General features: G+C 37.1%; 95 protein-coding genes, 22 tRNA genes, 3 rRNA genes, 1 riboswitch and 1 other annotated feature (1 of these 122 running past the window's edge). Of the genes, 95 read left to right on the top strand and 25 right to left on the bottom strand.

All coding sequences use genetic code 11. The annotated features are described in order from the left end of the window. Positions 1 to 46 precede the first annotated feature (46 nt). The 3 genes from CYJ72_RS04485 (at position 47) to CYJ72_RS04475 (ending at position 4079) form a co-directional block, all read left to right on the top strand. Entirely contained in the window at positions 47 to 673 is a 627-nt protein-coding gene (locus tag CYJ72_RS04485) for a DivIVA domain-containing protein (RefSeq protein ID WP_284630881.1), read from the top strand. 228 nt (positions 674 to 901) lie between these two features. Beyond that, complete coding sequence (locus CYJ72_RS04480; RefSeq protein ID WP_284630720.1) at positions 902 to 2485, top strand: peptide chain release factor 3; 1584 nt, start codon at positions 902 to 904, stop codon at positions 2483 to 2485. A 235-nt stretch (positions 2486 to 2720) separates the two neighbouring features. Further along, positions 2721 to 4079 (top strand): ISL3 family transposase, encoded by a 1359-nt coding sequence (locus CYJ72_RS04475; RefSeq protein WP_284629587.1) that lies wholly within the window; start codon positions 2721 to 2723, stop codon positions 4077 to 4079. An 85-nt stretch (positions 4080 to 4164) separates the two neighbouring features. Here the strand turns inward: CYJ72_RS04475 and CYJ72_RS04470 are convergent, their stop codons facing one another. Then, positions 4165 to 4443: a DUF1827 family protein gene (locus CYJ72_RS04470; protein WP_284630718.1), complete on the bottom strand. Its 279-nt coding sequence runs from the start codon at positions 4441 to 4443 to the stop codon at positions 4165 to 4167. 349 nt (positions 4444 to 4792) lie between these two features. On the opposite strand from CYJ72_RS04470, the gene CYJ72_RS04465 reads away from it, so the two are divergent. From CYJ72_RS04465 to ltrA, 15 genes are all read left to right on the top strand, one after another. Then, entirely contained in the window at positions 4793 to 5059 is a 267-nt protein-coding gene (locus CYJ72_RS04465) for a phosphocarrier protein HPr (protein WP_066126871.1), read from the top strand. A 1-nt stretch (position 5060) separates the two neighbouring features. Further along, positions 5061 to 6800: a phosphoenolpyruvate--protein phosphotransferase gene (gene ptsP, locus CYJ72_RS04460; protein ID WP_101813337.1), complete on the top strand. Its 1740-nt coding sequence runs from the start codon at positions 5061 to 5063 to the stop codon at positions 6798 to 6800. 1024 nt (positions 6801 to 7824) lie between these two features. After that, complete coding sequence (locus CYJ72_RS04455; protein WP_284630715.1) at positions 7825 to 9069, top strand: glycosyltransferase family 4 protein; 1245 nt, start codon at positions 7825 to 7827, stop codon at positions 9067 to 9069. A gap of 140 nt (positions 9070 to 9209) precedes the next feature. Then, entirely contained in the window at positions 9210 to 9437 is a 228-nt protein-coding gene (locus CYJ72_RS04450; RefSeq protein ID WP_066125153.1) for a YkuJ family protein, read from the top strand. A 135-nt stretch (positions 9438 to 9572) separates the two neighbouring features. Then, positions 9573 to 10685 carry a ribosome biogenesis GTPase YqeH gene (gene yqeH / locus CYJ72_RS04445; protein WP_284630712.1) on the top strand — a complete coding sequence of 371 codons (1113 nt, stop codon included), beginning with the start codon at positions 9573 to 9575 and terminating at the stop codon, positions 10683 to 10685. 12 nt (positions 10686 to 10697) lie between these two features. After that, on the top strand, positions 10698 to 11012 hold the full coding sequence (yhbY, locus tag CYJ72_RS04440; protein ID WP_078754947.1) for a ribosome assembly RNA-binding protein YhbY: 315 nt from the start codon (positions 10698 to 10700) through the stop codon (positions 11010 to 11012). A gap of 20 nt (positions 11013 to 11032) precedes the next feature. Further along, positions 11033 to 11713 carry a nicotinate-nucleotide adenylyltransferase gene (locus CYJ72_RS04435; RefSeq protein ID WP_284630709.1) on the top strand — a complete coding sequence of 227 codons (681 nt, stop codon included), beginning with the start codon at positions 11033 to 11035 and terminating at the stop codon, positions 11711 to 11713. Positions 11714 to 11723: 10 nt separating this feature from the next. Beyond that, entirely contained in the window at positions 11724 to 12317 is a 594-nt protein-coding gene (gene yqeK, locus CYJ72_RS04430) for a bis(5'-nucleosyl)-tetraphosphatase (symmetrical) YqeK (protein WP_284630707.1), read from the top strand. After that, positions 12314 to 12688, top strand: coding sequence for a ribosome silencing factor (gene rsfS, locus CYJ72_RS04425; RefSeq protein ID WP_284630705.1), 375 nt, complete (start codon positions 12314 to 12316; stop codon positions 12686 to 12688). Before yqeK ends, rsfS begins: the two co-directional genes overlap by 4 nt. After that, entirely contained in the window at positions 12678 to 13424 is a 747-nt protein-coding gene (locus CYJ72_RS04420; RefSeq protein ID WP_284630703.1) for a class I SAM-dependent methyltransferase, read from the top strand. Before rsfS ends, CYJ72_RS04420 begins: the two co-directional genes overlap by 11 nt. Next, positions 13421 to 14572 carry a tRNA(Met) cytidine acetate ligase gene (locus tag CYJ72_RS04415; RefSeq protein WP_284630702.1) on the top strand — a complete coding sequence of 384 codons (1152 nt, stop codon included), beginning with the start codon at positions 13421 to 13423 and terminating at the stop codon, positions 14570 to 14572. Before CYJ72_RS04420 ends, CYJ72_RS04415 begins: the two co-directional genes overlap by 4 nt. Positions 14573 to 14650: 78 nt before the next feature. Next, the gene (locus CYJ72_RS04410) at positions 14651 to 15199 is read left to right on the top strand and encodes a YceD family protein (protein ID WP_078754941.1); all 549 of its coding nucleotides are present in this window, start codon (positions 14651 to 14653) and stop codon (positions 15197 to 15199) included. Between the two features lie 28 nt (positions 15200 to 15227). Next, positions 15228 to 15407 carry a 50S ribosomal protein L32 gene (gene rpmF, locus CYJ72_RS04405; RefSeq protein ID WP_066125169.1) on the top strand — a complete coding sequence of 60 codons (180 nt, stop codon included), beginning with the start codon at positions 15228 to 15230 and terminating at the stop codon, positions 15405 to 15407. 193 nt (positions 15408 to 15600) lie between these two features. Further along, the gene (locus CYJ72_RS04400) at positions 15601 to 16497 is read left to right on the top strand and encodes a DMT family transporter (protein WP_284630700.1); all 897 of its coding nucleotides are present in this window, start codon (positions 15601 to 15603) and stop codon (positions 16495 to 16497) included. A 612-nt stretch (positions 16498 to 17109) separates the two neighbouring features. Beyond that, the gene (gene ltrA / locus CYJ72_RS04395; RefSeq protein WP_284630698.1) at positions 17110 to 18624 is read left to right on the top strand and encodes a group II intron reverse transcriptase/maturase; all 1515 of its coding nucleotides are present in this window, start codon (positions 17110 to 17112) and stop codon (positions 18622 to 18624) included. Between the two features lie 274 nt (positions 18625 to 18898). Here the strand turns inward: ltrA and CYJ72_RS04390 are convergent, their stop codons facing one another. The 5 genes from CYJ72_RS04390 to CYJ72_RS04370 all read right to left on the bottom strand — a co-directional run bounded on the left by CYJ72_RS04390 (position 18899) and on the right by CYJ72_RS04370 (position 21937). Then, positions 18899 to 19030, bottom strand: a complete 132-nt coding sequence (locus tag CYJ72_RS04390) for a hypothetical protein (RefSeq protein ID WP_284630696.1) — start codon at positions 19028 to 19030, stop codon at positions 18899 to 18901. Between the two features lie 142 nt (positions 19031 to 19172). Beyond that, positions 19173 to 19850: a DsbA family protein gene (locus CYJ72_RS04385; RefSeq protein ID WP_180764845.1), complete on the bottom strand. Its 678-nt coding sequence runs from the start codon at positions 19848 to 19850 to the stop codon at positions 19173 to 19175. A gap of 73 nt (positions 19851 to 19923) precedes the next feature. Further along, a complete protein-coding gene (locus CYJ72_RS04380) occupies positions 19924 to 20166 on the bottom strand; it encodes a CYTH domain-containing protein (protein ID WP_284630694.1) in 243 nt (80 codons plus the stop codon). Between the two features lie 346 nt (positions 20167 to 20512). After that, on the bottom strand, positions 20513 to 21475 hold the full coding sequence (locus tag CYJ72_RS04375; RefSeq protein ID WP_101975427.1) for an IS30 family transposase: 963 nt from the start codon (positions 21473 to 21475) through the stop codon (positions 20513 to 20515). Positions 21476 to 21544: 69 nt separating this feature from the next. Continuing rightward, positions 21545 to 21937 (bottom strand): CYTH domain-containing protein, encoded by a 393-nt coding sequence (locus CYJ72_RS04370; protein WP_284630692.1) that lies wholly within the window; start codon positions 21935 to 21937, stop codon positions 21545 to 21547. A 127-nt stretch (positions 21938 to 22064) separates the two neighbouring features. On the opposite strand from CYJ72_RS04370, the gene CYJ72_RS04365 reads away from it, so the two are divergent. The 8 genes from CYJ72_RS04365 to CYJ72_RS04330 all read left to right on the top strand — a co-directional run bounded on the left by CYJ72_RS04365 (position 22065) and on the right by CYJ72_RS04330 (position 30739). After that, positions 22065 to 22697, top strand: a complete 633-nt coding sequence (locus tag CYJ72_RS04365; protein WP_066125177.1) for a GTP pyrophosphokinase — start codon at positions 22065 to 22067, stop codon at positions 22695 to 22697. Between the two features lie 12 nt (positions 22698 to 22709). Continuing rightward, complete coding sequence (locus CYJ72_RS04360) at positions 22710 to 23570, top strand: NAD kinase (protein WP_348651913.1); 861 nt, start codon at positions 22710 to 22712, stop codon at positions 23568 to 23570. Between the two features lie 13 nt (positions 23571 to 23583). Continuing rightward, complete coding sequence (locus tag CYJ72_RS04355; protein ID WP_284630689.1) at positions 23584 to 24339, top strand: thioredoxin family protein; 756 nt, start codon at positions 23584 to 23586, stop codon at positions 24337 to 24339. Position 24340: 1 nt separating this feature from the next. Further along, positions 24341 to 25252, top strand: a complete 912-nt coding sequence (locus tag CYJ72_RS04350; protein ID WP_101813881.1) for an RluA family pseudouridine synthase — start codon at positions 24341 to 24343, stop codon at positions 25250 to 25252. 21 nt (positions 25253 to 25273) lie between these two features. Next, complete coding sequence (mgtE, locus tag CYJ72_RS04345; RefSeq protein ID WP_101813882.1) at positions 25274 to 26635, top strand: magnesium transporter; 1362 nt, start codon at positions 25274 to 25276, stop codon at positions 26633 to 26635. Positions 26636 to 26758: 123 nt separating this feature from the next. Next, the gene (locus CYJ72_RS04340; RefSeq protein WP_101813883.1) at positions 26759 to 27769 is read left to right on the top strand and encodes an alpha/beta fold hydrolase; all 1011 of its coding nucleotides are present in this window, start codon (positions 26759 to 26761) and stop codon (positions 27767 to 27769) included. A gap of 24 nt (positions 27770 to 27793) precedes the next feature. Next, on the top strand, positions 27794 to 28831 hold the full coding sequence (locus CYJ72_RS04335) for a M42 family metallopeptidase (protein WP_101813884.1): 1038 nt from the start codon (positions 27794 to 27796) through the stop codon (positions 28829 to 28831). A gap of 549 nt (positions 28832 to 29380) precedes the next feature. Then, positions 29381 to 30739, top strand: coding sequence for an FAD-dependent oxidoreductase (locus tag CYJ72_RS04330; protein WP_071408026.1), 1359 nt, complete (start codon positions 29381 to 29383; stop codon positions 30737 to 30739). 751 nt (positions 30740 to 31490) lie between these two features. Here CYJ72_RS04330 and CYJ72_RS04325 read toward each other — a convergent pair. Then, positions 31491 to 32285, bottom strand: a complete 795-nt coding sequence (locus CYJ72_RS04325) for a hypothetical protein (protein WP_066126881.1) — start codon at positions 32283 to 32285, stop codon at positions 31491 to 31493. 77 nt (positions 32286 to 32362) lie between these two features. Then, a riboswitch (SMK box riboswitch) is annotated at positions 32363 to 32455 on the top strand. On the opposite strand from CYJ72_RS04325, the gene metK reads away from it, so the two are divergent. Beyond that, the gene (gene metK / locus CYJ72_RS04320; protein WP_066126879.1) at positions 32453 to 33637 is read left to right on the top strand and encodes a methionine adenosyltransferase; all 1185 of its coding nucleotides are present in this window, start codon (positions 32453 to 32455) and stop codon (positions 33635 to 33637) included. (Overlaps the previous riboswitch by 3 nt.) A gap of 56 nt (positions 33638 to 33693) precedes the next feature. On the opposite strand, the gene mnmM is transcribed toward metK, so the two are convergent. Then, complete coding sequence (gene mnmM, locus CYJ72_RS04315) at positions 33694 to 34260, bottom strand: tRNA 5-(aminomethyl)-2-thiouridylate-methyltransferase MnmM (RefSeq protein ID WP_284630680.1); 567 nt, start codon at positions 34258 to 34260, stop codon at positions 33694 to 33696. A gap of 128 nt (positions 34261 to 34388) precedes the next feature. Between mnmM and CYJ72_RS04310 the strand changes: the two genes are divergently transcribed. Then, positions 34389 to 36374, top strand: coding sequence for a LysM peptidoglycan-binding domain-containing protein (locus CYJ72_RS04310; RefSeq protein ID WP_284630678.1), 1986 nt, complete (start codon positions 34389 to 34391; stop codon positions 36372 to 36374). Positions 36375 to 36505: 131 nt separating this feature from the next. Here the strand turns inward: CYJ72_RS04310 and CYJ72_RS04305 are convergent, their stop codons facing one another. Together CYJ72_RS04305 and CYJ72_RS04300 are read right to left on the bottom strand one after the other, a co-directional pair. Further along, the gene (locus CYJ72_RS04305; protein ID WP_284630676.1) at positions 36506 to 38098 is read right to left on the bottom strand and encodes an IS1634 family transposase; all 1593 of its coding nucleotides are present in this window, start codon (positions 38096 to 38098) and stop codon (positions 36506 to 36508) included. A gap of 244 nt (positions 38099 to 38342) precedes the next feature. Continuing rightward, entirely contained in the window at positions 38343 to 38912 is a 570-nt protein-coding gene (locus tag CYJ72_RS04300) for a TetR/AcrR family transcriptional regulator (RefSeq protein ID WP_066126660.1), read from the bottom strand. A gap of 137 nt (positions 38913 to 39049) precedes the next feature. On the opposite strand from CYJ72_RS04300, the gene CYJ72_RS04295 reads away from it, so the two are divergent. The 7 genes from CYJ72_RS04295 to dcm all read left to right on the top strand — a co-directional run bounded on the left by CYJ72_RS04295 (position 39050) and on the right by dcm (position 49703). After that, on the top strand, positions 39050 to 40243 hold the full coding sequence (locus CYJ72_RS04295; RefSeq protein ID WP_284630674.1) for a class I SAM-dependent rRNA methyltransferase: 1194 nt from the start codon (positions 39050 to 39052) through the stop codon (positions 40241 to 40243). Positions 40244 to 40261: 18 nt separating this feature from the next. After that, on the top strand, positions 40262 to 40963 hold the full coding sequence (locus CYJ72_RS04290) for an ABC transporter ATP-binding protein (protein WP_066126656.1): 702 nt from the start codon (positions 40262 to 40264) through the stop codon (positions 40961 to 40963). Positions 40964 to 40972: 9 nt separating this feature from the next. Continuing rightward, a complete protein-coding gene (locus CYJ72_RS04285; RefSeq protein WP_284630671.1) occupies positions 40973 to 45244 on the top strand; it encodes an ABC transporter permease in 4272 nt (1423 codons plus the stop codon). A 445-nt stretch (positions 45245 to 45689) separates the two neighbouring features. Further along, a complete protein-coding gene (locus tag CYJ72_RS04280) occupies positions 45690 to 46454 on the top strand; it encodes an exodeoxyribonuclease III (protein ID WP_066124570.1) in 765 nt (254 codons plus the stop codon). A gap of 2 nt (positions 46455 to 46456) precedes the next feature. After that, the gene (locus CYJ72_RS04275) at positions 46457 to 46738 is read left to right on the top strand and encodes a hypothetical protein (RefSeq protein WP_066124566.1); all 282 of its coding nucleotides are present in this window, start codon (positions 46457 to 46459) and stop codon (positions 46736 to 46738) included. A 20-nt stretch (positions 46739 to 46758) separates the two neighbouring features. Next, positions 46759 to 48285 (top strand): MutH/Sau3AI family endonuclease, encoded by a 1527-nt coding sequence (locus CYJ72_RS04270; RefSeq protein ID WP_284630669.1) that lies wholly within the window; start codon positions 46759 to 46761, stop codon positions 48283 to 48285. A 140-nt stretch (positions 48286 to 48425) separates the two neighbouring features. Beyond that, positions 48426 to 49703, top strand: a complete 1278-nt coding sequence (gene dcm, locus CYJ72_RS04265; protein WP_284630880.1) for a DNA (cytosine-5-)-methyltransferase — start codon at positions 48426 to 48428, stop codon at positions 49701 to 49703. A gap of 62 nt (positions 49704 to 49765) precedes the next feature. Here the strand turns inward: dcm and CYJ72_RS04260 are convergent, their stop codons facing one another. From CYJ72_RS04260 to CYJ72_RS04245, 4 genes are read right to left on the bottom strand one after another with little or no spacing between them, the layout of a single operon-like run. Continuing rightward, positions 49766 to 50077: a PTS sugar transporter subunit IIA gene (locus CYJ72_RS04260; protein WP_284630667.1), complete on the bottom strand. Its 312-nt coding sequence runs from the start codon at positions 50075 to 50077 to the stop codon at positions 49766 to 49768. Positions 50078 to 50097: 20 nt separating this feature from the next. After that, positions 50098 to 50415 (bottom strand): PTS sugar transporter subunit IIB, encoded by a 318-nt coding sequence (locus tag CYJ72_RS04255; protein WP_284630665.1) that lies wholly within the window; start codon positions 50413 to 50415, stop codon positions 50098 to 50100. A 12-nt stretch (positions 50416 to 50427) separates the two neighbouring features. Next, a complete protein-coding gene (locus CYJ72_RS04250) occupies positions 50428 to 51330 on the bottom strand; it encodes a DUF7916 family protein (RefSeq protein WP_284630664.1) in 903 nt (300 codons plus the stop codon). Positions 51331 to 51355: 25 nt separating this feature from the next. After that, complete coding sequence (locus CYJ72_RS04245; RefSeq protein WP_284630662.1) at positions 51356 to 52639, bottom strand: PTS sugar transporter subunit IIC; 1284 nt, start codon at positions 52637 to 52639, stop codon at positions 51356 to 51358. A gap of 163 nt (positions 52640 to 52802) precedes the next feature. On the opposite strand from CYJ72_RS04245, the gene CYJ72_RS04240 reads away from it, so the two are divergent. From CYJ72_RS04240 to CYJ72_RS04230, 3 genes are all read left to right on the top strand, one after another. Further along, entirely contained in the window at positions 52803 to 54701 is a 1899-nt protein-coding gene (locus tag CYJ72_RS04240) for a BglG family transcription antiterminator (protein ID WP_284630660.1), read from the top strand. A gap of 94 nt (positions 54702 to 54795) precedes the next feature. Further along, positions 54796 to 55977 (top strand): amidohydrolase, encoded by a 1182-nt coding sequence (locus tag CYJ72_RS04235; RefSeq protein ID WP_284630658.1) that lies wholly within the window; start codon positions 54796 to 54798, stop codon positions 55975 to 55977. A 13-nt stretch (positions 55978 to 55990) separates the two neighbouring features. Continuing rightward, positions 55991 to 56917, top strand: coding sequence for a 2-keto-3-deoxygluconate permease (locus CYJ72_RS04230; RefSeq protein WP_284630656.1), 927 nt, complete (start codon positions 55991 to 55993; stop codon positions 56915 to 56917). A 93-nt stretch (positions 56918 to 57010) separates the two neighbouring features. Here CYJ72_RS04230 and CYJ72_RS04225 read toward each other — a convergent pair whose 3' ends face one another. From CYJ72_RS04225 to serC, 3 genes are read right to left on the bottom strand one after another with little or no spacing between them, the layout of a single operon-like run. Continuing rightward, positions 57011 to 58174, bottom strand: coding sequence for a DUF1015 domain-containing protein (locus tag CYJ72_RS04225; protein ID WP_284630654.1), 1164 nt, complete (start codon positions 58172 to 58174; stop codon positions 57011 to 57013). Next, a complete protein-coding gene (locus CYJ72_RS04220; protein WP_284630653.1) occupies positions 58167 to 59384 on the bottom strand; it encodes a 3-phosphoglycerate dehydrogenase family protein in 1218 nt (405 codons plus the stop codon). The genes CYJ72_RS04225 and CYJ72_RS04220 overlap by 8 nt, the downstream gene beginning before the upstream one ends. Beyond that, positions 59347 to 60429, bottom strand: a complete 1083-nt coding sequence (serC, locus tag CYJ72_RS04215) for a 3-phosphoserine/phosphohydroxythreonine transaminase (RefSeq protein ID WP_284630652.1) — start codon at positions 60427 to 60429, stop codon at positions 59347 to 59349. Before serC ends, CYJ72_RS04220 begins: the two co-directional genes overlap by 38 nt. 419 nt (positions 60430 to 60848) lie before the next feature. On the opposite strand from serC, the gene CYJ72_RS04210 reads away from it, so the two are divergent. The 3 genes from CYJ72_RS04210 (at position 60849) to CYJ72_RS04200 (ending at position 63381) form a co-directional block, all read left to right on the top strand. After that, positions 60849 to 61637 (top strand): amino acid ABC transporter substrate-binding protein, encoded by a 789-nt coding sequence (locus tag CYJ72_RS04210; protein ID WP_284630650.1) that lies wholly within the window; start codon positions 60849 to 60851, stop codon positions 61635 to 61637. A 436-nt stretch (positions 61638 to 62073) separates the two neighbouring features. Continuing rightward, positions 62074 to 62703 carry an amino acid ABC transporter permease gene (locus tag CYJ72_RS04205; protein WP_071408773.1) on the top strand — a complete coding sequence of 210 codons (630 nt, stop codon included), beginning with the start codon at positions 62074 to 62076 and terminating at the stop codon, positions 62701 to 62703. A 3-nt stretch (positions 62704 to 62706) separates the two neighbouring features. Continuing rightward, the gene (locus CYJ72_RS04200) at positions 62707 to 63381 is read left to right on the top strand and encodes an amino acid ABC transporter ATP-binding protein (protein WP_284630647.1); all 675 of its coding nucleotides are present in this window, start codon (positions 62707 to 62709) and stop codon (positions 63379 to 63381) included. A 175-nt stretch (positions 63382 to 63556) separates the two neighbouring features. Here the strand turns inward: CYJ72_RS04200 and CYJ72_RS04195 are convergent, their stop codons facing one another. Further along, positions 63557 to 63913, bottom strand: a complete 357-nt coding sequence (locus CYJ72_RS04195; RefSeq protein WP_284630645.1) for a thioesterase family protein — start codon at positions 63911 to 63913, stop codon at positions 63557 to 63559. Positions 63914 to 63998: 85 nt separating this feature from the next. Between CYJ72_RS04195 and CYJ72_RS04190 the strand changes: the two genes are divergently transcribed. Continuing rightward, entirely contained in the window at positions 63999 to 64802 is an 804-nt protein-coding gene (locus CYJ72_RS04190; protein ID WP_066124541.1) for an alpha/beta hydrolase, read from the top strand. Between the two features lie 876 nt (positions 64803 to 65678). Here the strand turns inward: CYJ72_RS04190 and pdxS are convergent. After that, entirely contained in the window at positions 65679 to 66536 is an 858-nt protein-coding gene (pdxS, locus tag CYJ72_RS04185) for a pyridoxal 5'-phosphate synthase lyase subunit PdxS (protein ID WP_066124539.1), read from the bottom strand. Positions 66537 to 66670: 134 nt separating this feature from the next. On the opposite strand from pdxS, the gene pdxR reads away from it, so the two are divergent. After that, entirely contained in the window at positions 66671 to 68059 is a 1389-nt protein-coding gene (pdxR, locus tag CYJ72_RS04180) for a MocR-like pyridoxine biosynthesis transcription factor PdxR (protein WP_284630643.1), read from the top strand. A gap of 122 nt (positions 68060 to 68181) precedes the next feature. Here the strand turns inward: pdxR and CYJ72_RS04175 are convergent, their stop codons facing one another. Continuing rightward, positions 68182 to 68457 carry a hypothetical protein gene (locus CYJ72_RS04175; RefSeq protein ID WP_066124534.1) on the bottom strand — a complete coding sequence of 92 codons (276 nt, stop codon included), beginning with the start codon at positions 68455 to 68457 and terminating at the stop codon, positions 68182 to 68184. Between the two features lie 154 nt (positions 68458 to 68611). On the opposite strand from CYJ72_RS04175, the gene folD reads away from it, so the two are divergent. The 10 genes from folD to CYJ72_RS04125 all read left to right on the top strand — a co-directional run bounded on the left by folD (position 68612) and on the right by CYJ72_RS04125 (position 81265). Beyond that, positions 68612 to 69481: a bifunctional methylenetetrahydrofolate dehydrogenase/methenyltetrahydrofolate cyclohydrolase FolD gene (gene folD / locus CYJ72_RS04170; RefSeq protein ID WP_284630640.1), complete on the top strand. Its 870-nt coding sequence runs from the start codon at positions 68612 to 68614 to the stop codon at positions 69479 to 69481. A 15-nt stretch (positions 69482 to 69496) separates the two neighbouring features. After that, positions 69497 to 70846 (top strand): exodeoxyribonuclease VII large subunit, encoded by a 1350-nt coding sequence (gene xseA, locus CYJ72_RS04165; RefSeq protein WP_101813422.1) that lies wholly within the window; start codon positions 69497 to 69499, stop codon positions 70844 to 70846. After that, positions 70847 to 71086: an exodeoxyribonuclease VII small subunit gene (gene xseB / locus CYJ72_RS04160; RefSeq protein WP_066124527.1), complete on the top strand. Its 240-nt coding sequence runs from the start codon at positions 70847 to 70849 to the stop codon at positions 71084 to 71086. It begins immediately after the preceding gene. A 647-nt stretch (positions 71087 to 71733) separates the two neighbouring features. Next, positions 71734 to 72621, top strand: a complete 888-nt coding sequence (locus CYJ72_RS04155; RefSeq protein ID WP_284630632.1) for a polyprenyl synthetase family protein — start codon at positions 71734 to 71736, stop codon at positions 72619 to 72621. Between the two features lies 1 nt (position 72622). Further along, on the top strand, positions 72623 to 73435 hold the full coding sequence (locus tag CYJ72_RS04150) for a TlyA family RNA methyltransferase (protein ID WP_066124523.1): 813 nt from the start codon (positions 72623 to 72625) through the stop codon (positions 73433 to 73435). A gap of 12 nt (positions 73436 to 73447) precedes the next feature. Further along, entirely contained in the window at positions 73448 to 75190 is a 1743-nt protein-coding gene (gene recN / locus CYJ72_RS04145) for a DNA repair protein RecN (protein ID WP_284630619.1), read from the top strand. A 261-nt stretch (positions 75191 to 75451) separates the two neighbouring features. Further along, on the top strand, positions 75452 to 76300 hold the full coding sequence (locus CYJ72_RS04140; RefSeq protein WP_284630613.1) for a RecX family transcriptional regulator: 849 nt from the start codon (positions 75452 to 75454) through the stop codon (positions 76298 to 76300). Positions 76301 to 76648: 348 nt separating this feature from the next. Beyond that, the gene (gene mutY / locus CYJ72_RS04135) at positions 76649 to 77800 is read left to right on the top strand and encodes an A/G-specific adenine glycosylase (RefSeq protein WP_066125241.1); all 1152 of its coding nucleotides are present in this window, start codon (positions 76649 to 76651) and stop codon (positions 77798 to 77800) included. Continuing rightward, positions 77797 to 79524 (top strand): ABC transporter ATP-binding protein, encoded by a 1728-nt coding sequence (locus tag CYJ72_RS04130; RefSeq protein WP_284630607.1) that lies wholly within the window; start codon positions 77797 to 77799, stop codon positions 79522 to 79524. Before mutY ends, CYJ72_RS04130 begins: the two co-directional genes overlap by 4 nt. Continuing rightward, on the top strand, positions 79517 to 81265 hold the full coding sequence (locus CYJ72_RS04125) for an ABC transporter ATP-binding protein (protein WP_066125246.1): 1749 nt from the start codon (positions 79517 to 79519) through the stop codon (positions 81263 to 81265). Before CYJ72_RS04130 ends, CYJ72_RS04125 begins: the two co-directional genes overlap by 8 nt. A 133-nt stretch (positions 81266 to 81398) precedes the next feature. On the opposite strand, the gene CYJ72_RS04120 is transcribed toward CYJ72_RS04125, so the two are convergent. Beyond that, positions 81399 to 82916 carry a pyruvate kinase gene (locus tag CYJ72_RS04120; protein ID WP_066125248.1) on the bottom strand — a complete coding sequence of 506 codons (1518 nt, stop codon included), beginning with the start codon at positions 82914 to 82916 and terminating at the stop codon, positions 81399 to 81401. Between the two features lie 419 nt (positions 82917 to 83335). Here CYJ72_RS04120 and CYJ72_RS04115 point away from each other — a divergent pair, with 419 nt between their 5' ends. From CYJ72_RS04115 to dsdA, 8 genes are all read left to right on the top strand, one after another. Beyond that, on the top strand, positions 83336 to 83647 hold the full coding sequence (locus tag CYJ72_RS04115; RefSeq protein ID WP_101813415.1) for a rhodanese-like domain-containing protein: 312 nt from the start codon (positions 83336 to 83338) through the stop codon (positions 83645 to 83647). Positions 83648 to 83650: 3 nt separating this feature from the next. Next, the gene (locus CYJ72_RS04110) at positions 83651 to 85309 is read left to right on the top strand and encodes an FAD-dependent oxidoreductase (protein WP_066125251.1); all 1659 of its coding nucleotides are present in this window, start codon (positions 83651 to 83653) and stop codon (positions 85307 to 85309) included. Beyond that, a complete protein-coding gene (locus CYJ72_RS04105) occupies positions 85302 to 85604 on the top strand; it encodes a rhodanese-like domain-containing protein (RefSeq protein ID WP_101813414.1) in 303 nt (100 codons plus the stop codon). The genes CYJ72_RS04110 and CYJ72_RS04105 overlap by 8 nt, the downstream gene beginning before the upstream one ends. Then, the gene (locus tag CYJ72_RS04100; RefSeq protein WP_066125254.1) at positions 85588 to 85857 is read left to right on the top strand and encodes a metal-sensitive transcriptional regulator; all 270 of its coding nucleotides are present in this window, start codon (positions 85588 to 85590) and stop codon (positions 85855 to 85857) included. Before CYJ72_RS04105 ends, CYJ72_RS04100 begins: the two co-directional genes overlap by 17 nt. Before the next feature lie 371 nt (positions 85858 to 86228). Further along, the gene (gene ntdP, locus CYJ72_RS04095; protein ID WP_066125266.1) at positions 86229 to 86780 is read left to right on the top strand and encodes a nucleoside tri-diphosphate phosphatase; all 552 of its coding nucleotides are present in this window, start codon (positions 86229 to 86231) and stop codon (positions 86778 to 86780) included. Between the two features lie 172 nt (positions 86781 to 86952). Further along, complete coding sequence (locus tag CYJ72_RS04090) at positions 86953 to 88344, top strand: L,D-transpeptidase family protein (protein ID WP_180764790.1); 1392 nt, start codon at positions 86953 to 86955, stop codon at positions 88342 to 88344. Between the two features lie 387 nt (positions 88345 to 88731). Continuing rightward, complete coding sequence (locus tag CYJ72_RS04085; RefSeq protein ID WP_066125257.1) at positions 88732 to 89244, top strand: HD domain-containing protein; 513 nt, start codon at positions 88732 to 88734, stop codon at positions 89242 to 89244. A 163-nt stretch (positions 89245 to 89407) separates the two neighbouring features. Further along, positions 89408 to 90760 carry a D-serine ammonia-lyase gene (dsdA, locus tag CYJ72_RS04080; RefSeq protein WP_180764789.1) on the top strand — a complete coding sequence of 451 codons (1353 nt, stop codon included), beginning with the start codon at positions 89408 to 89410 and terminating at the stop codon, positions 90758 to 90760. A gap of 322 nt (positions 90761 to 91082) precedes the next feature. Here dsdA and CYJ72_RS04075 read toward each other — a convergent pair whose 3' ends face one another. Next, positions 91083 to 92540: an NCS2 family permease gene (locus CYJ72_RS04075; RefSeq protein ID WP_066125259.1), complete on the bottom strand. Its 1458-nt coding sequence runs from the start codon at positions 92538 to 92540 to the stop codon at positions 91083 to 91085. 240 nt (positions 92541 to 92780) lie between these two features. Between CYJ72_RS04075 and CYJ72_RS04070 the strand changes: the two genes are divergently transcribed. Together CYJ72_RS04070 and CYJ72_RS04065 are read left to right on the top strand one after the other, a co-directional pair. Further along, a complete protein-coding gene (locus tag CYJ72_RS04070; protein ID WP_284630601.1) occupies positions 92781 to 94967 on the top strand; it encodes a Tex family protein in 2187 nt (728 codons plus the stop codon). Positions 94968 to 94981: 14 nt separating this feature from the next. Continuing rightward, entirely contained in the window at positions 94982 to 95713 is a 732-nt protein-coding gene (locus tag CYJ72_RS04065; protein WP_071407632.1) for a metallophosphoesterase family protein, read from the top strand. Between the two features lie 339 nt (positions 95714 to 96052). On the opposite strand, the gene CYJ72_RS04060 is transcribed toward CYJ72_RS04065, so the two are convergent. Genes CYJ72_RS04060 through CYJ72_RS04050 form a run of 3 tightly spaced genes read right to left on the bottom strand, consistent with a single transcriptional unit; the run spans position 96053 to position 98068 of the window. After that, positions 96053 to 96550, bottom strand: a complete 498-nt coding sequence (locus CYJ72_RS04060) for a phosphatidylglycerophosphatase A family protein (protein ID WP_101813409.1) — start codon at positions 96548 to 96550, stop codon at positions 96053 to 96055. 25 nt (positions 96551 to 96575) lie between these two features. After that, entirely contained in the window at positions 96576 to 97562 is a 987-nt protein-coding gene (locus tag CYJ72_RS04055) for an NAD(P)/FAD-dependent oxidoreductase (RefSeq protein WP_284630596.1), read from the bottom strand. Positions 97563 to 97582: 20 nt separating this feature from the next. Continuing rightward, positions 97583 to 98068 (bottom strand): divergent PAP2 family protein, encoded by a 486-nt coding sequence (locus CYJ72_RS04050; protein WP_210386535.1) that lies wholly within the window; start codon positions 98066 to 98068, stop codon positions 97583 to 97585. A gap of 136 nt (positions 98069 to 98204) precedes the next feature. Between CYJ72_RS04050 and CYJ72_RS04045 the strand changes: the two genes are divergently transcribed. From CYJ72_RS04045 to pepV, 32 genes are all read left to right on the top strand, one after another. Further along, entirely contained in the window at positions 98205 to 98783 is a 579-nt protein-coding gene (locus CYJ72_RS04045; RefSeq protein WP_066126910.1) for a peptidylprolyl isomerase, read from the top strand. A gap of 57 nt (positions 98784 to 98840) precedes the next feature. After that, the gene (locus CYJ72_RS04040) at positions 98841 to 99266 is read left to right on the top strand and encodes a CvfD/Ygs/GSP13 family RNA-binding post-transcriptional regulator (RefSeq protein WP_284630879.1); all 426 of its coding nucleotides are present in this window, start codon (positions 98841 to 98843) and stop codon (positions 99264 to 99266) included. Next, the gene (locus CYJ72_RS04035; RefSeq protein ID WP_071408108.1) at positions 99253 to 100596 is read left to right on the top strand and encodes a glucose-6-phosphate isomerase; all 1344 of its coding nucleotides are present in this window, start codon (positions 99253 to 99255) and stop codon (positions 100594 to 100596) included. The genes CYJ72_RS04040 and CYJ72_RS04035 overlap by 14 nt, the downstream gene beginning before the upstream one ends. A gap of 453 nt (positions 100597 to 101049) precedes the next feature. After that, positions 101050 to 102598: ribosomal RNA gene (locus CYJ72_RS04030) — 16S ribosomal RNA — on the top strand. A 254-nt stretch (positions 102599 to 102852) separates the two neighbouring features. Beyond that, a 23S ribosomal RNA gene (locus CYJ72_RS04025) occupies positions 102853 to 105733 on the top strand. An 82-nt stretch (positions 105734 to 105815) separates the two neighbouring features. Then, positions 105816 to 105931 (top strand): 5S ribosomal RNA (gene rrf, locus CYJ72_RS04020). The 16S, 23S and 5S rRNA genes sit together here with 22 tRNA genes alongside, the layout of an rRNA operon. A gap of 20 nt (positions 105932 to 105951) precedes the next feature. After that, positions 105952 to 106027, top strand: a tRNA-Val gene (locus tag CYJ72_RS04015). Between the two features lies 1 nt (position 106028). Then, positions 106029 to 106101, top strand: a tRNA-Lys gene (locus tag CYJ72_RS04010). A gap of 7 nt (positions 106102 to 106108) precedes the next feature. After that, a tRNA-Leu gene (locus CYJ72_RS04005) sits at positions 106109 to 106190 on the top strand. A 32-nt stretch (positions 106191 to 106222) separates the two neighbouring features. After that, positions 106223 to 106295 (top strand) — tRNA-Thr (locus tag CYJ72_RS04000). 20 nt (positions 106296 to 106315) lie between these two features. After that, a tRNA-Thr gene (locus CYJ72_RS03995) sits at positions 106316 to 106388 on the top strand. 17 nt (positions 106389 to 106405) lie between these two features. Continuing rightward, positions 106406 to 106477 (top strand) — tRNA-Gly (locus CYJ72_RS03990). A gap of 22 nt (positions 106478 to 106499) precedes the next feature. Further along, positions 106500 to 106585 (top strand) — tRNA-Leu (locus CYJ72_RS03985). A 9-nt stretch (positions 106586 to 106594) separates the two neighbouring features. After that, positions 106595 to 106668, top strand: a tRNA-Arg gene (locus CYJ72_RS03980). 6 nt (positions 106669 to 106674) lie between these two features. Beyond that, positions 106675 to 106748 (top strand) — tRNA-Pro (locus CYJ72_RS03975). Between the two features lie 55 nt (positions 106749 to 106803). Continuing rightward, positions 106804 to 106876: transfer RNA gene (locus CYJ72_RS03970), tRNA-Ala, on the top strand. A 5-nt stretch (positions 106877 to 106881) separates the two neighbouring features. Further along, positions 106882 to 106955 (top strand) — tRNA-Met (locus CYJ72_RS03965). A 9-nt stretch (positions 106956 to 106964) separates the two neighbouring features. Continuing rightward, positions 106965 to 107038, top strand: a tRNA-Ile gene (locus CYJ72_RS03960). 50 nt (positions 107039 to 107088) lie between these two features. Further along, positions 107089 to 107178 (top strand) — tRNA-Ser (locus tag CYJ72_RS03955). A 10-nt stretch (positions 107179 to 107188) separates the two neighbouring features. Further along, positions 107189 to 107261 (top strand) — tRNA-Met (locus CYJ72_RS03950). A gap of 12 nt (positions 107262 to 107273) precedes the next feature. Further along, positions 107274 to 107344: transfer RNA gene (locus tag CYJ72_RS03945), tRNA-Gly, on the top strand. Between the two features lie 12 nt (positions 107345 to 107356). After that, positions 107357 to 107430 (top strand) — tRNA-Ile (locus tag CYJ72_RS03940). Between the two features lie 37 nt (positions 107431 to 107467). Then, positions 107468 to 107556, top strand: a tRNA-Ser gene (locus tag CYJ72_RS03935). A gap of 6 nt (positions 107557 to 107562) precedes the next feature. Then, positions 107563 to 107634 (top strand) — tRNA-Glu (locus tag CYJ72_RS03930). Positions 107635 to 107658: 24 nt separating this feature from the next. After that, a tRNA-Ser gene (locus CYJ72_RS03925) sits at positions 107659 to 107748 on the top strand. A 15-nt stretch (positions 107749 to 107763) separates the two neighbouring features. Then, a tRNA-Met gene (locus CYJ72_RS03920) sits at positions 107764 to 107836 on the top strand. Positions 107837 to 107838: 2 nt separating this feature from the next. After that, positions 107839 to 107911: transfer RNA gene (locus tag CYJ72_RS03915), tRNA-Asp, on the top strand. Positions 107912 to 107916: 5 nt separating this feature from the next. Next, positions 107917 to 107987 (top strand) — tRNA-Gly (locus CYJ72_RS03910). An 89-nt stretch (positions 107988 to 108076) separates the two neighbouring features. Next, positions 108077 to 108298: a binding site (T-box leader), on the top strand. 66 nt (positions 108299 to 108364) lie between these two features. Then, entirely contained in the window at positions 108365 to 110773 is a 2409-nt protein-coding gene (leuS, locus tag CYJ72_RS03905; protein ID WP_284630591.1) for a leucine--tRNA ligase, read from the top strand. A 14-nt stretch (positions 110774 to 110787) separates the two neighbouring features. Beyond that, the gene (locus tag CYJ72_RS03900; protein WP_284630589.1) at positions 110788 to 113991 is read left to right on the top strand and encodes an oligosaccharide flippase family protein; all 3204 of its coding nucleotides are present in this window, start codon (positions 110788 to 110790) and stop codon (positions 113989 to 113991) included. Continuing rightward, positions 113991 to 114716 (top strand): pseudouridine synthase, encoded by a 726-nt coding sequence (locus CYJ72_RS03895; RefSeq protein WP_284630588.1) that lies wholly within the window; start codon positions 113991 to 113993, stop codon positions 114714 to 114716. Before CYJ72_RS03900 ends, CYJ72_RS03895 begins: the two co-directional genes overlap by 1 nt. Positions 114717 to 114731: 15 nt before the next feature. Next, positions 114732 to 115343, top strand: the 5' portion of a protein-coding gene (gene pepV, locus CYJ72_RS03890) for a dipeptidase PepV (RefSeq protein WP_066125963.1). The gene runs 786 nt beyond the window's last position; the window shows 612 of its 1398 coding nt (coding positions 1-612); it begins with the start codon at positions 114732 to 114734; its stop codon lies off the right edge, out of view.

Here is a 115343-nt window from a genome sequence, read left to right as displayed (position 1 = left end):
GATACTTCGCAATCAGTGCGAAATGGAGAGGATAGAGGTGGCAATAATGCAATTATCGAGCAGTTTATTTGGCTACAATAAAACCGAAGTAAATCGTGCATTACAAGAAAAAGATGCCCAAATAGAAGCGTTAAATAAACAAATTTCAGAAATTCAAACACAATTAAATGAGTATATTGAAATGGAACAAGCTTTAAAAGATGGGATTGTAGATGCGCGAATGACTGGAAATAAAATCGTAGCGGAATCTAATGATGAAGCAGAGAAGATTTTAAAGCGTACCAATGAACAAGTGACGCAATATAAAGAGGAATTTGCACACCATAGTCATGAACTCGTCAATTCAGGGATGGGAATGCGTGAGATGATGAAGAAAATGCAAAAAGAAATGCAAGATGTGGTGGCAACTTATCAAGAGATGTTAGAAAATACAGATTTTGATTCGTTATATCCAGAAGATCAAATTAGTCGATTCAGTGGACAAATTGAAGCCTATGAAAATATGGAGATTTCAACACCACGTCAACAGAAGAAAAAATTATGGGACAATACGAGTATTACTGAAGAAGAAAAGAAAGAATTAGAAAAATTAATTCATGAAGTGATTGCCAATGAAAAGCAAGAACCGGCTTCAGCTTCAGAATCAAAGTTAGTTAAATTTGCTAAGATGTAGTAAAAGATGAACAGACGAGGCAGAAACATCAGCATTTCTGTCTTGTTTTGTGGCGTTCTATAATGTCGCAGCAGTTGAATGGCATAAAACGTGTCTAGTGAGAGATTGTTTTATTGTGATTCAACAGTGCGGGGGTGGGCAGACGTAGTGAAAATCAAATGATTTTCTACATCTTGTTCACTCCCTTGATTTTTTTAAATAATAAATTAATAAAGATAGGAGTTTCTAATGGCAATCAATTTAAAAAAAGAAGTAAATAAACGCCGAACTTTTGCGATTATTTCCCACCCGGATGCAGGGAAAACGACGATTACAGAACAATTCTTATTGTTTAGTGGTGCAATCCGTGAAGCGGGAACGGTAAAAGCAAAAGGTAAAAAATCAAACAAATTTGCAAAATCTGACTGGATGGAAATCGAAAAACAAAGAGGGATTTCGGTAACGAGTTCAGTGATGCAGGTGGATTATGATGGGTTCCAAGTGAATATTGTCGATACACCAGGGCACGAGGATTTCTCAGAAGATACGTATCGAACACTAATGGCCGTTGACGCAGCCGTGATGGTGGTAGATTCAGGTAAAGGGATTGAGCCACAAACGAAAAAATTATTTGAAGTCTGTAGCATGCGTGGCATTCCCATTTTTACATTTATGAATAAATTAGACCGTGATGGGCGCGAACCATTAGAATTAGTTGCGGAATTAGAAGAAGTATTAGGCATTGATGCCTATCCAATGAATTGGCCAATGGGGATGGGAAAAGGTTTATTAGGTTTATATGATTTATATAATAAGCGAGTTGAATTAAAAGGTTCCCAAGAAGGTGAAGAAACGTATATCCCACTAGACGAAGAGGGCGAAGCCGTAGGAGAACATCCATTTAAAGAATCTTCCATCTATACTCAATCACTAGAAGATGCACAGTTGTTAGCGGAAGCTGGTAATGAATTTGACCGCGAATTAATTAATACAGGTAAATTAACTCCAGTCTTCTTTGGATCGGCCTTAACCGGATTTGGTGTTCAAACTTTCTTTGATGCCTTTGTTGACTTAGCACCGGCCCCATCTAAAGTAGAGACCAAAGATGAGTCGATAGTCGTCGATCCAACGGATGAACAGTTTACAGGCTTTATCTTCAAAATCCAAGCCAATATGAACCCGGCTCACCGCGATCGTATTGCTTTTATCCGTATTTGTTCCGGATCCTTTGAAAAAGGGATGAATGTCACCTTAAAGCGAACCGGTAAGGTATTGCGTTTAGCCCATACAACGCAGTTTATGGCTGATTCACGTGAAGAAACGCAAGAAGCCGTAGCAGGCGATATTATTGGTTTGTATGATACTGGTAATTTACAAATCGGCGATACGATTTTTTCAGGAAAAAGCAATGTTGAGTTTAAACCATTACCACAATTTACCCCTGAATTATTTATGAAAGTGACACCTAAAAATGTGATGAAACAAAAATCTTTTCATAAAGGTATAGAACAATTAGTTCAAGAAGGGGCGATTCAATTATATAAGACTTATCATACTGAAGAATATATTATTGGAGCTGTGGGGCAATTACAATTTGAAGTTTTCCAATACCGTTTATTGCATGAGTATAATGCGGAAGTTGTAATGACCCCAATGGGGAACAAAATTGCTCGTTGGATCGACGAGAAAGATTTAAACCCGAACATGTCAAGTAGTCGTAATTTATTAACGCGTGACCGTTTCGGAAATCCAGTATTTTTATTTGAAAATCAATTCGCTGAAAATTGGTTTAAAGATAAATATCCTGATGTGACATTATTGCAGTTACTTTAATAAAAGAATCGATAAAAAAACCACTAAGTTTAACCGAATGCATCTTTGCTGGCTGATTAAGATAAGCCCTTGATGATTACTGGTAAAACTTAGTGGTTATTATGGCTCTATACTTTTTGGTGTGGATTTATAGAAATGACTCTGTTCATTCACACCTTTATAAATCAATACAAAAAGTCATGGAATTCCGATATAATCTAATTAGCGACTAAACTATTAGAAAAGAGGAACTCACATGACCTATTCAGATGATATCAGAAAATTACTTGAAATAACAGACCCTAATATCACTTTTATTGAAGGATGTTTGGATCAAGATTCCATTACATTGAACGGTGTCGTTTACCAGACTGTATCTGCTAAGCTTTCTTATGACCCAGTGGCTTGCCCCTGCTGTCATCAAAAAAATATTAATAACTCTATTTTGAAGCATGGCTTTAAGCAAGTAAAAGTAAAATATGCTTGTTCTCTTGCCTGTCCTAAATTAATTCTACTAAAAAAACAACGTTTTATATGTAAAGCGTGTAAGAAAACCTTTATGGCACAAACCAATTTAGTAGAGCCAAATTGTCAGATTTCTAACTTACAAAAACAACTCGTAAAAGAACAATTGAGACTCGTACAATCTGCTTCACTGATTGCTAAAAATACCTATGTATCCATTAGTACGGTCTTTAGAGTACTCGATTCCTTGGAAACGCAGATGAAACCACAAACGAATACCCTGCCAACCACTTTATCATTTGACGAACTACGTACAACCAAATCATGTAAAGCAGAAATGTCCTTTATTTATGCCAATGCTTCTACTCACCAAATATTAGATTTATTAGACAGTCGTCAACAAGCGGATATCAAAAAACATTTTTTCCGTTTCCCATTGGACGTACGCCGTCAAGTTGAATGGATTACGATGGACATGAATCTTCCCTTTATTAGCATGATAAAGACACTGTTCCCATGTGCTAAGATTGTGATTGACCGGTTCCATATCATTCAATTACTCAATAGAGCCCTTAACAACCTAAGGATTCAAGTAATGAATCAATATAAAAAGAAACCCTCGAAATGTGATTATAATAAGTTGAAAAAATTATGGAAATTACTTCTTAAAAACCGAGAAGATCTAGATTTTGAGAATTATCAAACCCATCGCCTGTTCGATGGATTAGTGACTGAAAAAATGATGGTAGAATATCTACTTTCGCTTGATATAGGGCTTAGAAATGCCTATGAAAAAATAAATGATTTCAAATATGCCATTATGACACACGATGTCGAATTGTTTCATTATGAACTTCAAGAAATAAAAAAATATTCCTATCGTCAAGTGATTCGTACAGCGTTTAACACGATTACACGCTATCAAGAGTATATTACCAATGCTTTAACCGTCACATTGTCAAATGGACACCTGGAAGCAACCAATAATATCATTAAAACAATCAAACGAACAGGACATGGTTATACTAATTTTAGACGTTTAAGATTAAGAGCACGCTATATTTTGTTAAGTAAGAACTGCACAAACCAAGACTATCGCCCTTTATATTTTAGTCAAGAAAAAGAATCAAAGACAAAGAAAACCGCTTAATTAGAAAAAACGGCCGTTCAACACAATTGTGTTGAACGACCAAAAATTCCGTGACCCACACCATTTGACAAAGAGCCGTTATTATTTAATTTTTTAACTCGAATTGAATGAAGTTATCACCTTTTATCGTTTCCAATTCATCTACATTTGTGTCAGGGAGTAATTTACCTAAAACAAAGTCGATTTCTCTTTGACGAACCGGTCTAGTTTTATTAATGATAACAATATTTTGATGTGTATTGGCGATAGTATAAATAACTGTACAAGGCCCAACAGAATAGACACGAACTGAGTGAGAGTCGGTGTTTTCTAGTTGGCGAGTTACTAAATCTGAGTGGCTATTGGTAACATCGATTAATTTCATGTAGAACCTCCTCTGCTTTTGTTTACTATTATAATCTTATTTAGCTGAAAATAACAGTAAAAATACTGATAAAATAAAAATAATTAATACAATAACTACAAATTACGAATGCTGACCTATATTAAATAAAAATATGTAAAAGGGTTTTCAAAACTTGTGAAAAGTAGTACAATAGTGTTGGCGCTTCAAAATATTAGCGGCAAAGAGAGCTAAAAAGGGTTTTATTAAAGAAAATCAGCATAAATAGTTGTTAGAACCTTAAAAAAATGGTATTCTTACTATGATAGGGTTCAGTTTTGATAAATCTCAAAACGGCTCTTAATAAATTATCTTAAAGGGGTATTGTATTATGGAAAAGAAAGAATTTCATGTAGTAGCTGAAACAGGAATCCACGCTCGTCCAGCAACTTTATTAGTTCAAACTGCGAGCAAATTTTCTTCAGATTTAAACTTAGAATATAAAGGTAAATCAGTTAACCTTAAATCTATCATGGGTGTAATGTCATTAGGTGTTGGCCAAGGAGCTGACGTAGTGATTACAGCTGAAGGTGCCGATGAAGTTGAAGCAATCGCAGCAGTTGCTGAAACCATGAAAAACGAAGGTTTAGCTAACTAATATGACAACAGTTAAATTAACTGGGATTGCAGCGAGCGATGGCATTGCTATCGCTCCTGTTTATCTTTTAACAGAACCAAACCTTTCTTTTGAAACAAAACGTATTGAAGATGCGGATGCAGAGGTTGCTCGTTTAGATGCTGCTTATGAGCAAGCGATTGTAGAAGTTTCAAAAATTAGAGATATTGCTAAAGAATCTTTAGGTGCGGAAGAAGCGCAAGTCTTTGAAGCGCACTTAATGGTTTTACAAGATCCTGAATTTACGGATCAAGTAAAAATGAAAATTAAAGATGAAAATGTGAATGCTGAAGCTGCGTTACATGAAGTTTCAACATTCTTTATTAACATGTTTGCTGGAATGGAAGACAATCCTTATATGCAAGAACGTGCAGCTGATATTAAAGATGTTAGCGAACGTGTCTTAGCTGCATTATTAGGCGTTAAATTACCAAGTCCTGCAACCATCGATGAGGAAGTCGTTGTGATTGCACACGACTTAACACCAAGTGATACAGCGCAATTAAACAAAGATTTTGTAAAAGCGTTCGTAACCAACATTGGTGGACGTACTTCTCACTCAGCAATTATGGCGCGTTCTTTAGAAATTCCAGCTATCGTTGGAACAAAATCAATTACTGAAACAGTAAAAGATGGCGATTTATTAATTGTTGATGCGTTAGAAGGCGTGGTATTGTTAAATCCAACAGAAGAAGAAATTAAAGAGTACCAAGCTAAAGCAGATGCTTATGCTGCCCAAAAAGCAGAATGGGAAAAATTAGTTTCAGCACCTTCTGTAACTAAAGATGGTCATCATGTTGAATTAGCAGCTAACATCGGAACACCAAAAGACGTTAAAGGTGTCTTAGAAAATGGAGCCGAAGGTGTTGGTTTATACCGTACTGAATTCTTATATATGGATTCACCAGACTTCCCAACCGAAGATGATCAATACGAAGCATATAAAACAGTATTAGAGTCAATGGACGGTAAGGGTGTTGTTGTTCGTACAATGGATATTGGTGGAGATAAAGAATTACCTTATTTAACTTTACCAGAAGAAATGAACCCATTCTTAGGTTACCGTGCAATTCGTATCTCATTAGACCGCACAGAAATGTTCAAAACACAATTACGTGCTTTATTAAGAGCATCTGTTCATGGTGATTTACGTATCATGTTCCCAATGATTGCAACGTTACAAGAATTCCGTGCCGCTAAAGCGATTTTAGATGAAACTAAAGCTGAGTTAGTAGCAGAAGGAGTAGAAGTTTCAGATTCAATCCAAGTAGGGATTATGATCGAAATTCCAGCGGCTGCTGTTTTAGCGCACCAATTTGCTAAAGAAGTAGACTTCTTCAGTATTGGTACAAATGACTTAATTCAATATACAATGGCTGCAGACCGTATGAATGAACAAGTTTCATACTTATACCAACCATATAATCCATCAATCTTGACGTTAATTAAACACGTTATCGATTCTTCACATAAAGAAGGTAAATGGACTGGTATGTGTGGGGAAATGGCCGGCGACCAAATCGCTGTTCCATTATTATTAGGTATGGGCTTAGATGAATTCTCTATGAGTGCTACCAGCGTATTAAAAACTCGTAGCTTAATTAGTAAATTAAACTTAACGGAAATGCAAGCACTAGCTGACAAAGCGATTAACGAATGTTCGACTGCTGAAGAAGTAGTAGAATTAGTTAATGCTGCGGTTGAAGCTGCTCAAAACAACTAATTTTTAATTAAATAACTAAGAGGTTAGGAGAAATTCACTGAATTTCATCTCAACCTCTTTTTTGCATTTTAAAGTACGAAAAAATCGGAAGTAATATCGAGGTGGTTTGAGGACAGTGAATGAATGTTTTGTGTCTCTTTGTCAAATGTTGTGGGGTATGAAAATTTCTCCATTCACCTATAGCTAAAAGTATAGAAACATTTTTTAATACGTATCGTTATCAAATTTTGCCAGAACAAAAACCGTGTTGATTTACCTGCCCTGTCTTCTACATTCTACTGGAATGTAGAAGTGCATAAACGAGTGGGCTATCATGTTCACTCTCACCATATAAAAAGGGAGTTGGCATAAACTTTTTAAATTCTGTTCAGGCATGTCTATTTAATTCAAAGCGCAGTGGTTGATTGGTCTCAACCTGCGTCTTAACGTAGTTGAGAACAAGCTTGATAAATTATGTCAAGTTAGTAAGTCTTAATCAAAAGCGCAGTGGTTGAGTGGCATCAAACTACGTCTTAACGTAGTTGAGAACAAGCTTGATAAATTATGTCAAGTTAGTAAGTCGTAATCAAAAGCGCAGTGGTTGAGTGGCATCAAACTACGTCTTAATGTGGTTGAGGATAAAGTTGACAAATTCAATCAAGTGATTGCTCGGTATTTAAAAGCGCAGTGGTTGAGTGGCCTCAAACTGCGTCTTTCGACTTGTTTGAGGCCTACTCAACTGTGCGGGGGTGTTCTTACGAAGTGAAAATTATTTGATTTTCTACTTCTGGTCCACTCCCAACTGTGCGGGGGTGTTCTTACGAAGCGAAAATTAATCAATTTTCTACTTCTGCTCCACTCCCAACTATGCGGGGGTAAGCCGACGAAGTGAAAATTATTTGATTTTCTAGTTCTGGTCTACTCCCATCTGGTCCAAAAGTCTGAATTTATACTAGATTAATGAGTTGTTCTTTCATTTTTAGTCAAAATTTTCTATAATAGAATTACCAAAGTGTAAAAATTATGGCGAGAGAGTGGTGACAATATGAACATCGGGCTATTTACAGATACTTATTTTCCTCAGGTCAGTGGGGTTTCGACCTCTATCAAATCATTAAGGGACGAATTGGTTAAAAGGGGACATTTCGTTATTATATTTACAACAACGGATCCTCATGCCGATGATGATGAAGATGGGACTATCGTGAGGTTGCCTAGTATTCCATTTGTAAGTTTTGAAGAGCGTCGTATTGCATATAGTGGTTTTGATAAGGCATTGAGGATGGCGCGTCGTTTTAAATTGGATGTAATTCATACCCATACAGAATTCTCTTTAGGTTTAACTGGATTATATGTGGCGGGAAGATTAAAAATTCCAGTCATTCATACGTATCATACTCTGTACGAAAAATATACGCATTATATTTTAGATGGCGAGTTGATTCAAGCCAAGCATGTTGGCACATTAACCCGATTGTTTTGTGAACAAGTAGAAGGGATTATCGCTCCCAGCACGATGACTTTTGAAAAATTGAGAGAGTATGGTATTCAAAATGAGATTCGCGTTATCCCAACTGGAGTTAAAATTCCCGAACCTAATAAAGAAAAAGTAGCGGAGTTAAAATCAAAGTTGGTAATCGCTTCAGATGAAAAAGTGTTTTTATCTTTATCACGTTTATCCAAAGAAAAAAGTATTGATAAAGTAATCGATGAATATGAGTTTATTGCTAAAGAATATCCTAATTCGCGGTTGTTAATTGTAGGCGACGGACCAGCGCGTGAGGAATTAGAAAATCAAGCTGCCGAGAAAACCGCTAGAATTGATTTTATTGGGGAGGTAAGTCATGACGAAGTACCCATTTATTATCAGTTATGTGACTTGTATTTAAATGCTTCTGAATCTGAAACGCAAGGTTTGACTTATTTAGAAGCTTTTGCCAATAGTTTACCGATTATCGCAAAACGCAATCCTTATTTAGAATCTTTAATGCCACAAGCGTGTTTTGGTCAATTATTTGATGATGAAGTGAGTTTATCGCAAACGGCCATTAACTTTTTAAAACAAATGGAACGTGGTGAAATTCAAACAATTGATACGAAAGCCTTATCGGCTATTTCGGTAGAAACTTTTGGTCAATCGGCAGAAGCGTTTTACGAATATGCGATCCAACATAAATGTCGCTCGCGCTTTAATATTCCGGATATTGTGATTCCACGAATTAAAAACTTAATCCGTGATGTTGTATTAGGCCCAGATAAGGAAAATGGTCAAGAATTTACAAATAACTAGCGAAAAATAATTGAAAATTCGCTTTGCTTTTTCTTGCAATTTGAACATATTTTGTTAACATAGTGTATGTGGAGTTTTGGGCTGATGTTATTTAGCCAATAAGCTGTTTACATATCTTTAACGAAGAAAGGAATGTTTCCATGAAACCTTCGGTATTAATAGGAATTATTCAACGATTAAATTCGATGATGGCATCAGAAAATAATGAAGAAGTTCGTCGTTTTGAAGTTGAAGGCGTTGAAAAGTGCATTGTAAAATATTCAAAAGAGAATGATTCTTTTGAAATGACGGATCGCGAAAATGATACAACTTATCAATTCGATGATATTGATTTAGTAGCAATTGAAATTTTTGAATTACTAGCTTAATTAAAGAGCATTTTTCGGGACTGGAAGATATTCTAGTTCCTTTTTTTATTACCATTTACTACTTTCTTAGGGCGCGGTTGTGCTATAATAAGAAATAACCAAGTCAATTATTAGAAGAACCAAGGAGGAAAGCATTTGGCTGAACAAACATACCAATGTATCGGGTGTGGCGCTACGATTCAAACTGAACAAGAAGAAGCAATCGGTTATTTACCTAATAGTGCCTTACAAAAAGGGATTGAAAAAGGTGAATTCTACTGTCAAAGATGTTTTCGCTTACGCAATTATAATGAATTACAAGATGTCGCCATCGATGATGATGTCTTTTTGGATAAATTAAATCAAATCGCGGAAGATGATGCCTTTGTTATTTATGTCGTTGATATTTTCGATATTGAAGGCAGCATCATTCATGGCTTATCTCGTTTTATTGGACGACAGCCATTTGTCGTATTAGCTAACAAAGTCGATTTATTACCAAAAGTAACCAATTTAAGAAAATTGAAGCATTGGGTTAAAGTGGTAATGAATCAAAACAATTTGTATCCTGAAGAGGTACTTTTAGCCAGTGCTACGAAGCAACATACTTTAGCGGAAGTTATTAAAGTGATTGAAGCGAATATTGATCATAAAAATGTTTATATCGTAGGGGTAACCAATGTTGGCAAGTCTACCTTAATTAATCAATTGATTAATCATTATGGTGGGGCTAAATCAATTGTCACAACTTCTAATCATCCTGGTACGACACTTGATATGATTGAAATACCATTAACAGATGATCACGCCATTGTTGACACACCAGGAATTGTACGACGCTCTCAACTTGCCCACTATTTATCACGTACAGAAATCAAGCAAGTGTTACCGACTAAACCATTAAAACCCAAAACTTATCAACTAAATCCAGAGCAAACCATTTTCTTAGGTGGCTTAATGCGTATGGACTTTAATGCTGGACCAAGAGCGGCCTTTACTTTTTATGTATCAAATGATGTCTATATTCACCGTACCAAACTATCAGAAGCTGACACCCTTTATCAGAAGCATCGCGGTGAATTACTAAGCCCACCAGGTCCTAATAGTATCGACAATTATCCACCATTAGTTGCCAAAAAAATTCATTTAGAAAAAAATCAAGACATTGCCTTATCGGGGTTAGGATGGTTAACAGTCAATCAGCCAGTTGATTTAACAATTTGGGCACCGAAAGCCGTTGCTTTAACCGTTCGCGAGTCAATTATTTAAAAGGAGAAAAAGATGTCACTTAATAAAGCACAGAAAAAATATTTAAAGAAAGAATCTCATGCAATAAAATCAATTTATCAAGTAGGTAAACTAGGTTTAACCGATAATTTTATTGAACAAATCGATTTAGCGATTGAGCGTCACGAACTAGTGAAATTTAATATTTTACAAAATTCTGATGAAACAATTAAAGAAGCTGCGGCTAAAGTAGCGGATGCCATTAATGCCGAAGTTGTTCAGACCGTTGGTCATACAGCGACACTTTACCGTGAATCAGAAACAGAAAAATATCGTGATTATTCCTTACAAATTTTAGAACTAGATTAATTTGAATTGAGGTGAAGTGGATGACGTTACAAACAGAGACAGAAACGGATTTAGAACGAGCACTAGCAGAAGCGATTGATTTTGTAGCAAACTCTCAAGAAGCTTTGCAGCCGAATCGCCAAGGACGTTACCGTATAGGGATTATGGGTGGGACTTTTAATCCACCTCACTTGGGACATTTATTAATGGCTGAACAAGTTGGTCATCAATTAGATTTGGATGAAGTGTGGTTTATGCCAACTGCTAAGCCACCACATGCACCAGGGAAAAAAACGATTGCTTCACAACATCGTCTGCAAATGGTACAAAAAGCTATTGTAGGCAATCCGATGTTTAAATTACAGCCGTATGAAGTAAATCGTGGTGGGAAAAATTACACCATTGATACGATGCGCCACTTTGTAGAAGAATATCCTGAAGCTGATTTTTACTTTATTATCGGCGGTGACAGCGCGAATGATTTATCAACATGGCGTGAAATTGATGAATTGATTCAACTCGTACAATTCGTGGCAGTCCGACGTCCAGGAGAAAAACCTTATATGGGACCGTATCCGATTTTATGGGTTGATTCGCCATTAGTAGATTTAAGTTCAACCGAAATTCGATTAAGAGTTTTCTTAGAACAATCTATCAAATATCAAGTACCGCCAGCAGTTGAAGAATACATTAAAAAGCATCGCTTATATCTGGAAGATTAAAGGTGAAAATATGGAATTTTCAAATGAATTAATAAATGTTACCCGTGAGCAATTACTAAGTGATTTAGCAACCAAAATCAAACCCAAACGTTATCAGCATGTATTACGCGTAGAAGCAACAGCAATCGAATTAGCCAAACAATATGGTGTGAACCCTGAAAAAGCCAGTATAGCCGCTCTAATGCATGATTATGCGAAGGATTATCCTGAAGAGGAAATGCTAGCATTAGCACAGAAACGTTGGGATGAACCGACATTAAAAGGAGCAAATGATAATGTTTGGCATGGCTTTGCAGCCGCTACAATCGCCAAAGAATTGTATCACATTGAAGATGAAGACATCTTAACGGCCATTTCGGCGCATACTATCGGTTGGGATGAAATGTCCCCATTAGTAAAAGTAGTATTTATTGCCGATTACATGGAGCCAGGTAGAGATTTTCCTGGTGTTAAAAAAGCTAGAAAATTGGCGTATAAAGATATAGATGCAGCGGTCACTTATAAAATGGTTGAAACAATCAAGCATTTAGCTGATGAAGAAGTTGCAATTTTTTTACCAACCATCGAATTTTATAATCAATGGATTTTAAGGAGAAATGTATGACAAAAACAAATTTAGAAAAACTAGAAGTAATTGTGCGTGCTGCCGATGATCGTATGGCACAAGATATTATGGCATTGGATGTCAGAGAAGTGACCCCCTTAGCTGATTATTTTGTGATTATGCACGCTAGAAATGAACGTCAAATGGATGCGGTAGTCGATTCCGTGTTAGAAGCTGCGGCCAAAAATGAGATTGAAGTAAAACAAGTTGAAGGTAAAGATGGAGGACGTTGGGTGTTAATCGATTTAATCGATATTATTGTCCATGTATTCTATTATTCTGAAAGAAGTCATTATAATTTAGAAAAAATTTGGCAAGACGCACCCCTAGTTGATATCTCGACTTGGGTGAGTGAGAATAATGAGCTTTAGTAAGATTGCCCGGGTTTATGACCGATTCAATGATATTTCCAGCTATGAAGATTGGCTTGATTTTACTTTAAATTCATTAAGTGAACAACCTCAAACAGCTTTAGACGTTGCCTGTGGGACCGGTTGGTTTCCTGTCATGTTACAAGCTTTTGTTGGCGAAATGACCGCAATTGATATTGATGAAGAGATGTTAAAGATTGCCAAAAAAGAAGACCCTCATTCACAAATTATCTATCGACAAGCGGATATGTTAGCCTTAGAAGATTATGCTAATCAGTATGATTTAGTCACTTGTTTTGCTGACTCGCTTTGTTTTTTGGACAATGAGACCCAAGTAACAACTGCAATTCAACAAATGTTCAATGCGCTTAAATCTGGAGGAACTTTGCTTTTTGATGTCTGGACCCCATATCAAGTAACCAGCGGTTTTAAAGATTTCAGCTATTTTGATAGCGATGAAAAAGGGGCTATCATGTGGGATAGTGAGGTCGATGAACAGCACTTACAAGTGGAACATTACTTAACGGTGTTTGATCAAATGTCCTCAGATGGGCTTTATCAACGGTTTGATACTGTCTTGACCGAAAAGACTTATCCACTTGATTTTTATCAAAGTATTTTAGCGAAATTACCCACTCAATCGATAGAAGTATTAGTTGATTTTGGCGAGGATGAATATCGACCAAAACGCCATTCAACTACGGAACGTTGGTTCTTTAGAGTGGTAAAAAAATGAAAATAGTCGGGTTAATTGCAGAATATAATCCTTTACACAAAGGTCATCAATATCAATTGAAGCAGATTAGACAATGCAGTCAATGCGATGTATTAGTGGTCGTGATGAGTGGGAATGTCGTTCAAAGAGGTCAATTTGCTATTCTAGATAAATGGCAACGCGCACAAATCGCCATCGACAGTGGGGCTGATTTTGTCTTTGAGTTACCACTTTTAGCCAGTTTACAATCGGCAGATTATTTTGCCAAAGTTGGCATTGAATTATTAGCCTTATTAAATTGCAGTGAAGTGTATTTTGGTAGTGAACAAGCTGATATTAAGACGTTGACTCAATTTGTCGAAACGGTTGAAACTCACCAAGAGGCTTTAGATAGAGAAATAAAAGCGGCTTTGAAAACCGGTCTATCTTATGCAGCAAGCTATCAACAAGCCATCGTATCTGTTCTTGGTGAACCTCATTTTGATAGTAGTTTGCCCAATCATCAGCTGGGTATTCAATATATTAAAGCCAATCGACAGCTGAAACACCCGATGATATTACAAACGATTAAGCGTATAAAAAATGAAGATGGTTTATACAGTGCTACCAGTATTCGTGTGAAAATCACTCAAGGACAATTAGAGGCAGCTGAAGTACCATTATCTACGTGGCAAGCAATCCAAACGAATGAACCGGTGTCGATGAATGATTATTGGCCATTATTGAAATATCAATTAACGACTCATAATGCTGAAAGTTTAAAGCATATTTTTGGCATTAAAGAAGGCTTTGAAATAGCGATTTTAAATCAATTACGCTGGGCTATGAGCTGGGATGACTTCGTTAATCGCTTGACGTCGAAGAGATGGACAGCTGCTTCAGTGAATCGAATCTTAATTGCAGTGTTAGGCAATATTACTGATCAACAATGGCAAGATTATAAAACGATTTATGCCAAACAACCCGTTGTCAGGTTATTAGCTTTTCGCGAGCATCATAGTCACTATTTAAAAGATTTGCGTCAACAAAGCGTGGAGATTATAGCTAATTGGAAAAAAGATTACGCTGATCGTTATCATTTACAATGGCGTATCGATCAAGTATATCAGCTAAATCCGATAAAAAGCCTTCAAGAACAGAATTTAACGCAATATCCGATAAAAAGATAAATTAAAAAATATAAGAGAGAATTGACAGTATAGCTAAAAATAGGGTATAATACATACTGTCGTTTTAGAGGTGATAATATGAAATGGACAATTCGAAAGTTACGTGATAGTAGAGATGAATTGGTACCAATCGAAGTCGATTTGGATATCAAAGAACAAGCAATTTCACGAGATGATTCAATTATTCATTTAGAACCCGTTCACGTATCAGGTTATTTTGTTGTTCGAGAACCAGATATTATATTACACTGTAATGCGGATGTAGTTATTACATTACCATCAACGCGCAGTTTAAAACCTGTGGAAGTGGATTTAACCTTCCCAATTAAGGAACGTTACGTCTATCCTGAGGATGATGTAAATGCAGACGATTATGAGGAGACAACTATCGTTCTTGAACACGATTATATCGACCTCGAACAGGCTGTACTGGAGACTCTATTATTAAGTTTACCGCAACGAGTGGTAGGACCTGATGAAGTTGAAGAGGATTTACCGAAAGGTAATCACTGGGCAGTCTTGACCGAAGATGAATACCACCAGCAACAAGACGAAGCTAAGCCGGAAATTGATCCACGCCTAGCAAAGTTGCAATCCCTATTAAACGAAGACAATGAAACTGAGTAAACTCAGTCACTATCAGGAGGTGTAAAACATGGCAGTACCAAAACGTAAAACATCAAAAGCATCAAAAAGAAAACGTCGTACACACTTTAAATTAGAAGTTCCAGGAATGAACACATGTCCGGAATGTGGTGAATTAAAATTAAGTCACCGTGTATGTCCATCATGTGGTTTCTACGATGGCAAAGACACAGCAAAAGATGCTGAATAATTAAAAATATAGAGTTAGGATGACGATTTCCTAGCTCTTTTTTTTATTCAAAAATAAGTTAAGCTCCTAAATGATTATCAAGCATTTGTAGAAAAAGAAGAGTAGTAGCGACAGTAAGTGATGAATTGATACTTTTAGATATGTGGAAATATGTTACACTAGAAAGTGGATTAATTTGAAAAGGAAGTGAAGTATGTCATTACGAAGTAAAGGAATTATCGCCATTTTATTATCAGCATTAGGATTTTCATTAATGAACTTATTTATTCCATTAGCAGGTGATATTCCGACCATTCAAAAAAGTTTTTTTAGAAATTTAATAGCAATGATTGTCGCAATCATTGTTTTATTCAATGAACATAAGAAGGTACCTATTAAAGAACTTAAAAATCCCAAATCAATTCCTTGGGGAACGCTGATTCTAAGAGCGTTTATTGGGACTGTCGGTTTATGGTGTAATTTTTATGCGATGGATCATCTTATGATTTCTGATGCATCAGTATTAAACAAATTATCGCCATTCGCAACCTTAATCTTCTCATTTTTGTTTTTAAAGGAACCGATGAAGAAATTCCATTTGGTAGTGCTGGCTTTTGCTTTTACGGGCGTATTATTTGTCGTAAAACCAACGTTAGCATCGACCGCGATGTTCCCTTATCTAATCGGTATTTTAGGTGGGGTTAGTGCCGGTGCGGCTTATACTTGTGTTAGAAAACTGAATTCCATGGGTGTTACCCCGGCATTTATTATTGCCTTTTTCTCGGCTTTTTCCACGATTATCAGTTTACCACAGCTCATTTTTAATTATGCACCGATGAGTGGACAACAAATTTTAATTTTGGTAACTGTTGGTTTAATGGCAACCGTGGGTCAATTTGGTATTACATTTGCCTATAAATTTGCTCCGGCTTCTGAAATATCGGTTTTTGATTACACGAATATTATTTTCACTGGTTTATGGGGCTTTATATTTTTAAAACAAGTGCCTGATCGTTATAGTTTATTAGGTTATGCCATCATTATGTTGGCGGGTATCTTATCATTCCAATATAATCGTTACTTGTTAAATAAAATGAAAAAAGAGGGGTAGGCAAGAAATAGACAATTACGTGATTTCCGATACGTCTGTTCACCTCCGCACAGTTTGGGAGTGTACCAGAAGAAGAAAATCGAATGATTGCGCTTCGTCTGTTACCCCGCACAGTTGGGAGTGGACCAGAAGTAGAAAATCAAATAATTTTCACTTTGTCTGTCCACCCCCGCACAGTTGAGTAGGCCTCAAACATGTCGAAAGACGCAGTTTGAGGCCACTCAACCACTGCGCTTTTAATGTGCGCCCAGCATGGGCGTTAACTTGGCGGTTCAAGTCCGCTACTTCTAACGCATGTGAGACTGTAATGACTAAAGTCAAACAGTCTCAGCAAGGCTTTGCAGTAGGAACTGTTAGCTAAGGGCAAGGGTGTCGGTACCCTATCCTTAATTTCTAAGTGCTAAAGCACTAAGAATTAAGGTCGTCGTGAGGCGGAATCTGAAGGAAGCCTAAGGCAAACTCCTGCACCGACGAACAGAAACTTGATAGAAGGTCTAATCATAAGGGTGAGCTTGCATTACAAAGTAAAGCCCAATACTGCACGGATTATGGTTGGATAAATCAAGCGGTGACATGGGAGGGAAGTTAACGCACCTTACCTGGGGAGGTCTCATGAGAGATAAGCGTATCTTAGTAACAACGAATCATGAGAAGTCAGCAGAGGTCATAGTAGGTTGTCTACCAACTGAAGGACTGAACAATAATGAACATTGGAAAGAAAGAGAGGTAGTGAAGATGAAGAAGGCAGAAAACAAGCAAAAGCTTGGCAAGATGCAAAGGGATAAGACGGAATCGAAAGAGTATGCATCTGCGCAGAGTCAATCACTAGGAGAAGCTTTGGACCAATGGCGTCACTATCCGATAATGTCGAGGGTGGTAGAAAGAAATAACCTGAGACGCGCATGTGATAGAGTCAGAAGAAATGGCGGAAGCCCGGGTGTGGATGGGATGACTGTTGAAGAAGTGGAAAGTCATATCTTCAACTATTATGTTCCTTTGTGTAAGAAATTATTCGAAGGCACCTACCGTCCTCAGCCAGTAAAACGGGTTGAAATACCTAAACCGAATGGAGGTGTCCGTAAACTAGGCATACCCGTTGTAAGGGATAGAGTGATACAACAAGCGATTAAGCAGGTTATTGAACCGTCAATCGACAAGACCTTTAGCCCTTACAGTTATGGGTTTAGACCAAATCGCAATGCTCATCAAGCAAGAAAACAATGTGCCAAGTATTATGAAGAAGGCTACCGATATGTCGTGGATTGCGATTTAAAACAGTACTTTGATACGATTAACCATGACAAGCTGATGTATCTTCTGAAACAACACATTGACGATAAATCAATATTAAGATTGATTAACCGATTCTTGCAAGCTGGCGTCATTGAACTAAACGGAAACTTCCAGAAGACAGGAAAAGGCGCCCCGCAAGGAGGCGTTCTGTCGCCATTACTCAGTAACATCTATTTACATGAGTTAGATAAAGAACTAACGAAACGTGGACACCGATTCGTCCGCTATGCCGATGATTTTGTCATCTTTACGAAAAGTAAACGAGCAGGCGAACGAATTCTACAGAGCATCAGTCGATTTCTATCAAAAGAATTGAAATTGGTTGTGAATACAGAAAAAAGTAAAGTAGGTAGTCCTTACCGTTTAAAGTTCTTGAGTTGTCTGATAATGAAAGCGAATGGAGGCTGTCGATACCGACCGACTAAAGAAGCAGTGAAGCAATTCAAAGCGAAACTTAGACAAGTCACGAGTCGGAAAACACCGAAAACCTTTCAAATGTTGGTAAAGGAAATCAACCAAGTAGCCAGAGGGTGGATACAATACCATGGAAGAGGCTATATTAAAGGCACTATCCGAGCCATTGAATCCTGGTTACATCGCAGAATCAGACAACTAATACTCAAACGATGGAAACGACCAAGAACGAAGATAAAAGAACTCATGAAGAGAGGACTAACACTCGATGAGTCCAAACGTATCGCCTATTCAAGAAAGAAATATTGGCGATTGTCCTGTACTTGGGAAGTTCATCAAGCCATACCAACGGAAAAACTCTACCAATGGGGTCTTTTGAATATGACCCAATTGGCAGAGCAAGTGTACTTACATTATTGAACCGCCGTATACGAGAACCGTACGTACGGTGGTGTGAGAGGTCGACTAATCAACTAATGATTAGTCTCCTACTCGATTATCGATCACTAATCTGAGTGAATTGGTCAAGATTATTCTCAACCTCATTAAGACGCAGGTTGAGGCCACTCAACCACTGCGCTATAAATAAACAGTTGGAACCAAACGATTTTTTTAAGTGTTAGCCAACTACAATTAACATTTAAAAAGAGACTGGGAGAAAAAATGATTATTTCTTTCAAGTCTCTTTTATATTTTATGCTGTTTCGACAGTTAAGTGCAAGCTATCGCGCCCGATATTTAAAGTAACATCATTTAAAGCATACTTATTAGTTAGAGCATTGTTTGTCAAATCGGTGGCGATTGTTCCGTTAATATTGTTCGTCAAGCTTTAAAAAAAACTTCTCCAGGGGATTGGGTCTCAACAATAAATAGCCTATTTCTTGTGGGTCCACACAAAAGGTTGTAGAGCCTAAAAAAGAACTGCCATCCCTACCATTGGGATGACAGTTATGCAAGGCCGAATAGTTTTAATCAGTCTTTCTTTTAGCAATAAGCGATAACTTTGGTTTATTTAAATCATTTAAGTAATCTAACTCAATTAGGAAATCTAGATGTGATAAAATATTTTGCGCTTTAAACGACCCTTCTAATAACACACCACGTTCACCAAGTCTGTGTTCAAACATCACTAAAGCAGGTGTGCACTCGACATTCATATCACGAGCGATTTGTTGATCTTTTTGCAATAAATGTTTGACATAATCAGATTCCAAATCATCGACAAAGGTTTGCGTGTCTAGGCCAATCTCTTCAGCCAAATCTAAAATAAATTCATCTGAAAATCTTTCTAACTGCCCGACAATTCGTGACTGCATTTCCATTAGGAAACGGCGGCCCTTCTTTTTGCCTTGCATTGAAGCGGCTTTATAAGCTAATGAGGCTAGATAAACACTACGATAAATATGGTTACGTGAAGTCAAATCGGTAGACGGTATTCCTAAACGATTCATAAATTCTGTTACAATACTTTGATTGTGGAAACATAAAATGTGGACGTCGGTTTTAGCAGAAATTAAGTCTATTGTTTTGGTTAATTCTCGTTCACAGTTAAAACATTGGCGTCCTAATGGATTGACAAATAAGTAAAATTCAAAAACTTTAGGAATCCCATTCGTTCTGTATTCAATTTGATATTCAGATTTCACAGTAATTCCTCCCTCTAATCTCTCTAGTAATGTTATCTTACCAAAACTAAATTTCTAATACCAATCATAAGCTTTAATGATCATTTGATTGTTTTAGATAATGCAAAGCTCGAGCAATCTTCTTATCTGCTGGCCGAAAATCGATTGCTAAGGCGGTGAGTAAGTTTTCAAATGCTACTTTTGCTGGTTCTAAGTCATGGGTTTCTAATTCAATTTCATAGTCGACGGTATCACCATAATAAGTTCGGTCAATAGCCCATTCGCCGTATTCGTTTTGGTAAAGATAACGGTCTGTTTTTATTTTTTTGATTGTCAAATTAAGCTAGAATTTTTACCTAACACATAATACGTTTGCTTTTTTTCTAATTGATAATTAAAATGGTTGTTCGAAAGTTCAAGTATAAATTAGCCACTGACTTTAAGGTTTCCACAACGTCAGATTTGTGGCAAGTGTAGTGAGTCAGATTGATGCATTAAATCGTTAGAGCTTGACTTGGATGCTCCGGTATGATACTCGCGAATAGCGAGTTGGGGAAAGGGTTTGGGTAGAAGACCCAAAAAGCATCCCCAAATCATCATGCCGGGCTAGGCACCAAGTCAAGCTCTAACAATCAGGTGCCTTACGCAATGGATTCACTGTCTTAACAAACACATTGTGTGCATTAGAAAGCATCTATCCATCCAAGTTCCTTACAACAATCGATAAAAACTTCAATTGGCGTTCGATAACCTAATGATTTTCGTGGAATTTCATTGCGGAAATGAGCTGTTTGGCTGAGTATTTCCTGCGATATATCGGTAAAATCCATCCCCTTAGATAACCCATCTCTTCGAAGTAGTCCATTAGAGTGTTCATTTAAGCCGCGTTGTGACGGACAACCGGGATCAGCAAAGTAAATATTGATGTCATTGACATTTGAAATGGCTTGCCAATCAGAAAATTCTTTTCCACAATCAAACGTAATGGATTTAAATAAATTTCTCGGTAAATAAGCAAACCAGTTATCACAAGCGATTCGCACATCACTTGCTTTGCGACTGTTAATTTTTATCGGGATGATGAGTTTACTGATTCTTTCGACCAGTGTTAGGACTGCACTCTTATGGTCTTTTCCGACAATAGTGTCACCTTCTAGATGTCCAAATTCTTTCTCATATTGTGGATTTTCTTTTTGACGATCTTCGATGGTGCGTCTAAAGTGTTGTTTACCTCTTTTTTCCTGATACCCATTAGGTTTTCTCTTACCTTTCATCGGTAAAGTTGAGGGATCAAAGAGTTCCGAGTCTTTAAAACGACGATAAAGTGTTCGAGCTGTACATCCTAATGGGAGTTCATTCCGACCAATGATGACGTCAGGAGACCACCCCTGGTCCACTTTTTTCTTAATATATGTGATTTGTTTAGTGTTAAAGACCTTCTTTTTGGCACCACAGCGTGATTTATTCTCTTTATATTGATCGTAGTATTCCTGAATATTACCACTATTTTTAAGAAAATTAACGACGTTATAAATGGTTTGGATGGCCCGATTTAATTTTTTAGCGATATCCGTTACTTTTTTACCGCTATCGTAATAATTTTCTATCCAAATCAATTCTTTCATGGTAAGATGTGTATAAGCCATTTGTATGTACTCCTTCCTTAGCATGTGATTTTATGTTTAGGATACCATACAAATGGCCTATTTATTTTTCTAGCTTAATTTTACTATCCAAGTTTGTAAAAAAAGTTCCAAAGTGTCATCGTCCTTAAATAAATAACGCAATTGATCCTTTATGACGGGGTCATGAAGTTGGTCAAGGGTTATTGTTTGAGGGACGGGCACGATAGGATAGCTATGACTTTCAGTTAACTCAAGTGAACGATGTTGGTCTTGTTGTTGTTTAAAGGTCCATTCGCTATGAGTATTAAAATTCCGTAATCTTAAGGTAGCCTGCGCTTTTTTGAGTTTTTGATCAGCTGAATCATAGTAATTATTATGTTGGGTTTGATATTGATCAAAAGCCAGTTCAAAATGACTTAATAGTTTTGTGAATTCATTAGCGGTTAACTTGGCTTTTATTTCTTGTTCAATTGAATAACTCATGATATCCCTCTTTCTTTAGTCCGTTTTTGATTATATCAAATTTTTCTCGCATATCCCAATAAATTTTACTCAAGTTGTGGTAAAATGGAAATGTTAGTGCGACCAATTTCAAATGAGGTGATTGACGATGCAAGTAGAAGATAATTTTATTGAAGATTGGAAACAATTTTTAGCGCCGTATAATCAAGCGGTAGAAGAATTGAAGCTAAAATTAAAAAATATTCGCGATGAATATAAAGATAACCATCGCCATACACCTATCGAATTTGTAACTGGACGGGTAAAGTCAAAAGAGAGTATTTTAGAAAAGATGGCTATCCGTAATATTGAACCAGAAGACTTATTAATTGGTGTTCAAGATATTGCGGGTATTCGGATTATGTGCCAGTTTGTTGAAGATATCTATGAGGTCGCTCATCTATTGAAAAATCGGCAAGATTTTAAAGTGTTATTAGTCCGTGATTATATCAAGAATCGGAAAGCGAGTGGTTATCGTTCTTATCATATGGTAGTCGAGTACCCGGTTCAACGAGCAAATGAAACCGTTAATGTCATTGTTGAAATTCAAATCCGTACATTGGCGATGAATTTTTGGGCAACAATTGAACATTCTCTAAATTATAAATATCGAGGAGAATACCCAGAAGAAATCCTTAGAAGATTGGAAAGAGCATCGGAAGCTGCTTTTATGTTAGATGAAGAAATGTCTGAGATTAGAGATGAAATTAGGGAAGCTATTCGTATCTTTGATCGCAAATAGGAGGCCGACAAGATGTCAATTCGTGTTTATATTTATGCAAGTAAAAAAGAAGAATCACAGTCGATTAAAGCAAAATTATTAAAACTATTAGCAAAAGCGAATATTGCAGTGGTCGATGAAGAACAAGCATTCGATTATATTATTACAATCGGAGGCGATGGCACCTTATTATCCGCCTTTCAACGTTTACAAAATCGTGTAGATTCGATACAGTTTATTGGGATTCACACCGGCCATTTAGGTTTCTATGCTGATTGGCAATCATATGAAATTGAAGCTCTGGTCGAAGGTTTGTTAGATTGTGTGGATAAACCACCGGTGACCTATCCATTGTTAGAGATTACCATGGAAGATACCATTGGCAATAAAAGTAAATTCTTGGCATTAAATGAATGTTCGATTCGTTCAAATTTTGGCACGATGGTCAGTGATATTTATGTTAAAGAAGAATTTTTTGAAACACTTCGCGGGGATGGCTTGTGTATCGCGACACCGACCGGATCCACTGGTCTTAATAAATCATTAGGTGGAGCTGTGATTCATCCGCGTTTAGATGCGTTACAATTAACAGAGATTGCGTCATTAAATAATCGTGTTTACCGTTCATTAGGTTCTCCGATGATTATTGCCAAAGATGAATGGTTAAAGATTTATCCTACCATTCATGGCAAAGAAACGACCTTTATGTTAATGTTTGATAATAAGTATATTAGTGATATTGAGATTCAATCATTAGTTTTAAAAATTTCTGAAAGCCGGATACGCTTTGCTAATATCCGTCATACCCATTTTTGGAATCGAGTGGAAGCATCTTTTATTGGCTTAAAACAAAAACAAAACAATATCAATCAAATCAATAATCTATTAAAATAATAGGAGCAATGATATGAAACAATTTTATTCTCTATTTTTGACCAGTATGGTTGCAATATCAACTTTAGCAGGTTGTTCCACCACAGATAAGGAAGTCACAACAACGACTGAAGCATCAACGACTGCTGAGGAGACTACCATCCAAGAAACAACCGTTGAAACATCCGAAGAGACCGTGACCGACACGTCAGTACAATCAAGTGAAGAACAAGTTGAAAATTCAAATGAAGCGTCAACGACTGCTAATAATGACAATGAAAGTAATGTCATCGCAGAGGAAGATTTAATCGATGGTGAAGTCGTTATTGATGATAATCTCCAATTTTTAGCAATGGAACCAGCAGAAAAAGCGGCACGATATGCTGAATACGATCATATCAATAAAAATACTTTAACTGAAGTGGCGGCACTTGATCTTTCACAGGTTAAAGAGGTTGCTAGCGGAGAAGAGTATAATGAATTAATGGAAAAAAGCATGGATGAAGCAGTCGTGTTATATTTAGGTTTCGATGAATGTCCTTATTGTCGTGCTTTTATACCGAAATTAAACCATTTAGCAAAAGAATTGGATGTGACTTTACATTATTACAATACCAATCGTCGAGTAGAGGATCTTAATTTTAATGATGTCATTCAGTTTTTAAATATCGAAACAGTCCCGCATGCTTTTATTTTGCAACAGGGCGAAATTAAAGCGCGTATCAATCACCAAAATACTATGCAGGAGATGGAAGACTTCTTAAGACAAGTAGTAGAGTTAAATAAATAAGATGGAATTTAAATTTATTAGTGAATTAACGGAACCCATGCAGATTAAGTATTTTTTGCATCATTTAGAATTACCACGTGGCTTTACGACCGCGGTAAAATTTAATGGGGAAATATTATTAAATGATCAACCAGTTTCAGTTAGGGCGATGATTAATCCTGGTGATGAGCTAATCCTGGTCGCACCGGATGAAAAAGGACATGATACGGTCATTCCATCATTTGAGCCAATCGAGATTGTATATGAAGATCGAGATTTATTAGTTGTCAATAAACCAGCTGATGTGGTCTCGATTCCATCGATTAAGGATCCTGATTCGGCGATGGCCAATCGTATCAAAGGTTATTATGTTGCTCAAGATTATCATGATCAAGTCATTCATATCGTGACGCGATTAGACCGTGACACGACGGGACTGATGTTAATCGCTAAGCATCGATTAGCTCACGCCTTGATGGATCGGCAAATACAAAATGGTCAAATACAGAAATTTTACCAGGCATTAACGACAAAGACCAACTGGCAGAATGTGCATGGAATCATTGATGCGCCAATCGCCAGAAATGATCAATCGTTAATTACGCGAGTCGTTGATCCTAGCGGTAAGAGTGCTCAAACGGAGTACTGGGTTCAAGAACAATTTCCACACAGTTCTTTATTAAAATTACAATTACATACCGGACGGACTCATCAAATTCGTGTTCATTTAACCCATGTAGGTGGTCCCTTAATTGGAGACGACTTATATGGCGGTCCTTTAACTAAAATACTGGACCGTCAAGCGTTACATTGTGCAGAATTGCAATTTTTCCAACCTTTTACAGGAAAACCACTTAAAATTCAACAACCATTGCCGGATGATATGCGCCAATGGATCATTAAAGAAACAACGTTTAAGATAGAAAATCAGTAAACATCATTATGGAGGGATAATATGGAAGTGTTTGAAAGAAACTTCGAAGAAAACGTAGAAGTCATCAAACAATTACTAAATAATAATCGTATGACACGTTTTCGTGCAGAATTTTTGGCAATGCATAAATACGATCAAGCTAAAATATTTGAGCAAATATCACCAGAAGAACGTGATAAAGTTTATCAATACCTTTCACCATCAGAATTAGCAAGCATCTTTGATGCTTTTGAAGTTGATGAAGTCCCGATTGATGATTATTTCCATGAAATGAATGACAACTATGCGGCCAGTGTATTAGCTGAAATGTATGCCGATAACGCCGTTGACTTCTTAAACCATTTAAAAGACTTAAAAAAAGTCAAAGTTTACATGCAATTAATGAAACCAGAAAGTGCTCGTGAAATTAGTCAATTGATCAATTATTTACCAGAAACAGCGGGTTCCATTATGACAACCGAGTTTGTTTGGATTGATGAAAATCTGACATTAAGAGAAGCTTACGAGTATTTAAAAACGGTAGCGGTACAAGCCGAAACCATTTATTATGTTTATGTGTTGGATGAGCATGAACGTTTGACTGGGGTTATTTCACTTCGTGATTTAATCATTAATGAAGATAGTCGTTTAGTTAAAGACGTCATGAATACCCGCGTGATTTCGGTGCAAGTAAGTGATGACCAAGTCGAAGTCGCTAAAATGGTTCAAGACTATGACTTACTAGCTTTACCTGTTGTGGGCTTTGACCATGAACTCTTAGGGATTATTACAGTCGATGATATCTTGGATATTATTCAAGATGAAGCGGACAGTGACTACTCTGGTTTAGCTGCGGTTGATGTTAATGTTGACCACGAAACACCTTGGTCTGCCGCTAAAAGCCGTTTGCCGTGGTTAATTACCTTATTATTCTTAGGAATGGGGACCGCTACGTTAATTAGTCAGTATGAAGACTTAATTGAGTCTGCTAGTGTATTATCAGCATTCGTGACTTTAATTACCGGTACTGCGGGGAATGCCGGAACTCAATCATTAGCGGTCGCTGTGCGTAAGTTGACGAATAAAACAGAAGAAGATACCAAAAATAATTTAATGTTTGAAATTTTAACTGGTTTAATTAAAGGTATTATTGTTGGTGCTACCATTGCGGTTGTAGCAGGAATATGGAAGCGGAATATTATTTTAGGTTGTATTATTGGTATATCGATGGCTTGTGCAATCTTTGTTGCGAATTTAGCCGGCGCGTTAATTCCGAAACTAATGAATAAAATTGGCTTTGATCCAGCGGTTGCCAGTGGACCGTTCATCTCAACGCTTAGTGACTTAACTTCCGTGTTTATTTATTTTACAATTGCATCAGCTTTTATGAATTATTTACGTTAAATACAAGATTTTTATTAAGAGTGGACAATGAGGCATGGCAAATGAAACAGCAATCAGTCGATTGTCAACCATTCGCTCATTCCCTTGCTGACTCTTATTTTTTAAATTAAAGGAGGGTAATCCATGAAGAAAACCGCAAAAGTATTAGGAGCTAGTACCATGATGGCCGGCGTGTTACCACATTTATATTTCTTAGGTAAACATCATAACAGAAAGGCGACCAAAGGGGTTCAAATTATTACCAGTAATCAAGTAGCGACGAATCAGACGGAATATTTTTTATTAGCGAACGGTAATTTTCCTTTATTTACTAAAGTGTATCATGTTGAAAAACCTAAAGCTGTTGTTCAACTGGTCCACGGTGCGATGGAACATCAAGAACGCTATGCAAATTTGATAAAAAAATTAACTCAACAAGGTTTTGCCGTAGTGGCTAATGACCATCGTGGCCATGGGCGTTCGGTAACGGATAAATATCCTAAAGGGTTTATGAATGGTACTCAAGAACTCTTAAATGATTTAGTACTAGTGACCGATTTTATTAATCAATTGTATCCTGAAGTACCAGTCTATATGTTTGGGCATTCGATGGGCTCAATGCTAGCTAGAGCTTATTTATTGGAAAATGATCAGCGGATTGACAAGTTAATTTTGACAGGTGTACCGCCTTATAATCCAATGGTTGGTGCTGGTATTACGTTGGCAAAACTAATTGGCTTTTATCGTGGCGAAAAAGCTTCAAGTTCAATCCTGAATGTATTACCTAAGGAACTCGATTGGATTGCTTATAACCAGCAACATTTACAAACGATTGCAAATGATCCTTTAGGAATGGAACAATTTACCAATGGTGGTAATTTAACGATGTTTGAGTTGAATCGTCTCTTAAATTATCCGAAGAAGTTTAAAGCGAAACACTCAGATTTGCCAATTCTAGTATTAAATGGAGCCGACGATACGCTCATTACCGGCGGCTCAGACGGGATTGATGATTCTGCACGCCGTCTAACGAAAGCAGGATACCGTCATTTAGTATTAAAACAATATCCGAATATGAAGCATGAAATCATTCATGAAAAAGATGCCGATACTGTGTTTGAAGATATACTTTCGTTTTATCGAAAAACGAATTGATTGATGTAAGGAGTAAGATAACGGATGAAACAAACAATTAATTATTTAGAAGACTTATTAGCAATTCCTTCACCAACAGGTTATACCAATGAAGTAGTGGATTATTTAGCCAAGACAGTCACAGAATTAGGCTATGACTTTCGACGAACACCAAAAGGGAACTTAATCGTGACGGTTGAGGGACAAAATACCCAAGAGCATCGTACAATAACGGCACATGTTGATACTTTAGGAGCCATTGTACGTGCGGTTAAACCGGATGGACGTTTGAAACTAGATAAAATAGGTGGCTTCCCTTGGAATATGATAGAAGGAGAAAATTGCATCGTTCATATGGCCAGTAACCAACAAACAGTCAGTGGCACTATTTTAATTCATCAAACAAGTACCCATGTTTACCGTGATGCCGGAACAGCCGAACGTACCCAAGATAATATGGAAGTGCGTCTCGATGCAAAAGTGACGAATGAAGCAGAAACACGAGCTCTAGGAATTGAAGTTGGCGACTTTGTTTCTTTTGATCCACGGACCATTATTACGGAAGAGGGCTTTGTTAAGTCACGCTTCTTGGACGATAAAGTCTCAGCTGCTATTTTATTAAAACTGTTAAAAGTTTATGCAGACGATAAAATTGTTTTACCTCATACGACCCATTTTATGTTCAGTGTCTTTGAAGAAGTAGGACATGGTGCCAACAGTAGCATTGATTCTAAGACCGTTGAGTTTTTAGCGGTTGATATGGGAGCGATGGGAGATGATCAACAAACTGATGAGTATACCGTTTCAATTTGTGTTAAAGATGCTTCTGGCCCTTACCATTATAATTTCCGTCAACATTTAGTAGCCTTAGCCAAAGCCCAAGAAATCCCATACAAATTAGATATTTATCCTTATTATGGTAGCGATGCTTCGGCGGCCATGCGTGCAGGAACGGATATTAAACATGCCTTATTAGGTGCGGGAATTGAATCGAGTCATTCGTATGAAAGAACGCATATGGATTCGATTGTAGCAACCGAAAAATTAGTGGATGCGTATCTGAGAAGTGAGTTAGTTAAATAAGAGCTGTTGCTCTTAAAGTGAGATAATGACTTAGTGCCCCTTGCTCTGAGAAATCACTAATCCGTTGTCCTTATCAGCATTTTAGTTAAATAAGGGCTGTGCTTTTTTTAAAATAAGCTAGCTAAAATAAGTAAATGCCTTGAGCAGTGAAATTTAATAAAAAAATTACGAATTGTAATCAGCCAATATAATAATAGATAATGAACAGTTAAAAATGCTTTAGTTTGTGAAATGCAATAATCTTGATTATTGATAATCATTCTAATATGCAATTTTTAACTGTTTTTTGGCAATTATTGCACAAAAGGAATTAAGAAATAACGCAATCCAATTGAAAAGTTTGTGAAAACCCAGACTATTTAATTTTAAATTCAAAATAATACTCATTAGTGAAATCTAAAGAAAAGGATTTCAAGTATTGATATAACAATATTTCTAGTGCTTAATTAATAAAAATGTTTAATAACAAATAAGCTTTTTTTTTGTGAAATATGTGGTATGATAAACAATGTAATCATATCATTGTGTGTAAAAAATAGGAGGTATATGATGAAAGTAGTAGTTATTGGATGTACTCACGCAGGTACAGCAGCAGTAAAAACAATCTTAAATGAAAACCCAGGTGCTGAGGTTGTTATTTATGAACGTAATGATAATGTATCATTCTTATCTTGTGGAATTGCATTATACATTGGTGGCGTTGTTAAAGACCCTCAAGGATTATTCTATTCAAATCCTGAAGAATTAAAATCTTTAGGTGCGGATGTAAACATGGAACATGATGTAACAAATGTTGACTTAGATGCTAAAAAATTAAATGTTAAAAATTTAAAATCTGGAGAAGAATTTGAAACAACATTCGATAAATTAGTGTTAACAACTGGTTCATGGCCAATTTTACCTCCATTCACAGGCTTCGATTTAGAAAATGTTTTATTATGTAAAAATTATCGTCAAGCACAAGAAATCTTTACTCGTAAAACAGACGCTAAAAAAGTAGTCGTTATCGGTGGTGGTTATATTGGTATCGAATTAGTAGAAGCATTTGCTTTAGAAGGTAAAGAAGTTACTTTAATCGACGGTTTAGATCGTATCTTAAATAAATATTTAGATGCTGAGTTTACTGATATTTTAGAACAAGACTTACGTGATCGTAATGTAAATGTTCAATTAAACCAAATGGTTAAAGGATTCGAAGGAGAAAATGGTAAAGTTACTAAAGTTATTACCGACAGCGCTGAATACGATGCAGACATGGTAATTGTGTGTGTTGGTTTCCGTCCAAATACAGATTTAGTAAAAGACCAATTAGAAACATTACCAAATGGTGCTATTATTGTAGATAACTACATGAAAACTTCTCATCCTGATGTATTTGCTGCAGGTGACTCTACAGCTGTTAACTATAACCCAAATGGTGGACATGCATACATTCCATTAGCAACTAATGCTGTACGTATGGGATCATTAGTAGGTAAAAACATTAACGGCGATAAAGTTGCTTACCGTGGAACTCAATCTACTTCAGGATTACATTTATTCGGATGGAACATTGGTTCAACAGGGGTAAACGAAGGTTCAGCAAAACATTTTGGTTTAGAAACTCGTTCAGTGTATGTTGAAGATAACTACCGTCCAGAATTTATGCCAACTAACGAAAAATTATACATGAAATTAGTATATGAAGTAGGAACTGGCCGTATCGTCGGTGGACAAATCATGTCTAAATACGACTGTACAGCATCAGCTAACACATTATCATTAGCAATCCAAAACAAAATGACTATCGAAGACTTGGCTTATGTTGACTTCTTCTTCCAACCAGTATTCGACCGTCCTTGGAACTACTTAAACATCTTAGCTCAAGCAGCAGTAGAACAAGAACGTAAATTAGCAGAAGAAAACTAATCTAACTCATTAAAATAATTATTAGACTAGGTAGAACGATTGAATGTCTGCCTAGTCTTTTTATATTGACTGATAATAAGTATCGTGAAGAAAAACAAACTAATCATACTAGATTATATAGATTCTACTCATTCTGGCGGAACTAGCTGAGCGAGAGGCTGGGAATAAAGTTGATAAATTTAGTCAAAATTATTGTTCGTTAATTAATAGCGGAGTGGTTGAGTGGCCTCAACCTGCGTCTTAAATAGGTAAGGCATAAATTTGATAAATTCAATCAAGTGATTGTTCGCTAAATAAAAGCGCAGTGGTTGAGTGGCCTCAAACTGCGTCTTAATGAGGTTAGGCATAAATTGGATAAATTCAACTAAGTGTTTGCTTGGTAATTAATAGCGCAGTGGTTGAGTGGTCTCAACCTGCGTCTTATAGACTTGATTGAGACCTACTCAACTGTGCGGGGGTGGACAGACGAAGCGAAAATCATTCAATTTTCTACTTCTGGTCTACTCCCAATTTAGTTTCCTAAGACAAATAAACAGGCAGCCGAAAAAGTATCGGTTGCCTGTTGTTTATATTTTTTAAGATTTTCGTTTAAACGAAATCACGATTTTAGTTAGAGGTTAAGCCTTAACTTGAAGTATGTCGTCAATTATCATTCGTTTTTCTACTTCTGGCCCATTCTCAACTTTGTAGCGGTGAACAGACCAAGCAAAATCATTTGAATTTCTACTGTTGGTCCACTTTTAAAACCGATTTAGAAAACAATCGCTAGACTATAAAAAATACTAAAAATTAATAAAGCGGTACTCAAATAATTAATTTTATTTTGACGTTGTTTTTCATTATCTACTTGCACAATAGCAGGAATAATACTAAATAATGTAATGAAAACATAAGCAATTTGTGCTAAAAAATAAGATTGGCTTGGTAAAGTGAAATATACGCCAGCAAATATGGCTACAATCGCTAATCCAATGCCGGTCCAATGATACAGTGTCGATTGTTTCTTTCTAGTAATTAATAAATAGCGTAAGTGATTGATTTCAATCGTGATGCCTGCTGTAATTAACGCAAGAGGAATCAATAACAGTAAAAAATTGGTAGTGATACTCGTCGTTTGACTATAGTATGCTACCGTATTTAAAATAAAAGCATTAAAAAAGATGGTCAAAATATATTGATAAAATGTATTCACAATTGGAAAAGGTATATATTGAAAATGAATATAGGCAATATATAAAAGTAACAGTAAATTAATAATCCAGTTATTTCTTAAAATAAAAATAACCGATGTGATGATTAAAATACCTTCACAAACATATAAGATAAATTCAGGTGTACTTTTGTGATTCCGTTGTACATTTCGCTGGTGAAAATAATGATCAATTAATTGTGAACTGACAACTATCACAAATAGTAAAAGAGCATTTATCCAGTTTGGTGATGCAGCTGAACTCAACCCCACGATTGTTCCAACACCAATCAAAGTAAATGGTGCTAAAAAAATCTTGACAAGGGGGTTTTGTAACAACTTGATAAAAGTAGTCATAAGTAACAAATCCCTTCTGAATATCGACATAATTTTATAAAAAGCTATTCATTATCTCTATTTTAAGTTATAATCGATAATGTTACAACTCAAAATTCCCGATAGGGTTCACTTTCTTCAAAGTGAAAATGCCTTGTAACCAAAATGAAATAATGGGGGAAAGAAAAATGACAGAAAAAAGATTATTTACGTCAGAATCAGTAACCGAGGGACATCCAGATAAAATTGCCGATCAAATTAGTGATGCGATTTTGGATGCCATTTTAGAGCAAGATCCAAATGCTCGGGTTGCGTGCGAGACTGCGGTTAATACCGGTTTAGTATTAGTGTTTGGAGAAATTACTACTTCTGCGTATGTTGATATCCAACAAATCGTTCGTCAAAAAATTGATGAGATAGGATATAATAAACAACAATATGGGTTCGATGCGAAGACTGTAGCGGTATTGGTCTCACTAGACGAGCAATCACCCGATATTGCTCAAGGAGTCAACAATGCGATTGAAACCCGTGATCAAGATTCAGAAATCGAAATCGGAGCGGGTGACCAAGGATTGATGTTTGGTTATGCTACGGATGAAACACCAGAATTAATGCCACTTCCGATTTCACTTAGTCACCAATTAGCATTAAAATTAGCTGAAGTTCGTAAATCAGGCGAGTTAAATTATTTAGGACCCGATGGCAAAACACAAGTCACCATTGAGTATGATGAAACGGGAGTAGCGCAAAGAGTCGATACTATTGTCATATCAACGCAACATACAGAGGACGTGACTTTACAACAAATTCATGATGATGTGATTGCCCATGTCGTCAAACCGATTATTCCGTCTGAATTATTAGATGATGAAACGAAATATTTTATCAATCCAACCGGTAAATTTATTATTGGTGGCCCAGTAGGTGACTCAGGCCTAACAGGACGTAAAATTATTGTCGATACATATGGTGGTTATGCACGACATGGTGGAGGAGCTTTCTCAGGGAAAGACGCAACGAAAGTCGACCGCTCAGCCAGTTATGCCGCTCGCTATATTGCGAAAAATATTGTAGCAGCTGGTTTAGCTAAGCGTTGTGAAGTCCAACTGGCTTATGCGATTGGGGTGGCCGAACCTGTTTCGATTTCAATTGATACCTTTAATACCAGTGAGATAACAGAAAGTAAATTAATTGCTGCTGTTCGCTCAACATTCCGCTTAACGCCGAAAGGCATCATCGAAATGTTAGACTTATTACGACCAATTTATGCTCAAACCGCAGCTTATGGACATTTTGGTCGTCGTGATATTGAATTACCTTGGGAACAAACAGATAAAGTAGAGGCTTTAAAAGCAGCTATTAACGCATAACATAAAACGTAGACTAGATAAGGGGATGGTACTTTATCATAGTCTACGTTTATTTTTCATTTAATTTTTTCGATTATTAATAACATGGGTGGCTGATTTTGTTGATTAATAAATTCATATTGTAGGACTTGGTATTCTTTTTGAGACCATGTCGATAAGACATCGAATAATTTTTGCTTTTCAATCATACCTGCTGGATGCCCAGAATAAATCACTAATAAAATCTGACCTCTTTTAACTAATTTTTCGGCAATCTGTTCAATAGCCGACAGTGTACTATGAAAATGAGTGGTAATGTCATGGTCACCACCAGGTAAATACCCTAAATTAAAGATAGCTCCAGCAATGGTTGGTTCGCTGATTATCTTTTCTATCTGATCATGACTCTTTTCAATTAAACTGACTAATTGATATTTTGGATGCGACTCAAGTTTTGCACTGGAATTGAGAATGGCCTGTTTTTGAATATCAAAGCCATAAACATGTCCTTTAAAATGAGGTTGATTGATTATAAAATGAGTATCATTGCCATTACCTAAGGTAGCATCAATATAAGTGCCATTAGGGAAACGTTGAATTAAATCTGCTAGCAGTTGATGGCTAAAGTGTAAAGCATTTTTCATAACAACTCTCCTCGTGTTTCAATTATATTACAATCATTAAGCTTTAACGATAAATCATCGGAATCCCTATAATTATAACTTAATTTGGGTTAGAATAAAACATGAATATAATTTAGGAGGCGAATCGAGTGCCAGTTCAATCTAGACGCGTTACAGTAAAGAAACAACAGAGAAATAAACAAGTTGAACGAATGAAAAAAATTCGTAAAGCTTTTAATATTGGATTAATTATGTTTTCAACGGCAGCATTTATTGAATCCACAACGAAGCCATCTAATGTTATGGCTCAAACGACATCTAATACACGATTAAGTAAGAGTGAATTTTTAAACCTTGTCACAGATAGTGCTAAGAAAATTGCCGCTTCTAATGATTTATATGCATCTGTTATGATCGCTCAAGCCGTATTAGAATCTGGATGGGGAAATTCTACCTTAGCAAGAGCGCCATATCATAATTTATTTGGGATTAAAGGAAGCTCATCTGATAATACCGTTAATATGGACACTTTAGAAGATGATGGTACTGGCAATTATTATGTAGCCAATGAAGCATTCAAACGTTATGATGATTATGCCGGCTCATTACAAGATTATGCTAATATTTTAACAGGGGATAATGGTGCCAATAGTTGGCGCCATAATTATTATTTAGGGGCACGTGTTAGCCAAACGAATAGCTATCAAGATGCCACTCGCCATTTAACCGGTCGTTATGCGACGGATACTTCTTACGCATCGAAGTTAAACGCGATTATTCAACAAAACAATTTAACTGCCTATGATACAGTAGCTAATCAGTCAAATAATAATCAAAATAATAATAACAACCAAGGTGGTACTGAAGAAAACACGACTAACAATGGTACGACCACCAATTATGTGGTTGAAGCTGGAGACACTTACTGGTCATTAGCGCGTAAATTCGGTGTGGATGTTAAATCATTACAAAATGCGAATAATGCGACGAATGGCAATTTATTTGTAGGTCAAGCGATTCGTATTCCTGGAGTAGCGAATACAGAAAAAAATGAAACGGAAAAAGAAACCACCGTTGAAACGCCAACACCATCTAGTCCAGAATCAACAGCTAATGGTAGCTATAAAGTAGTGGCTGGTGATTCATATTGGCAGTTAGCTAAAAAGTTTGGTGTGAGTGTAGCAGAATTACAAAAATTAAACAACACGACCTCAGCCCATTTATCTGTAGGTCAATCATTAGTTGTTCCTGGACAAAAGTCAGCTGAAAAACCAGAAACGTCTAAACCAGAAACGCCAACAACCCCTACTCAACAAGGTCAATATACCGTTAAAGCGGGGGACACCTATTGGTCATTAGCACGTCGATTGGGTGTTAGTGCGGGTGAATTACAACGTTTAAATAATACTAGTTCTTCTAGTTTATATGTCGGACAAAAATTAGTTGTTCCGGGTCAAACGACTCAAGCATCAACTGAAAATAACAGTCCTAAAGAAGAGTCTACTAACTCAACGCCAACCAATACTAAAGGTAACTATACTGTAAAAGCGGGCGATACTTATTGGTCATTAGCTCGTCGATACAATGTTTCCGTTGAAAGTTTAATGGCTCAAAATGGACAAAATTTAATAGCTGGTAAAGTCATTACAATACCAAGTGTAGCAACTACTCAAACGGATTCGACGTCAGTTACAGAAAAAGAAGAAGCAACGACGACACCAGTATCAACTTCCAATGGTAATTATACCGTTGTAGCAGGAGATACCTTATGGTCAATCGCTAGCCGTCACCAAACAACTGTTGGCCAAATTTTAAGTGCCAATGGACTAGCTGAAGGAACGGTATTACATCCGGGTCAAAGTTTAGTGGTTAGTGGTTCAACAGTAGCTAATAATAACACTAGCAATGAACCAACGACGTCAACAAGCACAACAGATACAACAAGCGCAACGACGACCGTAACAGAAACTCCAGCACCAACTACAACTGTAACGTCAACTACTGGTAGTTATACCGTAGTAGCCGGTGATACTCTTTATAGCATCGCAAGACGATCAGGTATCGATGTGAATACATTAATTGCAGCTAATGGTGGCTCAACGATTATTTCTGTCGGACAAGTTATTAATTATTAATAAAATTTTAGGTAATTTAAAAGACAATATCCTTTAAGCATTAACGCTAAAGATATTGTCTTTTTTTTATTGATAAAATAGGGGTGAATGACCAAGCCATTTCTGCCTATTAGTCCTGAATTCCCGCACTCCTAACGAGGCGGGATTTTTATACGGAGTGATTCAAATAAAACTTCTTGCTTATGAAGTATTTCTCCAATGGTCATACCGAACGAAGGATGCACAAAACATTCAATCCGATTGAACGCTTCTAACACTTCGTCTAACGTATGCTCCTTAAACAAATTTGCTTGTTCCATCCGACGTTTTAGTTCCGACACTAAAATTAAAGCTAAATACTGTACAAATATTTTCCCTTCTAATCCCCGTTCGGAAGAAACCCTTAACCGTCGCATATTCAAGCGGTCTTTTAAATTCATAAAGGCTTTTTCAACTTGATCTTTGTCTCGATAATGACTGAGTACTTGAGCGCTTGTCATCCGACTATTCGACAACAAAACAAAATAGCCCGCATAAGCTAACTTCTCAGCGATTGCCTCATCCTTCATGCTCACTGAGACGACCTTACCTTTTTCTTTTGTGACTTTAAAGTAAGTGTTATAAGCCTTTTGATGAGCTTCAATTAAGTGATTCGTTTGTAATTCGCGTTCCCAATCCTGAAGCTGTTTATGGAAGCGAATGCGTTCCTCGGTAGCTCGCTCACTATTTAAGTAAGCATGGAGGGTCACCGGATAACCGGATGTTTCCGATGCTTTGAACACTTGATTGATGGTAAGTTGTTGACGATATAAATTGGTCGCACCATCATAGTGTTGAGGATGTTCCATCGTGGGTGCCATTTGACTCAAAGCTTCTTTCACATACTTAAGCGATACTTTGGCCCCTTGAATAAAGGTAATGCCTTCACGACACATCAACAAAATATTCTCCGCTTTATAAAACCCACGATCTAAAACGAGTTGAATCGGGCGATCCGTTAACTCATCAAACAAACTCATCAGCCAAGGTAAGGTTTTAGCGTCGGGTATATTGCCAGCTAACGGTCGATAGAGAACAGGAAGTCTAGACTCACTCCCAAATAATAGTGCTAGGTTAAGTTGAGCGAGTAAGTCATCTTCCTTGTTGTACCCATACTGCACTTGGCGTAACTTTTGTGAATAGCTTGAAATCGTGGTGGTATCATAAAACCAATAGGACTCCTCTGATTGACGCGCAACTTGAGCCTTAAAAAAAGCTTGTTTTTCTTTTTCGGTAATTCGCTGAAACAACTCACTAATCCGTTGTGAGGTTAAGCTACTTAAATCAAACGGCAGATGATGAAGTTCGGCCCATTGATTAAATTTCTGCATCGAACTAGAAGGAGCTAAAACCAAATAATAAGCTAACCCTAATAATGCTTGATAATCATCAGGGAACATAGCCTTTAAATCTTCTGTTAAACCAACTTCTTTTGCCAGTTGAGACAAAGTATAAGTTGCCCCATAAAAGGAACGTTTAATTTCTGTTAAGAGTGGCATAGAAACGGCGGTTGTTTTTTTCTTTTTCATTCGACCATCGGTCGGAACCATCTTACCTGTTTCAGGATCAAGCTTACCGACTAATTTTCGTTTAGCACGTGATTGTTTTTTCTCAGAATCCCAATAAGCAATGGATTCATAAAAGTAGGTATTTCCAGTCCGCTTATCGAATTGTTTAATCAAATTAGGTTGTTTCTTTTTCGTCATCGTTCTCACCTCGTTACGATAATAATAACACATAACGAGGATAAAGGGAATAAAAAAGTGCTCTAAAGATTATACAATCAATCTTTTGAGCAAGTTTCCTTGTTATGAGTCGCGGGAATTCAGGATTAGTTCAAGAGAACCAATACAAATGCCCCAGCCATTTCTGCCTATCTCGCCAAGAATATCGATGAGAATCAACAGAGAATTTTCTGTTACCAAAAAGTATAGAGTCTTTTTTAAACGATTACGGCGCTTGTTCTCCATATTTTTGTATGGTTGTAAAAGGTTGGGATTCGATTTTTACATTTTCAGTTAAATTAACACATAGAGGGGCAATTTCAGCCGGTGTTAAATCAAACTCATTTTGAACCCATTCTGTTAACACATTAAACACACTACCGACCACGCCCCGTATCAGATAGCGATCGGTGATATGTTCAATTGGATTACAAAAAACTTGATTTAAATAGTCTAAAAAATGGGGATTTTCTTTAGTTGACAATAATACTTTAGCCGCCTCTTGATGTTCAAAGATAAATTCAAAGAGTGCCACCCAAAATGTTTGTTGTTGATTATCAATTAAGTATTTTAGATTTGATTGGAAAAATTGTCTGAAATAATCATCATAAAGTTCATGGTACAAGGCAGTGATGGATGGATAGTTACGATAATAAGCCATGCGCGAGACACCGGCTCTTTTAGTTAAGGAAGTGACTTTAATTTCTTCGACAGAATTTTCAGCTAAAAGTTGCATTAAGGCTGTTTTTAAAGAATCTTTTGTTAATTGATTTAATTCTTGATTATTGTTTTTCATAAAATTTACCTCCCTTTAGGTAAAGATGTATCATTTTTTCAAAATCTGTCACAACACAATCAAAATTTATTGCACAAAAATCGACTTGGTGTTACTATTGTAACACCAAGATGATTAAATGTATAGAGGAGAACTATATGAGATTACATAAATTAACCCAACTAGCGATTGAAAGGATTGAGCGAGGCGAATGTTTATTACAAGCTGAAGACTTCGTCAATCAAGAAGCTGCAGCGGGTCAAAGTGACGGCACGATTTTACAACTAGTAGATAATGATAAAAAATTTATTGCGAAAGCTATTGTTGGTCATCAAAATAAAGGCATTGCTTGGGTCTTTACTGATCATGAACGCATTTATTTTAATCAAGATTTTATTGAAAATGTCATTGAAGATGCGATTGAAAAACGCCAAGAATTTTTTGATAGTGAAGAAACGACAGCTTTTCGTCTGTTTAATGGTGAAGGCGATGGTTTAGGTGGCCTCACCATCGATTGGTATGATGGTTTTATTCAAATTAACTGGTATAATCGCGCAGTCTTTGCCGAACGAGCAACCTTTATCAAAGTCTTATTATACTTTTTACCGCAAATTAAAGGCGTTTATGAAACCAAACGGTTCAAATTGATTGAAGCAGAACAACCGATTGAACATACTTATGGCGAGGTAGCGCCACAACCGATTGAAATCTTAGAAAACAATATTCGTTATGCGATTTATTTAGGTTCAGAATGGATGACCGGTTTATTTTTGGACCAACGTGAAGTACGTCAATTTATTCAAAGTCAAGTAGCCGGAGCGAGTTTATTAAATCTATTTAGCTATACCGGTGGCTTTTCGGTAGCGGCCGCTGTGGGAGGAGCTAAGCATACAATCAGTGTGGATGTAGCGAATCGTAGTTTAGAAAAAACGACTGAACAGTTTGCCTTGAATCAGATCGAAGCGCCAACGGAAAATCATGAGATTCGAGTCATGGATGTCTTTGACTATATTCAATATGCAAAACGTCATCAACGAACTTTTGATTGGATTGTTTGTGATCCACCTAGTTTTGCTCGCACGAAAGATTACTTATTTAGAGCAGAAACCGATTATCGTCAATTAGCGGCAGATTTGTTTGAACTAACAGCTCCCGGTGGTTTTTGTGTATTAAGTACCAATCATAGTGGTTACCCTAAAGAACTATTTATGGATGATATGAACCAAGTAGCTCTTGCAGCAGCAGGAGAATATTATTTAATTCAATCATTTGGTTTACCGGATGACTATCCTACGTCTGCTGATGAAGCGAGTCAATATTTAAAAGTTTTGGTTTATTATCGAGCACAGTAGCATAAATGAGGTGAGAAAGTGAGTTATATTGAATTTAAAGATGTGGTCAAAGAGTATCACACTGGAGAAGTGGTGACTCGAGCTAATGATGGCATTGACTTTACGATTGAACGTGGCGAATTTGTTGTCATTTTAGGACCATCAGGTGCCGGAAAATCGACTACATTGAATATTTTAGGTGGAATGGATCAAGCGACCAGTGGTCAAGTTTTGATTGACGGCGAGGATATTGCGCAATATAGTGAACGCAAATTAACCACTTATAGACGCAATTCTGTTGGCTTTGTTTTCCAAAATTACAACTTAGTTCCTAATTTGACTGCTAAGGAAAATGTCGAGTTAATGATCCAAATTGCAAAATCAGGTATGAATGCTCAAAAAGTACTAGAAGATTGCGGACTGGGGCATCGCTTAGACAATTTTCCGGCGCAATTATCAGGTGGGGAACAACAAAGAGTTTCGATTGCTCGGGCGATTGCGGGGCAACCCAAATTATTATTATGTGATGAACCGACCGGTGCCTTAGATTATGAGACAGGAAAACAAATTTTACAGTTATTGCAAGATACATCGCGTAACTCCGATACAACCGTGATTGTCATTACTCATAACTCAGCAATTGCGCAAATGGCCGATCGCGTCATTGAGATTCGTAACGGAAAAGTAAAATCAGAACGAGCCAATGAACAACCCAAGTTAGTAGCGGATATTACATGGTAGGTGAGAATGATGAATAAAGTTATATGGAAAGATAACTTAACAGAAATAAAAAAATCTTGGCCGAGATTTCTATCCATTCTACTCATTATGTTATTAGGAGTCGCTTTTTTTGTCGGCATTCGGGCTACGAGTCCTGCCATGGTAGAAACGGCACGTCAATTTTATGAGCAATATCATTTGCCTGATGGCCAAATTCTATCGACTTTAGGTTTAAATGAGGATGATATTCAATTAATTGAAGAAAAAGGACTCACTGTAGACCCCTTAAAAGCTTTAGAGACCACCTTAAACCCATTATCTGAACGAGTTAAAGTGTATCCTAATAATAATAAAGATTATTTCTTTGCAGTGGAAGGCGCATTGCCGCAAAAAGCAGATGAGATAGCCTTGGATATTAAATATCGTCAATCAGACATAAACATTGGGGATGTCGTTGAATTAGAACAATTCAGTGCCGCTCCTAAAGAAGATGAAGACACCAATTTGGAGGGGTTACAAGCCCCCTACTTAACCCGTACCCAATTTAAGGTGACTGGTTTTGTTGATACACCACTGTATTTTTCAAAAATTAGTCGTGGTGTTAGCAATATTAATGGCTATGTTTTAGTGATGCCAGAAGCGGTTGCAGGCGATATTTATACTGAAGTCCTTTATTGGTCAACAGAAGCCGGTCGTTATCGCGCCTATTCTGACCAATATAATCAAGTGATGGATGATGTCCAAAGTGATTTAGAAGCAGCATTCGCCGAACGTCCAGAAATTCGTCTACAACAATTAAAAGATGACTTGAATTTAACTTTATCAGATGGAGCAAAAGAAATTGATGAAGGCTATGCTGAATTAGCAAGTGCTGAAAAAGAATTAGAATCAGCCAAAGAAGAACTTTCAGAAGGTCAATCTCAATATGAATCGGGCAGTGAAGAACTGGCCAAAGGCTATGCCGAATGGGCATCAGCTTCGACAAAATTAGCCGATGGACGGAATGAATACCATGATGGCTTAGCAGAGCTTGAAAGTGGTGAAGCAGCTTATCAATCAGGTTTGAAAGAAATTGAAACACAAGAAGCAACACTAAATAATGGTGAAGCCGAGTATCAAGCAGGTCTGGCAGAATATCAGTCAGGAGTAAAAACCTTTAATGAAAAAATCAGTAGTGCTCAAAGTGAATTGTCACTTAATAAAGCAAAATTAGATGAAGCCAAAGAGCAACTGGATGCTTCAAAAGCACAATTAGATGAAGGTTGGACAGCGTTAGAAAGTGGTAAAGCTGAATTAACGAAAGGCCAAGAACAAATGGCTAACGAATTACAGCAAAAGATTCCGAATTTAGCAGAGAATTTAAGCAACTTAAAAACACAAGCCCAACAAGGACAATTTGATGAGCAAACAAATCAAAAAATATTAGCTGAATCGACGTCTCAAGGGGAGTTAACTGTTATTTATTTACAACAACAATTGACACAGTTGACCAATCAAAAAACCACTCTAGAATCGCAAATTAAAGCTGCTCCCGAACAAATTAAGCAAGTCAATGCCGGTATAGCTGAAGTGGAAGCAGGATTAGCAGAACTTAATGAGCATTTAACACCATTAGCCGAATCTGAAAGTAGTTTAACCGAAGAGTTAGCAACAGTGGAAGCAACGGTCACCGAACAACAAGCAATCGTTGATCAGGCACAACTAGCTTATAACGAAGCAGTGCAAGCGCGCGATGAACAGGCGACTCAATTAGAAAATTTAGATCCAGAATCAACAGAGTATGCGACGGTTGAAGCACAATTACAAGAAGCTGATGCATTGGTGACGCAGACTCATAATACGCTGACGGCTGAACAAGCAACATTAGCACCGCTTATAACTACTCGCGATGAACTGTCAGCTCAACTAAGCACCATTTCAGAGCAAAAAACGGCGTTAACTAACCAAGTAACTGAGCTAGAAAGTCAAAAAGCAACTTTAGAAGAACAATTGGCGGGACTTAACCAATTAATTAGTCCGGAAACAGCTAAAAAAGTTGAACAATTAGCCGGGGCCATAGCTTCATTACAAACCCAAATTGAAGGCTTACAAGCTGGTCTTCAAGCATTTGCTACGGCTCAAGCAGAAATCGCAACGAACGAAGCGACTTTAAATAAAGGGCAAAAAGCCTATGAACAAGGTTGGAATGAGTACGCAACTGGTCTTAAAGCCTATCAAGAAGGTAAAGCTAAATTTGATAAAGAAAAGCAAGCAGGTCAGACTGAACTTGACACTGCAAAATCAGAGTTAGCAACAGCCAGAGAAAAACTCGACAATGGTTGGAGTCAACTGAATGCGGGTAAAGAACAATTAGCTTCATCCTTCAATGAATTAGCCACAGGACGAGAAAAATTAGCCACTGCCCTACAAGAAATTGAAGACGGTGAGACTCAATTAGCTGATGGCTTAACTGAACTTGAAGACAGTCAAAAAGAACTAGCAGACGCTAAAAAAGAATTAGAAGATGGCCAAAAAGAGTATGAAGAAAATCTCGCAAAATTCAAGTCAGAGAAAAAAGATGCTTTAAAAGAATTGAAAAAAGCCGAAGCCGATTTGGCAGATGGCCAAAAAGAAGTCGATGACTTAAAAGAACCGACTTATTATTTAAATCAACGTGATAGCTTTGACTCTTATGATAGTTTGTATGATAATGCGAATCAAATTAAGCAGATTAGTACCGTCTTTCCACTCTTCTTCTTTGCGATTGCGGTGTTAGTGACCTTTACAACGATTAAACGAATGGTTAGTGAACAACGTAATTACATGGGAACGATGAAACAAATGGGTTACCCTAACCATGTCATCCTAAGTAAATTTGTGATGTACGCCTTATTAGCCACGGTCATTGGGACAGTCATTGGGATTGAATTAGGGTATCGTATTTTCCCACCAGTGATTATGAATGCTTATAATAGTTTATTCCACTTTGATAGTGCGGTAACCGTGCGTTCGCATGAATTGAATGGGTTAGTTGCCTTAATTGCCTTATCGTGTGCCTTGATTCCAGCGATTTGGACGCCATTACAATATTTAAGAGAACAGCCGGCTCGATTATTACGACCAGAACCACTTAAAGCAGGTAAGAAAACGATGATTGAACGCATTGGATTCATCTGGAATCGACTTTCCTTTAATCGTAAAATGACCATTCGGAATCTTTTACGTTATAAAGGACGAAATGCCATGACATTGGTAGGTGTTGCGGGCTGTACGATGTTAATCGTCACTGGATTTGGTATTAGTGACACGATTGATGGATTAGTGGAAACACAATTCAAGCAATTACAACGTTATGATGCGGTATTATATTTAGATGAGGATGCTGAACAAGCAAAAAAAGATCAAGTCATTGATGAAGTGTCCCACCATTCTGAACTCGATAAAACGTTAGAAATTCATTCAGCTAATTGGCAAACCGACACTAATGCAGCGGTGCAAAGCGTTTCGGTTATCGTGCCTTTAGATGATTATCAAGGGTTCTTAGATATTCATGAAAGACAAACACCAGAGCAATTGATTGATTTGAGTCAAGAACAGGGTGCTGTTATTTCTGAAAGATTATCCGAATATGTCAATGTCGGTGTCGGTGATATGCTTCATTTAGTCGATAATGACGGTAATGAAGTAGATATTCCCGTCAGCAAAATTGTAGAAAATTATATCGAACACTATGTTTACCTTTCACCGGAAAATTATCAAACAATCTTTGAGGAAGAACCAACCTTTAATGCCTTATTGATGCAATATGGTGCGAATGCAGATAGTCATCAATTAGAACAAGATTTTTCGGATAAAGAAGCCGTGTTAACTTACTTAAGTTTAGATTCGATAGAAAACAATGTTCAAGAAACAATGGGAAGTTTAAATGTCATTACCTTAGTATTGATTATTTCAGCGGCCGCCTTAGCCTTTGTCGTCTTGTATAATTTAACGAATATCAATGTTTCAGAGCGACTACGAGAATTATCGACAATTAAAGTATTAGGGTTTTATAACCGTGAAGTCAGCATGTATATTTATGATGAAGTATTGATTTTAACTGCGATTGGTTCAGTGATTGGATTGGGCCTTGGTGTTATCCTCAATCAATATATTTTAAAAACAATTCAAATGCCTAATTTATTCTTCTATCCGATCATTAATTGGCCAAGTCACTTGATTTCGGCCGCAATGACCTTCTTATTCTCTTCAATTGTCATGCTCGTAATGCATCAAAAATTGAAGAAAATCGATATGGTAGAAGCCTTAAAAGCAGTAGAATAGTCGCAGAAAATAAAAAACAGTTAGGAAAGCTGAAGATGATTCAGTGACCTAACTGCTTTTTTAATAAAAAAAGAACCGGAGAAACACCGGTTCTAATAGATAGGGATTGGATAGAAAGTTAAGTGAAAGTACTGTTCTTCAATTAAATTTCTCATCCTGCACAAAATAATCTTCTTTACTTGACTAGGGAGTCTAAAAAATGAATTGTTGTGCAATATATTATTTATTAAGTCTGTGATAGGATAATAAAGTTTTTAAAATATTTAGGAGAGAGAAGTTTGCTCCTATCACAAGCTTGTCTTTATTATAGGACGAGTAGTTAAAAGCAACTTAAAATTTTGCGTAGATATGTAAAATATATCTGTAACTAAAACAAAAAGTCAAGAATATTGGCATAAAAAGCCAAAGCGAATTATACTAAAGAGTAAGGAGTGAAGTTATGTCAATCAAATTAGCATCATGGAATGTCAATGGCATTCGTTCAGTATTAAATAAAGGCGCCTTACAAAGTTATCTGGAGGAGTCCAACCCAGATATTATTTGCTTACAAGAGACCAAAGCCCAAGAAGACCAAGTGGATTTTGACTTTAGTGAGTTAGGATATTATGAGTATTGGAATTCAGCTGTGCGCAAAGGATATTCAGGCACCGCTATTTTTACTAAGATAAAACCATTATCGGTGACATATGGTATTGGCATTGAAGATCATGACCAAGAAGGGCGTGTGATAACCTTAGAGTTTGCCGATTATTATTTAGTAACGGTTTATACACCGAATGCGAAACGGGACTTGACTCGGTTAGATTATCGTCAACTTTGGGAAGATGATTTCCTCGCTTATTTAAATACTTTAAATGCGATTAAACCGATTGTATTTTGTGGGGATTTAAATGTTGCTCATCAAGAAATTGACCTAGCAAATCCTAAAACGAATACTAAAAATGCTGGTTTTACGATTGAAGAACGCACTAAATTTTCACAAGTCATCGAAGCTGGATATGTTGATGTGTTTCGTTATCGTAACCCAGAAGTGACCGGTGCTTATACATGGTGGAGTTATATGAATAAAGCACGTCAACGTAATGTTGGATGGAGAATTGATTATTTTGTCGTCTCACCAAACATTATTGATCGTATCCATGATGTCAAAATAAGACCTGAAGTAATGGGCAGTGATCATTGCCCAATCGAATTAGAGATAGGAGAATAATTATGTCAGTTTATAAATTATATTATGATTCAAAAGATGCCGTTTCACAAAAATTCATTGATGAATTAGAAGCACAAGGTGTTGAATATGAAAAAGTAGATGTCAGTGAGTCAGAAGCTAATCGTCAAGAGTTTGAAGCCTTTAAAGCCCGTCGTATGGAATTTGAACCCTTTAAACAATGGGGACAATCTGGACTGCCAGCAGTTTTATTACCCAATAACCGCATTATTTTTGAGTTAATTGACTTAAATGGAACCTCTTGTTCATTAACACCAAGAGATTGAGGGAAGTAGGAGGGAGTTTTATGGAGTATTCTCCATATCAGACAGTTGAAGAGATACATAATCGTGCAATTGAAGGATTAGGTATCCCTTTTAAAGAAATGATGTTGTCAAATAATATTGAAGAGGTTAAGTCTAATAAAGCAACTGCAGGAGATGCATGGGAAGCTTGGTTTAAAGTTCCCAAAAATTCTGTTGCTGGAGCAGATTTAGTAGAAGCAGGGGTTGAATTAAAAGCAACACCATATAAACAAAATAAGAATAGTACATATTCTGCTAAAGAAAGACTAGTTTTCAATATTATTAATTATGAAGAAGAACTTGGTAAAACATTTGAGACATCTTCTTTTTGGTTGAAAAATAAATTAATTGAATTAGGTTTTTATGAGTACAATCCTAAATTACCACGAGATGAATGGTTCTTTTCGCATTGTGCTTTATTTACAATACCAGAAAGTGATATTGAAGAAATAAAAAATGACTGGCAAATTATTCAAGATTATATTGCTCAAGGAAAAGCTCATGAGATTTCTGAAGGGCTGACTAATTATTTAGCGGCATGTACTAAGGGAGCAAATAGAAATTCTATTCGTAGACAACCATGTAGCGATATACCTGCGAAACAAAGAGCATATTCTCTGAAAGCTAGTTATATGACAGAGCTTTTAAGAAACTATATTTTAGGAACAAAAGTTGATGAGGCAATTAGATTAGAACCTTTTGATTTTCCTTTACGCCCAGACCTAATTGATGAAGTGGTCGAATATCAGCACGATAAAAAGGTGAAACAACCAAGTGAAAAATTTATAAAAGGAAAAGAATCTTTTTCTCAGGTATTGCTTGGTACATTTAGTAAATATACAGGGATGAGTTTAAGTCAATTAATTTTTAAATTTGACTTACGAGAAAGTGCATCTGGAAACTTTTCTAAATCAATCATTCCAATGGTTGTCAGTAGAATGTTAGATATTCAAAATAAAATTGAAGATTTAGAAGAAATTAAAAAAGCCAATATTCAAATTAAAACTGTACGTGTCCAAAAAAATAAACGTATTAAAGAAAGCATGTCGTTTCCAGCGTTTAATTTCGAAGAGTTATCACAACAAAATTGGGAAAGTTCCGATTTAAGAGAATTTTTCGAGATAAGTCGATTTTTATTCATTGTATTTCAAGAAAATGAAAATGAAGAATATATTTTTAAGGGTGCAAAATTTTGGAATATGCCGATTTCTGATTTAGATAATCAAGTCCAGGAAGTCTGGCAAGATACCGTGGATATATTAAATACAGGGGTCGAATTACAATACAATCCCACTAGTAAGAGAGTGCATAATAATTTCACCAAGATTAGTGATGATAAAATATTGTCTGTTAGACCACATGCAGCTAAAGCTAGTTATTTAGAGAATAATCCTAATGCTGATAGATTACCTGTTCCAGCAAAATGGACTAATAAGCCAGATCAGTTTAGCAATCAATGGATGACTAAACAGTGTTTTTGGTTGAATAATAATTATATTGAAGAACAAATTTCAGAATTAATTGATTAGGGAGCTAGTTTTAGCTCCTTTTTTCAAGTGTAAAGTCTTATTTTTACGTATTTAAAATCGATAAACATTTTTGAGTTGATCTTTTTTTGTTATTCATGTATAATTGGTAAAGTGTAAGAAGAGGTGATAGAGTGGAACAAATAAATGTTTTAGAATTATTTGCTGGAGTAGGTGGTTTTAGAGTCGGACTCGAAAAAGCAAATGATAAATTATATATAACCAAATGGAGTAACCAATGGGAACCATCAAGAAAGTCACAAGATGCTTTCGAAGTATATCAATATCATTTTCCTGAGAGTGAAAACATAAATGAAGATATCGCAACTATTTCAGATGAAAGATTTTCAGCAATGGATGCTGATATGATTGTTGGAGGATTTCCATGTCAAGATTATTCCGTAGCCAGAAGTAAAAAGAATGAAAAAGGAATTGAAGGGAAAAAAGGAGTTTTATTTTGGGAAATAATTCGAGCAACAGAAGCCATTAGACCTAAATATTTAATTTTGGAAAATGTGGATCGTCTGTTAAAAGCTCCTTCAAAACAACGTGGAAGAGATTTTGCTATTATGTTAACAGCTTTTAATAATTTAGGTTATTCAGTTGAATGGCGAGTTATTAATGCTGCAGATTATAGTGGCGCACAAAGAAGAAGAAGAGTATTTTTCTTTGTGTTCAGAAATGATTTACCATATGCATTGAATTTGGATGAAAAATTTGAAGATAATCCTGATATTATTTTTGATGAAAATAGATACAACAAATATATTTTTAGTGATGGTTTATTTGCGAAAGAATTTCCAGTGTTACCGATACCTAATAAAGAACGTAAAGTTTTTTATGAATTACCAGAAGACATTGTAGAAGTATCAGAAAATTTTTCTGGAACAGTATGGAATACCGGTATTATGCGACACGGTAAATTTTATTCTATCGATACAATACCTTACGATAAAGAAAATCCGATTCCTTTAAAAGATATTATACAATCCGAGAAAGAAGTACCTAGTAAGTATTTTATTACAGATAAAGCAAAATTGGAGAAATTTCAATATCTGCGTGGAGCTAAAAAAATATTAAGAACCTCTACAGATGGACATCAATATTACTATTCAGAAGGTGGTATGTCACCTACAGACGATTTAAATCTTCCAGGTAGAACAATGTTAACTTCTGAAGGAACAGTCAATAGATCTACACACTTCATTGAACAAAATGGAAAATATAGATTACTAACACCCATTGAAGCTGAAAGATTACAACATTTTCCTGATAATTGGACTGCCAAGAAAATGGTGAATGGTGAGGTTGAAGAAGTATCGGATAAAATGCGAATGTTCTTTATGGGAAATGCACTCGTTACGATGGTCGTCGAGAAAATTGGCAAGGGTATTGAAAAAATAGAGAAAGAATATCAGTAATATAGTATTTTAAATATAAAAAAGGGACTTGAAAAATATTTTCAAGTCCTTTTTTAAAACTACTATTTGTTCCTCATGGAGAATGTGCTATTGTGTATAAATTCATATAAATTGACGATTTCTTTTGCCATATCAATATAAGTGATTGCATTCATTAAATGATCTTGCCCATGTACCATTAATAAACTTAGTTGCAAAGTCTCACCTTGGGCTTCTTTTTGTAAAAGTTGAGTTTGTGTTTGATGTGCTTTTAACATCGATTTATTAGCATCTTCCAATTTAGAATTAGCTTTTTCAAAATCAAACTTTTTGGCGAAGTTAACAGCCTCAATAGCGCTACTTTTTGCGTCACCACCATAAACAATTAATTGCATAATCGTCTCTAGATTTGAATTCAATTTTCACCACCGATAATTTCTAGGGCAAGATTTAATACTTTTTCTCCGTTCATTGTTCCATAGTTTTGCATATTAATGACCTCAATAGGAATGTTCGGATATTTGCTAATATAATCGTCTTTTAAATATCTGATTTGTGGACCTAACATTATGATATTTGGGTTGTATGTAGGAATATTTTTTCGAGCTTCAGGGTCAGATAAGGCTTGAATATGTATGCTTAAATCTTTATTTTCCGCAGATGCTTGCATTTTTTTTACCAACATACTTGTTGACATTCCAGCATTACAGACTAACAAAATTTTCTTTTCCAATTTAATCATCTCCTAACGATTAATAGAGCGGCTTATCCTAGAAGCAGTATGTCTAATACCTCTTACTACAATGCTAGTTTCATAAATATTCTGAACAGGAGCTAAACCTCCAAATCCAGCATCCCCAATGTGTTGAATATCAACACCAGCAGCTTTTGCTTTAAATGCAATCTGACGAATAGTAGAAATATCTGAACCTTCTTGACTTGTTCCGATAGCACTCATTACAAGAACATTATTTTTATGTGCATAATCAACAGCTTCATAAACCATTTCATCTCTTACACCAGGAACAGTTCCAACTGCTGGAATCATTAAGATATCAACACCAGCATCAATTAAATCTTTAACAATTTCAGTATTAATTACAGGTTCATCAGCTCCAGCACTATGCATTTTACCTCCAATTACTAAACCATTGAAATGTGTTTTTGCTAATTTAATTGCTTCGGCAATACCCTTGTTAGAAACACCAACACCAGGATTTCCAGTAATACAAATAAAATCTAGTTTTAACTCCTTAGCTTTTTTAAAGGTATTTATAGTTGCTTGTCTTCCTTCAGAAATTAATAGTCTTTCTTCGTTCATATTTACATTTAAGTCAATAGGTTCTAAGTTTGCACCTATTGGTCTACCAGTTAGCTCATGTAACTTTTCAACAAAATTATTTTTATCTTCCTTATCTAGACCAGCTACATAAGGATTAAATAGATCAATTCCATTTAATAAAAGCAAATCAGCACCGTATGCAGCAGCGATTTCAGAACTTGTGATGTCACCTACAAATGAATCTCTGACACAAACATTTTCCGAAAGAATGGTTCTTCCGTCACTAGCTTTGATACTTTGTTTTAATTCCTCAGCTGTATAACTTAAAATCTCTGAAGAATTTGCAGAAATTAATCTTCTAACCATTATACTTTACCTTCTTTCTTTAAAATTATTTATCTGAAGTTTCCAATGCTTTATTTTGGCGTTCAACAGCCAAATAGAATCCATAATAGATAAAAATATCCATAATAATTAATAATATTTGAAGTACACTAGCTTTCCAATCACCTGTAGCAAGGAAACCTCCAATAACTGGTGGTGTTGTCCAAGGGATTGCAGCACCATTAGTTTTAGCCACAAGACCTGATGCCATAGCGAGGTAGGAAACAATTGCATTAGCCATTGGTGCTATTGTAAATGGTACTAGTAAACTTAAATTCATTACAATAGGAACTCCAAATAACGCGGGTTCATTAATATTAAATATTCCTGGTGTTAAAGTTAACGGTGCTAAAGTTTTGGTCATTTTACTGGCATGTTTTCTTTTGGCTACTATTGCAATGCAAATAACTAGCCCTATTGTGGCACCACCGCCACCCATCCAAACAAAATTATCCATAAACGGACTTGTGATAATATTAGGCAGTTCTTCGCCAGCTTGAAAGGCTAATCGATTTGCATCAGTATTCATTAAATAAATAGGATTCATAACAGAACCTACTGTATGACCTCCATGTACACCGACAAACCAGAAAAGACTATTTAATGCAACTACAATAATCGTTCCAAATAAATTTGAACCTAATAAGCCTAATGGTCCACCTAAAATTGAAATAACAATATCATGAATATTTGGCAGTTTTAATAAATCTAAAATTGTATATATAATAAGTGAACTGACAATAATAACACAGCCAGGAATTAGAGCACTAAAACTTCTAGAGACAGCAGGTGGAACAGAATCAGGCATCTTGATAACAATATTTTTATGTACAAACCAAGAATACACAGAAGCGCTAATTAAACCAACTACTATTGCAACGAATAAACCTCGACTTCCCATATAAACCACGGGTAAACCATTTCCAGAATCACTAATATGAAATGGTGTTAAGGTTAAAAAGGAAGATAAAGAAATCACACCAGCAGAAATACCATCTGTATTTTTAGCGTTTGCAATACTATTAGCAACACCAAAACTTGCAATTAATCCCATCAAACCAAAACTGCAATCTACACCTTTCCATAAATAGGAGATTACTCCTGTTGATTCTAGAAAGGATGTAAATGCTGGGATTGGGAAGCTAGCGATAATCATCAATAATGAACCTGTAATAATAAGTGGCATCGCTAAAGTAACACCATCTCTTAATGCAGTTAAATAAATATTTGTACTTAATTTTGCTGCGATAGGTAGCAATTTATTTTCTAACCAATTTTCTTTTTGATTCATTTTTTTCCCTCATTTCTTGAAATTTATTTACCACTGAGATTTAAAGCTATCCTCCTTTGAATTTTTATTTGTTATCATTATAATATAATATATTATAAGCGTTTTCGAATTTGTTTTTGCACTTAAAGGTGCAAATAAATACAAAATATTAGGAGAGATTTTTTTGAAGGAAGGTCATATTAAATTAATTAATTTTCTAAGAACAAAGAGACAAAATGTAACCAGTGAAATTCTTTCTAAGGAGCTCGATATTTCAATAAGAACCGTAAAATATTATGTAAAAGAGATTAATGAATATTTAGGTTATAAATTAATTGTGTCATCTAGAAATGGATATCAAATTGATCAACAATTATTAATAAAATATTTTCAAATGGAAGAACATAGTTTTGACTTAATTCCACAAAATAATTATGAGAGAGCTGTATTTATAATTCAACAATTTATAAAAAGTGGTGGTAAAAAGATTGATGTTGAAGAAATCTGTGAACAAATGTATGTCAGTAATTCTACCCTATACAAAGTAATAGAAGAACTAAATTATCTACATTTAAATCATAAAGTTAAATTCGAAAGAAGAGAAGACTACATTCACATTATTGGGAAGGAAAAAGATATTAGAAGGATTTTTATGAAAGTGATTAATCAATCATCTAAAAATAGTTTTCTTGATTTGGAAACCTTTCAGGATTTCTTTCCTGAAATTAATCTATTTGTTCTTAAAGATTTAATAAATAAATTGTTCAAAAAAACGAATGGAAGAATCAATGATTTTATAGAGTTTAATATTTTAATACATATTGCAATTTTAATTAATCGAGTTAAGAACGGCAATACCCTTAAAGATGAACGAATTGAATCTACCCCTATAAATTCGAATGTTAATAATGAGTTTTTAATTGAAATAGAAAAAGAATATAATGTTAAACTGAGTTTAATTGAGGTATCTGAGCTTAATCGATTACTAAACTATTATGAACTCGAAGGTAAGAGTATTCATCAGATAGATAGTAAATATGTTTTTTTAGTAAAAAAATATATTAAGAATATTTATGAGAGGTACTATATAGATTTAGTAGAAGAGTCCTTTTTAATGCCGTTTGCATTTCATTTAGAATCTTTATATTGGAGAGCATCCAATAATATATTACAACATAATCCTTTAACTGAAATTGTGAAAAAGAATAATCCATTGGTATTTGATATCGCTATATTCATAGGACTTGATTTTATGAAAGAGATGAACGTAGAAATTAATGAAGATGAAATAGCGTTTATAGCTATTCATTTAGGAGTCGCAATTGAACAATTATTTAAAAAGACAGAAAAAATAAAAATTGGTGTGTATAGTCCAAATTATATCTCAATAAATAGTTATTTGATTACGAAATTAGAATCATATTTTAACAAACAGGTAGATTTTTTTGAAATGTCACCTCAAGATTTGATTTTTAGAAAAGACATTGATTTAATTTGTTCTACAATTTCGTTAGAAAATGAAAAATTAGAAATTCCATTTATTCAAATCTCACCTTTGATTTCAGATAGAGATCTTATTATTGTTGAAAACTCTATAAATAATGTATCTTTAAATTATTCGGATAAAAAACTTAATTACTTGATTGATCATTTTTTTAAAAAAGACTTTTTCAAAATTATTGAAAGAGAACATTCTCAACAAGAAATACTGAATAACTTATGTAACGAATTATATGAAAAAAATATTGTTTCTAAAAATTTTGTGAACAATGTTTTTCAAAGAGAATTAATGGCCTCAACAGCATTTGGTCGCTATGCAATTCCTCACTCAGTAACTTTCGATGCTAAAATAAGTTGTATCAATGTGCTAATATCTAGAAAAGGAATAGAATGGGGAAATTCATTTGTTAATATTGTGTTTTTAATAGCAATAAATGAACAAGAGATAAAATTAGTCCGAGAATTTTATGATTTCATATTTACTATTTTAGAAAAACCACAAGTATTAGAGAATGTAATTAATTCTGAAAATTATTCTGAATTTATTTCGATAATAAAAAGCAATAATATGAATATATTTTAATATTGATTTCACAAATTTGCATTCAATTTTTTCAATAGTACTATAATTTTGTTTGTGTTAAGATTATTGTATCTTATATGAGAGGTGTTATATTATGTTAAAAGATAAATTATTTACATTATTAGAAGAAAAAGAAGCACAGATGATTCAAGACCGTCGTTGGTTACATGAACATCCAGAATTATCTTTTGAAGAGAAAGAAACTAGCGAGTATATTGCGAAGTTCTATGAAGGGAAAGATTGTCAAGTTGAGCGTAATATTGGTGGTTATGGGATTAAGGTAACGATTGACTCAGGTAAACCGGGCAAGACATTAGCGTTAAGAGCGGATTTTGACGCTTTGCCGATTGAAGAAGCGACTGGTTTACCATTTGCTTCCAAAAATCCTGGGGTGATGCATGCTTGCGGTCATGATGCCCATACTGCTTATATGTTAAGTTTGGCAGATGCATTAATTGAAATGAAATCGGAACTGACCGGAAAAATTATTATTATTCATCAACCCGCAGAAGAAATGCCTCCGGGTGGCGCGATTCAAATGATTAAGGACGGAATTTTAGAAGGTGTGGATAATGTATTAGGTTGTCATGTGATGAGTAAAATGCAGTTTGGTAATATTTATTATCATGAAGGCCCTACACAACAAGCACGCGCAAAATTTATTATTAAAGTTCAAGGAACAGGTGGCCATGGTTCCTCACCACATGAAGCGAATGATGCGATTTTAATTGCTAGTCAATTAGTCGTGACATCACAATCGATTGTTTCTCGTCGTATTAATCCTTTCGATGCGGCATCCATATCAATTGGTTCTTTTGATGGGAAAGGTCAATTTAATATTATTAAAGATTCAGTGACGCTTGAAGGCGATGTGCGCTGTATGTCTGATGAGAATCGTCAACTTATTGAACATGAAATCCAACGCTTATGTGATGGACTAGCGAAAGTGTATCATTGTGATATTGAGCTTGATTATCAAAATGATTATCCAGTCTTGATGAATAATCCGCAGTTGACTCAACAAGTTGTAGCAGCGATTCAAAATGCTGAGATTCAAGAGGTCAATGAAATCTTAGATGGTGGTCAACAAAACCCATCAGAAGACTTTGCTTATTATTCAATCGAGCGACCAAGTTGTTTCTTTTATATTGGAGCGAGTCCTAAAGGCGAGGCTTACCCACATCATCATCCTAAATTTGATATCGAAGAAGGTTCGATGTTAATTGCAGCCAAAGCAATGGGAGCCGCTGCTTTAAATTATTTTGGTTTAGAATAGTAAGAGGTACCATATGTTAAAGTTAATGAAGAAATTTCCTGGCGGCACTTTGTTGATTCCAATGCTGATTTCATCCATAATTGGGACTTTCTTTCCTAAATTATTTTTAATCGGGGGACCAACTGAAGCGTTATTCTCAGGTCAAGGTTTAAACTTTATTTTAGGTAGCATTGTGATGTTATCAGGCTGTAGTTTGAATTTATCCTCCATTGTCCAAGTGTTTAAACGATACGGCATTATTTTAAGTTCGAGGCTTCTGTTTAATACAATCGCCGGTGTTTTGTTTGTTAAATTATTTGGTCTTGATGGTGTCTTAGGTTTAAGTGCGATTGCCTTTATTGTGGCCATTACGTCGATGAATCCATCACTTTTCTTAGCTTTGTCTCAAGATTATGGTGATGAAGTCGATCAAAATGCCTTTGGACTTTTAGCTGCTGTCTCAACGCCAATTGTTCCGATGTTTATTTATGGTTTAATCAGTCCAACTCCATTAGATTATATGTCGTTGGTTTCGATTGTCATACCTTTGATTATCGGCATCGTCATTGGTAATTTAGATAAAGAGTTAGGGGCTTTCTTAACGAGTGGCATGGGCTTGATTATTATTTTATTAGGGTGGTCTGTTGGTGCTAAAATTAATTTGCTGGATGCCACTAAAGCTGGACTGCCAGGTATCTTGATGGTAGTTTTATATTATCTGTTAGCGGTATTGCCAGTGATGGTAGTTGAAAGAACCGTATTGAAGCGCAAAGGAATTTCGAGTATCGCCATTTCAACAATGGCGGGATTATCAGCGAGTGTGCCTTTGATGATGATTGAAAATAATCCTGAATTGATTCCTTATAGTGGGGAAGCGGCAGCTGTGGTGACATTAGGCGTGATTGGGACGGCTATTATTTCACCGATGTTAATTAATTGGTTAGATAAGCGAACAACCTAAATTAATAATGGAATCCCAATTTTTCTTAGAAAAAAAGTCACCGTCTGAATCATTGTCAGGCGGTGTCCTTTTTACGTCTTGTTGAGGAAATCTTTAACCTCTAAAGTAAAAGAGGCCACTATATAATTTAGGTTCAAACCAAGTACTTTTTGGGGGCATAATACCTGCTTCGTCAGCGACAGTAAACAGTTCTTGAATAGAAGTGGGGTGCATTGCAAAGGCAAGCGGGTATTGTTCTAACTCTTGCAATGCACGATTCCCACCGACAAAATCAATCCGTTCATCAGTCCTAATATCTTGAATGTTAAGAATAGGCTCTAAAATTTGTTGGCTCAATAAAGTAGCGTCTAAAGCTTGTGGGTCATGTGTTTTTAATCTTAGTCGATACCATTGTTGATTTAACCATAAACCAACCGTACCTTTTTCAGTCGGTTGGAACGGCGCCTCAACAGCTTCTATATCAAATTCTTGGTTCAACTTTTCAAAGAGTGCTTCTGGATTGTAAGGTGATAGATCACTAATGACACGGTGATAAGGCAGAATTGCCATTTCTTCCTCAGGGAAAATGACGCTCATGACTTTGCCATTGCCGACTGTTGCACTGGCTCTCACGGCAGCGGCTGTTCGATGATGTCCGTCGGCGATATAGATGGCAGGCATCTCAGCAAAATATTGGCTAATTGCCTCTTCAAATTCATGTGGAACGATGGCGATGGATTGATAGACGTCTTCTTCACTTTTAAACTCGATGATTGGCTGGGTGGTTTTTTGAATTTCTTCCACGACGGCTTTCAATCCGGGATGGCGTTTATGAACTAAAAAGATGGGACCGGTTTGGGCGCCTAGTTTTTCGATATGGCGTACGCGATCGTCTTCTTTTTCTTTACGTGTTAACTCGTGTTTTTTGATTAAATGATGTTGATAATCTTCAGCCGTGAAGCCTGCGATGATACCGGTTTGTTCGTGCGTATTGGTTTTTAATTGGTATAAATAATATTGTGCAGGTTGCAGTGGATAATACGTCAATTCACGTTGTTGTAATTCATCATGAGCTTTTTGATACACTTTCGCATCATAAGGCGAAGTCCCTTCAGCAAAGAAGGTTTCCGGTCGATCAATACCGATAAAGGCTAAAGGATGCTGTTGGACATAGGCACGTGCTTCTTGTTCATTAAAGACATCATAGGGTAGGGAAGCTAATTGCTGAGCAAATTCAGGTTGTGCTAAATGTAAACTTAAGGGTGAAATATTAACCATGTGCTCCTCCTTTGATAATACGAATGCGACAAATACCATCGCCATTGGCTAAGTCTTCTTTAAAATGTTCAATCGAATTGCCATCGATATCCATTATCGAATAGGCATAGCCATCTTTACTTTGATTCATAAAATTCACAATATTAATGTCACGATTGCCTAGCCAGGTCGTTAAACGACCAATCATATTGGGCTTATTTTCATGGAGAATACATAAACGCGTATAAGCGCCAATGGGACCAATTGAGCAATTAGGAAAATTTACTGAATTAACGATATTACCATGTTCAACGTACTGTCTTAATTGGCTAACGGCCATTTTCGCACAATTATCTTCCGATTCGGTCGTCGTAGCCCCAATATGTGGTGTAATGATGGTGTTAGGTAAACTAGCAGAAGTCGGATTAGGAAAATCAGTGACGTATTTCGCAATATGCCCTGATTCTAAGGCAGGACGTAAGGCTTCTTCATCAATTAAGGTATCGCGGGCATAATTTAATAAGACGACACCTTTTTTAAATAATTGTACCACTCTTTCATCAATCATTTTTTCTGTGGCATCGACTAAAGGTAGATGCAAGGTAATATAGTCCGATTGAATATAAATATCCTCAATATTCGAAATGTGTTCAACTTCGTGTGAAAGGTTCCAAGCGGATTTTACTGAAAGAAAGGGGTCGTAGCCTAAGACTCTCATTCCTAAGGCTAAGGCAGCATTTGCTACTAAAACCCCGATAGAACCTAAACCGATGACGCCAAGTGTTTTGCCGGCTAATTCATTACCATTAAAAGCTTTTTTGGCTTGTTCAGCAAGTTTGGCAATATCGGCGTCATCTTTTGAGGCGTTAACCCAATCAACACTTGACAACACATTACGAGAGGCGATGATCATGCCTCCGAGTACTAATTCTTTCACACTATTCGCATTCGCTCCGGGCGTATTAAAGACGACGATCCCTTTTTTAGTACATTCATCTAAAGGGATATTATTGACCCCAGCACCGGCTCTCGCAATGGCCACTAATTTTTCAGGAAAGTCTAAATCATGAATATTAGCACTACGAATCAGTGCTACTTTTGCTTCACTTAAGTTATTGGTTTCTTGATATTTTTCTTCGAATAAGTTTAGACCTTTTTGTCCAATGGGATTAAATAAATAATAATCAAACATATTATCGGTTCTCTCTTTCAAATTTTTCCATAAAATCAACTAATGCTTGAACACCTGAAAAAGGCATCGCATTATAAATACTAGCGCGCATTCCACCCACTAAACGGTGACCGGCTAGATTTACTAAATGATGGTCGCTCGCTTCTTTAATAAATTTTTTATCCAGCTGTGGATCACCAGTCACAAACGGAACATTCATTAATGAACGATCGTTCTTATTAACCGGATTACTAAATAATGCACTCTGGTCAATATAATCATATAATAATTGTGCCTTTTTAATATTTTTCTGTTGAATTGCGCTTAAACCACCTTGATCTAACAACCATTTAAAAACGAGTCCGCACATATAAATCGTATAAGTTGGTGGCGTATTATACATTGAATCATTGTCAATATAAGTATCGAACCGGTTCATGGTCGGTACATTGTCATTGATTTCAATTGGAATGATATCTTTATTAATAATGGATAATCCAACGCCAGCAGGTCCAATATTCTTTTGTACGCCACCGTATATCATGCCGTATTGAGTGACATCAATCGGTTCTGATAAATAACAAGAAGACATATCAGCAATTAATGGAATGCCGTTAGTGTTAGGTAATTGTTTAAATTTAGTACCGAAAATGGTATTGTTTTCACAAATGTGGACATAATCAGCTGTTTCATTGAATTGAATTTTTGAAACATCTGGTATGTAAGTGAAATTTTTATCTTCAGAACTAGCCACGATATTGACATAACCAAATTTTCTCGCTTCTTGGGCAGCTTTCTTTGAAAAATTGCCAGTTACGATATAGTCGGCTGATTTTTTGGGCATTAAATTTTGAGCAATCATGCCAAACAATGCACTGGCTCCTCCAGGTGTAAAAATAATTTCATAATTATCGGGAATATTGACTAATTTTTTTAAGTTAGTTTTTGTTTCTTGAAAAATATCATTATAAACGGAGGAGCGATGACTCATCTCCATTACCGATTGGCCACTGCCTCGATAATCTAATAATTCTTGGGACGCTTGTTGCAATACCTCTTCGGGTAACATCGCTGGTCCAGCAGAAAAGTTAAATGTTTTTCTCATCTTGACGACTCCTTTATAATGTTTTGTATAATCATAACGTAAACTAGCAGTTAATTCAATGGAAATTATTATTTAAATGAGAAACAGATTAAAATAGTTGACAAAGTAGAATGTTTAATTTATTATAAACTCATATTAATTAATAAAAACATTTTTGGACGAAGAGATTCGGGATATTTTCAAGAGAGTTTGCGGTTGGTGCGAGCAAATAGATGAACGAATGAAGACACAGCCAGTAATAAAATGTATGGTCGCAACATTATAGCGTGAGAAGTATTCTCATTGAGGTAATAAGTGTGAGCTTATTATAAATAAAGGTGGAACCACGTTAAGACGTCCTTTACCCATATTCGGGTAGAGGGCGTATTTTTTAGGATAGTCGACTGTCGCAATCAATTTTAAAAAAAGGAGCATATATTATGAAAAAGATCAAAAAAATGTTAGTGGCGATTTTGGGTTTAATGGTTGCATCTCCCGTTGTAAAGGCGGCAGAACCCATGATTAATAAAGAAGATAAAGTAGTTGTCGGTTTTGATGATACCTTTGCGCCCTTTGGCTTCAAAGATGAAAAAGGCAATATCGTTGGTTTTGATGTTGATTTAGCAAGCGCCGTTTTTGACAAAATGGATGTGGAATTTGAATTTCAACCGATTGACTGGAGTACCAAAGAAACCGAATTGAATACCGGCAATATCGATATGATTTGGAATGGCTATACAATTACTGATGAACGTGAAAAAGTAGTCGCATTCTCTGATGCTTATATGGATAATCGTCAAGTCATTATTGTTAAAGCGGATAATGATATTGAATCGAAAGCTGATTTAGCTGATAAAGTGGTCGCAACTCAAGCAGAATCTTCCGCCTTAGAAGCAATTTTAGCAGATGAAGCCTTTACCAAAACCATCGATGGCGCAACACCGATTACCTATGCGACCTTTGTAGAAGTTTTCGCTGATTTAGACAATGGCCGAGCAGATGCGATCGTCGTTGACGAAACACTGGCTACTTATTATTTAAGCCAAAAAGACAATGCCGATAGCTACCGTATTTTAGAAGATAATTTCGGTGAAGAAGAATACGCCGTTGGTTTTAGAAAATCGGATAGTGAATTTGTAGAAGAATTTAATGCCGCTTTAAAAGCAGTAACCGAAGAGGGAACATTTGATGAAATTAAAGCTAAATGGTTTGCAGAGATTAAAGAATAATCAGGTTCATTGAACAAAGAATCATTATCCAAAACGGTATCACTATAATCACGAACTTTAACATTACGATTAGCTTAGTAAAAGTGGCAAGATAGGTTTGATAATGATTAGTTGATAAAACTAGTATTATTTCGGTGTTTTGTTGGTGCCGAATGAATGATTTCTAGTAAGTTTAGCTGAACTGCAACGTTCAATGATAGTCAATGAGAAGCGCAGGGGAAGAAGAATTTTCCCGCGGTTAGCTGGACTGCAATGTTCAGTGATAATCAATGAGAAGCGCGGGGGAAGAAGAATTTTCACGCGGTTAGCTGGACTGCAACGTTCAATGATAGTCAATGAGAAGCGTAGGGGAAGAAGAATTTTCCTACGGTTAGCTGGACTACAGCGTTTAATGGTGGTTAATAGTAGATAAAATTTAAGACTAGGAGCAATTAAGATGGGGATAGAATGGTTAGAGCCACTAGGACGAGGCTTTAGTGTGACGTTACAATTTTTCGTGATTACTTTGGTATTAAGTTTACCTTTAGGATTATTATTAGCGGTTTTGAATCGTTATTTACCCAAGTGGTTACAAGCACTCATGCAAGTCTATATTTATGTTTTTAGAGGGACACCTTTATTACTGCAAATGATGTTTGTCTTTTTTGGACTTCCCTTAATAGGTGTGGTATTGGATCGTTTTGAATCAGCCGTTTTAACACTAGTCTTAAATTATACTGCTTATTTTATTGAAATTTTTCGTGGAGGCATTCAAACAGTGCCTATTGGTCAATTTGAGTCGATTAAAGTTCTTTCGATTTCGCCACTAGCTGGCTGGCGTAAAATCATTTTACCGCAAGTATGGCGCATCGTGATGCCATCAATAGGAAATGAGGTTATCACTTTAATTAAAGATACTTCCTTAATCTATGTTTTAGGTTTAGAAGAATTATTAAAAGTCGGTAAAGCTTTGTCCAATCAACAAGCATCCTTATTACCGTATGTTTATGTGGGGATTATCTATTTAATCTTTACCGGCGTGACGACTGTTATTTTGAAACAAATCGAGAAGAAAATGGGGGTGTAAGCTATGACATTAATTGTAAAAAATCTAAGTAAAAGTTTTGGCACCCAATTGATTTGTCAAAATTTTAATTTAATGATGCAACCAGGCGACCTCACTTTATTAGTAGGCGAGTCGGGGAGTGGAAAAACGACGATTTTACGTATGTTAAATGCTTTGGAAACAGCGGATCAGGGCACGATAGAGTTAGCAGGTTATGATTTAATTTCTGAAAATAGTGAACCTAGTAAAGCCGAACAAAAAAATTATCAACGGGCGATAGGGTTAGTATTTCAAGATTACCAATTGTTTCCACAAATGACCGTCTTAGAAAACTTATTATTTGCACCTAAAGTGAATAAGTTAGCACCCTTAAAAAAGTTAACAGCAGCAGCGATTAGCTGGCTAGAGCGCTTTGGTTTAGCGGATAAGTGCGATGTTTATCCCTCAACTTTATCGGGAGGACAAAAACAACGAGTGGCGATTATTCGCGCGATGATGATGCGACCGCAATTATTATGTTTTGATGAACCAACTTCGGCTTTAGATCCAGCGAATACTCTAGAATTTTCGAAACTCATTGAAGAACTGCGACGAGAAGGTGTTATGGTGTTAATCGTGACTCATGATATGACACTCGTAGAGTTAGTGCAAGAGAACGCGCAAATTATTACTAATCAAGAATTCATCCAATCGAATTAAGGGAGTGGGCAAGCAGTAGAAAATTAAATAATTTTTGCTTTGTTTGCCCACCTAAGTTATTTAATTTTTTATTGGAAGAGCCTTATAACCATGTGAATATCATGATTTAGCTTATGACCATTTTAACGTGATTGATTATCCATTTATCATTACTTATATAGGCTAAGGGACTAACTTATAGCCGCTCCATAAATTTTGTTTCATCTACAATGACACGTGTATGCGTTGCACGAGCAATTTGCTTCTTTGAATCAAAAGCTTCCAATTCAAATTCAAAGCGACGATTCGTTTGTTTGACAGTTGTAATCTTGATTCTAACCTCATCACCAATCAGGGTAGGGGCTAGGTGGTCAACGTTAATTTGTGAACCAACAGTGGTTATGCCTTCAGATAATAATTGTTGACAATATAAATAACTGGTATTTTCTAAATAGGCTACTAACATGGGGGTGCTTAAAACATTCATGCCACCTGACCCCATATTATGAGCAGAATGTTCCTCGTGTACTGAATAATGTCTTTCAAGTGTCATTTTTATTCTCTCCAATCTAATCAATTTGTATGCAGTTTCATTATAATCATTGTATACTAAAAATAATAGAAAAGGGAAGTGGATCATGAATTTACAAGAACATTATTTATATCAAGCTTATTATCAAGAAAACAGACGCATACGTGTCTGGTTACCAGAAGCATATCAAGCGAGTGTCACCGAACGTTTCGGAGTCCTGTATTTACATGATGGGCAAAATGTCTTTATTGACGAGGAATCATACGTTGGTCATTCTTGGCGAGTGATTGAAGCGTACACCGCTCATCATCATCGCCCTCCAATGATCATTGTCGGAATTGATAATCATCCTGAAAAAAGACTGGATGAATATTCGCCTTGGCAGCTTGATCCAACACATCACAGTCAAATGACAACAGCAGGAGGCGACGGTAGCCATTATGGCGAATGGGTTGTGAAGGTGGTGAAGCCTTTTATTGACCAAAAATATCGCACTTTAGTAGAGGTAGAACATACCTGGTTAGCGGGCAGTTCAATGGGTGGTTTGATTACTGCTTATCTGGCAGCTGAATATCCAACTGTCTTTGGAAAAATAGGTGTTTTTTCTTTAGCTTCATGGTTTAATGAAGGAGCATTTTTAGAGTTTATCAAGGGACACCCCTTAGCCAAAAATACGAAAGTCTATCTTCAAGTAGGAACAGAGGAGACCGATGGTTTAGCTGACCCTGAATTAGAACAAAGGCGGAATCAACAATATGTAGATTGTTCTTTAAATTACTATGCAACTTTATTGGCTCAAGGTGTACCGATTGCAAATACTTGGTTACGGATTATGATTGGAGAAAAACATCATGAACAATATTGGGCCCAACATTTTGGTGAATTTATCGATTTTATGTCTGCCAATTAGTTAAATTTTATTTTTGTATATGGAGGCTTCCTTTCATTGGCGGAAAAATCTTTCCCCACCACAATTTTTAAGTCCATACAATAAAACTTCAAAAGCTGTTTGATAATGAGTCATTTAATAGGTGAAGGTTATAGCCACCCATAGCGTGGTAAATTTAATTATTGAGCCACTAGACTTAACGAAGCAAGTGACACTCTTAAGAAAGCAAGTAAAGAATCAACTAGCATGCGATTTTATTTCGGATGCTTTTTTTGATTTATGATGATGATTGCTTGTGAAATCAATTTAAAAACCCACTTCATCTGAGAGTTTTGCTAAGATTATTTTCATTCACAAGCTCGTGTCTCATTTTGAGACATATTTTGCTTAATGATTAAGAATATATGAAGTTTAGCGGATTATTTTTCTAAATTTTATGAAAATGAAAATAACACTCAAAAAGGGCCGTTTTCGTGTCTCATTTTGAGACACCGTGAAAATTTATGAAAACAAAAAATTGGATAATTTGCCTCTATTTTGATGTTATAGTGCGTTTGGAATGCTTACATTGTTCAATTACTTTTCAGATGAAAATATCTGAACGCATTTTGAAAATGAAACATTGTGAAATGAGCGATCATTAGTTTTTCTTTCTTTAGGTTATAAGCTATTTTGCCCATAAATCTTATCGTTATTAATCCATTTCTCTATCAGACTTTTAGTAGAAATCCTATATCTATTCGCTAGTGCTATATAACTTCATATTCCTTCAAAATATTCTTCCATAACATGTAGTTTAAATTTGTAACCATAAAATGCCCCCCATAAAGTTAGTTTTTAACGCAAACTTTCGGGGGGCACATCACTACTGACTTTTGAAACACTTGTTTTTAATTGTTAACGGTTAGACATGATGACTTTAATTTCGTCTTCATTAATCCCTACCATCGCTTCGCCTAAATCAGTTGAGACTTCGACTAATTTGGCAGCATCTTTATAATTGGCTACTGCTTCAACTATGGCTTTGGCACGTTTTTCTGGATTACCTGATTTGAAAATACCGGAACCAACGAAAACTCCTTCAGCACCTAATTGCATCATTAAAGCCGCATCCGCAGGTGTTGCTACCCCGCCAGCTGAAAAGTTCAATACAGGTAATTTACCCGTATCATGGACTTGCTTTAATAAATCATAAGAGACGCCTAATTCCTTAGCTTGGTTAAAGAGCTCATCATCTTGTAACGACACCACATAACGGATTTGTTCATGGATTTTTCTTAAGTGACTAACCGCTTGGCTGACATCCCCTGTTCCGGCTTCACCTTTAGTACGAATCATTTTAGCCCCTTCTTGAATACGGCGTAAAGCTTCACCTAAATCTCTAGCTCCACAAACGAAAGGTGTCTGAAATTGTTGTTTATTAATATGATAAACATGATCAGCTACTGATAAGACTTCTGACTCATCAATATAGTCAATTTGTAAACTTTCTAAAATTTGAGCTTCGACAAAGTGACCAATTCTTACTTTCGCCATGACTGGTATCGAAACTGCTGCTTGAATTTCTTTTATCATTCGAGGGTCACTCATCCGACTAATACCACCAGCAGCTCGAATGTCTGCAGGTACTCTTTCTAAAGCCATGACCGCTACGGCACCTGCTGCTTCGGCAATTTTTGCTTGTTCCACATTTACCACGTCCATGATGACGCCACCCGCTAATTGTTTATGTACTTCTTCAATTGATTGTTTCATCTTGATTGCTCCTTTATAAGTAATGTCTCTACTTTAACACCTTTTTGAATCTTTCTTAAGATTCAAAAATGGATATTTTTATGGGTCCAAATAGTTTTTTGTTGTATAATGGATGAGACGAAAGGAGGAAAAGCATGATTACGGTGAACTTTAACGAAGACCAACACCTGTACTTACAAATAGTCGATGAAGTTATCCGGCAAATTGCCCAAGGACATTTAAAAAGTGGTGACCAACTTCCTTCACGGCGAGCTTTGGCAGAGCATTTAAAAGTCAGTCTTAATACGGTCATTAACGCTTATGACCAACTGACAGATGAAGGTTATATCGTGCCGAAGGAAAGATCTGGTTATTATGTGGATTTACTAGAAATTGATATGTTGCCCTCTGAGGAAATTGAGACAACGCCACTAAAACACGAGGACTCTATCATAAGTAAAGCGCGCCAATATACTTATGATTTTCACTTTGCCAACCGTGATATGGCTACTTTAAATCCTAAACAATTATTACAGTATGCACCCGAAGCGCTAGCAAAAAGCGTGGCTAATTGTAATTTAAAAGATGACTTGGGTGCATTCTCTTTACGTTTGGCTATTGCTGATTATTTACGTAAATACCGAGGAGTGATGACTTCACCTGATAATATCATCATTACAGGGGGGCATACGGCTAGCTTACAGGCTCTATTTGCCTTATTAGAAGATGGGATTTATGCCTTAGAAGATCCTGGTTATTATAAAAATTTAGATCTCTTTACAGATTATCAGCAAAAGACTATTCGAATTCCGATTGATAAATATGGTTTCTCGGTTAAAGATTTGGAGACTACCTCCGCTAACATCGTGATTACTACTCCCAATCATCAGTTTCCCACTGGCATTATCATGGGGATGCGTCGACGTCAGCGTTTATTAAAATGGGCCTATCAGGCAGAAAACCGTTATATTATTGAAAATGACTACTATAATGAGTTCCGCCTTAAGGGGCGTCCTGTTCCTGCTTTGACCAGTCTGGACGACCAAGGGCGAGTCATATTATTAGGGGCTTTTCGTCAAAGTATGGGGTCAATTTTTAAGCTGTCATATTTAGTTTTACCCAATCAGTTAATGAAAAAATTCCATCAAGCTAAATTAAAAACCAATGATATTTCTAGCTTTGAGCAATATTTAATGACTGATTTTCTCAATTCTGCTTATTTTCCTAAATATATTAATAGCCTGCGAACTAATTACCGTCGTAAGGAAAAAGCGGTGCTAGCAGCGCTTCACCAAACCCAACTCCCCCTAACCATTAAGGAAGCAGGGGCTGGACTTTTCTTTATTATTACCTTTGAGGGCGAGATTCCACCGACTGACGTGATTCAAGCTAGGCTAGCTGCAAATAAGATTCGCTTACAACCGGTCAACCACTATGCTCAATTAAAGAATCGGTTCGATAAAAGTTATATTTTAGGTTATGGTGGGCTAGAGCTTGATGAAATTGATCAAGCTATTCAAGCTTTAGTTACTATATTTAAATAAAGCAAAAGATAAATAAGTTACAATAAGATTACCCAATTTGTTGCACGTAACTTTCCTCAGTTACCAAAACAATAGAGGTAATCTTATTGTAATTTTATAGGCGATGAAATAATGAGTGTTATTTAATCGTTCGGCCATTCAATCGTATAATAACCTTCTTCTTCACATAGTGTTAAAGGCATATTGGTGCGATAAAGTGAACCGTTTTTATCTTGTTCTAAATACATCACAAAATCTTTAGGATAAATTGAGAGTAATTTCGAATAGAGATTATCTTGGTCAATAATGATGGTTTTGATTTCTTGATCGGTTTGGAACCAATCGGTTTTCAAATGGAAAAAAGCACCCGGTGAGATAAATGTTTCATATTTAAGGATTGAAATGATTGACTGCTTCATAAAAAAACTTCCTTTCACTATTAGTATGTATATTATATCACAAACTAAGCAGTAGATTAAGCGCTTCATTAAAAGTGACAACATTGAAAAATGAAATATTACCCTATATCGTGTATAATATGACTTAATGATTATAAAAAAAGAGGTGCTTTATTTGACCATATTACTAAGCGGAACTAAACGTTCAAAAGAATTGTTAACTATCTTCCAAGAAAAAACGCAGAAATTAAAAGATCATCATCAAGTGACGCCAAAATTGGTAGTAATAACGGTAGGTGAAGACCCAGCTAGCCAAGTTTATGTCGGCCAAAAGGAAAAGAAAGCTCATCAAATCGGCTTTGATTTTGAATGGGTAAAATTCCCTGAGACGGTACCAGAAACCGAATTAATCGCTAAAATAGATGAATTAAATGCCGACTCAAAAGTGAATGGGATGATTGTTCAATTACCTTTACCTCAACATTTAGATGAACGTAAGATGATTGAGCGCATTAGCCCAGACAAAGATGTCGATGGTTTCCATCCCTATAATTTAGGAAAATTAATTACTAATCAAGCGACAGTGATTCCGTGCACGCCTAAAGGAATTTTGAATTTATTAAAAGCCCATGATATTACTTTGTCAGGAAAAAATGTTGTTATCATTGGTCGCAGCTTAATCGTTGGTTTACCATTACAAATGCTTCTAACACATGAGAATGCTACCGTTACTGTCTGTCATACTAAAACGAAAGATTTAAAAGCTCATACTAAACAAGCGGATATTATCGTCGTGGCGGCCGGTAAACCGGGACTCTTAACGAAGGAACATATTGAATCAGGTGCAGTTGTCATTGACGTTGGGATTAATCGTTTACCTGATGGCCGTTTAGCGGGAGATGTTGCATTTGAAGAAGTTGAAGGCATGGTCAGTGCCATTACGCCGGTTCCAGGTGGTGTGGGACCGATGACGGTTGCGATGTTAATGGAACAAACATTGGAGTGTGCTTGTCGTCAACATGATATTGATTATCAAACGCTTTAGAAAGTAGGTGTTCTTTTGAACGAAAAATATTTAACGGTCAAAGCCCTCACTCAATATTTAAAACGAAAGTTTGATGTTGATCCTCACTTACAAAGAGTTTTTGTTGTGGGAGAAGTATCGAATTTCAGGATGCGACCGAATGCCCATCAATATTTTAGTTTAAAGGACGATGGTGCTGTAATTAATGCGGTCATGTTCAAACATGCCTTTAATAAACTTCCGTTCAAACTAGAAGAAGGAATGAAAGTCCTTGCGGTCGGGCGAGTCGGTTTATATGAAAAAAGTGGCCAATATCAAATCACCATTGAAAATTTGCAGCCTGATGGGGTAGGAGCACTTTACCAAGCTCTAGAACAGCTGAAAGAGAAATTTAGAAAAGAAGGTTTATTTGATGTTTTAAATCGACCGATTGAAAAATTTCCTAAAAAAATTGCGGTAATTACGAGTCCAAGCGGAGCGGTCATTCGCGATATTTTAACAACGATCAAACGGCGCTATCCGATTGTTCAAGTAACGGTCTTTCCAACCAGGGTACAAGGACAAGAAGCAGCCGGTGAAATTGCGGCAGCCTTTGATAAAGTCAAAAACTTAGCCAGTGAGTTTGATACAGTGATTCTCGCGCGTGGTGGAGGCTCAATTGAAGATTTATGGCCGTTTAACGAAGAAGTTGTAGCAAAAGCCATATTAGATTGTCCGATACCGGTCATTTCATCTATCGGTCATGAAACAGATACGACGATTGCTGATTTAGTAGCTGATTTAAGAGCACCAACTCCAACAGCAGCTGCTGAAATGTCAGTGCCCGTTATGACTGATATCTTAGCCTATTTAAATGGTCAATCCGAACGATTAATCTATGCCATTAATGCCCAATTTAAACATAAGCAAAAACGCTTATCAAATGTCCAGCAATCTTATATTTTGACCCAACCAGAACGGTTATATCAAGCCTACACTCAACAACTGGATAATTTAACAACGGCTTTATGGCAACATCAACAAAAATATTTGCAAAAGCAACGACATCAAGTAGAGTTAGCGAGTCAAAAATTAGGATCGGCTTCGCCAGCCTATCGAATTAATCAGCAAAGTCAATTGGTAGAGCGGATGACTGAACGCATGGCTTATTCGATGCAACTCTTATTAAATAAAAAAGAACATCAGTTTAAGCAAGGAGTCGTCCAACTTGAAGCCTATAGTCCCTTAAATATTTTAGCTAGAGGCTATTCGGTTGTGTCTAAAGATGGAAATGTCGTTAAATCAGTCGCGAGCCTAGAGCAGCAAGATGACGTTGAAATACGACTATTGGATGGCAAGATTAATGCAACTGTCAATTCTATTGAACAAATTAAAGGAGATAAATAAATGGCAACTAAAAAAACAGCAAAGCAACCAGAAAATTTTGAAGCCGCATTAACACAATTAGAACAAATTGTGCAACAATTAGAACGTGGTGAATTACCCTTAGAAGAAGCTTTGGCATCTTTTAAAGAAGGAATTGAATTGAGTCAATATTGTCAAAAAACATTGACTGAAGCAGAACAAACCGTCGCTAAAATGATGACACCACAAGGTGAAGTGAATTTAGACGCAGAAGAAATATAATTTCCTTTAAGCTAGGCAAAAAGCACATCGTTTTTTTGCTTAGCTATTTTTTTATAAATCAATAGCCTAAGACCGGGGAAAGATTAATTATAAATAGGGTTAGTTTCCTTATACATTGGAGAAGTGATCAAGACGAAGCGAAAATGATTCGTATTTCTACTTCTAGTTAAAGCCCAACTGTGCGCGGAGTGGGCAGACGAAGCGAAAGTAATTCGTTTTTTTACTTCTTGCCCACTCCCTTACTTTATTATTTCATTCATATTAGTCGAACTTATTCTAAAGAACCTCATTAAATAACAAGGCATGATGTATTAGTAGTGATTTTCGATAATCCTTGCTGATAATTATGGTATCAAAAAAGGGGCTTTTTAGGTTTCTTAAGTTATAAATTTCAATCAATCAATAATTTACTATAGTAGTGAAGCAAATCATTTTTAAATCCTTCGAGTTTGTATACTGATTGTGTGAGAACACTAGTGGATTATGTTATAATATCACTAGCTTTGACAGATATTTACAGTCAAATTTAGCAAGATAACCGAAAGTATCATGTTTGTAAGTTTGTAAAGATAACAATCGATTTTTAACAAGGAGGATTTTAGCTTTATTAACGTACCTAATGTATAAGGCTAAAGATAAAGAATACAATGGAAATATTAAAATTAAAGACCATTACAGAGTTTTTTGAAAAAGGATTAGAACAGCATATACGTTATAAAACGACACCAATTGAGTTAATGGAACCAATGACCTATTCATTATTAAATGGCGGTAAAAGAGTACGTCCCGTCATGTTATTATGGGTCTTAGCAATTCAATCAATGGATGCAGTAAAGGCAGGTCTCAACACCGCTAATGCCTTAGAAGCCATTCATACTTATTCGCTCATCCATGATGATTTACCAGCGATGGATAATGATGACTACCGCCGTGGTATGTTGACTAATCACAAAAAATTTGATGAAGCGACCGCTATTTTAGCTGGGGACGCTTTATTAACTGATGCATTTGGCATGATTGCTGATGATGACCAATTGAAGCCTGAGCAAAAAGTAAAATTAATCAGTTTATTAAGTCAAGCGGCTGGTTCAGTTGGTATGGTGGCAGGACAAGTGTTTGACATTCAAGCCGAAAATAAAACGATCACTCATGAACAATTAGCAAATATTCATTATTTAAAAACAGGTAAACTCTTTTTATTTGCAGTGCAAGCGGCAGCCATTATTGCCAATCTAACCACTTCAGAACGTCAATTATTAGAAACATTTGCCACTCATTTTGGACGAGCTTTCCAAATTCATAATGATATTATGGATGAAATTGGCACGCCAACTGAAACGGGTAAAAAAACCCAAGCTGATAGTGAATTACATAAAGCTACTTATCCGGCTTTACTGACTTTAGAGGGAGCAAAAGAGGCTTTGAATGCTGATTTAGAAGAGGCTCGATTAGCATTGAAAGAGCTAACTGAGACTACTGGAAAACCTTATGACAGTCTTGAGGTTTTCTTACAATTTGTAACATTGGAGCAATAAAATGAAAAAAGAAAGAATAGATAAACTAGTTGTCCAAGCCGGTCTAACCGAGTCTAGAGAGCAAGCGCGTCGTTTAATTATGGCGGGACAAATTTACGACCAAAATAATCAACGCTACGACAAGCCCGGTGAAAAAATACCGGTAGACTCAGAACTTCATATTAAAGGGAAAATAATGCCTTATGTTAGTCGTGGCGGCTTAAAATTAGAAAAAGCAATTAAGACTTTTGACATCGATATGGCCGGTCACCGTCTATTAGATATTGGTGCTTCTACTGGTGGCTTCACTGATGCTGCGTTACAATTCGGCGCTGAAATGAGTTATGCTCTTGATGTTGGCTACAATCAACTCGCTTATTCATTGAGAGTCGATCCACGAGTGGAAGTCATGGAACGTCAAAACTTTCGTTATTCGACACCAGCCGACTTTACTAGGGGAGAGCCTACCATCGCGAGTATTGATGTGTCATTTATTTCCTTAAGACTCATTTTGCCACCGCTGATTGATATTCTAGCGCAAGATGGTTATGTATTAACATTAATTAAACCTCAGTTTGAAGCTGGACGTGAGAGAGTTGGAAAAAATGGTATTGTTAAAGATCAGCAAACACATATTGATGTGGTCACAGAAGTATTACAATTTGCTAGTTCAATTGGATATACAGTTGAAGATTTAACTTTTTCACCGATTACCGGTGGTGAAGGAAATATTGAGTTTTTAGCTAAATTAAAAAATGCCAAACAATTAAATAATCAAAGTTGGCAACAGATTAAGATTGAAGAAGTAGTCAAACAAGCACATGAAACATTTTAATTGAGGTGTACTATGCTACAAAGTTTAACCATTGAGTCTTTTGCGATAATTGATCAAGTAACGATTGATTTTTCACAAGGAATGACCGTTCTATCGGGAGAAACAGGTGCCGGAAAATCCATTATTATTGACGCTTTAGGCATCTTATGTGGTGGACGTGGATCAAATGAATTCATTCGACAAGATAGTGAAAAGTTGGTGGTCGAAGGGTTATTCTCTTTTAATGAGCAACCAACTGCGCTTATTCAATTATTAGAAGAGCTATCAATTGATACGGAACATTTACTTGAAGATGGATTAATTATTCGCCGTGAAATTAACAGTCAAGGTAAAAATTTAATACGGGTGAATGGACAATTATTAAATGTCACTGCCCTAAAAAGAATCGGTAGTCATTTAGTCGATATCCACGGTCAAAATGAACACCAAGCCTTATTAGATAATACGCAACATTTAAGTTTAGTCGATCAATTAGGCGATCAACAATTTATTCAATTAAAAGAAAAATACCAAACCGCGTTCGAACAGTATGCTGCGATTCGTCGCCAATGGTTTAAGAGTCAAAAAAATGAACAAGAGCAAATGCAACGCTTGAGTTTTTTAGAGTTCCAAGTGAATGAGATTGAGGCAGCGCATTTAGTCAAAGAAGAATATGAACAATTAGAGGCCATTAGTGCCAAATTGCAAAATGCGACAAAGATAACCCACGCGATGGAATCGATTAATTATTTAATGTCAGATAGTGACAGTAGTATTTTGGGAAATTTAAGTGAAGTGATTGATGAATTGAATCAAATTAAAGATTTTGATGATCAATATCCAGCGATTTTAGACCAAGTCAAATCCATTCGAATTGATTTACAAGAAATCGCGCATCAAGTAGCGATGAGTAATGACGGTTTTGATACGGGGGATCAATCGATTGATGAGGTCGAAGCCCGTTTAAATGAGTTAGGCCAATTGAAACGTAAGTATGGCATGGAAATTGACGAGATTTTGGATTATTATGATCAAATTTCTGAAGAAATTTACCAAGTTCGAAATCGCGAAGCTTACTTAAAAGATTTAGCTTTAAAATTTAACACAGCTTATCAAGAGGCCTTAACACTAGCACAACAATTAACTGCCGAACGTCAAAAATTGGCCAAAGGGTTAGTTACGGCGATTGAACATGAACTAGCAGATTTATATATGCCTCATAGTCGCTTTGAAGTAAGATTTAATACTTTAGCAACCGAACAAATTGAATTAGATGAGCTAGGGACGGTAGAGTGGATTAATTTATCACTTGAAGGGCAAGACGAGGCAGAGTTTTATGCGATGACCAACGTCGGTGAAGCAAGCAAACCTCTCGTTAAAGTAGCCAGTGGTGGCGAACTCTCACGTTTTATGCTAGCTTTAAAAGCCGTTTTTAGTCGCCAATTAAGTGAACATACGATGGTCTTTGATGAGATTGATACCGGTGTATCAGGGCGGGTAGCACAAGCGATTGCTGAAAAAATTGCCCAAATTGCCTTTCATAATCAAGTGCTTTGTATTACCCACTTGGCACAGGTAGCGGCCATTGCCCATGAACAATTATATATTCAAAAACAAGTCGCCAATAATCGGACCTCAACGGTCGTCAATACTTTAACGACTAATGAGCGCCGCGAAATCTTAGCACAAATGATGTCCGGAAAAACCATTACGGATTCATCATTACAAATGGCGGATGATTTATTAACGGAAATGGCTCGCTTTAAAAATAACTAAGTAAATATTGATAAACTCAGTCAAGTAAGTGCTTGTTAAAGACAAGCGTAGTGTTGAGTATTGTCAGGTAAAAATAAAAAAATCATTTGGGTTCCATCTAATTATTTTAGTGCGTAGTGTTGAGTGAGACTGGGCAAAACTCGCTAATTTCTGCTTCTTGCCCCTAACTCACATCTCAGTTGGATGATCAGTTTAATCGGTCATTTTTAAATCAAGATTAATTAAATTTTACTAGAAAAACAATTAAAGGAGGTGGCTTCAATGAAAATCACGAAAATTGAAAAGCAAAAGAAAAATAGCGAACGCTATTCACTTTATGTGGATGATGAATTTTGGATGGGAGTCAATGAAGCCGTCCTAGTTAAATTTGCTTTGTTTAAAGCACAAACGGTCACAGCTAAAGATTTAAATGAAATTGCCGAAGCAGAATATCAACATTCGATTTATAATCAAGCGATAAAATATTTAGCCCATGGCTTAAAGACGGTAAAAGAAACGCGTGACTATTTAATAAAATATTTATCCGATCGCCATAAGGAACAAGAGGAGCAACCGCATCCTAATGAAGCATTATATATTGAACAAGCGATTGAGAAATTGACGGAACAAAAATACTTAAATGACTTATTTTATAGTCAATCATATGTGCGCACGCATGCTAATTTAAATCAAAAGGGACCAGAATTATTAAGGCGTGAATTGCAACAACAAGGAGTCGCGCTGCATTTAATTGAGGAGGCGATGCTAGAATATCATGCTGAGTTAGAAGTGGAAAATGCTCAAGCACTCGCTGACAAATATGCGCGGATTAAAAAGCAGTATCCACCCAAAAAACTGATTGAAAAAACGCGACAAATGTTGCATAACAAAGGCTATGATTATGATCTGATTCAACAAGTGATTCATGAAGTGGATTTATCAGCTAGCTCAGAACGACAAGATGATTTATTAGCCAAAGAGGCTGAAAAGCAATTACGTAAATGGCGCCGCAAACATTCAGGGTTTCAATTAAAGCAAAAAATGACTGAAAGTATGATGCGTAAGGGCTTTGATTATGACTTAATTAAAGCGTGGATGGCTGAAAATGAAGAAGCATTTATTGAAGAATAAAGTCAAGTGAGTGTTAATAAGGAGTAGATATAGGATGGGCATAAACTTAATAAATTTAGTTAAGATTATTGTTTGTTAATTAATAGCACAGTGGTGAGTGGTCTCAAACGGCGTCTTAATGTAGCTGAGATTAATCTTGAAAAGTCCAGTCAAATTAATGGTCATTAATTTATAACGCAGTGGCTGAGTGGTCTCAAGCTGCGTCTTTCGACTTGTTTGAGACCTACTCAACTTTGCGGGGGTGGGCAGACGAAGCGAAAATTATTTAATTTTCTACTTCTTGCCTACTCCCATGATAACTCGACAGAAACTCATTTTGATTTTTTGAACAAGAGGAAGGAGCGTTTTGTGACTCAAGTTTTAGCAAAATATGGATGGGATGATCAAAAAGTCAAAGGATTTCGAGTAGCGCTCTTAGATTGGTATGATCAAAACAAACGTGATTTACCATGGAGACGCACTCGTAATCCTTATTATATTTGGATTAGTGAAATTATGTTACAGCAGACACAAGTAGCAACTGTTATTCCTTATTTTGACCGATTTATTAAGGCATTACCAACAATTGAGGCCCTCGCTAATGTTGAGGAGCAGGAATTATTGTTATTATGGCAAGGTCTAGGGTATTATTCGCGTGCACGTAATTTAAAAGTGGCTGCCCAACAAATAATGGAACATCATCAAGGTCAGATGCCACAAACGATGCCGGAATTATTAAATTTAAAAGGAATAGGCCCCTATACTGCAGCAGCGATTGGGAGTATGGCGTTCGACTTAGTAGAGCCGGCAATTGATGGTAATCTATTAAGAGTGACCGCCCGCATGTTTGAATTGGATGCTGATATTTCCAAACCAAGTTCAAGAAAGATTTTTGCGGAAATTTTATATGAACTAATTGATCCAGAGCGACCTGGAGATTTTAATCAAGCGATGATGGATTTAGGGGCAACGGTGATGACACCGACCAATTATTATCCAGAGGACAGTCCCATCAAGGATTATGATCAATCATTTATTAACGAAACAGCTGCGCTCTATCCGGTTAAGAAAAAGAAAATCAAAAATACCAAACATCAAATGTTGGCGTATCGTATTCAAGACCTAAAAGGCTCAGTGTTATATCGTCAACATAGAGCTGATGAACTCTTAACAGGGTTATGGCATTATCCAATTTTTGAGTATGATATTGTCTTAGAAAGTGCGACTGAAGATGAATTATTAACGCCCTTAGAGGATTATTTTGAACAAATAGGATTAGGCTCCCTCAAGTTAAAGCTGATGATGAAACCGGGTCAAATGATCGAGGCTTTACCGAAAGTGAAGCATATATTCTCACATCGGACCTGGAACTTACAAGTGGTGCCGGTTAAATTAGAAGGTGATTTACATGATTTAGTGGCCGGTAGTCAAGGACTCACCACGACGGCTAGCGATCAAGAGCATCCTATTTCGACTTTACAGCAGAAACTGCAAGCAAGATGGGAAGGAGTGAATCGATGAAACAACTATTACAATATTTTAAGGGCTATCAAAAAGAAAGTATTTTAGGTCCTGTATTTAAACTATGTGAAGCATTATTAGAATTAACCGTCCCGATGATTGTCGCTCGCGTCATTGATGAGGCGATTCCTTCAAGAGAGACCTCGCAAGTATTAAGATACATATTCTTAATGATTGTAGTGGGCTTAGTCGGGTTTATTTTAGCTATCACCGCTCAATACTATTCGGCTAAAGCGGCGGTTGGATTTACTCGCCAACTTAACAATGATCTTTTTAAGAAAATTATGGCCTTACCTCAAGCAGAAGTGGATAAAAATTCACCAGCAAGTTTAGTTAACCGCATGACTTCCGATACTTTCCAAATGCAAACGGGCGTCAATATCTTTTTTAGACTATTTTTACGCTCTCCATTTATTGTTATAGGTTCATTAGTCATGGCGATGCAAATTGAAAGCCGTGTAGCCTTAATTTTTACTACCATGATTATCTTATTATTTGTGGTGGTCGGAGGCATCTTAAAATTAACGAGCCCGATGTTTACCAATGTGAGAAAACGTCTGGATCATCTAGTACAATTAACCCGACAACAAGTAAAAGGGATGCGTGTCATTCGTGCATTTAGACAAGAAGCAAGAGAAATTGAAGAATTTAAGAGTACTAACCAACACTTAAATCTTGAACAATTAAAAGCGGCGAATTGGAGTGTTCTAACCAATCCTTTGACCTATGTGATTGTCAATGTTTGCTTGGTACTGATTATTTGGCAAGGCAGTCAGTGGGTAAATGTCGGTAGTTTAACGCAAGGTGGCTTAGTGGCACTCGTTAATTATCTATTACAAATATTAGTGGAACTAATTAAATTAACCATGGTTATTAGTACTATGAATAAAGCGATGACCAGTGCTAAACGAGTCGTGGAGGTCTTTAATTTAGAAGATGAAGCCTCAACTTTTGAGCAAAATGCTGTTACCAATTCGCAGTCATTGTACGAATTTAATCAAGTGCAATTTTATTATCCCAATACCCAAGCGCCAGCTTTAGACCAGTTAAATTTTACAATCACTAAAGGCGACTTTTTTGGCATTATTGGAAGTACCGGTTCAGGAAAATCAACCTTAATTGAATTATTGACTAAAAATTACGACCCAACCGCTGGCCAAATTAGCGTCAATTCACAGTTATTAAATACGGATACTCGCAGTGGATTACGGGAATCGATTGCTTTAGTTCCTCAATTGGCGACATTATTTAAGGGCACCGTACGCAGTAATTTATTATTAGCTAATCCGGATGCAAGCGATGAAGCGATGTGGCAGGCGTTAAAAGTTGCTCAGGCAGATGGCTTTATTAAAGAGAAAAATGGTCTCGATACAAAAGTAGAAGCCTTCGGACGTAATTTTTCCGGTGGTCAACGTCAACGTCTGACATTAGCACGGGCTTTAGTTAAAGAAGCAGAAATCTATATTTTTGATGATTCAACTTCTGCCTTAGATTATTTAACAGAAGCTAGTTTCCAAAAAGCACTAAAACGACATTTTGCTGATAAGACGATTATTATGATTTCACAACGGACTCATAGTGTTTTAACAGCCAATCAAATTTTAGTGTTGAATGAGGGGAAACAAATTGGACTCGGAACGCATGCTCAATTATTGGAGGACTGTCCGATTTATCGAGAAATTGATCAATCGCAAAAAGTAGCGGAGGTGAAGGAAGATGAATAAAAATAATACTTCAACCTTTAAACGATTACTCGGCTTATTTACAGTCTATCGTTGGCAATTAATGATGGTGTTGTTAATGACCGTCTTACAAGTAGCTTTTTCAATTTTAATCCCGATATTATTAGGACGGGCAGTTAATATGATTGTTGGTCCAGGACAGGTACAAATTGAACCATTAAAAGTCATATTATTCCAAATGGCCCTCGTAATTATTGGTAATACCATCATCCAGTGGCTAGCGCCTTTATTGTACAATCGACTCGTTTATACCACGACAACAGCACTAAGACAACAAGTATTAGAAAAATTGCACCATCTCCCATTAGCTTATGTGGATCGATTATCAACAGGAGATTTAGTGAGTCGTGTCGTAACCGATGTCGAACAATTGAGTGATGGAATTTTAATGGTCTTTAATCAGTTTTTTGTCGGCGTGCTAACGATTGTGGTCACCATTATTACCATGGGTAGTCTTGATTGGCGGATGATGTTAATGGTCGTTGCCTTAACGCCATTGTCATTGATTTTAGCGCGAATTATTGCGGGGAAAAGTTATCGTCTGTTCAGAAAGCAAACGGAATCTCGTGGTGAGCAAACACAGATGATTGAAGAGAGCATTCAACAAATTGAGATTTTACGTGTGTTTAATGCACAACCGGCAACCAATGAACGATTTAAACAAATCAATCAACAATATGCCGATCACTCACAATCAGCGATTTTCTATTCATCGATTACCAATCCGGCGACACGCTTTATCAATGCGACGATCTATGCATTGTTAACCTTTGTAGGTGCCACGCGTATTATTAAAGGCAATTTCACCGTCGGTGAGTTAACGACCTTTTTAAATTATGTTAATCAATACACTAAACCGTTTAACGATATTTCGAGTGTCTTAGCTGAAATTCAAGGTGCTTTTGCTTGTGCTGAACGCTTATTTGAAATTTTAGATCAGCCGAGTGAAGTAGAAACGGGCACTCAACAATTAAATGCCGATTCAGTGGAAGGGCGTGTTGACTTTCAACAAGTCGATTTTAGTTATGTGCCAGACCGTCCGTTAATTGAGGATTTGAATTTAGCAGTAAAAGCTGGCCAAAGAGTGGCCATCGTCGGACCAACCGGAGCCGGTAAATCGACCTTGATTAATTTATTAATGCGATTTTACGACGTGAATCAAGGACACATTTTATTAGATGGAACGCCTATCATGGAGTATACTCGTCAATCTTATCGTGAAAACTTTGGGATGGTGTTACAAGAAACTTGGCTTAAATCGGCCACCGTTCATGAAAATATCGCCTTTGGTTATCCTAATGCCACGCGTGAGTTAGTAGTAGAAGCTGCAAAAGCAGCCCATGCGGATCATTTTATTCAACAATTACCACAGGGGTATGACACCTACTTGGATAATGGTGGCGATGCTTTATCAATCGGACAACAACAATTATTATCGATTGCTCGCTTATTTGTTAGAGTTCCGCAATTGTTAATCCTGGATGAAGCGACATCGTCAATTGATACGCGAACGGAAATTCTTATTCAAAGTGCCTTTGAACAATTAATGCAAGGACGTACTAGCTTTATCATTGCCCACCGATTATCAACCATTCAAACAGCGGACTTAATCTTAGTGATGCAAAATGGCCAAATAGTGGAACAAGGTAATCATCAAAGTTTGATGAAGCAACAAGGATTATACTATGAAATGCAACAAACAAGAAATGTGGAAGAAGCATAACATAAATAGATTCAAAGCAAAACGCTTGGTAAGACTAGTTAATTTGAGACGGTTGTCTTTAGGGACATAACCTCAACATATTCTAAACAAAACTCCCCCAATGAAATGAAAGTTTCACTGGGAGAGTTTTTTGTTATTCGTCTAAAGTATATTGGCCTGCTTGTTTAGCAATATTCAAGGCTCTTAATTGTGGTGTTTTCTTAAATTGATTAATCTCCACTTTTTTCAATATCTTCGCTAATAATTTGATAGCAGGAACAATAAAGTCACCTTTATTTAACATCACACATTCACTACGCGCTCCTTCCACCACGTCAGTCAATTCTGCACGCGCTGGAATACCATTATCAACGAGGTTAGCGAGTACTTCGGTTGCCCACACTACTGGAACCGAAGCAGCTTCACAAATCCACATGATTTCTTGTTGTAATTCTGCTAAGCGAACGTATCCTGCTTCAACAGCCAAATCGCCACGGGCAATCATGATCGCTGTAGGGTTTTTACTGGCAGCGGTCATAATAATTTCAACAATATTTTCAACGGCTTGGCTGTTTTCAATTTTAACCATTAATTGCATTTGATTCGCTTTATCGCCAAGTAGTTCTTTTAATTTAGCTTGAATGTCATCAACATCTTTTTTACTGCGAATAAAAGAAAGATTGATTATATCAGCCCATTTTGCTGCAAAAGCTATATCTTGTTCATCTTTTTGATCGATAATATCGATATTTAACAAAGTGTCTGGGAAGTTAATGCCTTTTTGAGCTTTAATACGACCAGAACCCCCTTTTACTTGATCGATTTTTAAGACAGCCCCATGTTCTTGAACTTCAATGACATGAGCTCTAAAAGCTCCGTCATCAAAAAATACCCGATCGCCCTCTTTTATCTGTTTGTAAACACAAGGGAAGGGACAACCTAAATAAACGACATAGTCTGAATTAGCTTCAATATGTTTAATATCAGAAAGTAACTTAACATGGTCTCCTACTTTGACTTTATTCTTTTTAAAATAAGAAAATACCCAATCGACCCTTAATTTCGGACCCGCAATATCCATTTGAATCTTGACTGTTTTATTGAGCTTTTTGCAGCGGTCTCGAACTAATTCAATCATTTGTTGCCAGATTTCTGGGTTATCATGAGAACAGTTAATGCGTGCCACATTCATCCCAGCCCGTAGCATTTCATCGATTAGCTTAACATCAGTGGCCGCTTCAGTCGGTAAAGTAACCATAATGCGGGTTCGATAGTCTTCCGGGGAAGGTCCGAAAATTTTGTCGGCTTGTTGATCGAGTAGCTGGATACCTTGATTGAATTGCTCGACTGTTGGATAGTCATGACTGGTCTCATGGCCAGATAAATTGGCTAGATTAGCTCTTAAAGCTTGCAGCGTCACAATCGTTTTAGCTTCCGAACGACCAATCGACGATAAACCTAAGGGGATTAATTTTTGTTGTAAAGGCCTTAAATCTTTTTGGCGTAAAGCAAGATAGGCGGCTAAGTTTTTAGCAGGTTCGATAAATTCTTGACGTTCAATTTTATCTTGCCAACGGTCATAAAAATGTCGGCCATTCGTTAAAACATATTGATATAAACTGTCTACATCGTGATAAATCTGTTGTAGCATTTCTCTTGAATTTTTTACCATAATATCCTCCCTCTTTTCTTATTGATTAATGTAATAATTTATTCATCTTTGTCTCACTCTAATCATATCAGAATGTGTCAATAATAACCATAGTAAGCACTTACAATATTTAGGTTATATGATGAGTCGAGATGAGGGATTGTCTCAAAGTTAGGGGCCGGCCGACAATCAGAGCTTAGTTAATCTAAAAGGGGTAGAGGCTGGGTGTAATTTTTAAATTCTGTTAAGTCATACCTATTTCATGAAAAGTGCTGTGGTTTAGTGGCCTCAAACTTCGTCTTAAACAGGTGTTTGAAACAACCCCCCCTTAAATAATTCAATCAAATGAATTTTTATATTTGACAGAAGTAAAATAATATAGTTTAATTATACCCATAGGGGTATATAAAATTAAGAATCAGATTAAAAGGAGGTAACTTATGTGGTTTTTTGGACCCAGAGTAGAAGCAATCAAAGCTGATGAAATCAACAATCAGCTATTAAAAAAGTATCAATTATTGGATGTGCGAACACCAGCAGAATTTAAAAGCGGGCATATAAGCGGTGCAATCAATCATCCCTTAGCACAAATACAATTCTTTCAAGGCAATAAAGACAAGCCTATTTTAGTCATTTGCCAAAGTGGTATGAGAAGTCGTCAAGCAGCCAAAGCTTTAGTGAAAAAAGGCTATCAAGTGAAAAATGTTAGTGGCGGAATGAATGCCTGGCATGGGCCAGTCAAAGGAGGATAATAAATGAAAAAGATTTTAATTGTTGGTGGTGTTGCTGGTGGAATGTCAGCCGCAACTCGATTACGTCGATTAATGGAAGATGCAGAAATAATTGTCTTTGATAAGGGACCTTATGTATCGTTTGCCAATTGTGGATTACCCTACCACGTATCTGGCGAAATTGCTGAACGTCAAAAATTAATCGTTCAATCACCGGAAGCTTTACGCGCCCGCTTTGATTTAGATGTTAGACCGAATACCGAAGTGCTATCAATTGATCCGCAAACAAAAACGGTGACGGTTCAAAATGAAGGGCAAAAATCAACTGAACCATATGATGTACTAATCTTATCACCAGGAGCTAAGCCATTTGTGCCACCGATAATCGGATTGGAAGCAACCGACAACACACATATATTACGTAGTATTCCTGACTTAGATGGGATCATGGCTAATTTGAAAGATAATAAAGTTAAACAAGCAACAGTAATCGGTGCGGGCTTTATTGGCATTGAAATGGCAGAGAACTTAGCAAAATTAGGTTTAGCCGTAACAATTGTTGAAAAAGCGCCACATGTTTTACCACCTTTAGATGAAGAAATGGCCCAACATATCTTATTAGAGTTAGAAAAAAATAATATTAAAGTCATGACCAATCAATCGGTAGTCGAATTTAAAGAACAAGGCCACACTTTAGTATTAGAGGATGGCTCTACCTTAAATTCTGATTTAAATATTTTATCGGTCGGTGTACAACCAGAAAACAGTTTAGCCAAAGAAGCGGGAATTGAATTAGGTTTGCGTGGAGGGATTGTTGTTGATGACCAATACCGTACGAATGTACCCGATATATATGCAGTTGGCGATGCCATTGTCGTGAAACAACAAATTACCGGTCAAGATGCCTTAATTTCGTTGGCCTCTCCAGCTAACCGTCAAGGACGTCAAGTTGCTGATATTATTGCCGGTTTAGAAAGTAGCAATAAAGGAAGCATTGGAACCGCGATTGTGCGTGTGTTTGAAATGGTCGCTGCTTCAACTGGATTGAACGAACGCACTGCCAAATTAGCCGGATTAACCCCATCAGTGGTCCATATTAGTGGTAAAAGTCATGCCAGTTATTTCCCAGGTGCTGAAGATATTCATTTGAAATTAGTCTTTAATCGCCAAACAGGTGAAATTTATGGCGCACAAGCCGTCGGCAAAGATGGCGTGGACAAGCGAATTGATATTATAACAACGGCTATTAAAGGTGGATTAACGATTTTTGATTTACCAGAATTAGAGTTTACCTACGCACCACCATTTGGTTCAGCGAAAGACCCTGTCAATATGGCGGGTTATGCGGCTTCTAACTTAGCAACGGGTGTGACGGATTCCATTCAATGGTATGAATTAGCCGATGAATTAGCTAAAGGCAAAATATTGTTAGATGTGCGTAATGATGGGGAATTACAACGCAATGGTCGTTTTAAAGAGGCGATTCATATTCCACTTGATCAATTACGTGAGCGACTAGCGGAATTGGATAAGAACCAACCGTATATTATTACTTGTCATAGTGGCTTACGTAGTTATATTGGTGAACGTATCTTAAAACAACACGGATTTACAGTAGAAAACTTAGATGGAGCTTTCTCACTGTATCATTTAATGAAACCGGAGGAAATTGTATATGTATAAAAGCAAAATGATGGCTGAATTTGAACAAGATTTAAAACACGATGACTTGACCGTACTTGATGTTCGTGAATTGGATGAGTATAATAATGGACATATTAAAAATGCCCACCACCTACCTTTAAGTCAAATAAGTGAGTTGGTCAATGATTTAGATTCATCGAAACATTATCATGTTATTTGTCATTCTGGTGGACGCTCAGCTATGGCATGTGAATTTTTAAGTGCACATGGGTTTGATGTGACCAATGTGATGGGTGGAATGTCGGCATGGAAAGGTGATGTTGCATTTGACTAGTTGCGATAAATCGATTTTAAATCGATTAAAAAGAACTGAAGGTCAATTAAGAGGAATCCAAAAAATGATTGAAGAAGAACAGGATTGTATGGATGTGATTACCCAATTAAGTGCAGTTCGTTCAAGTGTTGATCGCATAATGGGCATTATTGTGGCACAAAATTTGCGTGATTGCTTAGAAAATCCTGAAGCAGATTCTGAAGTACAAAATGCCAAAATTGATCAAGCGATTCAAATGATTATTAAGAAATAAACAGAATAAACTAGGGAAGATGTGACCATAACTTAATTGTTTCGGTTACATCTTCATTTTCATTTTTAGTGACTTAACTGCACAGAAATAGAGTGGTCTCAATCTGCGTCTTAATGACTTGTCAAAACTCAACTATTTGCGGGTGAGCACACTATATGAAAACCATAGAATTTTATATTGCTTAATACCCACTGCGGGCTGACCAAAGTATTTTTTGCCTTTTGTTTGGAAATAAAATTTTACGAATATTTCGCTTGGTTTGTGAAAATGATTTGTATTTATATACCTATTTAATGACAAGTATGTTACAATATTAAAGATGGAAGATGACCTTGGTCATCTTGATTGACAAACAGAAGGTAGGATGAGTGATGAAGCAACCAAAAGAGGGTGAATTCATCACTATTAAGAGTTATAAACATGATGGCTCATTACATCGTACTTGGCGTGATACAATGGTTTTAAAAACTAGTGATCAGTCGATTATCGGTTGTAATGACCATACGTTGGTAACTGAATCTGATGGTCGCAGATGGGTAACTCGTGAAGCAGCGTTACTTTATTATCATAAGCATTTTTGGTTTAATATTGTAGCGATGATTCGCAAACGCGGTGTTACTTATTATTGTAATTTGGCTTCTCCTTATTTAATAGATCAAGAAGCCTTGAAATACATCGATTACGATTTAGATATCAAAGTGTTTCCAGATGGCGAAAAGCGATTATTAGATCTTGATGAATACGAAATTCATGGACGTAAATATCATTATCCAGATGAAATTGATCGTATTTTAAAATATAATATCCAAGAGCTAGTACGATGGATTGAAGAAGAGAAAGGACCGTTCTCACCGGAATTCATTGAAATCTGGTATGAACGTTATATCCAATTAACCCATCGTAAAAGAGGAAAATTTAACTAAAATAGTATGAATTCACTGTTTGTTATCACCGCGATTAGCGGTGTTTTTTTATATTCAAAAATATGTTAAAATATTGAAATATAGGCTAGAGCATAGGCATTCTAATTGCTCATTTTATTAGAATTACCTATAATTAATGAGAGAGAATAGACAGAGGTGAGGGAGTATGCAATTGTCAAATTTTAATCGCAAGCAATTAGGTTTTGGGATTGCTGGTGGAGTAATTCTTTTATTATTATTGATTTATGGAATCGGTGTCTTATATTATCAAGGGCATTATTTACCGAGTACTACAGTAGCCGGACAATCGATTAGCAATCAATCAATTGAATCAGCAAAGACTAAAATTCAGAGTGAACTAGAAAATAAAACCATTTTATTTAATGAAAATGAACAACCAATTGGGACTGTGGCCTTGAAAGATTTAGGCGTAACCAGTCATTACGATGAACAATTAACTCAATTAATGGCCGAACAAAATGCCACTGATTGGCCATTAGCATTACTTAAATTGAAGCGATCAGAACTTCAAGTGAATCCAGAAACCGTTCAATTTGATGAGGCAATCATTACGGATTTGATTTATAGTTTAGGGGTTAACAATGAAGAAAGAACGCCTGCTGAGGATGCATATATTTTAGATGATGACAATGTCTTTTCAATTATTCCAGAAGTGTACGGTAATCAAATTAATAATGAAAGTATGACCCAAACGCTATTTTCAGCTCTTAATCATAATCAATTAGAAGTCGATTTGAAAGATGCCTATATCCAACCTCAAATTAAAAAAGAAGACCCAACATTGAATGATAATTTGCAGAAAATTGCTGTAATGGAATCAAGTCAGATAACATTAGCTTTTGATGGCAATGAAGTTACCATACCAAAAGAGAATATTGCGAGTTGGATTTATATCGATGAAGAGGGTGCACCGCAAGTCGATCGATCGTTAGTTGAAGACTATATACGTGACTTAAATTATCAATATGCCGGTCTTTTTCAGCCGCGTCAATTTATGAGTACTTATCAAGGCGAGGTTACAATCCAACCAGGAACCTATGGGTGGTATATTGACCGTCATACCGAGCCAGACAATATTATTGCTAATATTCATGAGGGAGCGACCATTACTCGTGAACCGGTTATCGGCGGTGATGGCTATGGTATGGGGGATAGTGTTGGCAATTCTTATGTTGAAGTCGATATCTTAAATCAAACCATGTTTATTTACTTAGATGGTGTTCTAGTATTGCAAACACCGGTGGTAACTGGAAAAACAGGTACCAACACAATACCGGGGGCTTATCGAGTATGGAATATGGAGTCACCTTCGGTATTGCGAGGCTATAATCCGCATACAGATATTGATTATGAACAACCAGTTCAATATTGGATTGCCTTTGACGATCAAGCTCAAGGGATTCATGATGCTAATTGGCAAGGGACTTTTGGTGGACAAGCTTACTTAAATTCGGGATCCTTAGGATGTGTTAATACACCACCAAGTGTGATGGGACAAGTATTTGAATTAGTATACTACGGCATGCCAGTCATTGTTTTTTAATAGTGAAAAACGGTCTTTATTATATCACTAATGGAGTGAGTTAGGAAATTGAAATTCTATAAAGTTCAATTTTCTTGCTTACTCCTATTATTTTGCACAGCGAATATGTAAGGTTGTTGTCGTTTTTCAAAACCAACGCGATTTTTTTGTTTTTCAAGATAACTTTCCGGTTTTTCTGAAAATCAGTGGACACGAATGTCTTTATTTTTCAAGACTGCCTTAAACAGTTATTTTCGCTTTCATAATAAACTTATGAAACCATCTGTAATAATGGCAATAAAATTCATATAAAATTTACATATTTAACTAAATTTACATCTTATTTTCAACAAAAATGCAAATGTTTTTGTTATAATGATTTTGAATTAATCAACAAGGAGTGTTTAGATGGCTTTGGATTGGCAAAATGATGCAGAATATATGGCGTTGATTGAAGATTTAATTGAATTAGAAGAGGTACAATGCCTAAAGAATTACGTTCATCATTTAGTGACAGACCGTTTATCGCATTCTTTATCGGTATCGTATCGTAGTTATCGTTGGGCAAAACGTTTTAATCTTAACACACGTGCCATTGCGCGTGCAGGTTTATTACATGATTTGTTCTACTATGATAGTGCAGATAAACATCAAGTAGGGGGCAAGGGCCACAATTGGGAACACCCACGAATTGCCTTACAAAACGCTTTAAAAATTACTGAGATATCAGATCTTGAACAAGATATTATCGTTAAACATATGTTTGGTGCAACTAGAGAGTTGCCTAAATACCCAGAAAGTTATATTGTCACACTCATGGATAAACAAGCCGCTATCTTCGAGTTGGGTGCAGGCTTTTATCAATTCTGTTTAGCACAATCAGCCAGACAGAGTAAAAAATTAGTGAGTTTTCTATTATAATCAAATGATTCTATCCAATTATATATATAAAATGACTGAAGAGTACTGAAAAGTACTCTTTCTTTTCAGTTAAATGAGAATTTAAATAAAAATCAACAAAATAGCACTCAAACAGTGTGAAATTTGATACAATGACGAAGTAAAACTTATCAGGAGGATTAATATGACAAAGATTAACAATATTGAATGGTCTGAAAAAGTTCAGTACCTTAATGATATTATGAATTTAAAACCAGTTTTCTGGATCAATAAGCATAAAGATAATTTTGAAGAAGCATCTAAAAAGGTAGCTTATTCAATGGCAGATGTTCAAGATGCCGAAGCGCGTTTAGAACGTTTTGCACCATTTATTATGCAAGAATTTCCTGAGACGGCGCCAATGAATGGGTTAATTGAATCAGGTTTAACAAAACTGGCACCATTAAAAGAATATTTAGAAGATAAATATAATACGACCATATTAGGCGATTTTTATTTAAAACGTGATGACACTTTGCCAATTGCCGGAACAATTAAAGCACGTGGTGCTATTTACGAAGTGTTAAAATATGCTGAAACATTAGCACTAGAACATGGGTTGTTAAAAGGCATTGAAGATGATTATACTAAATTTTCAAGTGAAGAATTTCAATCGTTTTTCCGTCAATATAAAATTGTCGTGGGAACAACGGGGAATCTAGGAATCAGTGTCGGTGTGATGAGTGCTAAATTAGGTTTTGAAGTGACGGTTCATATGTCGATTGAAGCAAAACAATGGAAGAAAGACTTATTGCGCTCTAAAGGTGTGAATGTTATCGAACATGATACCAACTTCACTGAAGCAGTCTGTCAAGGACGTGCTCAATCAGATGCTGATCCTAAATCATATTTTGTCGATGATGAACATTCTGTAGAATTATTTTTAGGTTATACAGTGGCTGCTCTTCGCTTAGAAAAACAATTAGAAGAAATGGGTATTAAAGTAGACGCTGACCATCCATTGTTTGTCTACTCACCATGTGGTATTGGTGGTAGCCCTGGTGGTACAGCTTTTGGTCTAAAACAAGTGTATGGTGATAATGTTCATTGTTTCTTTGCCCAACCGACTCATATGCCGTCAATGTTATTAGGTCAAATTACGGAGCAGTTTGACAAAGTTTCTGTTGATGATTTCAAAATCGATGGAAAAACGAATATGGATGGTTTAGCTGTTCCGAGAACTTCAGGATTTGTAGCGGAATTAATGAGTAATTTCTTCGATGGTGGTTATTCAGTAGAAGAAGAGGAAGTACAACTATTATTATCTAAAATGGTTGATTTAGAAGCAATTAATTTAGAACCAGCCGCTTTAGCGGGTGTACCTGGACCAATACGTCTATTTACCACAGCTGAAGGGCAAGACTATATTACAATGAAGAATTTACAAGATAAAATGCAAAACGCCACTCATATTGCTTGGGCGACAGGTGGTAGCATGGTTCCTGCTGCTGATATGGAAGTTTTCTATCAAGAAGGATTAGCTGTGATCAATAAATAAGTAATTTAGGTGGAATATCTTAAGAATTTTCGATATCGATCAGATTTAAGCAGTGGAATAGGGGAGTGTTTATACTTTGTTGGTTAGTTTTTTAATTGAATAGCCAATAAATAAATCCTTTAGTCATTGTTTAAATTCATTGGTAAGAGTGATTTTGATAATCCGTAAGATGTACTGAGTTAATAAACCATAGGAGGACGCCTATCAGACGTCAATCCTATGGTTTTTAGTTGTTTCTATAGAAATAAAAAAGGGGGAGTAGACCAGAAGTAGAAAATCATTTAATTTTCTACTTCCTGCCACTCCCTTTAATCTGAAAATTTTAGATGATAGCTAAAGCAATAAAGTTAATAGCGAATAAAACTACTGAAATCCATAAGATAGGATGAATTTCTTTTGCTTTACCTTGAACAATTTTTACTAAGCAATAAGCAAAGAATCCTGCGGCAATTCCGTATGAGATTGAATAAGCTAATCCCATGAAGATGGAAGCAAAGAATGCCGGCACTGCTTCAGCAAAGTCAGCCCAATTAATATCAGCTAATGACGATAACATTAATATCCCAACTAAAATTAAAGCAGGTGCTGTTGCTGACGCTGGTACAATTCCGATAATTGGTGCGATAAAAATTGATAGGATAAACATTACAGCCGTTGAAACAGAAGTTAAACCTGTACGTCCACCTTCACCTATTCCTGCTGCCGATTCTACGAAAGTGGTCGTGTTAGATGTTCCAAATAAAGCGCCAATTAAAGTACCAATCGAATCGCCGAATAAAGCGCGGTCCATTTTTGAATTAAATCCAGAGCTAGTTTCTAAAGCATTGATATCCTCATCTGAGAAAATACCGGTACGACGACCAGTCCCAATGAAAGTACCGATTGTGTCGAAAACATCTGATAAGCTAAAAGCAAAAATAGTGATTAAAACAATTGGTAAACGAGAGATATCACCAAATAGCGAAGGTAAACCTGCTGGTGTGAAAATAACTAAGAACGTTTCATCTAAAGCTGCGAAAGCACTCGCAACAGAATTACCTGCCCAATCAATTGAACCTAAATCTACTACGCCTAAAGGAATTCCAATTAATGTTGTTAAAATAATACCTAATAAAATAGCTGATTTTACACCACGAATCATTAAAGCAATCGTGATAGCTAAACCGATAAGCGTTAGTAAAGAAGTAGGATTGGTAAAGTTAACTAATTCTGGCACTGCCCCACTATTCGCAAGGACTGATGAAATACCACCAGGGAATGATTCAGCGGTAGGATCGCCACCATTGACTGAAATTAAATTAATCCCATCGATAGTAAATTGTAATAAGTTACCATTTTTAATTCCGATATATGCAATGAAAACACCAATCCCAGCTGAAATCGCATGTTGTAAACTTTCTGGGATAGCTTTAATTAAAGATTTACGTACTTTAGTAACCGTAATTAAAACATTAAAGACCCCACAAATAAATACCATTGACAACGCTTCTTGCCAAGTAAAACCTAAACCAAATACAACCGTAAAAGTAAAGAATGCATTTAACCCCATACCAGGTGCCAAAGCATAAGGAACATTCGCTAATAATCCCATCGCCAAAGTTGAAACAGCAGCAGCGAAGACCGTTGCTAAAAAGACTGCTTGATTTGGCATACCCGTTAACGCAAGGATAGACGGGTTAACGAACATGATATAAGACATTGCTAAGAATGTCGTAATCCCCGCAGAAATTTCAGTTGAAACAGTGGTGCCATTTTCTTTTAATTTGAAAAATTTATCCACAAAAAAAGACCTCCTAAATTTTGAATACAGAATGAGTATAGCAAAAGAATCAGAACGTTCAACAAGAAAATTAAATATATCATTCGTTTTAAAATGAATGTTCGTGTTTTCAATATTAGAGTGCATAAAATTAGTCAAAATGAGTATTTGATGGCTTCAAATCAGGAGAAATATGTTATAATCATCATTATGAAATGATTTAAAATTTGTGTTTAGTATACAAATCGGAAAGAGGATATTATGTCAGAATTATTTAATCAACAGATTAGTAAAGAAACCGGCATTTCAATCAAACAGGTTGAAGCAACGTTAAAATTATTAGCAGAGGGTAGTACCATTCCTTTTATTGCTCGATACCGTAAAGAGATGACTGGTTCATTAGATGAGGTTCAAATTTACACTATAGAGCAACGCCATCAATATTTAATTAATTTGTCAACGCGTAAAGAAGAAGTGACGAGATTAATTGAAGAACAAGATAAATTAACTGAAGAATTAACAGTGGCAATCGAACAAGCCCAAACACTACAACAAGTAGAAGACTTGTATCGTCCTTATAAACAAAAACGTCGTACTAAAGCAATGGTGGCGATTGAACAAGGCTTAGAACCACTAGCAGACTGGATATTATCAAATAGAGAACCGATTAATCTCAACGATAAAGCGAGTGAATTTATTCAAGATGAGGTGACAACCGCTGAAGAAGCATTAGCAGGCGCTCATGAAATTATTGCTCAAAAAGTATCCGATAATGCAGAATACCGCGAATTTATCCGTAAATACAGTCGCTATAATGCGATCATTCAAACCAGTTTAAAAAATCAAGAGAAAGACCCGCAACAAGTTTATCATATGTATTATGATTTCTCTGAAAAATTGGATAAAGTCAAAGAGCATAATACTTTAGCCATTAATCGTGCAGAAAGGGAAGATGTTATTACGGTTAAAATCAATATTGATGAAGAGCCAGTTTATCGTTATATTGAAAAACGTTTTATTGAAGCTGATTTACCTATAGCGCAAGTAACTTTTATTCAAAATGCGATTCAAGATAGTTACAAACGATTTATTGGACCAGCCATCGAACGAGAGTTACGTGCCGAAACAACGGAAAAAGCCGATTTACAAGCAATTGAAGTTTTTGGTGAAAACTTACGTAACTTATTATTAACTGCACCATTAAAAGGTAAAGTAGTGTTAGGTTTTGACCCTGCTTATCGAACAGGATGCAAATTAGCTGTCATCAATGAGACGGGGGCGGTCTTAGAAAAAGCCGTTATCTATCCACATGAAAAATCCGTTGGAGCTGATACTAAAGCGCAACATGAAGCGAAATGGGCTAAAGCTGGGCAACAATTAACCGATATTATTAATCGTCATCAGGTGGAATTAATTGCGATCGGAAATGGAACTGCCAGTCGTGAATCTGAATTGTTTGTCAGTGAAGTGATTCATTCTCTGGATCGAAAAGTTCAATATTTGGTGGTGAGTGAAGCTGGAGCTTCGGTTTATAGTGCCAGTGAGATTGCGCGTCAGGAATTTCCAGATTGGGAAGCTTCTGAACGTAGTGCGGTAAGTATTGCTCGACGAGTACAAGATCCGTTGGCAGAATTGATTAAGATTGATCCTAAATCAATTGGTGTGGGTCAATATCAACATGATGTGGCGCAAAAATCATTGAATGAGCAATTAGATTTCGTGGTGAATATGACCGTAAACCAAGTGGGCGTGGACATTAATACCGCTAGTATTCCATTATTACAACGCGTTTCAGGTTTAACTAAGACCACAGCAAAAAATATTGTGGATTTGCGTGAGGAGTTAGGACATTTTTCAAATCGTGAACAAGTGAAAGATGTAAAACGGATGGGTCCTAAAACTTATGAGCAAGCAATTGGTTTCTTGCGTGTTTTAGGGGGAGGTAATCCACTTGACCAAACTAATATTCACCCTGAAAGCTATCCGATTGCTGAGCAAATTTTAGCGAAATTAGCGATTGACCAAAAAGCATTAGGTTCAAAAGAAGCAAATGATCAATTAGCAAAATTAGATTTAAATCAATTAGTTGAAGAATTAAATGTTGGGAAAGAAACCTTAATTGATATTATTGAAGGGTTAAAAAATCCAACCGCGGATATTCGTGATGGACAACCGACACCGCAATTAAGAAGTGATGTCTTAAAAATGGAAGATTTAAAAGTTGGAATGGAATTAGAAGGAGTGGTACGCAACGTTGTTGACTTTGGTGCCTTTGTTGACATCGGTGTAAAGCAAGATGGCTTAATTCATATTTCTAAATTAACCAATAAACGTCGTGTGAATCATCCAAATGAGATTGTAGCGGTGGGTCAAATTGTGGATGTTGAAGTCATTCAATTAGACTTAGATAAACAAAGAATAGGGTTGAAATTAGTTAAAATTCATTAATTTGGAGGTGCTATATGAAAGAGCGTGCTTTTGTAATAGGAGATATCCATGGGGAATACCAAATGTTAAAACAGCTTTTAACATATTGGACTCCTGAAGAAGAGGAATTAATCTTTGTAGGCGATTTAATTGATCGGGGACCGCAAATCTTTAAAACACTTGAGTTAGTTTGGTCATTACAAAAAGAGTACGATGCAAAAGTGATTATGGGGAATCATGAGGCGCTTTTTCTTGATTTTTTACAACATCCCAATCAGGCATGGGATTTGTATCAAAGAAATGGAGGAGCTACTACTTTAGCTTCTCTTAATCACTTAGCACTGGATGAGATAAATGATTTTCAATTGGATGAGTTAGTTAATTTAACAATCGAAAATTATCCTCATTTGATGGCGTGGCTAGAAAATTTACCTTTGTATCTTGAATACGGTGAATGGATTATTGTTCATGCGGGAGTCGATTTACAATTAATCGATTGGAAGCAATCTAAACCAAGTGATTTTTATTGGATTCGTGACCCTTTTCATGTGGGCGATAATCGAACCGGTAAAAAAATTATTTTTGGTCATACACCCGTTAAGCTTTTAAATGCCACACCAGGTGATTTATCAATTTGGCATCATCAAGGAAAGTTCGGTATCGATGGTGGTGCTGTTTATGGTGGTGACTTAATTGGGGCCCATATCACCCAATCCGGAGAACTATTAAAAGAAAATCGAGTGACACAGGGAGTAGACCAGAAGTAGAAAATCGAATAATTTTCGCTTTGTCTGTTCACTTCCACACAGTTTGATGGCACTCAATCCCTGCGCTTTGAGTTACCGAGCAATAATTTGACTGAATTTTTCAAATTTATGTTCAATCTCGTTAAGACACAGTTTGCAGCCACTCAACCCCTGCGCTTTGAGTTACCGAGCAATCACTTGATTGAATTTATCCAATTTATACCCAGCCTCGTCCCGTATCAAAACATTGGTTAATGAGGTTCAAAATTTGGCTACTCTTGAGTAGAATAAATGTCAAACAAAAAACACAGGCAAAAGGAAAAGCTGTAATTGCTCCTCTTTTGCCTGTTTTGTCGTTTTTTATTTAGTTTGAGAATGGGCGATACGACTAGCCGCTGCTGCAGCAAGTGCTCCAACAACATCATCGATGAAGGTGTTACATTTTTCGCCTTTTTGACTGTTTAATTCACCAATAATACCAGGTTTAATTTTGTCGACATAACCAAAATTGGTCATTCCAATCGAACCATAGACATTGACGATGGATAGTACTAGGATTTCATCGATGCCGTATAACCCTTCATCGCGCATTAATAAGTTACTTAAAGTAGGTGAGAACACGCCTTTTTCTGCGGCGATATCAATTTCAATACCGGTAATGACCGCATTTTGTACCTCACGTTTTTTCATGACCATTTTTAAATTATGAATACATTCTTCCATCGTTAAGTCTTTGACATAAGGTGCTTGTAATTCATAAACGATAGTTGCGATTTCTTCAATCGAAACACCACGTTCAGCTAATAGATTATAAGCATGTTGTTCTAAAATTTCTTGTTCAATTAACTTCTCAGACATACTAATTTCCTTTCTAATTAAAATATTACTGTTCAAATAAACTAGTACTATGAATATGTTGGCGACCAGCTCCAGGGTTAAATTGTTCAATTGCATTACCTACAGCAGTCGGACCTTCGCCAAAACCAGTAGCGATGATGCGAATTTTACCAGGGTAATTGGCAATATCTCCTACCGCAAAAATGCCTTTAACATTCGTTTCATAAGCAGAATTCACGGGAATTAGATTCCGTTCAACATTGATGCCCCAATTTTTCACATTGCCAATGCTTGACGAAAAGCCGTAACTAATTATAAAATGATCCGCTTTTATTGTTAATTTCTCGTCACCCCTAGGTTGAGTGATTTCAATCGCATTTAACGTATGACCATCCCCTATAATCTGACTTGGTATATAAGGGGTCATGACTTTAACTGAAGATTGCATCAATTGATTCACGCTGTGTTCAAGGGCTCTAAATTGTGGACGGCGATGTAATAATGTAACAGATTTAGCGATGGGTTCTAACATTAATGCCCAGTCGACGGCCGAATCACCACCACCACAAATCACGACATCTTTATCGGCAAATTGTGATAGTTGATTGACATAATAGTGTAAATTTTGTTCTTCATATTGAGCTGCTTCGGGTAAATTCAACTTACGAGGACTAAAAGCACCATTCCCAATGGCGATAATCACCGTTTTAGAATAATGAGTTTCCTTATCTGTTTCGATTAAAAAATGCTCTTGATCATCTTTGGTAATATTTATCACTTTTTGACCCAGTACAATATTCGTTTCAAATAGTTCCAATTGTTTAACCAAGTTGTTTGTTAATTCAATTCCTGAAGTAGCTGGATAAGCCGGGATATCGTAAATCGTTTTTTCAGGATAAAGATGTGCCGGTTGCCCACCTAAGTTTTCTAAACTTTCAATAATTTTAACTTTAACTTGTCTCATTTCCGCATAAAAGGCGGTGTACAACCCGACGGGCCCACCACCTATAATTGTTATATCAAATAATTCCAAATGTCGATGTTCCTTTCATACTATTGCATTTCGATAACGAATCTAAAGATTCGGTTTAAAAAGAATGCTACCATAATTCCTGTCATAATGCCAACAATGACTTCACTTGGTTTATGGCCTAAATATTTCTTGATAACCATCGCTTTATATTTATCGTAATCATAATCACCAATCGAGTAGTTAGGATTTTCTTCTAAATGTTGCTTGGCAATTTGATCTAAAACTAAACCTTGTTCACCACTTTGACGACGAACACCCATCGAATCAAACATTACGATAATACCAAACACGGTCGCAATCGCTACATAGGGTGAGCTAAAACCGTATTGCAAGATTAAAGCTGTAATGAGTGAGCTAGTAGCAGCAGAGTGAGAACTCGGCATACCACCGGTGGAAGTGACGATGTCAATATTGGTATTTGAATTTCTAAAATATTTAGCAATGGGATATTTAATAAATTGAGTAAAAATAATCGCCAAGAGCGAGCTAATAAGTGGAAAGTTCATCCTAGATAGTTCCTCCAATTTCTTGTTCTCTTATATCATAACAAAAAAACCTCAATATAGCACCAAAAAATTTTGAAACTTGAATATAATTAAGGTAAGATAGAATGGAAGTAAAATTTAAGGAGGCGGACAATTGATGTTCCCACAACTAAATGTAGAGAATTTAGAATCAAATGTAATTTTACATACAAATTACGGTGATATTGAATTGGTATTATTTAAAGAACAAGCACCTAAAACTGTAGAAAATTTCATTGAATTAGCGAAAAAAGGTTATTATGATGGCGTTATTTTCCATCGAGTGATTAAAGACTTTATGATTCAAGGTGGCGACCCAACTGGTACCGGGATGGGTGGAGAAAGTATTTATGGACAGTCATTTGAAGATGAATTCACACGTGATCTATTTAATTTGAGAGGCGCTTTATCAATGGCGAATGCGGGTCCTAATACCAATGGAAGTCAATTCTTCATCGTAACGGCAAGTAATGTTCCAACTCAAATGTTAGCTCAAATGAAAGACTTAGGATTCCCAGAAGAAATCGTTGAAGCTTATGCTAAAGAAGGTGGAACGCCATGGTTAGACCAACGTCATACAGTCTTTGGACATGTTAAAAATGGCTTTGATAATGTTTTAGCTATTGAAGCTGTCGAAACTGGCGCTCAAGACAAGCCACAAAAACCAGTTGTTATTGAATCAATTACTGTAAAGTAACATTGGCAAAAAGACAAAACTGAAGTATAATTAAAAGTGGTTTTAGAAGGAGACGATATTGTGACAAAATTTAAAATTGGTGATATTGTCGAAGGTGAAATCACTGGAATTCAAAACTACGGTGTCTTTGTGAGTCTATCAGAAGAAGAGCAAGGACTAATACATATATCTGAATGTCGACATGGTTTTGTATCTGATTTTGATGAATTTTTTAAGGTAGGGGACAAGGTAAAGGTAATCGTTGTTGATATTGATGAATATACTGAAAAAATCAGTTTATCAATTCGGGCTTTGATTAAGGTCAATACACCTCCTTTTCCAGCCCGACCTAAGAAAAGACGCAAAAGGTTTACACCTTCGATAGGTTTTGCAACCTTAGATAAAAAGATGCCGGAATGGATTGCTGAAGGCATTGAAAATATAGAAACAGATCGCTATAACAAAAATATTCAAAAGGAGCATAGTAATAATGGCACATATTAAATTTGATTATTCAAAAGTAAGCAATTACGTAGGAGAAAACGAATTAGCTCAATTACAAACTCAAATCACAGCAGTAGATAAAATGTTAAGAGAAAAAACAGGTGCTGGTGCAGACTTTACAGATTGGGTAGATTGGCCAGAAGCATATGATAAAGAAGAATTTGCACGTATTAAAGAAGCAGCTGAAAAAATTAAAAATGATTCTGAAGTATTAGTTGTAATTGGTATTGGTGGTTCTTACTTAGGTGCTCGTGCTGCCATCGACTTTTTAAATCATTCTTTCTATAATGTAAAAGCAGGTAAAAAAGGTATGCCACAAATTTTCTTTGCTGGTAATAGTATTTCATCTACTTACTTACATGACTTATTAGATATTATTGGTGACCGTGATTTTTCTGTTAACATTATTTCTAAATCGGGTACGACTACTGAACCAGCAATTGCGTTCCGTGTATTCAAAGAGAAGTTAATCGAAAAATACGGTGTTGAAGAAGCAACCAAACGTATTTATGCAACGACAGATAAAGCACGTGGTGCGTTAAAAGATGAAGCCAACGCTGCAGGATACGAATCATTTGTTATTCCAGACGGGATCGGTGGCCGTTTCACTGTCTTAACAGCAGTAGGATTATTACCAATTGCCGTATCTGGAGCTAACATTGATCAATTAATGCAAGGTGCTGCTGATGCAATGAAAGAATACAGCAATCCAGATTTAACAACTAATGAAGCTTATCAATATGCAACCATCCGTAACATCTTACACCGTAAAGGTAAAGATATTGAAATCTTAGTGAACTACGAACCCGGAATGCAATACTTCTCTGAGTGGTGGAAACAATTATATGGTGAATCAGAAGGTAAAGACTTGAAAGGTATCTATCCATCAAGTGCAAACTTTTCAACTGACTTACACTCTGTTGGTCAAACTATCCAAGAAGGTAAACGTAATATTTTCGAAACAGTTGTTAAAGTAGAAAAACCTCGTCATGATGTTGAGATTCCAAAAATGGAAGAGAATTTAGATGGCTTACGTTACCTTGAAGGGGAAACAGTTGACTTTGTTAACACTAAAGCTTACCAAGGAACATTATTAGCTCATACAGACGGTCAAGTACCAAACTTATTAGTGACTATTCCAGCAATGGATGAATATTCATTAGGTCATTTAATTTACTTCTTCGAAATTGCAGTAGCTATTTCAGGTTACTTAAATGGGGTAAATCCATTTGATCAACCAGGTGTCGAAGCATACAAGAAAAACATGTTTGCTTTATTAGGTAAAGAAGGATTCGAAGATTTAGCAAAAGAATTAAATGAACGCTTATAATATTTCTATCAATATGAGATAAAAATATTCAAAACACCAAAAAGAAACGGAGCTAAAAAACGCTCCGTTTCGCTTATTTTATGGAAAAAAACAGCTTTTCACAGGAAAAAATGTAAAAAATGTAAAAATAAAGTAAAAAAGGTGTTGACGCGTGTCGGATAACATGATACTATAAGGGAGTTCCAAGAGAACAAGACGAAAGATTGAAAAAGAAATAAAAAAAGTTGAAAAAACTTGTTGACAGTTTCAATCAAACGTGATACTATATAGAAGTTGCTTAAGCAAGCAACAACGAAGCTCATTGAAAACTGAACAAAGACAAACACCAAAAATGTGTAGGGGATAATTCAAACGAATTATCACAACATACCCGAATATAAATTCGAGACAGAGTGGTAACTCTATAAATATACAAGCTAGTAATTAGTAAGAGTCTGAAACGACTCATGAAACTTTCATGAGAGTTTGATCCTGGCTCAGGACGAACGCTGGCGGCGTGCCTAATACATGCAAGTCGAACGAACCATAACTTGAACTTGTTCTGGTTAAGGTTAGTGGCGCACGGGTGAGTAACACGTGGGGAACCTGCCCTTTAGTGGGGGATAACAGTCGGAAACGACTGCTAATACCGCATAGACAACTTAACCGCCTGGTTAAGTTGGGAAAGGTGCTACGGCATCATTAAAGGATGGCCCCGCGGTGCATTAGCTAGTTGGTAAGGTAACGGCTTACCAAGGCGATGATGCATAGCCGACCTGAGAGGGTGATCGGCCACATTGGGACTGAGACACGGCCCAAACTCCTACGGGAGGCAGCAGTAGGGAATCTTCCGCAATGGACGCAAGTCTGACGGAGCAACGCCGCGTGTGTGAAGAAGGTTTTCGGATCGTAAAGCACTGTTGTTAGAGAAGAATGGCAACTAGAGGAAATGTTAGTAGATTGACGGTATCTAACCAGAAAGCCACGGCTAACTACGTGCCAGCAGCCGCGGTAATACGTAGGTGGCAAGCGTTGTCCGGATTTATTGGGCGTAAAGGGAGCGCAGGTGGTTTCTTAAGTCTGATGTGAAAGCCCACGGCTTAACCGTGGAGGGTCATTGGAAACTGGGGAACTTGAGTGCAGAAGAGGAAAGCGGAATTCCATGTGTAGCGGTGAAATGCGTAGATATATGGAGGAACACCAGTGGCGAAAGCGGCTTTCTGGTCTGTAACTGACACTGAGGCTCGAAAGCGTGGGGAGCGAACAGGATTAGATACCCTGGTAGTCCACGCCGTAAACGATGAGTGCTAAGTGTTGGAGGGTTTCCACCCTTCAGTGCTGGCGTTAACGCAATAAGCACTCCGCCTGGGGAGTACGACCGCAAGGTTGAAACTCAAAGGAATTGACGGGGACCCGCACAAGCGGTGGAGCATGTGGTTTAATTCGAAGCAACGCGAAGAACCTTACCAGGTCTTGACATCTCTTGCATATCTTAGAGATAAGAGAAACCCTTCGGGGCAAGAAGACAGGTGGTGCATGGTTGTCGTCAGCTCGTGTCGTGAGATGTTGGGTTAAGTCCCGCAACGAGCGCAACCCTTATAACTAGTTGCCAGCATTCAGATGGGGACTCTAGTTAGACTGCCGGTGACAAACCGGAGGAAGGTGGGGATGACGTCAAATCATCATGCCCCTTATGACCTGGGCTACACACGTGCTACAATGGATGGTACAACGAGTCGCTAACTCGCAAGAGCATGCCAATCTCTAAAAGCCATTCTCAGTTCGGATTGTAGTCTGCAACTCGACTACATGAAGCCGGAATCGCTAGTAATCGCGGATCAGCACGCCGCGGTGAATACGTTCCCGGGTCTTGTACACACCGCCCGTCACACCACGAGAGTTTGTAACACCCGAAGCCGGTGGCCTAACCAATAGGAGGGAGCCGTCGAAGGTGGGATGGATGATTGGGGTGAAGTCGTAACAAGGTAGCCGTATCGGAAGGTGCGGCTGGATCACCTCCTTTCTAAGGAGTACTGGAACTACACAAGTTAGGATTTGTCATTGTTCAGTTTTGAGTGAGGTTTACTTACTCAAAACACCTAGTTCATTGAAAACTGAATAACAAAACAAACCATATTGATTATTTTAACAGGAGTAATCAATATAGATTATATAATTTCAAGAGAAAGATATAATAAACCGAGAATTGACCGAGTCTATATAATAATATAGAGAAATATGAGTAAAGGGGAAGAGCCTTTACGAGCGCAAAAATGTGGTTAAGAAACAAAGGGCGCACGGTGAATGCCTTGGCACTAGGAGCCGATGAAGGACGTGACGAACGACGAAACGCTTTGGGGAGCTGTAAGTAAGCTATGATCCAGAGATATCCGAATGGGGGAACCCACTGCTAAATGCAGTACGCGTAAGCGAGGAAGACGCAGAGAACTGAAACATCTAAGTACCTGCAGGAAGAGAAAGAAAAATCGATTCCCTAAGTAGCGGCGAGCGAAAAGGGAAGAGCCCAAACCATTGTGCATGCACAATGGGGTTGTAGGACTCCGACATAAGACTAAAGTGAGTAGTAGAATCTGATGGGAAGCAGAGCGAGACAAGGTGAGAGCCCTGTATACGAAACTGACTGAAGCTTTAGGAGTATCCTGAGTACGGCGGGACACGAGGAATCCCGTTGGAATCCGCCAGGACCATCTGGCAAGGCTAAATACTCCCTAGTGACCGATAGTGAACCAGTACCGTGAGGGAAAGGTGAAAAGCACCCCTGGAGGGGAGTGAAAGAGTACCTGAAACCGTGTGCCTACAAGTAATCAGAGCCCGTTAAGGGGTGATGGTGTACCTTTTGTAGAATGGACCGGCGAGTGACGATACCATGCGAGGTTAAGTTGAAGAAACGGAGCCGTAGCGAAAGCGAGTCTGAATAGGGCGAGAGTATGTTGTTGTCGACCCGAAACCAAGTGACCTACCCATGAGCAGGTTGAAGGTGTGGTAAGACACACTGGAGGACCGAACCAGGACACGTTGAAAAGTGTTTGGATGACTTGTGGGTAGCGGAGAAATTCCAATCGAACTTGGAGATAGCTGGTTCTCTCCGAAATATATTTAGGTATAGCCTCAGAGTAAGAGTCATGGAGGTAGAGCACTGTTTGAACGAGGGGGACGCAAGTTTTACCGAATTCAGATAAACTCCGAATGCCAAGGACTCATCTCTGGGAGTCAGACTGCGAGTGATAAGATCCGTAGTCGAAAGGGAAACAGCCCAGCCCACCAGCTAAGGTCCCCAAGTAATTGTTAAGTGGAAAAGGATGTGGAGTTGCACAGACAGCTAGGATGTTGGCTTAGAAGCAGCCATCATTTAAAGAGTGCGTAATAGCTCACTAGTCGAGTGATTCTGCGCCGAAAATGTACCGGGGCTAAACAATACACCGAAGCTGTGGATTCTAGTTTAAGACTAGAGTGGTAGGAGAGCGTTCTATATGCGGCGAAGGCATACCGTGAGGAGTGTTGGAGCGTATAGAAGTGAGAATGCCGGTATGAGTAGCGCAAGACGGGTGAGAATCCCGTCCACCGATAGACTAAGGTTTCCAGGGGAAGGCTCGTCCGCCCTGGGTTAGTCGGGACCTAAGCCCAAGCCGACAGGCGTAAGCGATGGACAACAGGCAGAGATTCCTGTACTTGATGTTATCGATTGAGTGAAGGAGGGACACAGGAGGTGACTCCACGCATCCGGATGGAAGAGGATGTGCAAGCAGTGAGTTTTAGTAAGAGTCAAATGCTTTTACTTTAAAGGATGAGCTGTTAAGCGTAGCGAATAAAGTAGCGAAGGTGGATAATCAAACTGTCGAGAAAAGCTTCTAGCGAGATAACATGAACCCGTACCGCAAACCGACACAGGTAGTCAAGTGGAGAACACTAAGGTGATCGAGAGAACTCTCGTTAAGGAACTCGGCAAAATGACCCCGTAACTTCGGGAGAAGGGGTGCTGGTAGAAATACCAGCCGCAGTGAATAGGTCCAGGCGACTGTTTATCAAAAACACAGGTCTCTGCCAAATCGAAAGATGACGTATAGGGGCTGACGCCTGCCCGGTGCTGGAAGGTTAAGAGGAGAGGTTAGCGCAAGCGACGCTTCGAATTGAAGCCCCAGTAAACGGCGGCCGTAACTATAACGGTCCTAAGGTAGCGAAATTCCTTGTCGGGTAAGTTCCGACCCGCACGAAAGGCGTAACGATCTGGGCACTGTCTCAACGAGAGACTCGGTGAAATTATAGTACCTGTGAAGATGCAGGTTACCCGCGACAGGACGGAAAGACCCCATGGAGCTTTACTGTAACTTGATATTGAGTGTTTGTGTGACATGTACAGGATAGGTAGGAGCTTAAGAATCGTGAACGCCAGTTTACGAGGAGGCGCTGGTGGGATACTACCCTTGTGATATGAACCCTCTAACCCGCGTTGTGAGGCAACGGGAGACAGTGTCAGGTGGACAGTTTGACTGGGGCGGTCGCCTCCTAAAGCGTAACGGAGGCGCCCAAAGGTTCCCTCAGAATGGTTGGAAATCATTCGTAGAGTGCAAAGGCAGAAGGGAGCTTGACTGCGAGACCTACAAGTCGAGCAGGGACGAAAGTCGGGCTTAGTGATCCGGTGGTACCGTATGGAAGGGCCATCGCTCAACGGATAAAAGCTACCCTGGGGATAACAGGCTTATCTCCCCCAAGAGTTCACATCGACGGGGAGGTTTGGCACCTCGATGTCGGCTCATCGCATCCTGGGGCTGAAGTCGGTCCCAAGGGTTGGGCTGTTCGCCCATTAAAGCGGTACGCGAGCTGGGTTCAGAACGTCGTGAGACAGTTCGGTCCCTATCCGTCGCGGGCGTAGGAAATTTGAGAAGAGCTATCCTTAGTACGAGAGGACCGGGATGGACGCACCGCTGGTGTACCAGTTGTTCCGCCAGGAGCATCGCTGGGTAGCTATGTGTGGGAAGAATAAGCGCTGAAAGCATCTAAGCGCGAAGCCAGCTTCAAGATGAGATTTCCCATTCGTAAGAAGTAAGACCCCTGAGAGACGATCAGGTAGATAGGCTAGAAGTGGAAGTATAGTGATATATGGAGCGGACTAGTACTAATCGGTCGAGGACTTAACCACGAAGATTTGAGGTTAAAGGTTTGTGAGTTATTCAGTTTTGAGTGAACTATTATAAGTTTACTTAAAGAAAATAATGTACCTGTGTGGTGATGATGGCAAGAAGGATACACCTGTTCCCATGCCGAACACAGCAGTTAAGCTTCTTAGCGCCGATGGTAGTTGGACCTTTGGTCCTGTGAGAGTAGGACGTTGCCACGCAGGGTATATTTTTTCAAATTGGAGGTTTAGCTCAGCTGGGAGAGCATCTGCCTTACAAGCAGAGGGTCAGCGGTTCGATCCCGTTAACCTCCACCATGACTCGTTAGCTCAGTCGGTAGAGCAACTGACTTTTAATCAGTGGGTCACAGGTTCGAATCCTGTACGGGTCATCAGAATGCGGGTGTGGCGGAATTGGCAGACGCACCAGATTTAGGATCTGGCGCCTTCGGGCGTGGGGGTTCAAGTCCCTTCACCCGCATGAAGACGAACAGATGTTTGTCGAGGTAACAAGCCGGCTTAGCTCAGTTGGTAGAGCATCTGATTTGTAATCAGAGGGTCGAGGGTTCAAGTCCTTTAGCCGGCATATAGGCCTTTTTAGAAGAGGCCGGCTTAGCTCAGTTGGTAGAGCAACGCACTCGTAACGCGTAGGTCACAGGTTCAAGTCCTGCAGCCGGCATGAGTGAATAATAAAACGCGGAAATAGTTCAGTGGTAGAACACCACCTTGCCAAGGTGGGGGTCGCGGGTTCGAATCCCGTTTTCCGCTTTGCCAGCAAACTTAGGCAAATGCCGGGGTGGCGGAACTGGCAGACGCACAGGACTTAAAATCCTGCGGGTAGTGATACCCGTACCGGTTCGATTCCGGTCCTCGGCATTAAAGCATGCACCCATAGCTCAATTGGATAGAGTACTTGACTACGAATCAAGCGGTTGTAGGTTCGACTCCTACTGGGTGTATAGAAACGGGAAGTAGCTCAGCTTGGTAGAGCACTTGGTTTGGGACCAAGGGGTCGCAGGTTCGAATCCTGTCTTCCCGATTTTTTTGAACCAAAAATCAAAAAAACAAAACAAATAGTAAATTCATACCAAAATGGGGGATTAGCTCAGCTGGGAGAGCGCCTGCTTTGCACGCAGGAGGTCAGCGGTTCAATCCCGCTATTCTCCATTCATGGCGGTGTAGCTCAGCTGGCTAGAGCGTCCGGTTCATACCCGGGAGGTCATGGGTTCGATCCCCTTCGCCGCTATAAACACTGGGACCTTTAGCTCAGTTGGTTAGAGCAGACGGCTCATAACCGTCCGGTCGCAGGTTCGAGTCCTGCAAGGTCCATGTCTTGTAGGACAAGAGAAAAGGATAAAAGCATATCAAACGTATCATATGGAGGATTACCCAAGTCCGGCTGAAGGGAACGGTCTTGAAAACCGTCAGGCGTGTAAGAGCGTGCGTGGGTTCGAATCCCACATCCTCCTTTACCAATATCGCGGGGTGGAGAAGCTGGCATCTCGTCGGGCTCATAACCCGAAGGTCGTAGGTTCGAATCCTACCCCCGCAATTAAGAGAAGATGCGGGTGTAGTTTAGTGGTAAAACTACAGCCTTCCAAGCTGTTGTCGCGAGTTCGATTCTCGTCACCCGCTTAAAGCGACAACGGGCCTATAGCTCAGTTGGTTAGAGCGCACCCCTGATAAGGGTGAGGTCGATGGTTCGAATCCATTTAGGCCCATCTTTTTTGAATAAAAAAAGTATCCAACTTGGTTAATGGGGAAGTACTCAAGAGGCTGAAGAGGCGCCCCTGCTAAGGGTGTAGGTCGGGTAAACCGGCGCGAGGGTTCAAATCCCTTCTTCCCCGTCAGACGGTCCGTTGGTCAAGTGGTTAAGACACCGCCCTTTCACGGCGGTAACACGGGTTCGAATCCCGTACGGATCATTGAATGAAAGTAAAGAAGCTGATGGAGGATTACCCAAGTCCGGCTGAAGGGAACGGTCTTGAAAACCGTCAGGCGTGTAAAAGCGTGCGTGGGTTCGAATCCCACATCCTCCTTATCTATAATAACATCGCGGGGTGGAGAAGCTGGCATCTCGTCGGGCTCATAACCCGAAGGTCGTAGGTTCGAATCCTACCCCCGCAATTGGTTCCGTGGTGTAGGGGTTAACATGCCTGCCTGTCACGCAGGAGATCGCGGGTTCAAATCCCGTCGGGACCGTCGATGCGGGTGTAGTTTAGTGGTAAAACTACAGCCTTCCAAGCTGTTGTCGCGAGTTCGATTCTCGTCACCCGCTTCACGACTCACTTCGGTGAGTCTTTTTTTATGTCTTTGTCATTGTTTAGCGTTGAATAAACAAGGTATTTGTGGCATAATGATATTAATATTGAATCAATGATTAGAATTAGTAGTTAAGTAAAATCATCAGAGAGCTTGTGGTTGGTGTGAACAAGTGATTAAGTTTATCGAACTCATCTCAATCGATGTTTATCTGAATAAAGTAAGATAAGCCGTATAATCTGCGTTAAAGATTTGAGGCATAATGTATTTATTAAAACTTTTCATTATGCAAAAATAGGTGGTACCGCGCTATTTGGCGCCCTATAGCAAGGTCTTTTTGTCTTGTTATAGGGTTTTATTTTTTTATTTAGAATATTTTTTTAGGAGGAAATTATGGTTTACCAACATCGTATTATTGAAAAGAAATGGCAAGATTATTGGGACAAACATGAAACATTTAAAACGACAGAGCGTGAAGGTCATCCAAAATTCTATGCATTAGATATGTTTCCATATCCGTCTGGACAAGGATTACACGTAGGACATCCCGAAGGCTATACAGCAACTGACGCGATTAGTCGTATGAAACGAGCACAAGGATTTGATGTGTTACATCCTATGGGGTGGGATGCTTTTGGTTTACCTGCTGAACAATATGCATTAGATACAGGGAATGATCCAGCTGAATTTACTGAAAAAAATATTGGTAATTTTAAGCGTCAAATTAAATCTTTAGGATTCAGTTATGATTGGAATCGTGAAATTAATACAACCGACCCTCATTATTATAAATGGACCCAATGGATTTTTTCTGAATTATATAAACGTGGTCTTGCTTATGAACAAGAAGTGGCGGTGAACTGGTGTCCAGCTTTAGGTACAGTTTTGGCTAATGAAGAAGTTATTGATGGTGTCAGCGAACGGGGGGGTCATCCTGTTTATCGTCGACCAATGCGTCAATGGGTATTGAAAATTACTGCTTATGCGGAAAGATTGTTAGAAGATTTAGAGTTAGTTGATTGGCCAGAAAGTATTAAGGCGATGCAACGTAATTGGATTGGAAAATCGGAAGGGGCAATGGTTACCTTTAAGATTAAAGATTCTGATCATGATTTCAAAATTTATACAACTCGTCCAGATACATTATTTGGGGCAAGCTATACTGTTTTAGCACCTGAGCATGAATTAGTTAAATTAATTACTACTCCTGATCAACAAGAAGCAGTTGAAGCCTATCTTAAAGAAGTTGAAACAAAGAGTGAATTAGACCGTACATCATTAAATAAAGACAAAACAGGCGTCTTTACTGGAGCTTACGCCATCAATCCCGTAAATGGACAAGAGATTCCTATTTGGGTAGCAGATTATGTTTTATCTAGTTATGGGACGGGGGCTGTCATGGCGGTGCCGGCTCATGATGAACGTGACTTCGAATTTGCGTCCAAACATCAACTACCAATTACACGAGTAGTGGAAGGTGGCGAATTACCTTTTGTCGATAATGGTGTGCACGTCGACTCTGATTTTATTAATGGGCTTGAAAATGAAGCAGCGATTAAGAAAATGATTGAGTGGTTAGAAGCTGAAGGAGTTGGAGAACACCAAGTTAATTATCGCCTACGTGATTGGTTATTCTCTCGTCAACGCTATTGGGGTGAACCAATTCCGGTTATTCATTGGGAAGATGGTACGACCACTTTAGTTCCTGAAGAAGAATTACCAGTGATGTTACCGAAGACTGATGAAATTAAACCTTCAGGCACCGGCGAGTCGCCGCTAGCTAAAATTGAAGAATGGGTCAATGTGGTTGATCCTGAAACTGGAATGAAAGGCAAACGTGAAACGCATACTATGCCACAATGGGCTGGTAGCTCTTGGTATTTCTTACGTTACATCGATCCAACCAATGAAGACGCGATTGCTTCCCCAGAAAAAATAGCAAAATGGATGCCCGTCGACTTATATATTGGTGGTGCAGAGCATGCCGTGTTACACTTATTATATGCACGCTTCTGGCACAAATTCCTATACGATTTAGGTGTTGTTCAAACTAAAGAACCTTTCCAAAAATTATTTAACCAAGGTATGATTTTAGGGGCAAACAATGAAAAAATGTCTAAATCTAAAGGGAATGTTGTTAACCCAGATGATGTTGTCAATGAATTTGGTGCGGATACTTTACGTGTATATGAAATGTTTATGGGACCATTAGATGCTTCGATTGCTTGGAGCGAAAAAGGCTTAGAAGGTAGTCGACGTTTCTTAGATCGTGTCTATCGTTTAATCATCGATGAAGCAACTGGTGAAGTAAAATCAACTGTCAAAGATGAAGCAAATGAAGCCTTAGTACGTGTTTATCACCAAACGGTTAAAAAAGTAACCGAAGACTTTGAAAACTTACATTTTAATACTGCAATTTCACAAATGATGATTTTCTTAAATGCAGCTAAAGACCAGCAAGTATTACCTTTAGCCTATGCGAAAGGATTCATTCAATTATTAGCACCTTTAGCACCTCATTTAATGGAAGAAATTTGGGAAAAATTAGGGGGAACAGAAAGTATTCAACATGCTGAATGGCCTACCTTTGATGAAGCTTTAACCGTTGAATCGCAAGTTGAAATTGTCATTCAAATTAATGGTAAATTGAAACAAAAAATGATGGTAGAGGTTGATTTATCTCCATCAGAATTAGAAGCAGTTGCCTTAGCAGATGAACAGATTATGTTGGCTATAGAAGGAAAAACAGTACGTAAAGTGATTGCAGTACCTAATCGATTAGTAAATATCGTAGCAAATTAAAAGGAGCCAATGATATGACAGACAATAATCGTCAAAATCGTTCTTATTCTAATATTGATTTAGAAGAAACGATTCAGTTTACACAGGAAGACTTAAGTATGCTGAGACGCCCGAATCGTCAACCGATTGATGGTGATTATTTTACTGAGCAAATAAGCGGTAATGAGCGTCCAATTGAAGCCAATAAATCGCAACAAAACAATCGTTTTAACGTGAAAACAAATGAACAACAGGGTGAAGAAGAGAGTGAACATCAAGTAACCGATAATGATTTTTATTCAAAAAATCATCGTCAATTAAGTTCTAATGCTGAACGACCTAAAGAATTTCAATCGTATCCAAATGAAACAGTTATTGATGATTATCCTGACTTTACAGCTCAAGAGTATTATCATCCAAATACTAGAAATACTGAGGATAAAGTTGCATCATCTGCAAACGAACCGTTTAATTTTGATGAAGTGAATTATCAGCAGCCTGAAATAGATGATTCTTATCCAATTGAACCGGATAAAGTAGTAATCGATTCAGAGTTAGATATCAAGGAAACAACATCTACTTATGATCAGTTTGAATCAGCTAAAAATGCTAGTCATAATGTCGCTTCTGATGAACCAGAAGAGAATCCATTTGTTTATAAATCAAAGACAAAAAAATTTCGTGATCAATATGAAGCAAAAAAAGAAAGAGAACAACAAGCGATTCGTGAACGACGTGAAAAATTAATCAAAAAGTTTGAAGACACTTACGAACCAGTTTACGATGAAAATAATCTTTCAGCCTTCGATCAATACAATCAGTTTGAACAAGATAGAGCAATGGCGACTGAGGAAACATTATCATCGTCATCAATCAAAACGACCAAAGAACAACAACCGAATCAATCAGCGAACAAACAAGCAAAAAGGAATCAATCACCGGTTTCAGAACCTTCGCTTACTGGATTCCTTGGTCACATTAAAGATTCTATTGCCCATAAATTCAGTCAAAATGATGAAGAGTTATCTCAACTGAACGAGGCAACCAAAGCCAACGAAAGAAGAACATTACAAGCTAAAAATCAAAACTGCAATCAAAAAACTAACCTGGACCATTCTACTGAAGAAGATATTTTATTTGAAAACGATAGACCCGTATCGGCAGCTGCAGAAGTTGATTTTTCAGAAGATTCATTCAATGACAATAGAACAAATGATACTGAAAACGTTAAAGCATCGCACACAGACGAAACATCAACACATACAGACGAAACATCAACACACACAGGTGAACAAGTAATAACTAGCGAAGACAGAACAGCTCAAGACGAAAGTAGCCAAAATTCAGAGCCTATTCAACTTGATCATGAAGCAACAACCGTTGAAGGCAGCGGTGTGGATGAACAGAATTTTGCAACATCAAATGGCGAAGTGACTGTTAAATCGAAAAACGATTCAGTAGGTAAAGTATTAGCAGATACTTCCACTGAAAATATTGAAGCAGTAAGTGAGCAAATCGCTCAACAAACACAATCATTCGAGGGACCTATTTTAACTGATTCAGTATTAGATGAAACGATCGTTAATGATGATTTAGTTGAAAATGATGTTCAGGAAGAAGAAGCATCTTTCGTTAAAGGAACTGCTTGGTTAACAGCAGGCAATATTATTTCTAGAATTTTAGGTGCTTTATATGTGATTCCTTGGGGGACCTGGTTTGGTACAAGTTATACGACTGCCAATGTGCTCTATGGGATTGGTTATAATCCATACGCGCTATTCTTAGCCATCTCGACGGCAGGTTTCCCGAGTGCGATTGCGAAACAAATGGCCTACTATCATTCACAGAAAAAATATAAATCAGCTGATAAAATTTTCAAAAACAGTTTATTAGTGATGTTAGTATCTGGTTTAGTATCGGGTGGTCTATTATTCGTTTTAGCACCATTTATAGCGGGCATTTCCTCAACTGATAATCCGCAAGCAGCGGTTGTGGTGATCCGTTCATTAGCTCCAGCGTTACTAATACTACCCGTGATGAGTTTATTACGTGGCTATTTCCAAGGATTTGGTGATATGGTACCAACAGCTGTTTCTCAAATTCTAGAACAAATTGCCCGCGTGGTTTATATGCTAGCAGCGACGTATGCGATTATGAAGATGCTTGATGGCGATGTTACCAAAGCAGTAGCACACTCTACCTTTGCAGCTTTTGTAGGGGCCGTCTTATCTTTAGTTTATCTCGTATTCTTATACATCCAACGTCGTGGAGCGATTAACTTATTAATTGAAACAGCTGAAGAAGATGATACCAACACCTTAGACTTCAAAGCGAGTTTAATGATTTTATTAAAAGATAGTATTCCATTTATCCTTTTAGGATCAGGTATTATTATCGCGAAATTCATTGACCAAATCACCTTTAAGTTCATTTTAGAAAGAACGTCAACCATGTTATTAAGTGATATTAGTGAATTGTTTGGTGTCATGAACTTAGACGTCGATAAATTAATTATGATTATTATTTCGATTGCAGTGGGCATGTCACTATCATCGATTCCATTAATTACGAAGCTTTATGCCAACCATGAAGAAGGTAAAACTGCAGAATTGATTGAAAAAATTTCGATACTATTCTTATTAGTGATGGCACCAGCAGCATTTGGAATGGCAAGTATTGCTAATAATATGTATCAATTATTCTATCCTTATGGTCACGAAGCGGGTCCATCATTATTAGTAACAGCCTCTGTTTTAAGTATTATTTTAGGAGCGTATACGATCCTTTCTACTATTATTCAATCAATGAATTATCGTCGTGCAGCTATTCGTTTCTTATTAGTCGGTTTGGCTGTGAAATTGACTTTACAATTTCCATTAGTTGCTTGGTTAAATGCTCACGGTGCCTTGATCGCAACCTTACTAGGTTTCTTAGTCACTTGCATTTTAACTATTTGGAAATTAAATGAACTGGTTCACTTAGACTTTAAAGGCATGTTACCAAATATTATCATTATTTATTCAGCCACTTTATTAATGACTGTTTCAGCTTGGCTATGGAATAGTTCACTTGACTTATTATTTGGTCCAGTAGGACGTATTCTTACATTTGTTAAAATCTTAATAGTGGTTACCTTTGCGGCCTTTGTTTACTTCGGGGTACTCGCACTATTTGGTAAACTATCTTTATTAATTGGTGAACGTCATAGAGCATTACAAGATAAGTTGAGAATGTTCTAATGAGACTAGATAAATTATTAGCCCATACTGGTTATGGTACACGCAAAGAAGTAAAACAAATAATTACCAATGGTTGGGTTGATATCAATGGTCAAACTGTTAAGAAAGTAGGCTTTCAGGTTGATATCGAAAATGATGTGGTGACAGTTGATGGGCAAGTAGTCCAGTATCAGAAATACCACTATTACATTATGAACAAACCAGAAGGAATTATTAGTGCCACCGAAGATCATTATCATGAAACAGTTATTGATTGGTTAGGTCCAGATTACGCCCACTTGGATTTATTTCCTGTGGGGCGTTTGGATATTGATACAACAGGTTTATTATTATTAACGAACAATGGACAATTAGCTCATCAATTACTGTCACCTAAGCGTGAAGTCCCCAAACGTTATTTTGCAGTGGTAAGTGGGATTGTAGAAGAAAAAGACATTGATAAATTTGCTAAAGGTTTAGATTTAGGGGATTTCGTGACACAACCAAGTCAATTAACGATTCTTAATGTTGATGAAGCAAAAAATCAATCCCGAATTGAAGTCGTGATTCATGAAGGAAAATTCCACCAAGTAAAACGAATGTGTGAAAAAATTAATTGTGAAGTGATTCAATTACAACGTCTTTCAATGGGACCGTTAATCTTACCAGATGATTTACCTATTGGAGAATATAGGCCCTTGAATGAAGACGAATGGACACTTTTAGAAGATTTTGGTATTGAATAGGAGTTGAAGAAAAAAATGATAAATTGGTTACAAGAAGTTGAAAACCGAAAAGAAACATTATTTGAAGATTTATTTAGATTATTACGGATCCCTTCGGTTAGAGAAGATGATAAAGCAACGGACGAAGCACCAGTAGGTCCTGGCCCTAAAGCAGCCTTAGAAGAATTTATGAAAATGGCTCAAGAAGATGGTTTTGAAACTAAACAATTTGGACCATGGGCTGGTCGTATCGAAGTAGGTTCAGGCGATGAACTAATGGGAATTTTAGGTCATGTGGATGTGGTTCCTGTCGGTACGGGTTGGGAAACAGATCCCTTTGAACCGGTCATTAAAGACAATCGTATTTATGCTCGTGGCTCAAGTGATGACAAAGGGCCAACAGTTGCAGCCTATTTTGCAATTAAATTATTGCGTGAATTAGGTTATGACTTTAATAAGCGAGTTCACTTAATTGTCGGAACAGACGAAGAAAGTGGCTGGCAATGTATGGATTATTATTTCCAACATGCGGAAATGCCTGATTTTGGTTTCTCACCAGATGCGGTATTCCCGATTATCAATGGGGAAAAAGGTAATGTTAGTTTTTATTTAGATTTTAAATCTGAACCCACTGAAGGCGATGTTACT

The organism is Globicatella sanguinis, from assembly GCF_002847845.2.
GTDB lineage: Bacteria > Bacillota > Bacilli > Lactobacillales > Aerococcaceae > Globicatella > Globicatella sanguinis.
This window is presented reverse-complemented; position numbering and strand designations above follow the sequence as displayed.

Bases quoted from the DNA above. Each gene is read 5' to 3' on its own strand.
- CYJ72_RS04485 (WP_284630881.1), top strand. From the start codon at position 47: ATGCAATTATCGAGCAGTTTATTTGGCTACAATAAAACCGAAGTAAAT.
- CYJ72_RS04480 (WP_284630720.1), top strand. From the start codon at position 902: ATGGCAATCAATTTAAAAAAAGAAGTAAATAAACGCCGAACTTTTGCG.
- CYJ72_RS04475 (WP_284629587.1), top strand. From the start codon at position 2,721: ATGACCTATTCAGATGATATCAGAAAATTACTTGAAATAACAGACCCT.
- CYJ72_RS04470 (WP_284630718.1), bottom strand. From the start codon at position 4,443: ATGAAATTAATCGATGTTACCAATAGCCACTCAGATTTAGTAACTCGC.
- CYJ72_RS04465 (WP_066126871.1), top strand. From the start codon at position 4,793: ATGGAAAAGAAAGAATTTCATGTAGTAGCTGAAACAGGAATCCACGCT.
- ptsP (WP_101813337.1), top strand. From the start codon at position 5,061: ATGACAACAGTTAAATTAACTGGGATTGCAGCGAGCGATGGCATTGCT.
- CYJ72_RS04455 (WP_284630715.1), top strand. From the start codon at position 7,825: ATGAACATCGGGCTATTTACAGATACTTATTTTCCTCAGGTCAGTGGG.
- CYJ72_RS04450 (WP_066125153.1), top strand. From the start codon at position 9,210: ATGAAACCTTCGGTATTAATAGGAATTATTCAACGATTAAATTCGATG.
- yhbY (WP_078754947.1), top strand. From the start codon at position 10,698: ATGTCACTTAATAAAGCACAGAAAAAATATTTAAAGAAAGAATCTCAT.
- CYJ72_RS04435 (WP_284630709.1), top strand. From the start codon at position 11,033: ATGACGTTACAAACAGAGACAGAAACGGATTTAGAACGAGCACTAGCA.
- yqeK (WP_284630707.1), top strand. From the start codon at position 11,724: ATGGAATTTTCAAATGAATTAATAAATGTTACCCGTGAGCAATTACTA.
- rsfS (WP_284630705.1), top strand. From the start codon at position 12,314: ATGACAAAAACAAATTTAGAAAAACTAGAAGTAATTGTGCGTGCTGCC.
- CYJ72_RS04420 (WP_284630703.1), top strand. From the start codon at position 12,678: ATGAGCTTTAGTAAGATTGCCCGGGTTTATGACCGATTCAATGATATT.
- CYJ72_RS04415 (WP_284630702.1), top strand. From the start codon at position 13,421: ATGAAAATAGTCGGGTTAATTGCAGAATATAATCCTTTACACAAAGGT.
- CYJ72_RS04410 (WP_078754941.1), top strand. From the start codon at position 14,651: ATGAAATGGACAATTCGAAAGTTACGTGATAGTAGAGATGAATTGGTA.
- rpmF (WP_066125169.1), top strand. From the start codon at position 15,228: ATGGCAGTACCAAAACGTAAAACATCAAAAGCATCAAAAAGAAAACGT.
- CYJ72_RS04400 (WP_284630700.1), top strand. From the start codon at position 15,601: ATGTCATTACGAAGTAAAGGAATTATCGCCATTTTATTATCAGCATTA.
- ltrA (WP_284630698.1), top strand. From the start codon at position 17,110: ATGAGAGATAAGCGTATCTTAGTAACAACGAATCATGAGAAGTCAGCA.
- CYJ72_RS04375 (WP_101975427.1), bottom strand. From the start codon at position 21,475: ATGGCTTATACACATCTTACCATGAAAGAATTGATTTGGATAGAAAAT.
- CYJ72_RS04370 (WP_284630692.1), bottom strand. From the start codon at position 21,937: ATGAGTTATTCAATTGAACAAGAAATAAAAGCCAAGTTAACCGCTAAT.
- CYJ72_RS04365 (WP_066125177.1), top strand. From the start codon at position 22,065: ATGCAAGTAGAAGATAATTTTATTGAAGATTGGAAACAATTTTTAGCG.
- CYJ72_RS04360 (WP_348651913.1), top strand. From the start codon at position 22,710: ATGTCAATTCGTGTTTATATTTATGCAAGTAAAAAAGAAGAATCACAG.
- CYJ72_RS04355 (WP_284630689.1), top strand. From the start codon at position 23,584: ATGAAACAATTTTATTCTCTATTTTTGACCAGTATGGTTGCAATATCA.
- CYJ72_RS04350 (WP_101813881.1), top strand. From the start codon at position 24,341: ATGGAATTTAAATTTATTAGTGAATTAACGGAACCCATGCAGATTAAG.
- mgtE (WP_101813882.1), top strand. From the start codon at position 25,274: ATGGAAGTGTTTGAAAGAAACTTCGAAGAAAACGTAGAAGTCATCAAA.
- CYJ72_RS04340 (WP_101813883.1), top strand. From the start codon at position 26,759: ATGAAGAAAACCGCAAAAGTATTAGGAGCTAGTACCATGATGGCCGGC.
- CYJ72_RS04335 (WP_101813884.1), top strand. From the start codon at position 27,794: ATGAAACAAACAATTAATTATTTAGAAGACTTATTAGCAATTCCTTCA.
- CYJ72_RS04330 (WP_071408026.1), top strand. From the start codon at position 29,381: ATGAAAGTAGTAGTTATTGGATGTACTCACGCAGGTACAGCAGCAGTA.
- CYJ72_RS04325 (WP_066126881.1), bottom strand. From the start codon at position 32,285: ATGACTACTTTTATCAAGTTGTTACAAAACCCCCTTGTCAAGATTTTT.
- metK (WP_066126879.1), top strand. From the start codon at position 32,453: ATGACAGAAAAAAGATTATTTACGTCAGAATCAGTAACCGAGGGACAT.
- mnmM (WP_284630680.1), bottom strand. From the start codon at position 34,260: ATGAAAAATGCTTTACACTTTAGCCATCAACTGCTAGCAGATTTAATT.
- CYJ72_RS04305 (WP_284630676.1), bottom strand. From the start codon at position 38,098: ATGACGAAAAAGAAACAACCTAATTTGATTAAACAATTCGATAAGCGG.
- CYJ72_RS04300 (WP_066126660.1), bottom strand. From the start codon at position 38,912: ATGAAAAACAATAATCAAGAATTAAATCAATTAACAAAAGATTCTTTA.
- CYJ72_RS04295 (WP_284630674.1), top strand. From the start codon at position 39,050: ATGAGATTACATAAATTAACCCAACTAGCGATTGAAAGGATTGAGCGA.
- CYJ72_RS04285 (WP_284630671.1), top strand. From the start codon at position 40,973: ATGAATAAAGTTATATGGAAAGATAACTTAACAGAAATAAAAAAATCT.
- CYJ72_RS04275 (WP_066124566.1), top strand. From the start codon at position 46,457: ATGTCAGTTTATAAATTATATTATGATTCAAAAGATGCCGTTTCACAA.
- CYJ72_RS04270 (WP_284630669.1), top strand. From the start codon at position 46,759: ATGGAGTATTCTCCATATCAGACAGTTGAAGAGATACATAATCGTGCA.
- CYJ72_RS04260 (WP_284630667.1), bottom strand. From the start codon at position 50,077: ATGCAATTAATTGTTTATGGTGGTGACGCAAAAAGTAGCGCTATTGAG.
- CYJ72_RS04250 (WP_284630664.1), bottom strand. From the start codon at position 51,330: ATGGTTAGAAGATTAATTTCTGCAAATTCTTCAGAGATTTTAAGTTAT.
- CYJ72_RS04245 (WP_284630662.1), bottom strand. From the start codon at position 52,639: ATGAATCAAAAAGAAAATTGGTTAGAAAATAAATTGCTACCTATCGCA.
- CYJ72_RS04235 (WP_284630658.1), top strand. From the start codon at position 54,796: ATGTTAAAAGATAAATTATTTACATTATTAGAAGAAAAAGAAGCACAG.
- CYJ72_RS04230 (WP_284630656.1), top strand. From the start codon at position 55,991: ATGTTAAAGTTAATGAAGAAATTTCCTGGCGGCACTTTGTTGATTCCA.
- CYJ72_RS04225 (WP_284630654.1), bottom strand. From the start codon at position 58,174: ATGGTTAATATTTCACCCTTAAGTTTACATTTAGCACAACCTGAATTT.
- serC (WP_284630652.1), bottom strand. From the start codon at position 60,429: ATGAGAAAAACATTTAACTTTTCTGCTGGACCAGCGATGTTACCCGAA.
- CYJ72_RS04210 (WP_284630650.1), top strand. From the start codon at position 60,849: ATGAAAAAGATCAAAAAAATGTTAGTGGCGATTTTGGGTTTAATGGTT.
- CYJ72_RS04205 (WP_071408773.1), top strand. From the start codon at position 62,074: ATGGGGATAGAATGGTTAGAGCCACTAGGACGAGGCTTTAGTGTGACG.
- CYJ72_RS04200 (WP_284630647.1), top strand. From the start codon at position 62,707: ATGACATTAATTGTAAAAAATCTAAGTAAAAGTTTTGGCACCCAATTG.
- CYJ72_RS04195 (WP_284630645.1), bottom strand. From the start codon at position 63,913: ATGACACTTGAAAGACATTATTCAGTACACGAGGAACATTCTGCTCAT.
- CYJ72_RS04190 (WP_066124541.1), top strand. From the start codon at position 63,999: ATGAATTTACAAGAACATTATTTATATCAAGCTTATTATCAAGAAAAC.
- pdxS (WP_066124539.1), bottom strand. From the start codon at position 66,536: ATGAAACAATCAATTGAAGAAGTACATAAACAATTAGCGGGTGGCGTC.
- pdxR (WP_284630643.1), top strand. From the start codon at position 66,671: ATGATTACGGTGAACTTTAACGAAGACCAACACCTGTACTTACAAATA.
- CYJ72_RS04175 (WP_066124534.1), bottom strand. From the start codon at position 68,457: ATGAAGCAGTCAATCATTTCAATCCTTAAATATGAAACATTTATCTCA.
- xseB (WP_066124527.1), top strand. From the start codon at position 70,847: ATGGCAACTAAAAAAACAGCAAAGCAACCAGAAAATTTTGAAGCCGCA.
- CYJ72_RS04155 (WP_284630632.1), top strand. From the start codon at position 71,734: ATGGAAATATTAAAATTAAAGACCATTACAGAGTTTTTTGAAAAAGGA.
- CYJ72_RS04150 (WP_066124523.1), top strand. From the start codon at position 72,623: ATGAAAAAAGAAAGAATAGATAAACTAGTTGTCCAAGCCGGTCTAACC.
- recN (WP_284630619.1), top strand. From the start codon at position 73,448: ATGCTACAAAGTTTAACCATTGAGTCTTTTGCGATAATTGATCAAGTA.
- CYJ72_RS04140 (WP_284630613.1), top strand. From the start codon at position 75,452: ATGAAAATCACGAAAATTGAAAAGCAAAAGAAAAATAGCGAACGCTAT.
- CYJ72_RS04130 (WP_284630607.1), top strand. From the start codon at position 77,797: ATGAAACAACTATTACAATATTTTAAGGGCTATCAAAAAGAAAGTATT.
- CYJ72_RS04125 (WP_066125246.1), top strand. From the start codon at position 79,517: ATGAATAAAAATAATACTTCAACCTTTAAACGATTACTCGGCTTATTT.
- CYJ72_RS04120 (WP_066125248.1), bottom strand. From the start codon at position 82,916: ATGGTAAAAAATTCAAGAGAAATGCTACAACAGATTTATCACGATGTA.
- CYJ72_RS04115 (WP_101813415.1), top strand. From the start codon at position 83,336: ATGTGGTTTTTTGGACCCAGAGTAGAAGCAATCAAAGCTGATGAAATC.
- CYJ72_RS04110 (WP_066125251.1), top strand. From the start codon at position 83,651: ATGAAAAAGATTTTAATTGTTGGTGGTGTTGCTGGTGGAATGTCAGCC.
- CYJ72_RS04105 (WP_101813414.1), top strand. From the start codon at position 85,302: ATGTATAAAAGCAAAATGATGGCTGAATTTGAACAAGATTTAAAACAC.
- CYJ72_RS04100 (WP_066125254.1), top strand. From the start codon at position 85,588: ATGTTGCATTTGACTAGTTGCGATAAATCGATTTTAAATCGATTAAAA.
- ntdP (WP_066125266.1), top strand. From the start codon at position 86,229: ATGAAGCAACCAAAAGAGGGTGAATTCATCACTATTAAGAGTTATAAA.
- CYJ72_RS04085 (WP_066125257.1), top strand. From the start codon at position 88,732: ATGGCTTTGGATTGGCAAAATGATGCAGAATATATGGCGTTGATTGAA.
- dsdA (WP_180764789.1), top strand. From the start codon at position 89,408: ATGACAAAGATTAACAATATTGAATGGTCTGAAAAAGTTCAGTACCTT.
- CYJ72_RS04070 (WP_284630601.1), top strand. From the start codon at position 92,781: ATGTCAGAATTATTTAATCAACAGATTAGTAAAGAAACCGGCATTTCA.
- CYJ72_RS04065 (WP_071407632.1), top strand. From the start codon at position 94,982: ATGAAAGAGCGTGCTTTTGTAATAGGAGATATCCATGGGGAATACCAA.
- CYJ72_RS04060 (WP_101813409.1), bottom strand. From the start codon at position 96,550: ATGTCTGAGAAGTTAATTGAACAAGAAATTTTAGAACAACATGCTTAT.
- CYJ72_RS04050 (WP_210386535.1), bottom strand. From the start codon at position 98,068: ATGAACTTTCCACTTATTAGCTCGCTCTTGGCGATTATTTTTACTCAA.
- CYJ72_RS04045 (WP_066126910.1), top strand. From the start codon at position 98,205: ATGTTCCCACAACTAAATGTAGAGAATTTAGAATCAAATGTAATTTTA.
- CYJ72_RS04035 (WP_071408108.1), top strand. From the start codon at position 99,253: ATGGCACATATTAAATTTGATTATTCAAAAGTAAGCAATTACGTAGGA.
- leuS (WP_284630591.1), top strand. From the start codon at position 108,365: ATGGTTTACCAACATCGTATTATTGAAAAGAAATGGCAAGATTATTGG.
- CYJ72_RS03900 (WP_284630589.1), top strand. From the start codon at position 110,788: ATGACAGACAATAATCGTCAAAATCGTTCTTATTCTAATATTGATTTA.
- CYJ72_RS03895 (WP_284630588.1), top strand. From the start codon at position 113,991: ATGAGACTAGATAAATTATTAGCCCATACTGGTTATGGTACACGCAAA.